Raw genomic sequence first — 115343 nt, 5'->3', positions numbered from 1 at the left:
ACCGAAACAAAACCGACTGTATTAAATTAACACAGTCGGTTTTTTCTAATTTAAGAGACTACATTGGTAATCTGAACTATACCCCAGATAGCGGACACTGATAAAAAAGTGCCCCTTTCTGGGGTTTTTTGTGTTTCAATAGTTTTAATGAATAGGGCGGAGGTTTTTTCATGAGTAAGAATATTTATAATGATTTCAAATGAAAGAACTTGAAAAGAATCCTAATGTTTTGAGGGCTTCTGAGAGGTCAATATCCTATAGTTCTGAATTTAAGACAAAAGCAGTGGCGGAGTACAAAAGTGGGAAAACACCATCGCAAATCTTTATTGAACAAGGCTTTTACCCCGAGATGATTGGGAAGGAACAGCCAAAACGTTGTCTTAGGCGTTGGAGAGAAACATAGCAAATTAACTACATAAAAAAGGGTGGATTTATAGACTATCCACCCATACACCAAGATTTACCTATTGTCGCATTTCTGGTTAAAATCACCAGAACTAAGGGGAGGAAAGATGCCACCCTTAGTTAATCCATTATATGCCATTTTCTGCTTTTTTATGTCCCAAAAAATGTGAATCCTGCGAACTTTGGAGAGTTTGAAGGCTCAAGAGGATTAATTTGGTGTAGAACGACGATGGCCAGGAACCTTAACAGTTTTATCTCCCACTTTTTATGTGTGAGGTTTGACAGTTACGATTTTCTTGCCTTTTTGCAGATGTTGGAGGATCCACCATTCCACGCTTTATAACTCGGAAGGTTAATAAAAATTTCAAAGGTTCGATGGAGAGTGTGGATTATCCCTTGCTTTTTTTTATTTCGAATGGTTCGGACGGTGGGTTCGAAGTTCGCCATGTTCTAGGATGTACCTGAGCTAGAGGCTTGAAACTTCAGAGGGCTTTGAAAGATTTTGGGTTGATAAGGGAAAAAGAAAATTGGAAAACAATTGATTTAAGAGGTTTATGTCATTCATAAATACCAAAGGAGACCAAATAAACCGTTTGGATAAATGGACGAGATATGGTACAAATAATGATTTATTAGTATTTTATTTTCTCTGGTGCCCTCCACTGTCCCCAAAACTCCTTGTGACTTGCGTTCCAGGTCAGCTGGGTTCGAGTCCCAGGCGGTCTCGCCAATATACATTTAATTGCCGCACAGTGGGATGCTGTGCGGTTCTTTGTGCCATCCATTTACTCACTTTAGGTGATATGGCATATTAAATTGATTGTTTCCGTATTCTGCTCATTGTGAGGCTTCGGCTATAATAGACTTAAGATAGTTAAAAGGGTACTGTATTAATAAAGAGCAGTAAAAAATAGGAGGAAGTAAGTTGATGGATAATAATGATATATTAATTCGATTGAGATATGCGTTAGAAATCAAAAATAGTGAAATGGCAGAGATCTTTAAACTTGGAGGAATAGAGGTATCCGTACCAGAGGTGGTAAAGATCCTTAAAAAGACAGATGAAGAAGAGAATGGCATGCAAATAAAATTAACAAATAGTATGTTAAATTCATTTTTGAATGGCTTCATTATTTATAAAAGAGGTAAGCAAGAGTCAAAACCAGGTCAAAATAGTACGCCAGAACCGTCCATAGAAAATAATACAAATGTAAACAATATCCTTTTAAAGAAAACCAAAATCGCCTTGTCCTTAACAACAGAGGACATGATAGATGTATTCAAAAAAGCTGGATTAAACGTATCAAAAGGAGAACTCGGTGCTTTTTTAAGAAAAGAAGGACATAAAAATTATAAAGTTTGCTTAGACAATTTTGCCAGAAACTTCTTAAAAGGACTAGCGATTAAATATAGGGGATAAGGAAGAAAAGAATTCGAGTAATAACATATAAATAGCCTATAAAGCAAAGCTGTCTGAGATCATTAAAGAGTGAATAGTTCATGAAATTAATTTATCTTTAGGAGTTACATAAATGGACTCCTGCCCTAATGACAAAAACGAGCCCCAAAATTGATTGAGAAGGCTCGTTTTTGGAATATTGGTGCCTGACCCCGGCTGCGTTGGATACGTTAATGCCTAAAGGGCCAGGCACCTTTTTTCATGATTTCAATTGATTTAGTAAGATAAAAATCCAATGAAAAAACCTTCAAAATTTTATTGCAAAGGATTGGTTATTATTGTGAGTAATAAGACATATATATTAGACAGGTTATTGTCTAGGGTAGAGATGCGGAGATTCCCTGTGAACAATAAATTGCATGACACTTCTTTGTGATGCAGTTATTGTTCATGGGTTTTTTTATGAAAAAATGGATATTAAGGGGGAAAAGGCATGAAGGTTAAGTTTTTATCATTCGTTTTAGTTTTACTGGTTGTCCTTGCCGGATGCAGCAGTGACACTGAAGTGAGAGAAACGGCTGAGATTGATTTCTGGTTCCCGGTTGCGGTTGGGGGGGATGTAGCGAACATTGTTGATGGAATTGTAGAAGAATTCGAGAAAGAAAATCCTGACATCAAGGTCAATGCGAAGTATGGCGGCAGTTATGCTGAAACGATGACACAGGTGATGGCGTCAGCGCAGGGAGGGAATCCGCCTGAACTTGCTGTTTTATTCTCAATTGATCTATTCACTTTACTTGAGAACGACCTGATCGAGGAAGTGACACCTTTGTTTGACGAAGAGTACTTAAATGATTTTTACGATGGATTCATGGCGAATTCTTCTATCGGAGATAAGGTATACAGCTTGCCATTCCAGCGCAGCACAATTGTCCTATACTACAACAAGGACGCATTCAAAGAAGCCGGACTGGATCCGGAAGCTCCACCTGAAAACTGGGATCAGCTGGTGGAATACGGGAAGAAGCTGACGAAAAATGGCGGTAAGGACCAATGGGGTCTTGAAATCCCGAGTACTGGATACCAGTACTGGATGTTCCAGGCTTTAGCACTTCAGACTGAAGACAACATCATGTCTGAAGATGGAAAGAAAGTGCACTTCAACGCACCTTACGCAAAAGAAGCGATGGATTATTGGTTGTCCCTTGGAAAAGAGCATAAGATCATGCCGGAGGGTGTCATTGAATGGGCGACAGTTCCTTCTGACTTCTTGAGCGGAAAAACAGCGATGATGTACCACACGACAGGTAATCTGACAAATGTGAAGAACAATGCAGACTTTGATTTCGGTGTATCATTCCTGCCGGCAAATAATCAGTTTGGATCCCCGACTGGAGGAGGAAACATCTACTTGTTCAAAGATCTTCCCAAAGCTAACAAGGAAGCTGCGATCAAGTTCATGAAATTTCTTACGGAACCTGAGCGCGTAGCTCAGTGGTCTATCGATACAGGATATGTCGCCACTAGAGAATCTGCTTATGAAACGGACTTGCTGAAAAAGTATGTAGAGGAATTCCCGCCTGCACTTGTTGCCCGCGAGCAATTGGAATATGCGGATAGCGAATTGGCAACTTACCAAAATGGTGAGGTGCAGAAAATTTTCAATGATCATATTCAATCGATCTTGACTGGACAAAGCTCAGTTGACGAAGGATTGGAAAAAGCTCAGGAGAAAGCAGAAGAAGTGCTGAAGCCTTTTCAGTAATAAAGCTGCAGCAGTGGACTGAATGGAGTGGAGCTCAAGTGAAAATATGCTGACCTGGGCTCTCTTTATTCACAAGAAAGGTGGGTTAGATCTGATGACAACGAAGCGAAGAAAATTCAGTTCCGGAACGAGGCACAATCTGTTCGCCTACGGATTACTGTTTCCTTCTTTCATTTTTTTAACTATGTTTACGTTTTACCCAACTCTCAAGTCGATCCAGTTAAGCTTCTACAGTGGTCCGATGACCCGGCTGCAGTTTTCCGGATTGGATCAGTATAAAGAAGTTTTAGCTGATGAGATATTCAGGAAGGTCATTCTGAATAACATCATCTTCATGATTGGGACAGTGCCAACGAGTTTGTTCCTAGCGATGTATCTTGCCATCTGGCTGAATAAAAAAATGGCCGGAAGCTCCTTGCTTAGGACATCGTTTTTCTACCCGACAATCATTCCGTTAATTGCGGTAGCGAATATTTGGCTTTTCATTTACACCCCTCAGTACGGACTGCTCGATAACTTCCTTCATTTGTTCGGAGCAGGGGACACGAACTGGCTGGGGAATCCCAATACAGTAATGATTGTGATGATTGTCATGATTATTTGGAAAGATGCTGGTTTTTATATGATTTTTTATTTAGCTGGTTTGCAAAATTTACCGAGAGATGTCTATGAAGCGGCTGAGATCGAAGGGGCGAAACCGCTCCAGATGTTCCGTCATATCACGTTCCCGCTGCTGATGCCGACGACGCTGTTCGTCATGATCGTGGCGATTACGAATTCATTCAAGAACGTCGACCACTTGTACATTATGACTAAGGGTGGACCGGATAATGCCAGCAATCTGCTGCTCTATCATATCTATGAAGCGGCATTTACGAACTGGGATCTTGGCAAAGCTGCCGTTCTGACCGTGATTTTGATTGTCATCATGCTGGGGGTCACAGCATTCAACTATTTGTATCTTGATCGGAAAATCCATTATTAAGGAGGGGAGAATGATGAAAAAACTGAACTATGGCATCATTATTGTTCTTGGGATCATTTCGTTTATCCCGCTGCTTTGGGTAATCATTACTTCTTTCTCTCCCGGGAATCAAGTGATCAATGGAGGTTTTCCGTTCTGGGTCTCAAACCCAACAGTTGAAAACTATGTGAAAGCGTGGGAGACTGCACCATTTATCCAATACTACATCAATACGTTCGTCATCGTATTTGGCGTGCTGATTGTCCAGTTGTTCACGATTACGCTTGCGGCTTATGCTTTTGCACGGGTGAACTTCAAAGGAAAAAATGTACTGTTTATCTTGTTTTTGCTCCAGCTGATGATTCAGCCTGAAATTCTGTTGTTTCCGAACTACCAGGTTATTAGCCAGCTTGGGCTCGTTAATACGAAGCTGGCCGTCATGATGCCGTATTGGGCATCAGCATTCGGGGTGTTCCTGTTGCGCCAGACTTTTAAGCAGGTCCCGTATGATCTCGATGAAGCGTCGAGAATAGACGGCTGTAAATGGTATCAGACGCTTTGGCATGTATACATTCCATCGGCTAAACCGACATATATTGCGTTTGCGCTCGTGTCCGTCAGTCACCATTGGAGCAACTTCATGTGGCCGTTGATTATCACGGATTCTGTCGAGTCCCGACCGTTGACCGTTGGACTTGCCTTGTTTGCGCAATCGTATGAAACGGGAGCACAATGGGGAATGGTCGCTGCAGGTACGGTAATGGTCATCATGCCATTAGTAGTTGCTTTCTTCATTTTCCAAAAACAATTCGTATCAAGCTTCATGCATTCAGGAATTAAATAGGTGGTGGTTAAATGGATATTCATTTTTTGGGAACGGGAAGTGCCTATCCCGGTTCCAATCGCGATAATACTTCAATTTGCTTTTCGAATGACGGTTATCATGTCCTGGTCGATGTCAGCGGCAATCCTTGCAGAAAACTGAAGCAAATGCAGATGGACTTAAGTGAGCTCGATGCAGTGATATTCACCCATTTTCATATCGACCATATTTATGGGTTGCCATCTTTGCTGTGGGGGATGTGGCTGGAAAACAGGAAAAAGCCTTTACGGATTTTTTGCGATTACCGTAATGAGAAAAAGCTTTACGAATGGCTGGCGACAATGGAGGCTGACAAGTGGCCGATCGCCTTTTCCATTGAGGTGGAAACATTTGATGGTGATCAGGAAGAGGAGCTGTTGTCAGGCGGGGAGATGACTTTTTCCTGTTTTAAAGCGCTTCATTCTGTTCCTACTGTTGGGCTGGAGGTCCGATGCCCTGGTCGAGTAGTCGTTTATTCAAGTGATACGGAAATCAACGCACGAATCGGACAGTATGACCATATAGATATGTTAATTCATGAGGCGACATCTGCTCGTAAAGTGGCCGGTAACCACAGCAGTCTCGTTGAAGTTGTAGAGAAGTATGATTTGGATAAAATCGGTGAGATTGTGTTAGTCCACTTGTCAGATAAAGAACCATATGAAGAAGAGGTGGCAAAGCTTAGCATCTTGAAGGTCGTCATCGGCGAAGACCTGATGACGAAAACAGTATAGGTAAATAGATCAAGGATAGAGATGAGGAGATTCCTTGGGTTTGGCGGCATCCAATTATTAAATTGGAGAAATCGTCATGCTCAAGGAATTTTTTATTGCCCTCTAACGGGCACTAAAACACCCACTGATTGAAGTTTTACTTTATTGGATGGAGGGGAACAATGAGAAACTTGAAAGGATATATTTTTGACTTGGATGGCACCGTATATCTTGGGAAGCAATTGATTGAAGGAGCAGATACTGTGGTGAATTCCCTTTTCAATGAGGGGAAGAAAGTGCTATTCCTTACAAACAAGACGATTGAATCGCGTCAGTGTTATGTGGAGAAGTTGCGCGGCTTCAAGATCAATGCGAGCCTGGAGAACATTTTGAATCCGACACTTACGTTGATTGAATATTTGCGGGAACATCATCCTAATGCCACATTGTATGTGATTGGAGAGCAGCCAATCAAAGATGAACTGGCACTTGCCGGATTTCGGGAAGGGCTGGCACCAGCAGAGATCGACGTCGTTGTACTGTCATGGGATCGAGATTTTCACTACGATCATTTGAATTTTGCCTATCAGTCCGTAAAGCTTGGTGCAAAGATGATTGCAACCAATCCTGACAGAACCTGTCCCATGGAGGTAGGCGATGTTCCGGACTGTGCCGGAATGATTGGTGCGGTGGAAGCGGTTGCCGGGAAAACGATTGATGTACAGATCGGAAAGCCATCCATTCTAACGATTGAAACAGCATTGGAAATTTTGCAGCTTAAGCCGGATGAATGTGTGATGATCGGTGATCGCCTCGAAACGGATATCCGGATGGGAATCGAAGCTGGAATGAAAACAGCACTTGTACTTAGTGGGATTACTACCGAGGAGGACTTGAGGGTTTCTCCGTGGAAGCCAGATTATGTCTTACCCTCGGTGAGTGGATTGCTATCGTTAAAATGATATTAAAAAAGGAAGCGGTAATAGAATCCCGCTCCCTTTTTTGTGTTATTCGATTCCTTTATCATCCTTCATTAATTTCTTCATATCGATTTTGAGCATCCGGTCCATCGGGTAGGTGGTCGTATAGCGGTATTTATCTGCTCCGGACTCAAACACGACGTAGAGTTCTTTTTGTACTTCAACGATTCCTTCTGGCATCGGGATTGCTTCGATACTTTGGCGTGGTTTAGCAGTGTGTCCATCAAGGAACCATAGGGGTACTTCTTTTCCTTCGACAGTGGCATAGGAATGAGGGTCTTCTTTTAATGGGTATTCATAACGATACAGTACACTGTCGTTTGCTCTTCCGTAGGATGTACTTAGCTTGATGCCATTCCCTGCTGCTTTTTGTATAATGGCGCCTTGGACTTTTCCAGTCGTTGAAAGGACGTAATCAGGCACAGCATTGTGCTCAGGTGAGCCATCCCAATGGGCTTCAGCAAGCATATCGTTGTTTCGTTCCAAATTGAAGCCGATCATCCAGGCGTAGTGCATTTCTCCATCCCTGTTTTCAATATGGTGAGATGGATCGGTCGGATAGGAGCTTGCCTCATAGAATTCTCCGACCCAGAGAATGCCCTCATCATAAACGGTGTAAGCCGCCTCGACCGGTAATGGTATTTGTCTTGTGAACTGAATTTCTCCGTTATTTTCCGCTTCTGCCAGGTCACTTAAATTGAAGCTGAACAAGTAATTCTCGGAAGCTACCCAGCCATGATCGCGACTGACGGTAACGCCACCAGCGTGACCGGTATACGGTGTGCCATCGGTGTTGTAAAGGACAACCGATTTCACCAGTTTGCCTGTCGTGCGATCTGTTACGGTAATGGTACCAGGCCGAATTCCATCATCGACATAGCTTATGGTAAGCAGCCAGTCTTTTTTCTGATAATAGGTTAATCCTTGAGGGACCAGTCCTTGGGCTAATCCTGCAATCACCGGTCCGTCCGAACTGATATCCCATAGACCTTGATAGGCAGGATCTTTTTGATGTTTCCATCGTTCCAGCTGAGTAATGATTTGGTGTTCTGGTGTTACTTGTACAGGGGCTGATTTTTCCGATACATTCCCTGATGTATCCTCTGCGCTTACTTGTAATGAGTACGTTTGATTGCCGATTAACATATAAAGGGGAAATTCTGTCTGTGATGCATCTACTGAATATTCGAAATGGCCATCTTTGTAAATATGATAACGGAATAGATCTGTTTCGGAAGATGCATCCCAGGTCAATGCAGCATTTCCGCTGCCAGCAGTCGCTTCCAGGTTGACCGGCGGATGCGGAGCCTCTTTATCTATTACTGGACGAGCTGGGGCTTGATCTTCTACCAGCCATCCCGGAGTCGGGTTTTGGTTTATTGATAATTTTTCCATTGTCCGTGTATTGTCCTTAGGATAGGTAAAGGTGACTGTTTTCTTTAGAGAAACGTCCTCTGCTGCATAATCCGCTCTGACGACTTCGTGGCCATCGGGGTCATAAACGGTTAGTGTGCTACCGCCATTGGCTAGCCCGCCGATGTTGCCAAGGATGATTGTATCCTCTTCTTGTAAATACTTACTTTTGTAGGAAAAGAAATAGTTATAGTTAAATGCATCCAGTGAAATAGGGCTGATTGATGCGGTTCTTGTCCAGACTACTACTGTTTCCCAAGGCTTTAAAATGTATGCTTCCTCGATTTCTTCGTCCCAATTGCGGGAGGCGAATCGATATCCTTTCAGGTCGATTGGATCCGGGCTATTGTTATAAAGCTCAAAGTATTCAAATGCATCATAACCTGCGTAGTTATCGGTATTAGGAATCAATTCTGTGATCAACAGGTTGGGTGGGATTGCATCTTCTGCCTTGGCGTTTTGTGAGGGGATTAATACCATTACGATGCCTAAAACGAGAATAAAAGCAGCTGCCCAGCTAATTGATTTAATTTTCAACTTACTTCCTCCTTTTAAAAATGTTATTTATGTAAAAATGAAAAGAACCCCATGACAACAGAATGTACGATCATCGTACACACAATTGGCACAGGGCTCTCTTCATCTCCACCCGCTATTTTATTACCTAATTTAATCATATGGGGACTTTGGTGTGGCAATGCATATTCGGCAGGATATTTAAGTATATTCTGAATTATTAGAATAATGCTTGATATGGAGAAGCAAATGTTTTATAATAGAAGTAACGAAAATAAACGTCGGCTTGTAGGAAGAGCAAAAGAGATCACCTATGAAGCGAACACTATGATTTCCTCACTATTAGTGGGGAGATTTAGCATTCGTTTCATGGCGTGGTCTCTTTTTATCGTGAAGGGAGTTGGTTGGATGGCGGTTTACATGGAGTATATGAATGAATTCTTCTGGCAGCATGAGACTTATTTTCGGATTGTGGTCAGTGCTGTATTAGGATTTTTAATCGGATGGGACAGGACATCGAAAAATAAGCCGGCTGGTTTAAAAACGTATACGTATGTATCGGTGGCATGTACACTGATTACGATTGTTTCGATCGAAAGTGCAGAGCTGCTAAGTCAGCCGGATAGCGGAAAAGTGATGGATCCTATGCGTCTGGCAGCACAGATTGTATCAGGTCTGGGTTTCCTTGGTGCAGGTGTGATCTTGAAAGACGGCTTGAGAGTAAAGGGGCTGACTTCAGCTGCGATGATCTTTTACGCTGGGGGAGTCGGGATTGGAATTGGAGCAGGATTTTATACCATCGTCATCTTCGCAACGTTAGTTACATTCACCATTACAAAGATAGGAAACTACTTTGAAGAGAGGGAGATTACGAGAGTGCGTTTTCCAAGGATTAAGAAAAAAAGAAAGACAAAAGCAGAAAATGAGGAAGAGGTTGGAACTTGAAAAGAGATTGAGCTCAACTCCTGTGAATTGAGCTCTATTCGGTTAGAGATCCAGATTCCAGAGCTTTGGATCACCAGAGGAAATGGCGAGTGCACCTGCCCCTAATCCATTCAGAATGTCTTCCTTATTACTGATCAGGCCGCCAGCGATGATTGGCAGCGCTGTCATTGTTGTCAGTTTATCAATGACAGATGGCATCAGGCCAGGAAGAACTTCGATGGCATCTGGTTTACAATTATGTGCGATATCGATACCCTTGACAAGAGCATTGCGGTCAATAAGAAAAAGGCGCTGGATCGTCATAAGGCCTTCTTCCTTTGCATATTTAATCAGGTTGCTCTTCGTTGTAATGATGCCGGATGGCTTCCAGATTTCTGCTATGTATTTAATGGCACTCTTTGTGTTGGACAGTCCATCAATGAAATCAATATGGATAAAGGTAGTTTTGCCGGCTTGTTTTAGTTTTTTCAGGTATCCATTCATCGTAATTAAATTTCCAGTAAGGATGAAGACGATGTTGGCTTTTGACCGGACTGCCTTTTCCAGGTCGTCTTCTTCCTTGATTGATGCAATCACTTGTGATTGGACAATGTCAATAATGTTTTGTTTCATATGCTATGCTCCTTTAATAGTCTGAATATTCTTTATTATAGCATAAATTTGAACTGGTTAGTTACTTTTGCAGTGGGTGATTAACGTATCGTTAATCTTAATTTATTCACCAAGGACAAGAATGAAATAAGTGCAAACTATCGTAGTTTATAAGGAATATAAAGATATGATTGACAATTATAGAGTGATATCTTTCCAATTAAGTTTTTTTAGTTAAACAGCAATTTAAGGTGTAAACTTACCAAATCTCATGTATTGCGACATATATACAAAACAAGTAGAGTGCAGAATGGAAGGAGCTGAGTTGACCTCCGGTTATTACGTCAAGGATTATCTCTTCTTTTCACTATATAAATTAACCACACCCTCAGCCATCCCCCTCACACTTTTCCTAAGTGAAACAGGGCTTACAATCTTAATCTGATCCCCAAACCCAAGTATATACTCCCTTGCCTCCTGTTCAGTATCAAAGCAAAGACTTGCTGGAATCCATCCATTATCCTTAGGGTTATCCATGTGTATCACCTGTACAAATCGCCCAGTAAAATTTATCCGCTGAATGATGGAGGGAGAAATTTCTACTTCCACCTCAAACCTAGGCAGGCTGCTAATGAATGACTGCTTTGATTCCTGCCAATAGCCAGCAAGATCAAAGTTATTCGGCCTGCTGAATTTGTCATTCATCAATTTTGCTTCCACTATTCTCGAAACTCGATAGCTTTTTATCTTTTCATCAGAAGCAGCTATGAGATACCAGGTGTTCCCTTTAGCTACCAGCCCCAATGGATCAACGATTCTCTCAATAGTTTGTTTATTTGCCTTTTCGTATTGGATTTGAAGCTTTTTCTCCTCCCATACAGCCTGCTGCACTATTCCAAATGACTTCATTTCCCGTGGGGTTTGTCTCCACGTGCTGGTATCTATATGAATCCGGTTGGAAATGTCTTTAACATCATCTTTCATTGGTGCGGGAATCGCAGCAAGCAGCTTTTGGCGTGCTTCTTTCCAATCTTCACTGATTCCTAGATCCGCAAGGTGCTGAAAGGAGGGGGAGAGAAGCAGGGTTTTGATTTCATTAGCTTTTAACCCGGTAAGATTCGTTCTGTATTTATCAAGCAGTCTCCATCCGCCGAATTTTCCCCGTTCAGCAAGGACAGGGATGCCTGCAGCACTTAAGGCTTCCATATCCCGGTGAATGGTGCGGTCTGTTACCTCCAATTCTCTTGCCAATTCCCTCGTAGTCATTCTTTCGTTATTTTGAAGCAATAATAATATAGAAATGAGTCTGTCCGCGCGCATTCTGTTCACTCCTGGCCAAAAAGTTTTAAATATGACATTGGATGTCAACATTAATGATTATAGTATAGATATAACACAAAAGGGGGCAGATCGGAATGACATCATTAAAAGGGAAGGTAGCATTGGTAGCTGGGGGAACGCGGGGAGCAGGCCGCGGAATCGCCATGGAACTGGGAGCGGCAGGAGCTACAGTGTATGTAACAGGCCGTACGACACGAAATCAGATGTCAGAATATGGCCGTAAGGAAACAATCGAAGAAACAGCTGAATTGGTCAATGAACTGGGCGGCATTGGAATTGCTGTCCAAGTGGATCATCTCATACCTGATCAGGTGCGATCTTTAATTGAAAGAATAGAAAAAGAACAGGGAAGGCTGGATATCCTCGTCAATGATATATGGGGAAGCGAAAATTTGATGGAATGGGATATTCCAGTCTGGGAGCATTCCCTGGAGAAGGGGATGAGAATGCTTCGTCTGGCGATTGATACGCATATTATCACAAGTCATTATGCCCTTCCGCTCCTGATTAAAAACAAAGGCGGATTAGTTGCCGAAATAACAGATGGAACAGAGGAGTACAATCAAAATCGCTACCGTCTGTCTCTTTTTTATGATTTGGCTAAAAGCTCGGTTATCCGGATGGCCAAAGCGCTGGCACATGAACTTGCTCCTTATGATTGCACTGCGGCTGCTGTTTCACCCGGCTGGATGCGTTCTGAAATTATGCTTGAGGTGTTTGGGGTAACAGAGGAAAACTGGAAAGATGCTGCCAAAAATGAACCTCATTTCGTTATCTCTGAAACACCAAGGTATATAGGGCGTGCAATTAGTGCCATAGCAAAAGATCCTGATAAAAAACGGTTGAGCGGCGGGTCCTATTCTAGTGGCCAGCTGGCTAAAATGTACAACTTTCATGATTTGGACGGTTCGCAGCCAGATGCTTTCAGATATTTGGTTGAGGTTCAGGAAGCAGGGAAACCGGCCAATGCTGGGGGATATAGATAGCTTTTTATTGGAAAAACTCCTTTGCAGAACTTCTGCAAAAGGAGTTTTTTTATTTGCCTAAGGGAACATGACTTCCTTATCCAAATTTTGGTGAATAATATCACTTTGATCGTTATAATAAAGCCAGGTATATAAATAATTAGGCATACATAGAGGGGAGAATGGTCTTGATCATCCCAGCAAAAAACAATCCCATTTTACCAGTGACGATAAGAGTAAAAGACATAGAATCCATCGTTAGCTGGTTCAAACAGCATCAGCGATCCTTTTATGCAATTGGCTGGTCCTATCTTGGGAGCCAACGCAAGATAGAGGAGCTTTTTTATAGAGCCATTTTACGGGTGCACAAGGAGCTGCCAAGCTTTAAAAGCAGCACATCTTTCGAAATGTGGATTTTATCTATTTTTATCCATATCTGCCGGGAGCTTGCTCTTAATAAAAGTTTACAAGCTTCGGAGGAATTTGATTCCCATCAAGAGATATTTCATGAACTCCATCAGTTAAAAGAAAAGGAAAGAGAAGTACTGGTTTTAACATACATAAAAGGACTCTTTAAGGACGAAACAGCACAGCTTCTCCAGGTTTCGGCCGAGCAGGTTAAGGAGCTTTTATTCTCAGGACTGCAGTCACTCAGAAACGGAATGGGATATGGAGAGCACTATCACGGCTGTAACGAGTACCAAATGCTTTACGTTGATTATCTGGAGAGAAACCTGGAACGGCCCGCAAAAATTGATTTTGAAATGCATATCTATCATTGCCAGGACTGCCAGGAGGATTTAGCAGCCTTACAGGAAGTTATGGTGAGCTTTACTGAAGCGATTGAGAAATTCAGTGTACCAGCTGGTTTTATGGAAAATGTCAAAGAACGGATTGCAGAAAGGGAAAGTCTCGATCAGCAAAAGAAGAATAAACGTAAAAGAAATGGGTTTATTGCCGCAAGTATATTCGTTTTAGTCATTTTTGCAGGGATTTTTACAGGTGTCTTTTCAAAACTTTTTTACACCTGGACAGAGGAAAACCAGGAGCTCCGTGCCTTTCTCCAGGAGGATGTGGGTGAAAGGCTGAACCTGGAAGCAGAAAGTAGTGGGGTGAAAATAAAAATTAAGGGTGCGATTGCTGATGATGTTCAGACCCTTATATTTTATGAGATTGAAGATACAAATGAAAACAATCAATTTATGATTAACTTTGATGATGGCGTTTTTATAGAGGACGAAGGGAAAATCATGATGGCAAATACCTATCCAAGGTACTTCCCCCCAGATATTGAATCAGATCTTAATAATAAGGAAAAGAACATTTATCATGGGAAGATGAGTCTTAGGCCGCTGAAAGAGGATACAGGTACAATTAAACTCAAATTAAATAAAGTTATGAAACTAAAGCGTGACTCCTCTGATTCTTACATGAGTATGGAGCCGGAAAAAGGGGAGTGGAACTTTGAGATCCCTGTCACAAAACAGCCATCCACTGAGTATGCATTAAATGAAAAAATTGAACTTGAGGGAGTCCCAGTCCGGCTGGATAAATTAATCCTTGCACCAACAGCGACAATTCTGCAATATGGCATTAATAATGAACAGCCAGCGAAGCGATTAGAGATGATCAATTTTAATGATCTTGAAGTTAACAATAAATTTTTGAAAGCTGATCTATATGGAAATTCTTATGTGCATAATCAGCCAGATATCAATTGGAGCATTTTCCAGGCGCATTTTGAACCTCTTTTTGAAACAGAAACAAATGAGGTTAAGGTTCAATTTGCTAGTGTGTATTTATCAATTGAAGATCATAAAACGATTAAACTTGATGCTTCCAGGGAATATCCTCAAACCTTTGAATATGCAGGCAGCACTATCTCCATTGATAAGGTGGAAATTGGTCAGCCGACCACCGTTATCTTCAGTAATCATAAAATTAAGAATCGAGCGTATGAATCGCTTCATTACTTTATTGAGACTGAGCAAGAAAATAATTCAATGGAGGGAGACTATGAAGGAGTCATTGTTGATAAAAATGGGAAAGAATATGATATGCATAAGATTACACCAAAAATATACGAAGAAATGGAACAGCCCCGTCACTTCTTTACTGTTCAGAGCGTGAAATTACCTGGTAATAATGTGATACCAAAAAGTTTGAAAATTACAGGATATAATACTACTAAATATTTGGATGATGTAGTGAAGATTTTGTTGGATTAGAGTAATTAAGAAGATAAAGATAGTAGAGTCATATGACTAACCAGGTGAAGCAGGAACCCAAGTGGGTTGCCTGCTTCTTTTTCCTTAACTCTATGGGTTCATCGCCCTGCCATGATATTAGTGGGAAAAGCTATCCCTTCAGATGTTCTTTATCATGGGCTTGCATTTTACCCGATATATTCATAGAGTTTATATAAAAGATAGAGTGGATGAAGTTTTCGTAATTTTTAACAAGCCCAGTCTAAAGGGGGTGGATGGAATGCTGAAAAAAGTTGCCACAAAAATTGCCGCATCAACGAGTGAAATTATCGGATATGATGTGATTATAACCGATGAAACCGGAATCGTTATTGGGGCCAGTGATAAGGAGAGATTGAATGTCCTTCATGAAGCATCTATCCCGGTTATTAAAAATAATAGGCCATTAACCAACAAGCCAGGTTATATTGATCATTTTGAAGGGACAAAGCCTGGATTTACTCTGCCGATTGAATTACATGGCACTTTTATCGGAACGATTCCTATAACAGGGGAGAGAAGTGAGGTTGAGAAGTATTGGCTCTTAGTCAAAAAGCATGCTGAAATTATGCTGAGGGAAGAAATACTTCTGGAGTCAAGTCTTATTTCACAGCAAGCCCATCAGCAATTTATAAAAGAGATCCTGGGATTGATGCTGGCCAAAATAGTGAAAACTTACTTAGAACCCGCAGCTTGGAACTCGGTTATGACCTGAAGCCGCCATACATTTGTGCAGCTGTCGAAATATTGAATATGAAGGATTTTGCCGAAAAATTTTCAGAATCTCGTTATTATGGTGAATCAATTGAAGCTGGTATTCAGCGTACCAAATTAACTGTAATGAAAGAAATTCAATCAGTTTTTCAGAGCAGCGACCTATCCACCTATATGGGGGAAGACAAGTTTATCATTTTGCATAAAGCCGGTATTCATGATCATTCCTATAGCCAGTTATTTTCTGCATGCAATCAGCTTCTGGACCGTTTGGATGCTAAAAGGATAAAAGCCATCATTGGTATTGGAGCTGCTGCAGATATTATTCCGGAAATCAAAAGGTCAAACCGTGAAGCCTGGAAGGTGATAGAGGCAGGCAAAAAACAAAGGGTTTCTGAAAGAGTTTTTTATGTGAATGACTATCTCCTTGAGACCCTCCTGCAAAGTATGGATCACGACGTAGTTGGAATGCTTATAAGGGAAATAAAGCCAGTACTTGATGCTGATGATTGTGAGGAAGTCACACAGACGATAAAGGCTTGGTGTGAGTCTGGCTTCAATAAACTGCAAACTGCCCATTCTCTTCACATCCATAGAAATACTTTGCAGTATCGTTTGGAAAAAATAAAAGAGATTACAGGAACCAGTATAAAGGATTACCGTAAAATGATGTATCTATATATGGGTATTTCCTTAACTGAATTAAAAATGATGAAAAATTAAAGAAAAATGTAAATTTTCAAAAAGATCAGTAAGATTTCCACCATAAAAAACTGATTAATGTGCAAAACGCACAAAATTTCATAGTCCATTGCAATAAACATTGTACTTTAAAGCGGAAAACCAATGACTTCAATCTTTCCCTTTTTATGGCTTATGGGGAGGGTATACTAGACTTATACTTCTTCTTTTATTTTTAATAACACCCAGGCGGGCGTTATTATCTTTAATTTATGAACGCACTTTATCCAAGTGATTAAAACTACTATCGTAGTTAATTAATCCTTTGGGTAAAGTGCGTTTTTTCATTTTCCATTACTTTTTAAGTTCCACTGGCCGAAATAAAAAAAATCCTTTAAAGTACCTCAGAAAAAAATTATTATGACTCAACTGTCCTTTCAGAAAGATTGAGTCATTCATTATTGGTACTAAGGATAACTCCTTTAGTAACAAATTAAGGATTGGAGGTCTCTCGGGTAATAGGTCAACATTTCAATGCCATCTTCTGTCACAAGAACCGTATCAGAGTGTCTAAAGCCACCTAAGCCCTTCACATATATTCCAGGCTCAACGGTAACAACCATGCCTGGTTCTAGTAATGTGTGATCACCTAAGTCGAAAAACGGTGCTTCATGCCCTAGTATTCCGATGTTGTGGCCGGTATGGTGTCTCGTTAATTCTGTTAAGTTGTTTTCTTTGAAATATGCTTGAACATCTTTTTCAACATTAGAGTATGCTCTACCAGGTTTGATGGCTTTAAATGCAACTTCTTGGGCTTCATACATATGGTGAAAATATTTTTCCTGCTCCTTAGAATATTCTTCGACGAACATTACTCGCTCTAACTCACTTGTATATCCAAAAACACTGGATGCTGCTCCCGTTACTAGAGTGTCTCCTTTTTTTAATACGATATTTTGTGTTACGGCATGGGGGAAAGCAGATTCTGGACCGACTTGACCGCGAAAAACAGCGTAAGGTGTTTGACCATGTGGTTTATAATCGGGTCCAAGAGTATCAATCATGGCTTTTGTTGCTTCATTCGAAGCCTTACTAGTAATTTCAATTTCACTTAAACCACTTTTGGTATATTTTTGGAGCAAGCGGTGCACTAGATTTCCCCAGCGACAGGATTCTTTAATTAATTCAATTTCATTTGGACTCTTAATAAATCTCATTTCTTCAACTACACCCTGTAAAGATACAAATTGCTTCGAGTCGATTAGCTGATCTATAGCGGGACCGCGATAGCCCATTGGGGAGCCATAGCCTAAAGAATCAAAACCAATCGTTTTATTCTCAAACCCATATTCTATTAAGATATCTTTGAAATACTCCATCGGGTGCTTAATTCCCGGATATTCAGGATATGAATGTACATAATCCACAACACTATATTCTTCCGCATGTTCATGCTCTAATGCTGGAACAAATAAGTGAACTTTATCTTGCGGATCAATCAGCAAACCAATAGGTCTCTCGGTAGGATGAAAATGAAATCCAGTTAAGTAAAAGATATCTGTTACAGAGAAAAGAACGGTAGCATCACATTCCTTTCCTTTGTAAATGCTTTTAAACTTTTCTTGTCTTTCTTTAAATTCGTATTTAGGAATAGATAATAGCATTTGTTTTTTCCTCCTTGTTATTGGTATATAGATGGCAGCTTGCGGTATGACCTGTAGCTATTTCTGTGAGTGAAGGTTCAATAGATTTACACATTTCCATGACAAATGGGCATCTTGTGTGGAACGTGCATCCAGAAGGTGGATTGGCAGGGTTAGGAACATCTCCTTTCAATACGATTCGTTCTTTCGCTTCTCTAGGGTGAGATACAGGGATAGCTGAGATTAATGCCTGAGTATAAGGGTGTTTTGGGTTTGAAAACAATTCTTCAGTGTCGGCTAATTCTACAATTTTCCCAAGATACATAACTGCAACTCGGTCTGTCATATGTTTAACTACACTTAAATCGTGGGAAATAAATAAGTATGTCAAACCAAAATCTTTTTGTAGCTCGAGCATTAAATTAATAACTTGTGATTGAACAGATACATCAAGAGCGGAAACGGGTTCGTCTGCTATAATAAAGTCTGGGTTTAAAATAACAGTCCTAGCTATGCCGATCCGCTGCCTTTGTCCACCGGAAAATTCATTAGGGTGCCGATCAAGATGAGTTTTAGAGAGACCGACGATTTCTAGAATCTCGATAATTTTCTCCAATCGTTCGTCAGGATGAAATTTCTTATGGACTCGGAGCGGTTCCATTAAGATTTGTTTAATGGTCATCTTAGGATTAAGAGAAGCGTACGGATCCTGAAAGACCATTTGCATCTCTTTCCGTAATGAGCGCATTTTTTCAGTCGGTAATGATAGAAGGTCTTGCCCCTTGTATCGGATTTCACCTGAAGTTGCACCAGTTAACCTCAATATGGTTCTTCCAGTTGTCGATTTTCCGCAGCCAGATTCTCCAACTAGGGCAAAAGTTTCTCCTTTATTAATAGAAAAACTAATATCGTCTACAGCCTTTACTACTAGCTTCGGCTTAAAGAGACCTTGTGATATTTCATAGTATTTTTTAAGATTCTTAACTTCTAGTAAGGGCTTTTCCATCAATGAATATTCACCTGCCGATTGGACTCTTGTAGCCAACATTTACTTAAATGCTCTCCCATTGAAAAAGTAGGAGGGGCGCTCACAGTGCATTTATCAAATGCATATGGACATCGATTGGCGAATGTACAGCCTTCTCCAATTTCATCTGGCCTAGGTACTTGTCCGTTAATGGAATAGAGTTTGCTTTTTCTCGAATTATTCGTCGGTAGAGAATGGATTAGACCTTTTGTATATGGATGTAGGGGATTGTCAAATAGTTCATGGATCTCTGCCACTTCAACAATTTCCCCAGCATACATGACCACAACACGATCGCACATTTCTGCTACCACACCCAAATCATGTGTGATAAAAAGAAGACTCATATCTTTTTCAGCTTTAATTTGCTTCATCAGTTCTAAGATTTGTGCTTGAATGGTTACATCTAAAGCAGTAGTAGGTTCATCGCAAATGAGGAGTTTAGGATCGCATAAAAGGGCTAATGAAATCATTACGCGTTGCCTCATACCGCCTGATAATTGATGAGGATACTCGTTAATAATCTGTTCCGCTCTTGGAATGCCCACTTGCTTTAACATATTGATGATGGCTTCTTTTCTTTCTTTTTTTGGCATTTTTTTATGCTGTTTTAGTGGCTCACTTAATTGTTCACCTATTGTAAAAACAGGATTGAGAGAGGTCATTGGTTCCTGGAATATCATGGATATTTCATTCCCGCGAAGTTTTCTGTATTGGTGACTATCTAGTGTAGTTACATCCATATTATTAAAATGAATACTCCCAGAAACAATCTTGCTTTTTTTCTCTGGTAAAAGTCCCATTATCGCTAAAGAAGTAACACTTTTTCCACTACCAGATTCACCAACAACCCCAAGAGTTTCACTTTTTTTCAAGGAGAAATTTACCCCTCGAATCGGTTGAACGGTACCTTCTCCTGTATTAAATTGGATACCAAGATTTTTGATTTCAAGAAGTACTTCAGTCATTTTTTTCACCTCCTATTATTCGCCTTTTAGTTCAGGATCGAGTGTATCCCTTAACCAGTCACCGAATAAATTAACCCCAAGTGTAGTGAGGATAATCGCAATACCCGGGAATGTGATTAACCACCAAGAACTGAAAATATAATCCTTTCCTTCATTAAGCATGTTGCCCCATGCAGGAGTGGGCGGTTGAACTCCGAATCCTAAGAAACTTACGGATGCTTCTGCGATAATGTATGTGCCCATTTGTAAAGAGATTAAAATAATGATGGGTGTAAAGATATTAGGGAGGATATGTCTTACTAATATCTCGAATTTCGGCACACCAGTTGCGATTGCTGCTGTAATAAATTCCTTTTCTCTCAAAGCCAACACTTCACTGCGAATAACTCTGGCAAAAATAACCCACCCCGCTAAAGCAAGAGATATGATAATGTTTGTAAGTCCTGCTCCAAGTACTGCACTTATGACGAGTACTAATAAGATAAATGGAAAACTTAATTGAACATCCACAATTCGCATTAAAACTATATCAATCCAGCCCCTAAAGTATCCTGCAATCACACCCACGATGGTGCCAATGACCCCGGCTAATAAAGCTGTGGCTAACCCAATGATTAAGGATACTTTTGTACCTGCAATGATTCTAGAAAGTATATCTCTTCCTAATTGATCGGTTCCTAATATGTGACCGTCTGTAAAAGGAGGTAAAAGACGATCTCGTAATGGGGCATCCATAGGATCAAAAGGGGCAATCCATTGCCCAAATAGACTGAGAACTACTAAAAAGATAATGATGCAAAAACCGAGCAACCCAGCCCAGCTTTTTGACAGTTTTCGAAAGAAATCCTTGAATTTAGATTTCTTTTTAAATTTCATATCAATTGTTTTATTAGTGGTTGTAATTGTACTGGTTTCCACAGCTTCACCTACTTCACTCTAATTTGGGGGTTCACATATGCATATAAAATATCTGTAATAAAGTTGATGACTGCATAAATGATGGCAATGATAAATACGCCAGCCAATACAATTGGGAAATCTCGATTCATTAATGACTGGTGTAATAGTCTACCTACACCAGGCCAAGAAAAAACAGCTTCCGTAATAACAGCGCCGCCTAATAAAACACCGAGATCAAGCGCAATTAATGTGAGGATCGGAATCAAAGAATTTTTTAAGGCGTATTTCATAATTAGCGTGGATGTTGGTGTTCCAGCTGCTTTGGTTGTTCGGATATAGTCTTTATTTAATACATCTAGCATGGCCGATCGAGTAAAGCGGACAAAACGCGATACACTATACAAAGCTAGTGTAATAACTGGAAGCACCATGTGATTAACAGAGCCGCCTCCACTCGATGGAAATAATTTTAGTTGAGCAGCAAAAATAAAAATTAAAATTAAACCAAACCAAAAACTGGGGATAGCCTGACCGATAACCGTAATCCCTACACTTGCTTTATCAAATAGGGTGTTTCGTTTATATGCAGATAGAACACCAAGTGGAATAGCGATGATGATTGATAATAACAATGCTGAGAATGCTAATTGAAAAGTTGCTGGCATTCTTTCTAAAACAAGTCCTAGAGCATCGTCGCCACTTCTTAAAGATTCTCCAAAATCACCTTGAATGGCGCCTTTCATGAAGTCAGTGTATTGAACATATAGTGGGCGGTTAAACCCTAATAACTCACGATATTCTTCAATTTGTTCCCTTGGCGCATCAGGCGGGAGGAATAGTGTAGTCGGATCTCCCGAAAGACGAATTAAAAAGAAGACTGCTGTTAGAGCAAGAAATACAACGATGACCACTTGTATTAATCTTTTAATTATAAAATCTAACATAGTAGCACCCCGCCTTATCCCGTGGAATAAAAGAAGAGAGAAGGGGACCCTCTCTTCTTTGAAACTATAAATTTAGTTCCATGACATCTCAAACACGTTCATTTTCTCATCAACACGAGGTGAGAAATTTAAAGAAGATTTAACAGCGTAAAGGTCTGCTTGCTGCCATAATGGAACCCAAGCAGCTTGTTCTACTAACTGCTGTTGAAGTTCAGCGTATCCTGCATAGCGCGCTTCTTGATCAAACAATTGGTTTGTTTCCTTAATCTTTTTCTCAATATCCTCCTGGTAAAAACTACTGTATGGCGCTTCTAAAGTGAACAAGTTTTCAATTGTTGACTGGGCATCGAAAGCTGGCCCCCATCCAAGAATGTACATATCACCAGTTTCTCTTTTTTGAATCTTCTCCAAATGCTGTCCCCATTCATTCACCCTTACTTCTACATTGATCCCGATACTTTGTAATTGTGAGGCAATGGCTTGAGCAATATGGGAGTCCATCGGATATCGACCACTTGGTGTATCCAATGTTAATGTTAATTCTTCTGGACTATAGCCAGCTTCTTCGATTAACTTTACGGCAAGATCTGGGTCATAGTCGTATTCTTTAGTTTCAGCATAATCAGCATTCAATTGGGACAGAGGTCCTGTAATTCTCGATCCATACCCACTTAATACAGTTTCTAGAAGTTCATTTGCATTGATAGCGTGATTAATCGCTTGTCTAACTTTGACATCTTTTAATGGACCATCGACAAGGTTCGATAATGCTAAGTAATTGATACGTGAAGAAGAAATTTGTTTTACTTCATTACTTTCAAATTGTTTAACTGAGTCGACAGGGATGTTCTTAAATAAATATATTTCTCCGCTCATAAAAGCAGACATCCTTGCGCTAAATTCCGGAATAATTCGGAACTCAACTTCCTCAATCCCAGGTTTTCCTTGCCAATAATCTTCAAAAGCTTTTAATTTCAAATGGTTATCTCTTGACCATTCAACAAACGTATACGCCCCTGTACCAACTGGTTCGCTTGATGCTTTCTCTATACCTGCTTCTTCAACATAGCCAGGTTCCATGATGAGCAAATCTTCTGCAATTCGTTGGATTAAGCTTGGAAAAGGCACGGATGTATGGATCTCCACTTCGTAATCTGAAAGTACAACGACCTCCTCAACGTTAGCCCATCTTGAACGGTAAAATGACCCGTTACTTTCATCTAAGATGTAGTCGATACTAAATTTAACTGCATTTGCATTAAAATCTGCTCCGTTATGGAACTTAATTCCTTCTTTCAGCTTTAAGTACCATGTTTTTTCGTCTGTATTTTTCCATTCCTCTGCAAGAACAGGGACAAATTCAGCTGTTTGAGAATCTCGATCAATCAGTGGATCATAAATATTACGAATTAGCGTATCTGTGGTGTAGTTGACATCGTGATTTGCTAGAAGTGTGGTAGCGTCTGCTTCAAAACCGATGACAAGGGGACCCTGACTATTAGCATCTGAACTAGAATCTGGTGAACTACTGGAATTACCATCCACATTAGTACCTTCTGTACATGCTGCCAATAACATCGTAATGATTAAAAGAAATGTAATCAGGACCTTATTTTTCCTCATCAAATCTTCCTCCTTTATTGACTGATAAAATTTCCTCGATTTCTTCCATTGATTGAATAAGAGAATTTACTTGTTCCAAATCAATTTTTTCAATCATCCTCCTTACATCATTGCTGGCATTATCTGAAAGTTCTTTAAGAACTTTTTGCCCTTTTTCAGTGATATGCAAATATTTCTTTCGTTTATCTTGGTTATCCGATACCCGTTCAATAAGTTTTTGTTTGCTGAGCTTATGTATCATTCTACTTACATAGCCTTTATCGAAGTCGAAATACTCAGATAATTGAGAAGCTGTACATCTCTTCCTTTTATCTATCTCATATATAATCATCGCTTCTGACATTGAATAGGGGCTTCCTTTTGAATACTGAGCATACAAACCAACAACATTAAGATAAAAACGGTTAAACTTCTTAATTTTTTCGATTTTTTCATTCATGTAGTTTAGTTCCTTAGTTTATAAATTTAGTTGCTAATAACAACTTGTTTACATATTAATTTTAATTGGCTGCATTTGTCAACAGAATTTTATGAAAATTCTGTATAAATATAATCAGGTTTCCTTATGCTTTTTAATATTCAACGGTTAAGCACAATCACATTAAAAAAAGGGAAGCGGAAAAAAACTGACTGCAATCTTTCCTTTTTTATGACTAATGGAGCCATCATTAGAAAGGATATGGAGGGTTTCTCTAGCTACTCATCAGCTCTATTTGGAATGATAAATAGGATTTTTCATCATATTGCCAGGTTATTGAAGTTAAGAGAAGGGTACCGTTTATCCCTTAAGACACTGCGTTTTTGGGCAAGTGGACTTGAAAGAGAAAAGAATGGGTTGCAGCTGCTTAAAAAAATAGGAGGAAATTTTGAGCTTTCTAATTTCTTTCAAATCCTGCAGTCAGGGCCTAACTGTCTAAAGCAATTAGATAGATATAATTTATATGCATATATAGATAGCGGAAGCTTTTCTCTCCATAATCAAAAATGTAAGAAAGGGTTACAAAATCTATCCCTGTTTGATGAACAAACTGAACAGGATATGATATTGAAAGGGTATGCAGACTTTATTAATGCAAATAAGAATAATCCAAGAATAATAGGGTTCTTCCCCTTAGATGTAATAGGAGATCCAGAAGCCACAAAAGAAAATTATGCTAAATTAAAGGCCATGGTTCCAGGAGCAAACCTCATCCCTGTATTTCAGGTTTCGGGTTCACTAAAGTCCTTAGAAATGTTAGTAGATGAAGAACATGAGGTGATAGCACTTGGAGGGTTAATTCCTTTAATGAAGAAAGGTTTGAACCATTGTAGAGCTGCTTTAGATCGAATATTTAATTTTTATTCTAATGTTAATTTCCATTTCCTTGGGGGAGCTAATGAACTTCTGCTTGAATACCCGTTTTTTTCAAGTGATAGTACAGCTTATCTTAATAGCAGAAGAATCCATTACAGAGAAAATTATATTTGCCGAACGGCGAAAGGATAGAGGCTCAAGTAGAGTTGGATACCAAAGATATAATAAAGCAGAATTTAAATTTTTTAATTGATCTTGAAGAAATAAAGTATGTAGATTTATTGAGTTTCGCATTTAAAGATTAAATCTCAAACTAACTATATGGGTCGGTTTTGGATTAAAAAATATGAAGTTGCACATGAATTATCAGACCAAATCGCATATGATTTGGTCTTTTCTTTACTATAAACACCAACGTTTATTGGATATACAGAGCTGTTTCGCCTTGCTCTCTACTCCTTGAGTGAGCGTCTTACTGCCAGTTACTACGGGGTACATTTAACCTCTATTCAGGAATCTTTTCATATGCTAACTTTAAAATAATTTCCTTATATTGAGGATATTTTGATAAAAGGTCGGCTTGTGTGAACATTTCAAAATCCTGAAATTCAAAGCCTGGAGAAACCATACAACCTACTAGTGAGAATGTATCCTCCTCCATTACAGACGAACCAAAGATTGAATTTTTCGGAACTAAAGCTTGAGGTACTTCTCCAATATCAAGGTTTATTCCTAATTTAATTTCTTCATATTCACTATTTTCATGGATGACATGAATGGTTAATGGACTTCCAGCGTGAAAATACCATAATTCATCCGATTTTAATCGATGAAAGTGGGACACATCATTAGACGTTAATAAAAAATAAATGCTTGTATAGAGCTTACGTGTTCCCACAAAATTCACAGACAATTCTTGATCAGAAGTACATTCCTCTGATTCAAACGTTCTTTTATAATATCCGCCTTCTGGATGGGGGGTTAATCCAAGTTTTGAAACCCAATATTGCTCATTTTTCATCTTTATTGCTCCAATCCTTCGATAAAATACCTAAAAGGTTCCCTGGGTTAACTTAACCAAAGAAAAAACTCTTTTTTATATTCCCTTGATTTACTTTTCCCTAGAAAAGTCATTATAATTTTTGAATTTTGAAGGCCACCTTTTCTTTTTTAAGTACTTTTCGTTAAGTACAATAACTTTCCCGCTCTCAGCGGTTTTGTATTTTTGATACACTAATTTATATTTTTCAAATGCAAAGTGCCCTAAAATATAAATTGGTAAGATAATGAACATGAGGATTACAAGTTGTAGTATCCAATTGAGTTCATTCCCAATGATATAAATAGTCATTACAGCATGTGCTGCAAAAGAAACCATTAAGGTAATAAGCACATTACATATATGAAAAGGGACCATATTATTTTTTTCTCGAAACATTCGCTCTAGTTCATTCTTGATAAAAAGTGTAATAAATACTGATATCACAATGACAAAAAGGGAAACAAAATATGTAAGAACAGTGTACATTTTTTCCGCCCACGCTCCCTTCAATTACACTAGAAGAAAAAGCTTCATCAATAATATTTTCTATCGTTAATCTTTTTGAATGTAACGCTTAGAGACAAATTCTTTGTTTTGTTCAGAAAAAAATTTTTATCTTCATTGTAACACAAAAAATGATAAAAATTTTTGGTTGAACTAGAAGAAGTAAAGCGTGTAGATTTATTCAGTTCGTCCAGTTGCAGATGATTGGGCTGGAATTAGTGCTAGATATTAATTGCGGGAGGAGCATATTATATGAAGCTTAAAAGCTTAATTATCGGTGCAAGCATAATTTCTCTTGTAGCCATTGGCGGTGTCTTCGCTGTAAATGCGAACAAACCAATTGTAGAAGAGAAATACTACGGAAACGGAAAAAGAGAAATAATTGAGAACTTAGAAACGATGGAAAATAAGGCCACTTTAATAGTTATTGGTGAAAAATTACCAAATGAAGAGCCTAAGATACTTACAGATGGTGTTGAGGGGGAAGATGGTTACGAAGGGGTAATTGGCGGATTCACCATATCAGATTTTCAAGTTAAGAAGGTATTAAAAAATACGACAGGGGATGATATTTCAAAGGCTAGTATCATTCCAATTTTAGAAAATTCAGCAACAGATACCATTGGAGATGGAAAAAAGAGAATCATTTATTCCAATGATGGCTATGAACTTATGAAAAACGGAAAGCATTATATTTTATTTATGGATGAAAGTAGTTCTGATCCAGGCACATACATTCCACTAAGTGGGATATATGGGAAGGCTCCATTGGAAGGTCAGAATGAAGAATTAGAATTTAAAGGTGATGATAAATTCGTTAAAAAGCTAACAAAAGATGCTATTAAAAAGTATAAACAGGAAATGAAGGCAATTAAGTAAGATTATATTGAAAAAGCGTTACAAAAAACCCTATTGGGGTTTTTTACATTTCTCAACAGTATCAACTCCCTTTCGTGATGTTTTTCACAAGGATGTCCCTGCAAATAAGTTAATTCATTATTATCTTCCAATAATAAAGGTATCATTAATAATTGATTGTACTCAAACGTGGCAATTCAGCATATTCTGTCATATTTCACATTTAGAACACTTCTAGCCGTCATAGACTGCTTTTATCTCAGTAATGCTCTAAACCCGTATATAAATTGGCATATTAGGTTTAATGTACGTATTCTACTATACTATTGTTTTGCATCTGGATTTAATACAGGATTGAAAAAGCAATCTTATAAGCAGGCAACAATGAAGAGGGTGACCTAAAAGATAACAATCTTTTGAGTCACCCTCTTTTATTATTGATTGAAGGCTGCAGCCTAAACCTCTCTTGCCTTCTGGTTTTCATCTCGAAAATTCCTTACTATTTCATCAAGTTTTTCAGGTTTTAAAAAGGATGATATAGATTCTTCAGTTTGAATGGTTAGAGCAGCACCAGCCAGTCCTAACTGGCAAGCATTAAATAACGATTCTTCGTTCATGAGTCCATTTACGACACATGAAGCAAAAGCTTCACCAGCCCCAGTGACATCAACAACATCTGTTTTAACAGGAGACAAATGTCCGGATTCCTCATCAGAGAAATAATAAACCCCCTGATCACCAAGCTTTATAATCACGTTTTGAACGCCGCGCTGTCTAATTTTTTCACAGGCAATTTGGCAGTCCTTGATTGAGTCAATTTTTATTTCAGCAAGGATTTCTGCTTCTTCCCGGTTAGGGAGCAGCAGTTCTGCTCCGTCAAGACGCAAAGGAAGTTTTTGTGCTTTGGCAGAAGATACAGGGTCAATATACAAAGGGATGTTTACATCTCTGCACCGTTTAATCAAATAGTTTATACATTCCTTAGGAATATTCGTATCAAGGAAAACAGCTTGTGAGGCAGCAATATGGGACCATTTTTCCTCGAACATGGAAATAGTAATTTTTTCGTAAATATTCATATCGGCCATAGAGACAATGCTCTCGCCATCAATATCTAATAAGGTCGTAAAAGTTCCGGTCCTTTCTGCTGGAAGCACCCATACTTGACTAACATCAACCCCTTGGCTCTTCGTTTCCTTTAAGATCCAGTTCCCCTCTCTATCGTCTCCGACACAAGCAATAAGAGAAGTGTTTACGCCCAGGCGACTTAAATTTTCGGCAAAATTGCGTGCTACACCGCCACAAGCCTCGGTTATTTTTACCGGATTTGATGAATATAGGCGCACCTTCTCATTTGTCCGTGCTTTCCGGTCTGTGTTGGCCCCTCCAATACAGACAATCTGCGATTCATCTCGCAGTATATAGCCACGGCCTTTAATTTCGCCGCGTCTTGTCAGGTTAGCAATATAATTAGCAACGGCAGGTCGGGATAAGCCTACTTTACTTGATAATTCTTGCTGTGATATGTAAGGATTCATTTTTATGTAATGTAAAATTTGTTTCTCTTTATCCATGAAGCAACCTCATTTCCCCGTAAACAATGGTTTGTAACTACTTAAGCGTAAGGACCCATTATCATACATTTTACTTTATAAAAGACAGAAGAATGAATCTGCCAGACAACTCGCATAACATAATAGCTCTAGTTTATATGACCTGATCAGATTAATTAGTCAATCCATTATAACCAAAAAATACATTGCAAAAAAGTCAATCTGTGATTTATATTGGAGATTATGATTTTTTTATGGAATTTTTAAAATCATAAATACGTTCAATTTAATATATGAGGAGAAGTGAACTATGAGAATGTATCTATATCCCCTGATGGTAGTGATAGCCGCAAGCAGTTATGGTGTCGTTTCTACCATCATAAAACTGGCAATGAGCAGTGGTTTTTCGGTCTCAGAAGCAGTTACAAGTCAATTTTTTATCGGCTTTTGCCTTGCTGCAGGAATATTCTTGCTTACAAGCAGAACAAAATTAAGCTTTAACGGAATAAAAATTCTTATTCTTGCTGGGGTTTTAACAGGCTTAACAAATATTGTATATGGCCGTTCTTTGAACTATTTGCCAGCTTCATTGGCAGTTGTCCTTTTGTTTCAATTTACATGGATAGGTATGTTGATTTCTTGTATAACAAGACGCCAATTTCCAACTCGAATTGAATTACTATCTTTAATCATATTGGTAGGAGGGACAATACCGGCAGCTGGTTTAATCGATGTTGATCTATCTGAGATACCCTTTCAAGGGTGGTTATGGGGTTTAGCAGCAGCTCTTTGTTATTCACTATTTTTATTTGTCAATGGAAGGGCAACTGCAAATATGACAACTTCTAATCGGTTAGTATGGGTTTCTTTCTTTGCTTTAATAACAACGGCAGTTTTTCAGTCGCCGGATATTATTTGGAACGGGACTTTGTTTAACGAAGGACTTTGGATGTATGGTTTGGCTTTGGGGTTATTTGGAATGATCATACCGGTCTTTCTATTCACGATTGCCGTTCCTAAAGTTGGTTTAGGAAGGTCATCGATACTGAGTGCGATTGAATTGCCTATTGCCGTACTTGTATCTGTCATTTTATTAAGTGAAACAGTTACTGCACTTCAAATCGCTGGGATCGCAACCATTATTCTCGGTATGAGTTTACCAGTCATGCTTGGCAGAAACAGACAGGGAAGTAATATGAAAATTTTAAAACAAAATGTAAATAACCAATCTGCTATGTTAGGGGATTTGAAAAAACATAGCAGCTGATGTTTATTGTTTACGCTCACCGGCTTCCCAAGGGGGAACCGGTGAGCGTAATTCCACATCCATATTTTAACAGGCTCTTAAAATATAATTCAATTTTTTTAAAAACTATTGACAATTTAAAATGAAAGCGTATACTGAACATGTGTTTAACAAACAAACTTTTGTTTAAGTAGATTGAGAGAGAGGGGGGATAACATGACTATTGAAATGAGCGAAAATGAAAAAATAATCGCAGACTTGATCAGAGAAAATCCATTTATCTCTCAGCAGGAATTATCTGAAGCAGTTGGATTATCCATGTCCTCCATTGCCAATATTATTTCCGGGTTAATCAAGAAGGAATATATATTAGGAAAAGCTTATGTGTTAAATGAAACAAATCCTATAATTTGTATTGGCGGAGCTAATGTTGATCGAAAGTTTTATGCAAAACATGTGATCACTCATGAAACATCTAATCCAGTTAAATCTTCTACATCGGTAGGAGGAGTGGCAAGAAATATTGCGGAAAACTTGGGAAGACTTGGTGAGGAAGTCATCTTATTATCAGCCAGAGGGAACGATTCAGAATGGAAAGAGATTTATGATTTATCATCTCCATTTATGAATTTGGAGCATGTTGCTGCCTTTGAACATTCGTCTACAGGTTCCTATACGGCAGTATTAGATAAAAATGGCGATCTATCAATCGCAGTAGCTGACATGGATATATATGAAAACATTACACCTGAGCTGCTGATCAAAAACAGCCATATACTCAGAAAGGCTAAATGTATCGTTGCTGATTTGAATTGCCCGAGTGAAACGATTGATTTTCTTTGTTCCTTTACTTCCAAACATCATATTCCATTAGCAATTATCCCTGTTTCAGTGCCAAAAATGAACAGGCTTCCAAAATCGCTGAATTCAGTGAGCTGGCTCATAGTAAACAAAGATGAAACCGAAACCTACATGAACATGACTATGAATGATAAGAAAGATTGGGAAGAAGCGGTTAAAAAGTGGCTGAAGCTGGGTGTAAAAAATGTGATTGTGACCAATGGATCCAAAGGTGTAATGGCGGGGGTTGAGAATGGAGAGATTTATTATTTCCCAGCTATCGAAACACCAAAGGTAGTTGATGTGACAGGTGCAGGAGATTCATTTTGTTCAGGAGTTATTTATTCCTGGCTGCAAAAGAAAGAATTGGACCACATTATCAAATCTGGTTTGGTCAATGCACACAAAACCATTATGTCAAAGTATACAGTTAGGCAAGAATTATCTCAAAAACAATTTATTTTAGATATGGAGGAAATGTAAATGAAACAATATATTGAACTATCTGCAGAGGTACAGCAAGCAAAAACAGAAGGGAAAGCCATTGTAGCATTAGAATCCACGATTATTTCTCATGGTATGCCTTATCCTCAAAACGTACAAATGGCTCGTGAAGTCGAACAAATTGTTCGTGACAACGGTGCTGTTCCAGCAACCATTGCGATCATTGATGGAAAAATTAAAATTGGTTTAACAGATGATGAATTAGAGCTATTTGGAAAAAGTTCGGGTGTTGCTAAAGTATCAAGACGTGATCTAGCGCAAATTATTGCTACGAAACAATTAGGTGCAACGACTGTTGCAACAACCATGATTTGTGCCGACTTAGCTGATATAAAAATCTTTGTAACAGGCGGTATTGGCGGGGTTCATAAAGGGGCAGAAACGACTATGGACATTTCAGCTGACCTTGAAGAATTAGCACAAACAGATGTGGCTGTCATTTGTGCAGGCGCTAAATCAATCCTTGATTTAGGTCTGACTCTTGAGTATTTAGAAACAAAAGGAGTTCCTGTCATTGGATATGAAACAGAAGTCCTGCCTGCATTCTATACAAGAAAAAGTGAACATAAATTAAACTTCTCTACAGATTCAATCGATGTGATTGCTGATACATTAAAAGTGAAATGGGAATTAGACCTTAAAGGCGGAGCGGTAATCGCAAATCCGATTCCTGAAGAACATGCGATGGATGAAGATTATATCAATGGAATTATCGATCAGGCAATCAAGGAAGCAGAAGAAAAACATATTGTTGGTAAAGATAGCACACCATTCCTGCTGGGGAAAATTAAAGAAATAACTGGCGGTAAAAGCCTTGATGCCAATATTGAATTAGTAAAACACAATGCAAAAGTAGGAACCCAAATTGCAGTTAGTTTCAATAACAAAACAAAATAATTAATAAATAAATTCGCAGATAGGATAAATTAAACTTCTATAAAGTTAACTAATCAGACTATTGTTTACAATAATCGATAACAGCCATACTTTATAGAAGTTTCTTTTTTGTATATTTGAAAGCGTTGCCATATAAAGGGAGAGGCTGCACATGAATTTTATTTTCTTCATAACAGGAATTTTGCTTGTTTTTGTGATTGGTTTTCTAGTTAGTAATAATAGAAAACAAATTAAGTATAAACGAATTCTTATCATGTTGGCGGTGCAATTGATATTAGTGTTCTTCATGATGAATACAAGTATAGGTCTCACTGTTCTTACCAAAGTGGGCTCTTTTTTTGAAAGTTTAATGAAGATTGCTGATGCAGGAATACAATTTGTCTTTGGCGGAATGGTAAATGAAGGTGCAACAACGTTTTTCTTTGTAGCGTTACTGCCTCTTGTTTTCATGTCGGTGTTAATTGGAATCCTAAATTATATTAAAGTGCTGCCATTCATTATCAAATATATAGGTTTAATTTTGAGTAAAATAACAGGAATGGGCAGATTAGAAAGTTATTTTGCTGTATCTACAGCTGCACTTGGACAACCTGAAGTGTTCTTGACGATAATTAAACAAATTCCTCTTTTATCCCAAAAAAGACTTTACACCATTTGTACTTCAGCAATGAGTGCAGTCAGTATGGCAATGGTCGGGGCTTATATGACCATGCTAGAGCCAAAATATGTTGTAACCGCTGTCGTATTGAATATCTTTAGTGCGCTTATCGTGGCAAATATTATTAATCCATATGATTTAGAAGAAAATGACGATCTAATTCAAGTTGAAGAAAATGAAAGAGTTCCTTTCTTCCAAATGGTTGGGGATAGCGTCATGGACGGTTTTAAAATTGTGATTGTTGTCGCTGCTATGCTATTAGGATTTATTTCCCTGATGGAATTGGTTAATGTCATTTTCCTCGGCGTATTTGATGTTTCTTTCCAAACGGTTATCGGTTATATTTTTGCCCCAATCGCCTTCTTAATGGGCATCCCTTGGGCAGAAGCTGTACAAGCTGGTGGTATTATGGCTACAAAGCTTGTAACAAATGAATTTGTTGCCATGCTGAGTTTTGGTGATATTGCAAATGGTCTTTCTGATAAAACCATTGCAATCGTATCTGTTTACTTGGTTAGTTTTGCTAATTTTGGAACAGTGGGTATTGTCGCTGGTTCAATTAAATCAATCAGTGAAAAACAAGGAAGTTATGTTGCCAAATATTCTTTGAAATTATTGTTAGGTGCAACATTAGCATCTGTCATTTCAGGGACAATAATGGGGATTGTAATGTAATAGTATAATAGAGGTGAATGAAAATGAGTCAAAGAAAAATTATTTTAGATTGTGATCCAGGTCATGATGATGCCATTGCGATTATTTTAGCCGCTGCACGGCCGGAATTGGAAATTTTAGGAATTACAACTGTTTCTGGAAATGCCGAAATTGAAAAAACAACGGATAATGCGTTAAAAATTTGCGATTTAGTTTCCTTGCATGATGTCATTGTTTCAAAAGGAGCGAGTGAGCCGATGGTCCGCCTGCGCGAAAACGCGCCAGGCATCCATGGAGAGTCAGGCTTGGATGGCCCGGAGCTGCCAGAACCATCCCGCAGCTGGAGCAACGAGCATGGGGTCGATACAATCATCAGGCTCGCAAAAGAATCAAAAGAACCGGTAACCCTTGTTCCGACAGGACCGCTTACCAATATTGGCCTTGCTTTAACAAAAGCACCGGAAATTAAGGATAATATTGAAGAAATCGTCTTAATGGGAGGAGGAACCATTGGCAACTGGACGCCAACGGCTGAATTTAATATATGGGCTGATCCAGAGGCTGCGAAAAAAGTTTTTGACAGCGGCCTGCCAATCTGTGTCATGGGCTTGGATATCACCCACCAGGCATTAGCAACAAGAGACGTGATTCAGCAAGTGAACCAAATCGATAATAAAGTCGCCAAAATTGTCGGTGAATTATTAGTATTTTTTGCTTCCACCTATAAAGAAATGTTCGATTTCGATGGAGCACCGGTACACGATGTGTTGACGGTAGCCTATCTTGTTGCCCCAGAACTGTTTAAGATGAAAGCTGTCAATATTGCCGTGGAGACAAAAGGCGAGTTCACCGCAGGAACAACATTAGTCGACCTGCATGGCGTCACAGGCAGGAGAATCAATGCCAAGTTCGGCATGGAGCTCGATGTCGAAGGTTTCTGGCAACTCATGATTGAATCTCTAAAAAAATACTAGTATCGAATAACATAAGTGGGTTGGGTGAAAAATGCTGGGTGAGGAAAAGTAAAAGTGAGGTGATTGTATGATTACCGTAATTGGAAGCATAAATATGGATTTAGTTGTTGAAACAAATCACGTACCTGATAATGGAGAAACGACGTTAGGTAACTCTTTTTCAACGTTTTTTGGCGGAAAAGGAGCAAATCAAGCAGTTTCAATAGCGAGATTAGGGAAAGAAGTTCAAATGATTGGTGCTTGTGGTGCTGATGATTATGGCAGGATGGCGTTAAATTCATTAAAAGAAGAAAGCATAAAAACAGATCATGTGTTTTTATTGCCTGATGAAACAACAGGTATTGCTTCCATCATCGTCTCTAATGCGGATAATAGAATTATTGTCGTTCCCGGGGCAAATAATCGTTTGACTGCCAAAGAAATAGAGCTTGTTAAAAGTGAGATTCTGAAAAGTGAAATGGTGGTCATGCAGCTGGAAATACCATCAAACACTGTTCATAGAGCATTGAAAATATGCAAGGAACACAATATTCCAGTAATTTTGAATCCGGCACCGGTCAATAATCTTAAACATGAATTTATTGAATTGGCAACTTATTTAACACCAAATGAATCGGAATGCAGGAGCATTTTTGGTGACAATATTGACCAATCATTAGAAAGATATCCCAATAAATTAATAGTGACTTTAGGTGAAAAAGGTGCCCGTTTTTATAATGGCAAAAAGCATGTATTCATTAAGGGTTTTCATACAAATCCTGTTGATACAACAGGTGCTGGTGATACTTTCAATGGAAGCCTGGCTGTTGCTTTGACAGATGGAAAGAATATTGAAGAAGCAGTAAGGTTTGCAAATGCAAGTGCTTCCATAGCCGTTGAAAAAAAAGGTGCTCAAAGCGGCATGCCTTCTTTAGATAAAGTTATAAATAGGTTGAACTAAAAAATTTAACAATTCTAAATAAGATTATTCATGAAAATCCTCCCATTCCAATATGGGGGGATTTATGGGCAGAAGTCGCATGGCCATTTAGAGGTTTTTGAATTTGAACATCCTTCGTATATACCGTCTGTTGTGTTGTGCAGCCTATTGTATCAATCCGTCTGTTGTTGAGGCGGAAAAATTACAGGTCGATGCGGGGACGTCCTAAATATAATTTGAACTATAGACTGGAGTGAATAGATTTGAAGCCGATTATATTTGATGTTGATACTGGGATTGATGATGCCTTAGCGATGTCTTACGCATTAAATTCACCAGAATTGGAGCTGCTTGGTTTTACCACCTGCTTTGGCAACGTATCAGTAGCAGAAGCGACGCGCAATACACTTGCAGTTTTAGAGAAAGCAGGGAAACGGGTTCCTGTTTACTCAGGAGCCGAACAAACATTAATGCGCGGGGAAAAAGAGGCCTGGTCAAGACATGTCCATGGAGAGGACGGTTTAGGCAATACCATTAAGAGTAATCCAACTTCTCAAGCGGAAAGTCAATTTGCACCGGAATTTATGATCGAACAGGTGAAAAATCGTCCGCATGAAATAACGATCATTGCCGTTGGTCCACTGACTAACCTCGCTCTGGCAATAAAAAGATCACCTGAAATAATTCCGCTAGTTAAAGAGGTGGTTATTATGGGTGGGGCTGTAAAAGTACCTGGGAACGTGAATGCCGCTGCTGAAGCAAATATCTTCTCTGATCCCGAAGCTGCCAAATATGTGCTCTCCTCAGGTTTACAGGTCACCCTTGTAGGGCTTGATGTGACAATGCAGACCTTATTGCCAAAATCGAAGCTTAATGAATGGCGTGCTACTGGTAAAGAAACGGCACATTTTTTTGCGGACATGACCGAGTTTTACATTGGTTTTTATGAATCTTCTTATCCAGGTATTGGCGGCTGTGCTCTTCATGACCCACTCGCAGTAGGGGTTGCGATTGATTCAAGTTTTGTGTCGACGGTATCAATGAACGTCAAGGTTATCACAGAAGGAAAAGAGGCTGGAAGAACAATCGGTCATCTTGAAGGTGAGCCAAGGATTCTCGTTTGTACGGAAGTAAAAGCGGAGCGATTTTTAAACCATTTTCTTAGTAGAGTGGTATGATGATTTAATTTAAAGTCTGCCTGCAATTTTTGAAGTGATATTTCCCCCTTTAAAGCAGAGAATCTTAAGAAAAGACCGAGCAGCCAGTGTGAGTCGGCAGTTAGCTGGGGCACACTGGTTTAGTTTTTTGAAGCCTTTTATCGTTAATGAGATACAAGCAGTCTTCGAGTAAACTTTAAGAGTGAGAAGATAGACGCTTTATTTAAAATTCTGCTAAATAGAATGGGATTAAGTTTCTTCCCCTATTCCATACACCATCGACACCGCCAATTCTTCCCTGATCTTTGTAATATGCCCCTCCATCAATTCCTTTGCCCAATTCGCATTTCCAGAAGCAATAGCAAGATAAATTTCCTTATGTTCATACATTGTATCTGAGTAACGAGAGGGATCTTTAAAGCGATGGCTCTGAGTTGTCCTTATGGTATCCCTCATATGTTCAGTAAGAGTATGTATCAAATCAATGAAAATCGTATTATGGGTGGCCTCGGCAATTCCGATGTGGAAGTCAAGGTCCGCTTTTAGACCCAGCTCTGGATTATCTTTGGAAAGCGCCATATTGTTTAGTGCTGTACACAGCTTTTCCAGGTCTGCTGAAGTAGCTCTTTTTGCAGCAAGGAAGGCAGATTCTGCTTCAAGTGCACGCCTTAGTTCCAACATTTCATAGACGCGTGGATTTTCTGTTTTGACAGCTGTCATGATTTCTTCATTACTTGATTGGAAGCTTGAAACTTTTACATAGCTTCCACCTCCTTGCCGGATATCAATGAACCCGTTGAGTTCCATGATCCGCAAGGCTTCTCTTATGGTTGTCCGGCTTACATTAAATTGGCTTGCTAATTCTCTTTCTGAAGGCAGCCTTTCACCCGGCTTAAGATTTCCAGCCAAATAACATTCGGTAATTTTATCTATTATAATGAGATATGTCTTTTTTTTCTCCACTGTACCACATAATCTCCTTCCAAATATGTCCATTTCAAACTCTCCTAAATGTAACAGACATAAAATCTATTAATCAAGACTGAAACAAAAATAAAATAATTAATTGAATTTTTCTGATAAGTTAGTATAATTAACTTATCTTGTTGGACCAATTATAACATTGGTTTAACCAAATTTTCAGCAGAAGAAAGAAGGAATTTAGGATGGAAACAGCTAGTATGAGCCTCATACATACTTTAAAGGAGGTTCTTTCTGAGCAGCAGGTAACTGAAAATCAGACAATAAGAGAATTGCATGGAAGGGATGAATCATATCATAGGGAGAGCCTTCCCGATCTTGTGGTTTTTCCGGAAACAGCCCAGCAGGTCAGTGAAATTGTGAAGCTGGCAAACCAATATAAAGTGCCAATCGTTCCTTTTGGGCTGGGATCTAGCCTTGAGGGACATGTGATACCGTACGAACATGGAATTACGATTGATTTTTCATTGATGAATAAAATCCTCGAAGTGCGTGAAAATGATTTCCTTGTCCGTGTACAGCCCGGTGTGACTCGCACACAGCTCAACAAGGAATTGAAAAAATATGGACTGTTTTTCTCTGTGGATCCGGGAGCGGATGCTACGCTTGGCGGAATGGCGGCAACTAATGCCAGCGGTACAACTTCGGTCAAATATGGTGTCATGCGTGATCAGGTGCGTGATTTAGAAGTGGTTTTGCCTGATGGATCAATTATACATACAGGCAATTTAGCCGCCAAGTCTTCATCAGGCTATCATTTAAATGGTTTATTCGTTGGTTCGGAGGGAACCCTTGGATGCTTTACCGAACTGACGTTAAGAGTTTACGGAATTCCAGAGCATGTGATGGCGGCAAGAGCTTCATTTCCCTCCTTGAACGATGCGGTAGAAGCGGTTGTATCCATTTTACAGGCAGGCGTTCCGATTGCCAGGGTGGAGCTTGTCGATGAACCTTCTATGAAGCAGGTGAACCTGTTCAGCGAGACAAGCTATAAGGAAAGTCCAACACTCTTTTTGGAGTTTCACGGCAATGAAGCCGGCTTGAAGCAGGATGTCGAGTTCACAAGAGAAATTGTAGCGGACCATCATTGTCTCGATATTGAATTTGAAACCGATAATGCAGCGAGAAATCGTTTGTGGGAGGCCCGGCATAACCTTGCTTATGCTTATATCCACGGCCATCCTGGGAAGAAAATGATGGTGACGGATGTCTGCCTGCCGATTTCAGAACTTTCTGGCGCTATCAGCTATGCAAGGGAAGCGGTAGATTCAATGGGACTTCCTGGAGGCATTGTCGGGCATGTGGGGGATGGAAATTATCATACACTTCTAATGATTGATATGAGCAACCCGGATGAGGTGGCTAAGGCAGAAAAGTTCAATGAACAAATTGTCCTTTATGCCCTGGAACGCGGAGGAACATGTACGGGTGAGCATGGTGTAGGGGTTGGCAAGCAGAAATATCAGCAAAAAGAACATGGCCAGGCGCTTCAGGTTATGGAAAAAATCAAACAGGCCCTGGATCCAGATAACCTTTTTAATCCAAATAAAATCTTAAAGACAAAAGAAGGGGCGTGATGAAATGAAGGTATTAGAAGCGGTCAGTACCATTGCAGGAAAATATTTTGCCGTGTGGGTTATCTTAACATCGGTTATTGCCTTTATGTTTCCAGACCCATTTTTAGGGTTGGGGGGCTATATCACCATCCTTCTCGGGGTCGTCATGTTTGGAATGGGGCTTACACTGAAGGCAGTCGATTTTAAAATCATCTTTACCAAACCGCTGCCTGTGATAATCGGAGTTTGTGCACAGTTCATCATTATGCCGCTTGTCGCTTTCGTTATTGCGAAACTTTTGAATTTGCCGGCAGAGTTGGCAGCAGGCCTGGTATTGCTCGGATGTGTACCTGGGGGAACTGCTTCTAACGTTATGGTGTATCTGGCCAAGGGAAATGTACCATTGTCCATCGCCATGACTTCCGTTTCAACTCTATTGGCACCGATCATGACACCGTTGCTTCTCCTAATGCTTGCAGGCCAATGGATGCCGGTTGATGCTGTTGCCATGTTTATGTCTATTGTCCAGGTTATCATTGTTCCAATTGTTCTAGGTCTGGCAATCAAGAAATTTTTCCCTGTGGCTGTGGAAAAAAGCTTAACTGTTTTACCGCTTATTTCGGTAGCGGCGATTATCACGATTGTGGCTGCAGTCGTTTCAGGCAATTCAGCAACTATTGCTGCATCAGGCCTGCTGATTTTTACAGCTGTCATGCTTCACAATGGATTCGGGCTGCTGCTTGGCTATCTTGCAGGAAAAGTGCTTGGTCAGGATGAAGTTAATCGAAGAGCGATTTCGATTGAAGTTGGCATGCAGAACTCAGGTTTAGGCGTTGCACTCGCGACCGCACACTTTGGGCCATTGGCAGCACTTCCAAGCGTGCTGGCTGCTGCCTGGCATAATATTTCCGGGCCGATTCTGGCGACATATTGGTCGAAGAAACCTGCTGTTGACAGTAAAGAAGATACGTCAGTTCATCCGGTTGAAGTGAAGCTGTAGTTATGAATTTAGGTGTCTGGCTCTTGAGCTTAAGAGGGCAGGCACCTTTTTTGTACCTGTTGAAACGAATTCAAATGGTTTTATTAACTATTGACAACGTTTACAAATAATACTAGAATTGTCACAGACAAGTTAACTATGGTGGAGAAACGGAGAACCCATGCTTTTATGCACTTTCATTCCTGGAAGTGTTATTAAAGTATGGGTTTTGTTTTTTTTGCAGTTAATATTGTTGTAAATTCTATCTTAGGGGGAACCTAAATGTTCAAACTGTTTCAGCCTGCTCCCCCAATTGAAAGATTGCCTGAGGAAAAAATTGATTCTGAGTACAAAAAACTTAGATTTCAAGTTTTTATGGGAATCTTCATTGGTTATGCAGCGTATTATTTAATCCGGAAAAACTTCTCACTGGCTATGCCGTACTTTATTGAAGAAGGTTATTCGAAAACTGAACTTGGCTTTGCGCTATCTGCTATTTCTATTTCCTATGGCATCAGTAAATTTGTCATGGGGACCTTTTCTGACCGGAGTAATCCAAGGATGTTCTTGCCTGCAGGGTTAATTCTTTCTGCTATCATTTCTTTATTAATGGGCTTTGTTCCTTTCTTTACTTCGTCTGTTGCAATTATGTTTATTATGCTTTTCTTAAATGGCTGGTTCCAGGGAATGGGCTGGCCGCCATCTGGCCGTGTCCTTGTACACTGGTTCAGCATTAATGAAAGAGGAAACAAAACAGCTATTTGGAATGTAGCCCATAATGTCGGCGGGGGTCTAATGGCACCTCTTGCTGTGGCGGGTGCAGCGATGTTCGCAGGCATAGCCGGAAGCTCTTCATCAGGCTATGAAGGTGTATTCATTTTACCCGCACTTGTAGCCATTGTTGTTGCATTCATGGCCTACTTCCTTATTCGTGATACTCCACAGTCGGCTGGACTGCCATCCATTGAAGAATACCGCAATGATTATCCAAGTAAAACCAGGAAAACCTTTGAAACAGAATTAACAACAAAAGAGATTCTTTTCAAGTATGTTTTAAATAATAAGTGGGTTTGGGCCATTGCGATTGCAAACATCTTCGTTTATTTCGTCCGATATGGTGTACTGGACTGGGCACCAACTTATTTGAGCGAAGAGAAAGGCTTTGATATGAGCAAGTCGAGCGTAGCCTATTTTCTTTATGAGTGGGCAGGTATACCAGGAACACTATTATGCGGCTGGATCTCAGATAAATTTTTCAAAGGGCGCCGCGGTCCTGCAGGGTTTGTGTTTATGCTGGGAGTATTGGTTGCTGTTCTTGTATACTGGTTTAATCCGGCAGGAAACCCAATGGTCGATATGATTTGTTTGATTGCGATCGGCTTCCTCATTTATGGGCCGGTTATGTTAATTGGGCTTCAGGCTCTAGATTTTGTTCCTAAAAAAGCTGCAGGTACAGCAGCAGGATTAACTGGATTGTTTGGTTACCTTGGAGGTACCGTAACAGCTAATGCGTTAATGGGTGTTATTGTAGATGCATCTGGATGGGATGCAGGATTTATGCTGTTAACTGCATCTTGTGTCCTTGCAGCCCTTATCTTCGCTGTTACATGGAATGTCCGTGGTCAAGAAGTAGTTAAAAACCAACATTAAGATATGAAGAAAGTGTCTGTCATTGGGCACTTTCTTTTTTATATGAAACTTTAATATCTTTTCTAAGGTAAAAAGAACTCTTTGTAAAAATATTATTGACTAAAAGCAAATTATGGAATATATTTTAATTAACAATTAACAAACCGTTAATTAAAAAAAGAGGTGAATCAAATGAAGAATCAATTTATTACCCCAGACGGTTATACAAGCGATATTGCGGTTTTTACAATCACATCTGAACTAGTTGGAGAATATAAACCCCCAAAAAAAGAGCTGAAGATTATGCTGATTAAAAGAAGTGAGCTGGACCATGAAGGAAATCCAAACATGGAAGCAGGGAAGTGGGCGCTTCCCGGAGGATTTGTCCGGCCAGGAGAGACTGCATTTCAGGGAGCGGAGCGCAAGTTAGCGGAGGAAACAGGAGTGGAAGGGTTGAAAATAAAGCATTTTGGTGTCTATGATTCTCCTGGCCGTGATCAGCGGGGATGGATTATATCAAATGCACATTATGTCATTGCAAATGAAGAGACATTAAGGAGCCGGAAAAAGACTTGTGATGCTTCTGAAATTGGGCTGTTTACGCTTGAAGAAGCACTTGAACTTGATCTTGCATTCGATCATCGGACCATTATGGATGATGCACTTTGGTTTATTAAAAAAGATATGGCCCTCACAACACTGGCCAAACACTTTCTTCCTGAAGAATTTGTGCTTTCTGAGCTGCAGGGGGTATTATTGACGGTTTTGGATGATCCTTCGATCTCGACTGATGCTGCCTTTTTCAGAAAAGCACCGACTCTGCCTTTTATTGAAGTGGTATCGGAACACGGAAAGCCGAAGAAATCAAACCGCTATTCCAAAACGCCGGCTCAGCTTTACCGATTTAATGATTTCCAGCCGATTGTGTCCGTGTATAGAAATAAGCTGCAAGGGTGAAAAACAAATCATATATGGGGAGAGATTCACATGGGGATTTTTAAGAACTGGACGCGGTTTGAAATAATATGGCTGATCACGTTTACGTTGGTTAACATTTATCTTTTCTTTGCCTGGTCGGATTCACTGCTTGGCCTGATTTCGTCCATAAGCGGCATGTTATGTGTGGTGCTGGTGGCGAAGGGGAAGATTGCAAACTATTACTTTGGCATTGTTCAAACTTTAACTTATGCTTACATTGCTTACGGTTATGGCCTTTATGGAGAAGCCATGCTCAATGCCCTGTTTTATTTTCCGGTGCAATTTATCGGTATTTATCTGTGGCGGCAGCATAAAACAAATCGGGATGATAAAGGGGAAGATGTGATAGTTAAAAGTCTAACAAAAAAGGGCTGGCTCTATACATTAGTATCTATTGTCGTCCTTACAATTGGATATGGGTTTTTCCTTAAATATTTAGAGGGCAATTTTGTCTGGACGGATTCAGCTACAAACGTCCTCTCTATAACTGCGCAAATATTAATGCTGAAGAGATTTGCGGAACAATGGCTCATCTGGATTTCCGTTAATGTATTATCCATTTTTCTTTGGGCGAGTGCTCTCATCACACAGGGAGGCAATGACTTTTCGATGTTAGTCATGTGGACTGCATTCCTGGTCAACAGCATTTATGGTTATATCAACTGGCGGAAATTATATGTAAAACAGAATAAGGAGGAGGTTTAAATGACAGTTGGATTTATTGGAGGCAAGTTTCTTCCCCTGCATCTTGGCCATGTCTATGCCATTGTGCATGCCTCATCCATCGTTGACGAACTGTACGTTGTGCTGTCCCATAGCGAACTGCGTGACAGGCAATTGTGCCAGCATTCAAAAATGGATTATATTCCGCCTCATATCCGCTTGCGCTGGCTCAGCCAATTAACAAAAGATATGCCGCATGTAAAGGTAATTTCCATCGAAGATGATCAGGGAAATGATGATTACAATTGGGCTGAAGGTGCCCGGCAAATAAAAATGGCAATTGGAAAGCGCATTGATTATGTATTTAGTTCAGAGTATGAATATAGTGATATCTTTAATGAACTCTACACAGAGGCAAAGCATATTCTGATTGATCCGAATCGGGGACATGTGAATATATCGGCAACAGCAATCCGTAATGAAGGCGTCTTTCATCATTGGGAGTACATTCCTGACTTTGTAAAACCTTATTTTGTTAAAAAGGTTGTTGTGGTGGGAACTGAAAGCTGCGGAAAATCTACTCTGACGAGAAATCTTGCTAAAGTCTATAATACTTCCTATGTTGAGGAATATGGCCGAATCGTATGTGAAGATTTAGGCGGCTGCGATGGGATTATGGTTAAGGAAGATTACCACAAAATTGCTTATGGCCATAAGCTTGAAGAAATCAAGGCGATTGAAAAAGCGAACAAGGTGGTTTTTATCGACACGGAGGCAATCGTGACTCAATTTTACTCCAACCTATACAACAATGAGCATCAGACTGTGCTGGATGAAATAGCAAGCCTGCAGGATTATGACCTGTGGCTATACCTTGAACCTGATGTGAAATGGGTGGACGATGGACTTCGGGTTCATGGGGAGGGCGATGTAAGGAACCAAAACAATGAGGCTTTAAAAACGCTGCTGAGCAAGCATAAAATTGCTTATAAAATCCTGAGCGGTGATTATAAGGACCGGCTTCAGGGTGCCATAGGGCATATTGAAGAGCTGCTAAAAATTTAGTAAGTGATTGACAAAAAAGATAATATTATTTATCATTTAAAAAACCTAATGAAATACTTTCATTCGTATAACTCCAATAATATGGTTTGGAGGTCTCTACCAGGAACCAATAATTCCTGATTACGAAGAAGATACACGTGCTGTATTTTCTTCGTAATCAGGAATTTTTTTTTGTAAAAAAATCTAGGAGGTCCAGCTATGAATTTTACTATTTTGCCTAAAATTGAACTTCACTGCCATTTGGACGGGAGTGTCAGACCAGAAACCATCATTGATATCGCGAAGAGAGAAGGCATCAGCCTGCCTTCTTTTGATAAAGAAAAAATCAAAGAAGAACTAATTGCCCCGTTGGATTGCGAATCCTTGGATGAATATTTAAAAAGATTCTCCATTCCTAACTTAGTCATGCAGTCAAAAGAAAATTTAAAAAGAATTTCCTTTGAGCTCTTTGAAGATGCAGCAAAGGAAAATGTGAAGTACATGGAGGTCCGCTTTGCCCCTTTACTTCATACGCGAAAGGGATTATCCGTAGAAGAAATCATCCAAAGTGTGATTGAAGGGATGAGAGAAGCGGAAGAAAAATTTGATATTAAAGGAAATTTCATTTTGTCATGCATGAGAACGATGAGTGTGGAAAGTGCTTTTGAGGTCGTTGAAAAGGGAAAAGCATTCCTGGGAAAAGGAGTTGTGGCAATCGATCTGTGTGCTTCCGAGGAGAAAGGATTCTGCGGAAAATTCATTGAACCGATTGCGCTGGCCAGAGAATATGGCTACAGAGTCACCATCCACGCCGGTGAAACGGGAATCGGTAAAAATGTGCTGGAGGCCGTTGAATGGCTGGGAGCTGAAAGAATTGGACACGGTGTATTTATTAAAGACTGTGAAGAGGCATATAAGCTTGTAAAGGAAAAACAGGTAGTGCTTGAAATGTGCCCAACCAGCAATGTCCAAACGAAAGCGGTAAACCAATTTAGCGAACACCCAATTTCCGACTTCCATCGGGATGGAATAAAAGTAACGGTTAGTACGGACAACAGAACTGTATCGGATACAACGATGGCAAAGGAATGTAATATTGTTTCCAATGAATTTGCGATGAGTGCTGAGGATTATAAACAAATTTATATGACTAGTGTAGAAGCAGCTTTTGCAGATGAAGGGACAAAGGAAAAGCTGAAGAAATATCTACGGGATATTTAAAAGTTAATATTGCCTATTATATAGAAAAAAAACAACATGATTAAGAAAGGTGCCTGACCCTGGTTGCATTAATAAGTTAAGAACTATAGGGTAGGTGCCTTTTTCTCTGAAGAAATCATGTGAATTATTCTGGAAAATGAATCTATTATGGAGGATAAAGATTTAATAAAATTCCATTAATACATTACTACTGCAAGTGGAAATCATTACCTGCCTGTTTATTACGAATAAATGACAAATATTTCAGAGGGTGTGTTACCATATTTAAGGTAATTTATCAAATGATTACAACTAGAAGTAAACAGGGGGAACAATGAAGCATGGAAAAATGGATAGGGAATCACCCTACAGTGTCACAGAAGGCTCTTAAGGTGAAATATGGACAGATTTTAAATAGGGATAAATGGGCTGTCCTTGGCGAAAAAGAACAAGTGCTTAAAATTATCGAGGGTGAGCTGGATAAACGTGGGGGTAAGGAAGGAGATGGAATTGTTGCACTTACTGATACACGGATCTTGTTTATCTCTCGATATGAGAATTCTTCATATAATTATTCTTCAATTAATAATATCCGGATTACTGAAGACGGAAAGGATAAGCATCAATGGAAGCTGAGTTTTTCTGCAGGCGGCCGCCGAATTGTTGTGGATGATATTGCAAAGAATGATGACAGTGACGAATATTTCTTTATTTTAAATCATAAAGTTCAAAATCCAAATCGCAGGATTGAAACAACAGTTACTCATGATTTCAGTTATTTTCTGCATGCAGGACGATTGGACGATTTCCGTAAGCAAAATGTAGTTATCACTCCTTTTCTATTGAAAAGAGACAATCAAGGAAGCAATGCTAATGGTCTTCGATTGCTAAAAGAGATCCACCAAAATGCTTTGTTTATTGTCCCAGGAAACTTTAAAAAAGAGAAAGCAGAAGGCGACTTTATTGTAGTAGATGATTTGGTCTATCTTTATAAATATGATAATAAAGAACGTGTTGCAACCCTTTTAAACTCGTGGGTATATGGTGCCTTTAATGGTGTAACTCTTGATTACTTTGCGCTTAAAACGGTTATTACAATTGACAGTGGAGAGCTGACATTCAACTCAAAAGGGAAAGAGTTTGCCGATCTATTAGCTGAAAAAGGAGCCTTTTTTACGATTCAAAAAAGAAAATGGCATCAAAAAATTCTTGGTTTTCGAAGCGGTAAGCTCTGGAAAAAGAGTGTCGCCTCCATATCTTATCTGCTTATTCTATTAGTTGGTATGGGAATGATTTATGGTGATGATGAATCTAAGAATAAGAAGACGCCAGACCAGAGTATTGCTGAGATGAATGCTGAAACACAAGACGAAAACAAAGAAGCAGATGAAAAAGCTAGATTGACTGCTGAACAGAAAGCAAAGGATGAGGAAGCTGCTCGCCTTGCTGCCGAACAAAAAGCAAAAGAACAAGAGGCTGCGCGGATTGCTGCTGAACAAAAAGCGAAAGAAGAAGCAGCTGAGAAGAAGGCTGAAGAGGAAGAAGCCGCTCGTCTAGCAGCTGAGAAGAAGGCTAAAGAAGAAGAAGCTGCCCGTCTTGCTGCTGAACAAAAGGCACAAGAAGAAGCAGCTGCAAATGTATTTTATAAAAATTGTGACGCTGTAAAAACTGCAGGCGCAGCTCCAATCAGAACTGGCGATCCAGGATACTCAAGAAAACTTGACCGTGATGGTGACGGGGTAGCTTGTGAATGGTAATGAGTATAAATAATTTTTTACTGGAGAGTAGATTCATTCTACTCTCTTTTTTAGTAGCCTAACTCAGATGCAAACAATTTAAGCTCTTCCTTATCCAAAATAATCGTTCCTTCGTATTTCATGCCGATTTTTTTAAGCAGGGCTGAGGAAGCATGATTGTCTATGGATGTGATGGCAAGGATCCGTTTCAGATCCAGCTGCTCATGACCATATTTCAATGTAGCAGAAGCTGACTCGAACCCATAACCTTGCGTTTGATATTTGGATAAAAAAGCAAACCCAATATCAACATTATCTAAAGTATCCCGTTGTATCAATCCGCACATCCCAATAGGAGTGCTTCCTTCCTTTCGTTCAACCATAAAGAGGCCAAAGCCCAGCTGAGAGTACATTTTCATGGGGCCGGTAACAATATAATTCTTAGCATCCTCAAGCGTACGTACACCTTTATCGCCAATATAACGAATCCATGCAGGTTCATTTAAAAGTTCGAGAATAAATGCTGCATCATCTGGTGTTAACCAGCGAAGAATTAATCGATCTGTTTCAAGCACTTTCAATTAAATTACACCTCTTTCAATTTTTTATACCTGTTGAACCGATTTGTAAAAATATTAGTTCATCAGTCATGCTATAACAAATATATAAGTATAAGCAAATTAAAAATTCCATTTTCTAGATTGGTAATTCTCCCATAGATTCACTAATGAGTTCTCCCTGTAAACCTGTTAGCCTTGTAAGTGGCCTGTTTTTGCCTAAAAACTACAAACAGGAGGTTTACAAATGAAAAATTTAGTAACATTTGTTGCTGCCATTTCACTCATTATGGGTTCATATAGCGTGTTTCCTGCTGATCATTTCGATGCTGAGACAGTAGATCAGAAAGCTGCAGAGACACTAACATATAAAAAAGTTGAAGTTGACGTGAAGGAGTCATCATCAACGGATCATCGCTTCATCAAAGAGGAAGAAAAAAAGCTGCTTGCCCGTCTTGTACAGGCTGAAGCAGAAGGGGAGCCGTTCGAAGGGAAAGTAGCGGTTGCTGACGTGGTGCTGAATCGTGTTGAGCATGAACAATTCCCGGATACAGTCAAGGACGTTATTTATCAGAAGAATGCTTTTGAACCTGTTCAAAACGGTTCAATCAATGAACCAGCAAGTAAAGAAGCAGTTCAGGCCGTTGAGACAGCTCTTATTGATAAGGAGCAAAACGAAGAGCTCCTTTATTTTTATAACCCTGAAACAGCTACAAGCCAGTGGATTTTTTCACGTGAAGTGGTGAAAAAAATCGGTAACCATGCATTTGCTATATAAAGGCGCGTACAGCATAAAAAGCTGCGCGCTTTTTTTGTTGGAAAAAAACTGAATTTGGAGAAGGAATATAAGCAAAGATGGCGAAAATGACTAAAGGTAAATACTTCCAATGAGGGAGATGATTAAGATGGAGATCATTGTAAAGAAATTACCTGAAACAGAAGTAGCGTATATTAGGCGTATCGGAAGTTATTTTGAACTGCAGGATCATTGGGGAGATTTGATTAGCTGGGCAAACACCAATGGGCTGTTGCCGCCGAAGCAATCTTTTATCGGCATTTCATTGGATAATCCTGAACTGGTGGAAAGCAAGGATTGCCGGCACGATGCCTGTGTTACCCTTCCCGAGGGTTTTCATAAAGAAAAACATCAAGAAGTGAAATTTACAAAGCTGCCTGGCGGAGATTATGCTCTGTATCATTTCTATGATATCCCTGATAAATTGAATGGTGCTTATCAGTACATGTTTGGGGAATGGCTGCAAAATTGCGATTATGAACCGGATTACGATCGGCACAACCTTGAGTTTAATTTAAATAATCCCGCTGAAGATGCAGAGGGGAAATGTAAGGTTGATTTATATGTACCAGTCAGAAAAAGAATTTCCTGATGCAGAGTAACACCTGAAGAATCTTTACATAAAATTCACCAACTATTAGCAGGTGTGAATGATTTCCAGCGAATAATAAAGCACATATTTGCAGGAGGAATATTTTATGCTTAACATTGCATGGGACTTATTATTATGGATGTCAGCAACAATATTATTCCGTTTATTTGGACAGATTTTTTTAATTCCTTGAGGTATTTTTAGTGCTTGCGATTTTTATTCTGGCCATCCCTTTGATTGCAATTGCAACCTATCCTTACTATTATGTTAGGAAGATTTCAGGTTCAGAACGTATAATAGCTGCTGTTCAAATTGCTCTTCCAGGAATGATTATGGATATATTAAGTATTATTTATTTTGCAAAAGTGTTTCCGAATTTAACAAATGATTCTCTTCCTATATTTGCATCCTGGCTGCTTTGGGCGTATAGCCTAATTTTATTAACTGGATTTTCATCAAGAATCAGGAATAAAATCCCATGTTTTTATGATCCATTTAAATATGGAAAACCCATTGAAACAGGGCATAAATGCTTGTTTTAATGGGTTTTTTAGGTTAAATGCCGGGGTATAATTAGCTGGAATTCCCATGCGGCAAAGAATTATTTATTCTGTTTGCGCTTGAACTTTCGTCGCATTTTGTGCTTGAATTAATGCACTTTGGGCCTGTGCCAGTTCATTCGAAGCTTGCTTGATTGCCTCTTGGGCTAATGTTTGGTCAGAAGCAGATTTTTCAAGTGCCTGTGTAATTAAGGATACGGATAAATTTACATTTGCCTTTGCTTGAGTAAGCTGATTTGTGTCAATTTGCTGATTCATTGTTTTCACTCCTTTTAAAGTCTTTTAAAAATACTCTTATATCATCTCCGCACTTGAATTTTTTATTAATGGCATTCAACATTTTGTGAAACCAAGTGTTACTATGTATAAAATCTTAGCTACTGCTATTGGTGTGCTGATTGCCGGCAATTTTATAATGTCAAATTTATTCGTTTACCGGAATACTGGATGAGCTAACATTCGCAAAAATGGCTGAAGTCCTTTCTTATTTTTACATATTCCATAAAACCAGCTAATAGAAGCTTATGTGTTATTCAAGAATAGGGCGCGATTCTTCTTCAACAGAGAATCGTGCTTTTGTATTATACAGGATATTGAAATACCTGATCATAGAGAAACGTTAGCCATTTATACTTCGACTAATAAGCACAAAGGGGGACTGACTTGAAGATTAAGCATATAATCGTAATATTTATTGTTGTATTAAATTTGGCTGCTTGTTCTAATGGAGAAAATCCTAAAGAATATTTAGGTGAAATTTACAGTATTGGACTAGATTCAATAATGTAAAAAGATGATACTTTAAGTAGTGATCTTAAGTATATAGCAATTGATATGAGTAATTTTGATGAGCTAAAAGAAAAAGACAAGAACGAAGTTTTAAGTTTTTTTAAGGAAAAGTATAAAGTGGAAGTAATGGATGCCTCATTAGATCAATTAAACTGATTGAGCTGCTTCAGTTAATGCAGAACGAAGATACTTGTTTCCTTTTTTGGCTCTTGATGATTTCCGCTTTCCAGCACTTTCATTGTGTTCAAGAACCAATGAAGCCCAAGAACATAAGTGTTCAGCACTGAGGAATTACGAACCCACATTGGTACCAATCTCGGCGAGTATTTGTTCAGCCATCCTTGTGGCTATGCCAGGAATGGGTTCGATATCTTCCTGATATTCGCTTACCCTCTCGGCGATTTCCTTGTCTAGCAGCTCTATCTGTTCAGTAAGGAAGTCAATGAGAGTTAAAATTGTCTTGAGCATCAATCGTTGATGCGGGTTTACATAGCCTCGAGGAGCCAGTTCAAGTTCAACTTTCTTCTATTTCATCGTTCGACGTGCCAAGTTTGATAGTTTCTCAGGATCGTCTTCGCCCTCTGCGATGGCGTAAAGCATGTCCTTTGCCGAAACACCTATGATGCCGGAAACCACAGAGCCGAGTTTAATGTTCGCTCCTTCAAGCACCTTCTGTATCCGATTGTGTTGCCGTGCACGTTAGCTAAATCAGAAAATAATAACTGTGGAAATCTACATCTAAGGTTGTATGGAAAATTCAGCCTTAAAAGGTATTAAAAATTTCCATTAAATTGTTATATTTACATAAGTGGAATGCTTTTTATTTAATGATTTTGTATCTTAATAATTTGTGTTTATTAGCGATAAAAGGTTTATTATCGGTAGATTATCATTCAATTGTCAGTTTTTTTATTATGCTAACGGTGCAATATAGTGGAAGAAGGAATGTGAATAAATAGTTAAATTTTGTAAACCATAAAGGATTTTAGTTACCTTAAAATGCAGTATTAAACGATATTGGGTTTGGCAGAGGAAAGAGTGAGTATTAATAACTATCCTTTTATATGTTTAAGGTTAATTTTGTCATTCTTGTTTAGTGCTTGTTCTGGAAATGAAAAAGTTATAGAAATAGAAAAAAATTATCTGGACAGAAGGGAGGAAAAATTTTGTTTTTAAAAATTGTAAAGAATGATTTCCTCAGGAAGAAAATCGTAAATGTGACAGTGTTAGTTTTTATAACTCTGGCAGTTCTTTTGGGAGCGAGTGCAACAAATATTGTTGCAAATCTGATACAGTCGATGTCGGAACTGCAGGAACGTGCAGTCCCAGCTGACCTTGCACAGATGCATTCCGGAGAATATGACCAGGCAGAAATTGATAGATTTACAGAAGCACAGCAGGAGCATATAGCGATGCAGGAGACGATGGTACTTCTGGGTTTTGAAGGCATGAATATCCATTTTGGCAACAATGAGACGATGGCTGGTACGGTACAGGATATTTCATTTGTTGTTCAGAACAAGAAATTTGATTTTATATTGGATCTGGATAATAAAAGGCTAGAAATAAAAGAGAGCGAAGTGGCGGTTCCCATCTATTTCATGGAAGAATATGACTTAAAAATAGGTGATACGATTACAGTGGAAACTGAAGGGTATCAGAAAGAATTTACCATTTCAGATTATGCAAGAGATTATGAGATGAACTCTTCCCTTACTTCTTCGAAACGGTTTGTTATTAATCAGGCGGACTATGATGAAATGGTTGAAAAGCAGGTAGGGGAACTGGAATATCTGATTGAATTTAAACTGAATGAAAACGGGGATTCTCAAGGACTGCAGACTGCCTATATGGAAGCAGGTCTTCCGGTAAACGGTCCTGCTATCGGAGGAATGGTATTTCTGTTGTTTAATGCCATGTCAGATGCCGCAGTTGTGATGGTCATTATACTTATCAGTATACTGCTGATTATTATCGCTTCGCTTTGTATCAGGCTTACATTTTTGGCAACGATTGATGAAGATTTAAGAGAAATCGGTGTGATGAATGCAATAGGAATATCCAAAAAAGATATTAAGAAGGTGTATATGAACAAATACAGAGTCATGTCAGCAGCTGCCGGTATCATAGGCTATCTGCTTTCCTTTGCCTTGGTCAATCTGTTTAACGGGAATATGAGACTTTATATATCCTCAGATTTATCAGGGAATTTAAAATATGTACTATCTCTTATTGCTCCATTATTGGTCTATTTCATGATTGTGATTTACTGCAAGCGATTATTGAAAAGAATCGATAAAATTTCGGCGGTGGAAGCATTGCGTTCCGATATCATGGAGCGCGGGAAGAACCGAAAATACAGTTTCTCGCTGCTTAAGAACAAATTCTTCAGCACCAATATTTATATGGGACTGAGGGATGTATGGAAACGATTGAAAATATACCGATTACTGTTCATTATCTTTGCTGTTTGTACTTTTATTGTCATTCTTCCGTTAAATGTGTATAACACCATGAATTCACCGCAATTTTCCACTTACATGGGGATCGGAAAATCCGACATGAGATTCGACCTTCGAAGGACCGATAGTATTACAGAAGATTTTCAAAAGCTGCAGGAAGAGCTGAAAGACGATTCGGATATTGAAAAGTATGCGGCATACATCACAAGTTCCTACCAGATCAAAAATGCGGAAGGTTCCTGGGACTATATGAATATTGAAATCGGCGATTTTTCCGTATTTCCATTAAAATATCTGGAAGGAAGAGAGCCGAAGGGTAAAAGAGAAATCTCACTTTCCTATGCTAATGCGTCAAAAGACGGATTAAACAAGAAAGTGGGAGATGAAGTAACAGTCAAGGCTGGCGGGACAGAAGAGACTTTGAAAGTAACGGGTATTTATCAAGATATTACAAATGGCGGGAAAACAGCAAAGGCGCATACCAGTCTTGGTGTAAGTGAAGAGGCCGCCCTTTGGTATATTGTATACATGGATGCTGCGCCAGGCGTTAATATTCGTGAGAAAATGGACTATTACCAGAATGCCTATGATTCCGCGCAGGTAAATAATATTCAAGAATATACGCAGCAGACGCTTGGAAATATCATTGATCAGATGAGCTCAGTTGTGATAGGCGCATTCGCTATTGCAGTAATCATAGCTGTATTGATCACGGCACTATTCCTTCGGATGCTATTATCAAAGGATATGTCTCAGATTGCCATCATGAGAAGTGTGGGATTAACCTCTAAAAATATCAGTCATCAATATATGGCAGGAACGTTGATGGTACTCGTATTGGGAATCATTTTAGGAGTGCTGGCTTCTACTTATTTAGGAGAGTTTCTTGTAAGTATGGCAATGTCCACTATGGGAGCTGCAAAAATTGAATTGGTTAATGTTGCCTGGCAGACATGGCTGCTATGTCCATTGGCGCTCATTATAGTAGTCGGCTTTACGATTTATGTGTCCTGTAAGGTAGCCGTAAAAGATGATTTATCAGTCGTTTTAAGAAGTTAGAACTGCTGAAAAAAGTCCGTACAGGATACGGGTCTGCGAAGGTGGAAGAAGTCTCCTGCATGAAGGCACCAATGCAGAAAAGAATGCAGATTCCTGAAAAATAAGACATTCCAGGTGCCTCTAATGTATATAGCCTGTGATTAAAATGTTTGGCGTTGGAGGAATATAGATGAGCAATATAATAGAAGCAAGAAGTATGAACAAAAAAGTAGAATTAGGAAAAGATAATGTGCTTCATATCTTAAAGGATGTAAACTTGGCGATAGAAAAAGGTGAATTCTTATCGGTCATGGGCCCATCCGGAAGCGGTAAGTCAACGCTGCTATATAATGTAAGCGGTATGGATAGAATAACCTCAGGTAGTGTGAAATTTAAAGGCCGTGAAATCGGCTGTCTAAAAGAAGAAGAACTGGCGAAGATTCGGATGAATCACATGGGATTTATCTTTCAGGATATTAATCTTTTAAAGAATCTGTCAGTGATTGACAATGTTATGTTTCCTGCTCTTGTATCAAAAGATGCGGATAAACATGCGGTAAACCAAAAAGCAAAAAAACTGTTGCACATGACAGGAATTGCAAAGCTTGCAGATCATACTATCACCCAGGCATCCGGCGGACAGCTGCAGAGAGTCGGCATCTGCAGAGCATTGATAAATGATCCGGATATCATATTTGGAGATGAACCGACTGGATCATTAAATTCCAAATCGACAGAAGAGATTATGTCAATTCTTGCAGAGATTAATATAAAAGGGACAACCGTAATGCTCGTAACGCATGATGCAAAGGTGGCAGCAAAAACCGAAAGAGTATTATTTATGGTAGATGGAGCTATTGTTGCACAGAAGAAAATGAGCAAATACGATTTGCAGCTTGACGATAGTAAGGAAAGAGAAGAAAGCATTATGAAATGGTTAGTGGAAAATGGATTCTAATTTTTCATTTTTCATCAATATCCCAGGCTTTTTTCAAGATGAAGGTCGTCTTTTTTTCCACAAGATAATTTGTGAAATACTATCAGGTGCTTTTGTTTAATGAGGATTAAATAATATTTGCTTTGAAAAAAGGAATATCTCCAACATTGGGACATTCCTTTAATTATCTAGAGTTTAATTTACTTTAAAATAGTACAACTTACTTTTAAAAAACACTTTGGTTTTGTTATTAAGTAATAAAGATAAGAGGAGTCATTTTTCATAAGCTATCAAAAACCTGATAAGAAATTACATATCAGGTTTTATGATTCACGAACGATTAAGTTGTTCAGTTCACGACTAAGTTGTATAGTCACTATGGAGGTGTATAATTCACAACTGAGTTGTCTAAAGACAGAACTGTATGATTAGTTTATGTAAAATAATGGTAGATAAGTTCGTATAATACAAATTAACGCTTTCATAATCTCGGTTAAGGAAACGCTCAAACCCTTGATATACTTGGGATTGGGTGTTTTTTAAATTATATCATATTAAACGTTAAGAAGGATTAACGCTAATTAGAGAACTAGTTAGATGAATTTTTTGTCTGTCTACTTCTTTATGGGAATATAAGGAGTTTAATTACCTCATAACACAATCCCTGCAGTAAAATTGTACAAACGGGGATAAGAAACCCAAATTATTCTTGTATAATGATATTTAAGTAACCGTTTTTATATTTTGGAGGAATTGATATGAATCTTGAAAAAGTCTGGACTGAACTCGAAAGTAACGGAGAGCCGGGAATAGACAGCGAAAATACGATGGATGTGTTTAATACTCTTATTTTTTCACCTGGAAATACGTTTGGTGAGATAAAGGAATTCATAGAGAAAACTGATAGAAAACATTAGAAATGGCTTTAGGTGATATTTACTTTATTCCCAGCATGGAGGCAGGGGAGTACGAAGATCATGAGATTCAGGAAAGATATCATTTATATTCAAATGACTTTAGGGAGATTTGCTATATAGGTGAAATTATCTCCACCATTTGGAGGCAATCGAAACCTAAAAAGAAACGGTTTTTTTAAGGAGGAATATTGATGCTACCTGGTTTGTCAGAAATGGATAAAAGTGAATTTCAGGATGCAATTGATCGCGTCATACAAGCAAAAATTTTATTTGAAATGAGAGGACTTTATCCACCTGATCACTTTGAATATTATGCAAGTAGTGATGAGGGAGTAGAATTCCTGCTTAGTATGATTTGTCTAGGAAATGAATGGACACAAATAGATTCCAACACCAATGACAATGGTGTAGAAATGGTGATAATGAATAGTCCCGAATTGAAACAAGTTTATAAAGAAATTGGAACGGTTCCAGAGTCGATACACTTAAAGTTCCAGCAAATCATTAAGTCTTACCATGAATTTTGGGATGGAGACTTTGGAGAGTTTACGGTAAAAATGCTATTTTGCGAGGATGGAAATATTGGTCTCTATTTTGATTTTTGTTACGGCCCTATGTACAGCTTTTTTGAAAGTATTTTGCTGTTAAAGGATCGGTTACAAGCCTTATTAGAGGAAATAAGACAAGAATTATCAAAGGAGAGTGTAGCTTAATGCGAATGGAAGTTGTGTTAGATGGGTCAAAACATGTTGAGATAAAGAAATTCGATGGAGATATTCAAATTGGTAGAAGAAAAGCGCTGACTGACGATTTTATTAGAAGTATGCTCAGTGCTATAGATGAACAAGAATTGCTAAATTATTTATTTGAAAAGGAATATCTAGAAGTTATTTAGAAGTATATCGATGAAGAGGCAGACGTGCGCTATGTAGGAACGGTTTTTGAAAATCTAATTCAAAAAATAAAAAATGAAAAAGATTCTCTTGAAAAAAACCAATATTATATAGATTTATTGATACTTCTACTAGATAAAGTAGACATTCAAAAGATTGATCTGATGGGTCTGAGAAGCATCCTTGGATCGGCTTTGAAAAATGTTGATAAGATGAAATCTGACTCTGTGGAGTTTCAGTCATTACTGCTTACAGTATTAGACAAAGCAGAGGTAAACAAAGAACTATCTACTCCTGCCCTTTCAAAGATTTTGGATGTCGCAGCTAAAAAAGTGGCCATGACAGAGAATCAAGAAGAACTTAAGGAACTATTTTTTTCCATTGTTACGAAAGCACAAAACGATTGGCTAGAGAAAGCCATAAGTACAGCTGTACCGAATCGAGTACTTTGTAATAGCTTTATGCCTAAAGATATTGTGTACTACCAAAAAGACTTAATAAGTGAAACGGTTGTTATTAAAGTGCCAAAAGAGAAAAGGAAAGTTCGCTACCATGATGTAGAGTACACACAAGTAGGTCATCCTGAAATGCTATTTTATTTCAGTATTCAGAATCAACGGATTAGTAAAATCAAAATTGCCTGTGTAAAGGATAAGATTTTGAAAGAAGACACTCGCTTGTACCATTATCCATATTCGAATGTATTTGGAGATCACAGAGTTTGTTGGAGCTATGGGGAATATAATATTGATTCTCTGGATAAGCTGCAGCACATTCCTTATGTATTTCTTTCTACTCCTAATAATGGTCATGTGAATCCTCAAACCCGTATGTTGGTTGAGAAATATCAAAATGCAGAGTTTGATGATGAGACGCTGTCTCCATCTAATAAAACGTTTGCTGAATTTGTTGCAAAAGATTAATGAGAGGCCTTATTGGTATACTCCAATAAGGCTCTTTTCATATAATTAATCTATTGGAATAAGTACACACATAGATTGTCAGGTTTAGGTTTCTTTACCTGGATGAAAGGAGTACTTACATGTACTTAAAAATATTTTTTGGCGTTTGCATCTTGTACTTAGTTGGCAGCTTAATTTATTATTTTAGGAACCGTGAAGGCTTTATCTTACACATAGGAAGACTTCGGAAAAGCTTATATGTAATGTTCTTAACGGCCCTTTGTCTGGGATTTATCTTTCAAGAGATGGATTATATGGACTGGCAGCTTTTGCTCCAAATGACAGCTTTCATTGTCTTTGTGGATCTTGCAGTGTTTCAAACACCAAATATATTAAAGATATTTAATGCTGAACTTCAGCATGAAGATTTAATTCGAGAGACACTAGAAAAGAACCAAAGGACATTAGGCTTTGTTACTCAAAAAGCAAATACCTTTACTGGAGTGATCCAAGAATCTGAAGACTATTTCATGGGAAAGCAGCCGGTTTCAAGTTGGACAGAATATGAAAAAGAGCTTTGTGAATACGTAAGTAAATATACTGGTTTTTTTGATTTCAAACTAAAATTATTCCTAATACCCGATTATCAAAATCAGGAGGAATTAATTAATGCCATTATGGTTTCACTAGAGCAGGTTGAAAGAAGATATAATGTGAACATTGAAGATTTGCAAGATGTCTCGAACCGCCTAGCTGATGCAGAAAGCTTGCCATTGGTCATAGAAGAATTATTTATTGTTCCTTTTTATGGCCAGCATACCTACTTAGCTTTAGTTAGCAGCAAAGATGTTGAAGTAACAGGAATTGATGCTCTTAATATTGTCAATCTCATCAGTATTTTTGAATGGGAGATGTGTTAATACGCGCATTAGTGGTATAATTAACTATAATCAATCCAATGGAGGATGATTAACTATGATTGCTAACAGAATTGCTCATTCAAGAAAAAAGGTTAAGAAGTATAGAGGCCGAGCAGGCAGAATGGTTACTCCCTCTGGAGAACCCCCTGCAATTAATAGTCGCGGAAAGAAATTAACCAAAGTTGCACCTGGAGACTCATTTAGTGGTGTAAATGAAATGAATAAAAAGGTGTTAGAGTTGTTAAATAACCAATAGAGACTGGAAGCAAAGGCAAAATGCCTTTGCTTTTTTTATGGTCATATTGCAAAAGGTCCATGGATATACTTCTTATATAAGGAGGATAACTATGGGAGAAGATAAGAATCTGAAGCCTCGAAAGAAGACCGTTGTTAAAGATATGGGATTTAAAGTGGCAAAGGAAAACGAAAAGGTGATAGAAGTATTGAAAGAAAAGGGAGCGGAAAACAGATAACTTCAATCTTTCCTTTTTTATGACTAATAGGGATGATATACTAAACTCATACTTCTTCATTTCTTTTTACTAACACCCACGCGGGCGTTCATTTCATTTTCTATATTGAAATGATGGTCGAAGGATATACATTACCGAAAATAGCCAAACGACTGAAAATTCACCTTTCTACTGCATTTTATTGGAGACATAAGATTCTCATTGCATTAGGAACGCAAGGATTTGCTCATTTAACGGGAATTATTGAAAGTGATGAGACATTCTTCCGTGAATCTATGAAAGGAAGAGAAATCGTTCACAGAAAACCAAAAAAACGTAGTGAAAAGGACCAGAAACGAGGAATCTCTAATCAAAAGATTGCAGTTGTGGTTGCACAAGACCGCATAGGCAATGTAATTGCTCGTAAGGCAGGTACTGGGCGTGTGAAAGCTGAAGAAATAGACGCAGTAATTGGACAATTCATTGACCCATCCTCTTTGTTATGCACCGACACAGCGACGAACTATAAGAAGTTCGCCAAGATGAAAAATCTACAACACGAGCCTGTAAACGAACGACAAAAACAAAGAGTGAAAAAAGGAATCTATCATATACAACACGTCAATAATTTTCATAATCGACTAAAAAAGTGGATGGAACGATTTCAAGGTGTTGCGACAAAATACTTAGATAATTACCTCTATTGGTTCCGCTGGCTTGACTTAGGAAAGAATCTAGCATTTGAAAAACAGGTTGAACAAATGCTTATTTTGGCGTGCCAAAAATCAAGTCAAATTACTGTCGAAATGCTGAGATGTGCATAAAAAATAGCCTCAAAAAGAGGCATAGCTTAATTTGTAGTTTATGATGGTGAATTCGTTGTAAGAAAGTACAAAATGTTTAATATGACGAGTATTACTAAAATAGCTAATACTACCTTTTTCAAAGCTATACCTCCCTTAAATGGTCATATTTTACTCTATTAATACAATACACAATTTATTCTACTAATTCGTATTTTAAAAAACAACAATCTTTACGAAAACAGCCTTTGCAATCTTGTTAAAGCTTAATCCTTTTGCCCTTAACTCAATAAATTTCTGTCTGGTATCATTATCCCTCATTGCACACCTCCTACTCCAACTGGTTACTTCTATGTTATCTTTTCGTATTGTGTATCCTGACAAAAATGATAGACCTTTAACCGAACCTATTGAATCTGAAATTTTTTTCGAAAGTCGTCTGTTACTAATTCAATAAACTTGGTATTATGGTATAAACGACTAAGAACACGCTCACCGATAGCAGTCGATAAGTGCTGTTCGTTAAAGTTACTTGTGTAGATCGTCGGCTTTCCCATCCTAAGGTTGACGATCTCAAACAGTTTATTTTTACTCCAATCAGATTCATCTTTGCTTCGTGCTTCAGAACCCAAATCATCAAGTACAAGAAGTTCGAACTTCCTAAGATCATTAATTATACCCTCTTCAGTCCTACACGCCCCTTTTTGATAAGTAGCTTTTATTTTAGAAAGAAGTCCTCCAGTTGTTAAAAAACCAACAAGAAATCCCTCTTTTTTAAGAGTCCTGGCAATAGCAGTTGCCAAATGAGTCTTACCAGTCCCTGGGTTGCCCATAAACAAAATGTTATATCTTTGCTCTGGAACGTTTTTAAACACCTTTACATAATCCATAGCTGCCCTTTTGGCAGTATACATACTGCCATAGGATTCAACCATAAAATTTTTAAATCTAGTATTTATCAAATCATCCGGATTATGCCAATATTCATTTTCAAAGCGATTGGCCAATTGTTCATGTAAGATCGTTTTGTTGCTCTCGAAAACTTTGGCATCACTTAGATTGGCTTATTTAAACGAGAAGCTTAATATTATAGTCAAACAATACAATCTTCACCCAATCACTATACATGGATTACGCCATACACACGCGTCTTTGTTATTTGAAGCAGGCGCAAACATTAAAAAGGTTCAAGAACGATTGGGCCACTCAGATATTCAAATGACAAGGAACGTCTATACACATGTCACAGACACATTAAAAGAACAGACCGCTGAGAAGTTTCAGAGATATATTGAGCTTTAGAAGTTTTCGGATGTGGTCAAAAATAATTTTGTGGTCAAAATGTGGTCAAAAGCAATTTTCAGGAATAAAAAAGACCCCCAACCAAATCGGTTGAGAGTCTTTGAAACGCTGATAATTAACGCTTTGAGAACTGAGGAGCACGACGAGCACCTTTAAGACCGTATTTCTTACATTCTTTAATACGTGCAGATAATTTGAAGAAGCGTGAAATAACATAATCCTTGTCATAACAAGGCTTAGATCCTTTCTACTACCTGAAATAAAAATTTATATAATTAACATTTGTATATGTTCTGTGGCAAAATGCGGTCAAAAAAAGCTTGTAATATCTAAACTAAATAGTTGGGTGCTATTCCATCTGTAAATTAACAATATCTTTTTATAAATATTTTTTAAATTAGAATTACTCTTACACTTTCGAAGCCTGTAAACCATAAATAGGCTGTATATTCTGATTAACCAGAGACATTTGGTTATAAAGCACATATTAATAATATGTGTTTTAAATTAAGAAGAAGGAAGTGTATTTTATGTATTGGTATTACCCAAGTAGTTACCCAGCTACGCAACCTAGCAATAATTTTTATCTAGATCCAGTATCTAAACAGACTAAACCAAGACCATATCCTGCTGCACCTGCATATAGAACAGTTACACAAACAGACTGCGGATGTGGAAATAACAGGGGACATATACGGTTAAATGATGAAAGGCCCGCTCCGCCTCTTCCTTATGGACCTTATACCTGTAAGCAGGGTTATGTCTGGCGGGAAGCAGTTTCTGGTGACTTTGTATGCGTGTCTGGGCAAACACGCGATGAGACTGCTTCTGAAAATGTACTGGGGCCGTCTCGCCGGCAACCCGGAGGCGGTGCCTACGGGCCAGATACATGTAAGCAAGGCTTTGTCTGGCGTGAGACGCGACCGTCAGATCATGTCTGTGTCCCACCTCATCGTCGTGAACGAGCTAGAGTCGACAACGAATTAGCGCCCTATACTATGGCTTATCCACCTGCCGCCCCTAGCAATGGTATAAGTGTCAGGGACGAATATAGAAATAATCAAGTTATTTATAAGGTCTTCGGGACTTTTATTCCTAATGGGAAAGTCGCTTTCTATGCGTACGATGAAGAAGACTATACGACACGTGTGAGGCTTCTCAACAAGTTCTCAACTGATGCCAACGGGAAGGTGGTTGGCTTTATAGGGGAAAGTTTTGAAGGGAGAGAAACATTCTACAAGTTCCCATGTTCTGAATATAACTATTATAGATTAAGGGGGGCACCTATCATTGTCGTTGATGAAAAAAGTGGAATTGTCAGTAATGCTGGAAAGTTGAGAATTCCTCCTCCTAGTTGTGGTTGGATGCCACCAAATAGGTTCTGAGACTGACATTTTTATGGGGAAATAATAAATAACCTTTATCCCTAATTGTACTTGGTTTATTAGGGCACTTTTTTGAACGGAGAGAAACATTTTACAGGTTCCCATGCACTCTGTAATATAATAATTTCCGATTCAGGTCACCTATCATTGTCGTTTTGGAGAGTCTGTACCTGCGGCTCCTTCATGAAAGGTTCTACTCCCACATTTATTGCAACTTTCATTAAAAAAAATTTTATCGTGAACGTTCTAAAACATTACTATAAAATTCTTTATTGAACTTCGTTATTCCATATTCAGCTAAACTGACCCGGTTAACCCACATGAAACAGAGATTTACCATAGAAAATACATGGTAGTTCAACAAAGAAATCAGCATCTTTATTTAACAATTCCTATAATTAATTAGTATGCTACTGCTTTGTTGGTTTTGATAAACCAGGTGGTTAAATGTGATTTTATGTTAATAAAGTATGATTTGTATTAAGACAAAGATTAGTGAACAAAGTGTTAAGCAAAAAATACCAAATTAAAGATTTCCTTAAATAAGATTTGATTAATTATTTTCAACACTCGGGCACTTGAATGGGTGTTTTTTTTATGAATATTACTTTTAATGTGATTCTTCATGCAAAGTAGAAATGAAATAATTAGTATTACAAACAAAAACCTAGGATAGCTGCAAAAAATACATTAAATTAAGTTATAATTAAAAAAGTTTTATTTAAAATATTTCGATCATTAATAATTGAACGAAAATATGGAAGGAGGAAAAGCAATGAGAAATAAGATTGTAGTTTATATGAAAGAAGTCACTCGCAAGTTTTCATTTAAAAAAGGCATCTACCTTGAACCATATCAAACTGAGGCAATAGCGGTTCATTTTGAGTTAGATCGTACAAGAGCAAGCAGGTTATTAAATGAGCTTTCTAAAGATGGTATCTTAATAAAAATAAATACTCGACCCGTTTGTTTTATACATAGAGAAACGTTAGAAAAACAATACGGGAGTTTGAAACATACTGTTTATGATAGTTTGGAATCGATTGAAAAAGAGCTTATTCCCAAATCAGAGGAGATTTTTAAAAAGCTAATTGGATATGAGAAGAGTTTGAAAGAATCTATTGAGCAAGTCAAAACGGCCATTCACTATCCAAGTATGGGTTTGCCTTTATTACTCTTAGGACCAACTGGCGTAGGGAAAACATTTTTCGCAAAGCTTATATATGATTATTCACGAACGCAAAATATCATTGAGGATCAGGCTCCTTTTTTTGTATTTAATTGTGCTCAGTATGCAAATAATCCAGAACTATTATCAAGCTATTTATTTGGACATTCTAAGGGGGCTTTTACAGGCGCCTTGAAGGACCAGGTGGGTCTTATTGAACAAGCGAATAATGGTATCTTGTTTTTGGATGAAGTCCATCGTTTGAATAAAGAAGGTCAAGAGAAGCTGTTTACCTTTATGGACCAGGGGACATTTACTCGATTAGGTGAAACGAATATAGTTAGAAAGTCCAAGGTACGATTGGTGTTCGCAACTACCGAAAGTCTGTCCGTTTTTTTAGAGACTTTCTTAAGGAGAATTCCAATTAAAGTAAATATACCTAGTCTAGAAGATCGTGGTCCGGATGAGAAAAAACAGTTTATTCACCACTTCTTTATGGAAGAGAGTAAATTACTTGGTATACCGATTGAGGTGACCAATAAGACTCTTGATGTATTAAGTAAATATCATTATAGCGGCAATATCGGTGAATGTAAGAATACGGTAAAATATGCTTGCGGATTTGCTTTCTCTAAGAAGTCGAAAACAATGGATAAGATTTTTGTAACCCTGCAGGATTTACCTAAGCATATTTTCAAGAACTCATCTTATCTCTTTAATAATTACTCTACGAGGGAAGGAAGTGTGCTTTTTTCACCAAGTAGTAAGCAGTTTTTCAGCCATGTAAATGAAATGAAAATTACCCTTATTGAACAAACCTACCAGAATTGTTTAAAGTATTTTATGAAATTTGAAAATAATCAATTCGAAGAATCGGTATTTATCGAAAAATGTACTGATGAGATAACGGCAATGATGGATAGGTTAATATTTGAGCGACCTAATGAATCAAATAATTTAATGATGGAAATTATTCTTTCAACGATGCAGGATATCTTTAGATATTTAGAATTGAATTATTATGTAAAATATGATGGTAACAGTGTCTATACATTGTCATCCTATTTATTCTTTAAATCTAATCCTTTTCAGTTATCGAAAGAGGAACAGCTTCTATCTCAACGCATGCTTCAATTCATTAAAGATCATTATAAAATGGAATACTCAATTGTTTCTAAAGTGATGTTATTTATTGAAAAACGGATGGACATTCATTTATATTTTGAAGATATTATAATGATGACATTATTTTTATGTAAGGCGAAAATAAACCATTTCCATAACCGGATAAAAGCCATGATTATTGCCCATGGCTATGCAACTGCGAGCAGCATAGCAAATGTATGCAATCGTTTATTAGGGGTAAATGTCTTTGATTCTATTGACATGCCTGTTGATGCAACCGTGCGAGATATTACAGAAAAGATGCTTCAATATATGGAGGAACAGGATACTTCGACGGGTTTAGTTGTTTTAGTCGATATGGGCTCATTGAGTTTAATCCATGACCATATAAAAGATAAGATTGATGGTCCACTTCTTTTTGTTGACCAAGTTTCGACACCAGCTGCTTTGGAAATTGGAAATTATGTAATACAGGGAAGAACCATAGAGGAAATGGTAGAACCTCTTAAAAAGTCTGCAAAACCAAGTATTAATCTGTATTACCCTACAAATGGGAAAGAATATGCTATTGTAACTTCTTGCTTTACTGGAATTGGGACGGCAACACAAATTCAACAACTTCTTTCTGAAAGCATTGGAGATTTATTAGATATTAAAGTGATAGCACATGATTTTGACCGGCTGAAACAAAACGGAATGAATGAGGCGCCCTTAAGAATTTATGAAGTATTAGCTATAGTCGGAACAGAAAATCCAGAAATAGAGGATGTTAATTTTATTTCATTAGAAGATATTATTTCTGGTAAGGGAGAAGGTGATGTGTTTCGAATATTCGATAAAATAGCCGATGCCGACACAATACGTAAAGTAAACGATAGAATTATCATGAACTTTTCTCTTGGCAGAGTTATTGATTCCTTGACTATCCTTGATACTGAAAAAATTATTCGTAAAGTAGAACACGGAATAATTCAACTTGAAAAACAGATGGGGAAGAATCTACCAAATGACAAAAAAATAGCATTATTTGTTCATGTAAGCTGTATGATTGAGCGATTAATAAGAAAAGCACCGATATCTGAATATCCAAATTTAGATGAATTTCTAAATAATCACACTAAGGAAATTAAGTGGATTAAAAGTGCATTTAGTGTGCTGGAAGATAATTATAGTGTGCAAATGACGATGGCAGAGATAGGTTATATCTACAATATTATCAAGCCTAATGTGCCGCGCAACAAAGAATTAGTATAAAATATAAAAATATTTTTCAAGCATGTCACTAGTTGGCATGCTTTTTGCATTATTAAAGATAAATAAATTAAGGGGGATAGTATATGAAACATTTTTTAATCGCCACTCATGGAGAGTTATCTCAAGCATTTATCGAAACTGTAGAGCTGATTGCTGGCAAGCAGACGAACGTTTCCTATTTTGGGATGACAAAACTTAAGTCCGGCGATATGGCGAAAGAGGAATTGAAAGACATATTAAACACTAAAAAAGAGGGCGAGCATTTTATCGTATTGACAGATGTGTTTGGCGGTAGTGTTACAAATCTTTGTACCGAACTGCTTCTTGAAATGGATGATTTTGACATTATCACTGGCTTAAACTTGCCAATGATACTCACTCTGATCTTGGCAGGCGAGGAAAAAAGCGTTGCAGATACAATTGCAGAAGGTATAAGCGCGGCACAGAATGGAATTATCCATATTAATAACTTACTAAAATCCCAGAAAGGAAGTATGAGTGATGATTTCACTATTACGGATTGACGATCGCCTAATTCACGGTCAAGTAGCATATGGCTGGACCTCAGCTCTAGGGGTTAATGTCATACTCGTCGTTAATGATGAAGCCAAAAATGACCAAATGAAAGCGATGGCACTAAATCTAGCCAAACCTTCCAACGTAAAACTGTATATTCGAGGGGTTCAAGAATCCGGAGAGATTGTACAAAAGTTTTCACAATCACAAAAAAGTAAGGTTCTAGTTCTTGTGAAGAATACTAGTGATGCAGTTGAACTTGCAAGACTTTCAGAAGGGGTTATCAATGAGGTAAATGTTGGCGGATTGCGTTATTCAGAAGGTAAAAGAAAGTTAACAGACTTGGTAGCAGTAGATGACCAAGATCTTGCAAATTTAAAGGAAATGGAAGAGATGGGAATAGATCTCGAATTTAGAATGCTTCCTCGGGATAAGAAGAAAGGGCTAAAGGATATGATTTAAAAGGATAAAGGGGGGTTTTTGATGGTAGCTCAAGCAATTATGTTAGGAATTATTTCTGGAATTGGAATATTGGATAGCAGGATTTTTGGGGTACTAATGCTAGAGCGTCCTTTAGTTCTGGGTCTCTTAGTAGGCTTGGTTTTAGGGGATGTTCAGCAAGGTGTCATCATCGGAGCACAGCTTGAATTAATTTGGATGGGCATTGCCGGAATTGGTGCAGCAACTCCTCCTGACATTGTAACAGGCGGGGTACTTGGAACTGCATTTGCGATTATATCCGGACAAGGTGTTGAAGTTGCACTGGTACTAGCTGTTCCGATTGCCGTTTTGGCTCAGTCGCTTGGTGTATTGGTAAGGATTATTAATACTTATTTTATGCATAGGGCTGACAACTATGCTGCAAAAGCAAACTTCCGAGGAGTAACAATAATGATGTGGATTCCTCCAATTTTGTTTTTCTTAAGTGTATTTATTCCAACCGTCTTAGCGATTATCCTAGGGGCCGAGCAAGTAAAAAATATGATTGAATCTGTTCCTGAAACGATTCTGGGCGGGTTAGAGGTTGCTGGAAAATTATTACCTGCAGTTGGTTTTGCTTTACTACTCGATATGCTGTTTTCTAAAAAGATGGGCGTTTACTTTTTCCTCGGGTTCTTAGCAGCCTCTTTCTTAGACTTAAATATCACAGCCATTGCGTTGTTCGGGGCATGTATAGCTATTATTGTTAATCTTGTTATTAATAATAACAGCAATAATCAAGCTAATGACCAAAAGGGTAACAATAATAACTTAACGGAAGGGGAGATCGACTTTGAGTAGTCCCAAAAAAATAACTAAAAAAGAACTACGCCAAGTGTTTTGGAGATCCTTTGCCCTTCAAGGAGCCTTTAACTATGAACGGATGCAAAACTTAGGATATGCCTATGCTATGATTCCTGTCATCAAGAAATTATATGACAAGCACGATGACCAGGTAAAAGCCCTAAATAGACATTTAGAGATATTTAATACAACCCCAGCTGTATCAACAACCATTATGGGGATATCCGCAGCAATGGAAGAGCAAAATGCTAACGATTCCAATTTTGATTCGAATTCAATAAATGCGGTTAAAGCATCGCTTATGGGTCCACTGGCTGGGATTGGTGACTCGCTTTTTTGGGGGACCTTCCGAATTATAGCAGCAGGGATTGGTGTTTCTCTTGCAACACAGGGGAACATTTTTGGACCTATTTTGTTTTTGATATTATTTAACATTCCCCACCTCTTTTTAAGAATTGCTGGGTTAAAACTGGGATACCGTGTTGGGGTAAATTCCCTTGAAAGAATACAAAAAGAAGGTTTAATGGAAAAGATTATGGCGATGACCACTACTGTTGGGTTAATGGTAGTTGGAGGAATGGTCGCAACCATGTTAAAGCTGACAACCCCACTCGAATTTGACATTAACGGGGCAAAGGTAGTTCTTCAAGATATATTGGATCAAATATTACCAAATATGCTACCTTTAATAGCTACTTTTGTCATATATGGCTTAATGAAAAGAAAAGTAAGTATTACCAAACTAACCTTGGGCATTATCGTTGTCGGAATACTTCTGCATTGGATTGGATTACTTTAATAGAGAGAGGAAGAGTGAAAAATGAAAATTGAAGATTACATGCAAGAAACCCCGGAAAAAATGAGAGAGATTATTCAAGGTGCAGATCAATTATTTGCTGAAGTAAAAAATAAAGAAATTGACCGTGTTGTTGTTACCGGCTCGGGTACAAGCTATCATTCTGGCCTCCAAGTACAAAAGTTAATGCAGTCCTTAATGGGTGTTCGTGTAGATGTCTATTATCCATTTGCTATTAGCAGAGAAACCTTCATAGGGGATTCTTCAAAAACGATATTAATTGGTATATCACAAGGTGGAAGCAGTTACTCAACTTACAATGCTATGAAACTAGCAAAAGAATCAGGATGTATTATAGCTTCTATGGCTGGGCAAGAAAATGCATTAATTGATGAGGTAGCGGATTTTATCCTGACAGTTAAATGTGGTGAGGAAACAGCAGGAGCAAAAACTAAAGGATTTTACACAACTAAGTTAAACCTGACTCTATTTGCACTGCAACTTGCGAGAGAAACAAATAAAATTACATCCGCAGAATATAATGCAGAAATCATTGAAATAGAGAAGAGCGCAAATCAGTTTATGAAGACATACGATAAGTCTTATAAATGGATTGAAGCGAATAAAGAAAAATTATCTAATGCTAAAGAAATTCGAGTTATTGGGACAAGTGAAATCTATGGCGATACATTAGAAAGTGCCCTGAAATTGTTAGAAACACTAAGAATTCCGGTATCTGGGTACGAGTTCGAAGAATTTATTCATGGTATTTATAATGCGGTCAATGAAGATTCTACTATTATTATTTTAGATACTGGTGTAGAAAAACGAGTAAAGAAAATGATAGAGGTGCTATCTGATTGGACTGAAAATATCTATGTAATTGGATGCGAGTCCGATGAAAATTCTCGAAATATGAATGCTGAGTTTATTAACCACCCTTATTATAAAACCTATGAATATATTATCCCGATTCAGTTAATGTGTGCAATAATTCCACAACTAAGAGGCGTGGATCCCAGTATTCCAAAAGATCCAAAGTTTCATCAGAAATTAGGAAGTAAAAAACTAAACAAGTAATATTCACATTAGGTACCATAGTCTTAAAAGAAAGAATATTTTAGACTATGGTTATTTTCTGAAAATTATACGACCTTTTAGGTATTTTAAAGTAAAGAATAGAGGAGATTTAACTAATGACTGAAAAAACATTTACTATTGTAGATAAAGAAGGGATCCACGCACGCCCTGCAACACTATTGGTTCAAACCGCAAACAAGTACCATTCTGATACTTCCATAGAGTTTAATGGAAACAAGGGGAATTTAAAATCGATCATGACTATTATGACTTTAGGTATTAACCAAGGCTCAAAAATAAAAATAAGTGCCTCTGGCCCTGATGGAGATGAAGCTCTTGCTGCTATTGAGGAGGTATTGAAACGTGAAGGGTTGGGGGAATGATAACAACTCAAATGAAGGCAATTTAGTAACATTATATTGAAGGATAAAGAAGCGTTACAAAAAAACCCCATGTATAGGGGTTTTTGCATTAATAATAATAAGCTTAAGGCAATGGTGCCAATAAGAGGCCTAATATCTGAGGATCTTTTCTGTGCAATTCGGAGCATAGAGCTGATCTTTTGTATTTCATCGTTACTTAATTTCTCAAATATCCACTCCACTAATTCGTCTGATTCTATTGAATATTTCAAGGTAGGAACATTAATTATTTTTAGTGGCTTTATTTGATTGATAAGAAATTGCCTTTGTAATTTATCAGGTGAAATCTAAGAAAAAATGAGTAAACAGCCGTTTTCTCATCTTTTATTGAGGGAGGTTAGTGGAAATTTCTATAATTTAATTTCCCTCTAATTTTTCTAGACCCGTTATTTTTCTTATATAAGCCATAGTGGTTTTGGTGGCTTCCTCGGCTGTATAACTTTTTCTTTTATTTAGTAGCCGGGTTAGCATGGCGGTCCAGATTAAAACGCTCATTTCAGTAATATCATCAATTTCGTCTGATTTAATGGAGCCTTCTCTATACGCCATTTCAAGTAAGCCCTTGTTTCTTGTTGTCAGGTCTTGTTCTAATATTAATGGTTTGATTTCATCTGGTATTTCCAACAAGTCTTCATGATAAATAGAGTAATAATGCTGAAATAACTCATCGGGTTTAACGCCTAGATCAGTAATGAAAATGGAATAATAAATTTGGGGTTTTTGGAAGGAATGATGACAAAAGCACTCCCAAGTATGCAGGTATTTTTCTAAATAGTTTTTACCTCTTTTTATGTAACGAGGAAGATCCTCAGTGTATTCTCTTACTTGTCTCATAGATGCGAAGAAAATGAGATGGGATAATTCATCAAAATAATTATAGATTGTAGATACTGTGTAACCGGCCTTATCCGCGATTTTTCTCGCCGTAAGATTTTCAATTCCTTCCTCATCTATTAGATCGGTTGTGGCGTTAATAAAGTATTGCCACATCCGTCTCGTTTGTATCTCTTTTCGATCCACATCCGTCATTCCCTTCAAAATTCTATAACATTATAAGAGTAAGATGAATAAAAAAATTTCTACTAACCCTATGATATGTTTCTATTCTTGCTTCCTTGGTTACTAATGTCAAGAGGGAAGGGAATACTAAGGGAAAATATCAAAGCCGTTTGAAAATTACATTTGTATAGTGAAAAAATAAATATTGACATATTAGAAAATTTGTACTATTCTAACAAATAATTATATGAACATGTTCTTTTAAAAAACACGTTCGTATTGTTGTGTTGTATTTTGTAAGTGTTTTCAAAAATTCTAAGAGGGGGTATGTACGTGGGGATGAGGGTTTCAATTTTACTTCCAATGACAGTTATTTTTTTCTTTATTATTTTCTTTGGTTTGGTGACTCCCGAGGCTTTTTATAATGCGGAAAACGCGATAGTAGGATTTGCCTCTAAAAATTTTGGATGGCTATTTCAATTGTCCGGCGTCGTTTTCTTATTCATTTGCATCTATCTTAGCTTTTCAAAATATGGAAAGGTTAAATTAGGAGGAAAGGATGCAAAGCCTGAGTTAAGTAACTGGAGTTGGTTCTCTATTACTTTATGCGCAGGTATTGGAACAGGAATTCTATTTTATGGGATTGCTGAGCCGGTTACACACTTTATGGATCCCCCGAAGGAATTGGGTTTAGAGCCAGGCAGTGAAGTAGCTGCGACGTTTTCCCTAGCACAGACGTTTATTCACTATACGTTTATCCCTTATGCAATGTACAGCATCATCGGCATAGGCATTGCTTTTGCAATGTTTAACTTAAAACTTCCTTACCGAATTAGTTCGGTACTATTCCCTCTGTTTGGAAATAAAGTAAAAGGCTGGATAGGGGATGTAATCGATAACCTTTGTATCTTTGCATTAGTAGGGGGAGTTGCTGCTTCCCTTGGCATGGGGGTTACCCAAATCGGAAGTGGATTAAATATAGTTACAGGGATTCCCACAGGTAAAGGCCTTTGGTTATTTCTTCTTTTATTGATTGTCCTTACTTATGTTATTTCAAGCTATACGGGTTTACATAAGGGAATTCGCATCTTATCAGACCTTAATACAAAGCTATTTCTTGCCTTAATCCTTTTTCTATTAATCTTCGGTCCTACTGCTTTTATTCTATCTTTAGGGACACAATCAACAGGCCATTTTTTACAATCCTTCTTTGAAAGAACACTTTACACTAGCCCAATTGACGGCTCTGAGTGGCCAAGATGGTGGCCGATTTTCTATTGGGCAGTATGGCTTGCCTATGCCCCTTTAATTGGAATGTTCATTGCAAAAATTTCTAAAGGTCGTACCATTAAGCAATTTATGATAGTAAATATTCTCCTCCCAGCTGTATTCGGAATCGTATGGTTTTCGGTTTATGGAGGTGCTGCTATTCACCTGGAACTTAATGGAGGAGGGATTTGGGAAAGCATCCAAACTTCAGGTTTAGAGGTTTCGTTATTTGCCTTCTTAGAGAACTTTCCGTTTACAACTTTCATGAGTATTGTATTTCTCATAGGTATTTCGATTTCATTCATCACCTTAGCAGATTCAATGACTTCAACCATTTCAGCACTATCCATGAAGAATCTAGCCGAAGACCAAGAGGCACCGGGAAGAGTCAAAATCTTATGGGGGATTATTATGGCGGCGATTACGTTTACAAACCTAATAGCTCCCGCTGGTAAAATAACTGCAATTGATGCTACTAAATTAATTGCGACAGCTGCAGGATTTCCTCTTTTATTCTTTATGTTCATTGTTGCCTTTTCAACCGTAAAAATGATTACAAATTATGAGAAGGATAACTCATCTATTGCTGAGAAACATACAGATCCGATCGACCATGAGACGGGTGTTCTGCTTCCGGTTGAAATTGTTGCTAAAAAAACCAGCTTATAGAAACTTTCAATGAAGTTTTCTGCCGATCATATGGGATTCATATAATCGGTATCTTTATTCTTTCAAAATGAACATGTTTTTTATATGAACATGTTTGTTAAAAATAAGGAAGAGGTGCAAAAGGATGAGTAGTATAACAGAAAAAAGTGTGGAAATTAAATCATCAGGGAAGAAAACGGGGTTGATAGACTGTGATGTTCATCCATTTTTAAGTGATTTTAATGAATTAACTCCTTACCTTGATGAATCCATTCAAAAAATAATGGGTCTTGGAAAATTTTCAAAAGGGGCACTATCAAAACAAAATGGAGGATCGTTTCTTTTTCCAACATCAGTCTATGGAAACCCATTAGCAAGCCCATTACGAGCAGATGCATATCCGCCTAATGGAGACCTCCCAGGAACTGATCCCGATTTTCTTACGAAAGATTTGTTTGATAAATCAAACACTACTTTTGGAATCTTAAATGCTGGTCACGGTACAATGTCTGCCTATCATAATGTAGAAGTAGCATCTAAATATACATCCGCTGTAAATGATTGGTTATACGAGAAATGGATAAAAAGTGATCTTCGTTTTAGAATGACAATGGAGATCACACCGTTAGATCCGGATCTCTCAATTAAAGAGATTGAGAGAATTGGCAGACGGCCTGAAATTGTCGGGATTAATATGCATTGTATTAATATTCCAATGGGGAAGCGACATTTTTGGCCAATTTATGAAATGGCTGAGAAATATAATCTTCCAATAGTGCTGCACCCTGATACGGAAGGAACGGGTGATTATGCAGCTTCATTAGGTATAGGGCCCGCTTCAACATATTATGAATGGCATTCAGCTCTAGGGCTGGTAGCTCAACGGAATATTATCAGTTTAGTGACAGAAGGTGTATTTGAAAAGTTCCCGAATTTAAAAGTTGTATTCGTAGAGTATGGTTTTTCATGGGTTGCTCCTCTTATGTGGAGGCTAGATAAAGATTGGAAATCCCTTCGCCATGAAACACCTTGGGTAAACATGCTTCCAAGTGAATATATTAGAAGGAATATCAGATTAGGAACTCAGCCAATAGAGGAACCGACTCGTCCAAAGGATTTGGTTAGTTTAATTCAAATGATTAAAGCAGAAGACATGCTTGTTTATTGCAGTGACTACCCTCATTGGGATGGTGATGATGCGGAAAGAGTATTTGTACATTTCTCTAAGGAAATGCGTCAAAAGATACTTTTCGATAATGCCAAATCAACATATGGGAAGCTTTAATTTAGAAGCAGGAGGCGATATCATGAATTCTCAAACAATACAGTCCAGTGTAAAGTTGTTTCCAATCAGTGAATTAATGGAGGGGGAACGACAATTAGTAGAGATCGATGGGGTTGAAATTGCTTTATTTAACGTAGATGGAAATCTTTATGCAATTGCAAATAAATGCCCGCATCAGGGAGTGCCTATGGTCTATGGATCCATTGGGGGGACGCAGCTTCCATCCAACCCTCAAGAATATGTATATGGACTTCATAACAGGATTATTAGCTGCCCGCTGCATGGATGGGAATTTGATCTGGAAACGGGTAAAACGATATTCGCACCAGATAAGGTTTCTATAAGAAGTTATATTGTAAAAGAAGAAGACGGTTACATTGCATTAATTCTTCGAAAGGAACCTCAAAGTGTTATTCGAAAGAATTTCCATTGTAAACCCTAATAAAAATTACAGTATAAAGTAGGTAATTAAGGACTGATTTCTCAGTCCTTTTTATATTTGAATCAGTTCAAATGTTAATAACTGTTTACATCGTTAATCAATTGGCCGGAATGCATGATAACGATACCAAAAGGGAAACGTAAAAAGGAGCGCATTTTGCTATTTACACTAGAGTGTGCAGTACACCTGAAAGCCTATTTAGATGCAGGGTGTCGATGTACCAATTAAAATTCTAAGCAATAACAAAGAGCAGCTGGGTACTCACATTTCGCCACATACCTTTTGCCATTCATTTGCTGCCCATATGACACGGAAAGGCACTTTATTACAGGTTCTATTGGGACATAACGGCCCGCACCTAACGCAGCTGTATGCTCGTTTTATCATGAAGCAAGAAAAGAACGGTATGATCAATAGAAGTAAAATAATAGAATAAATGTTCGTATAATACTTATTATACGAAAACTTTGACCCTAAGAGACATATTTTTAATATCGCTTTTCATATGACGCCATGTAAACCTCTTCCAAATTAATATAACCAAAATAAAGGTGAATGTCCCCCGGCTGCGTTAATCCGTTAACAAGTAAAGGTTCAGGCACCTTTTTTAGTCGGCCATTAAAATCCAATTACCATCATTTCCGCAACTAGTTTATAATAAAAGTGATGTCCACTTGAGATAATTGTGGTCTCAACAGACCCGAAGAAGTATTAAGAAGGTGAAAATAATCAACATCCTCGAAACAAGGGTGAGAAGTTTTATAGAAGATATTCAGCACCCTAAGCAAAAGAAAAAATTAAACATAAGCGATTTAGAATTTCAGCTGCGAAAATTGCTGGAAGATTATTACGAAATGGATGGTTATTCGCTGTTTTATGAAGCCATTCAATCATTGCAAATTGAAGGGCAGCTGACCCCTATACATAATAATCAATATAACGGGAAAACACCGTCTTTGCCTTTATATTACTGGGTTAACGTCAAAGCCCAAGCCGACAAATGGGATCGGCTCGAGATGATGAAGTTAAGTGATCTGTTCGATTTTTCCTTTTATGAACGGTACCCTGAATGGCAGACGAAAGAGGAATGGAGACGGATCCAGAATTTATATGCTTTTCTCCAATCCAGCCAGGAGCGGGAAATCGTTTCACTCGAGGAAAGAAGCCTGGAGCTGTTCAACCATGAAAAATTTTTGATAGACGGTGTTAGCTTTCCGGATGGAAAAGGCTTTTTGGCTAGAATTGGCGTATCAGAAGAGCAGCTTAAAGTGGTGAAATACGGGGAGCCTTTTGTATTTTGGATGAAGCAGGGAAAAGAAATCAAAGATATTCAGAGAGTGCTGATTGTCGAGAATCTATCATTCTTTCATACTTCCATTCAATTATTGGAAAGTGAACTTCTTGATTATGAGCCTGAACTCATCATTTATGGGGAAGGAACTAAAATTGAACGTAGCTTATCGTTTTTCTTTAAAATTTTCCCGGCTAAATCGTATCTATTCTATTATGCGGGAGATCTTGATGCGGCAGGTTACGGAATCATGACCCAGCTGATTGAAAAATATCCGGATTGCTGCATTCAGCCTGCATTAAAGATTTACCGTAAAATGCTTGATTGTCTGGATCAAACAAATGAACAGAAATCTGGCCAGGTTCAAAATCTTAAATACCGGGATGCGTTCTTCCAGTGGTTTTCAGAAGAAGAGAGGGAACGCTTAATGCAATTATGGAAGGAAAATAAACGGATTCCCCAGGAAGTCTTAACAATTGAAACATGGAGGAGATGGATGTGAACGAATCATGGGAAGGATTCGCCCAGCGGATGAAGCGATTGAACCCGCTTTTTGAGCTTGGGAGAGGAATGGAAGTCGGAGAACTGAAGCCTCATATCCAAACGATTCTGATGCAGGTGCTCCTCACCATTTTTTATCGGGAATTGAATGATGATGATCATCGGAGAAAATCGGATATCAAGTATATGGTCGAAGATTCAATTAAGCAAATGAAGCTTTTGGCCGATGAGAAGCAGATTGAACGCATTACCAGCGGGCTTCTGTATCAGGGAAAAGAAGAGTACAGCAGACCATTTGAAGCCCTATATTACGATGAAATCCGGCAATCATGGGAGACGCAGGTTTTCCGCTATGTGACGATGGATGAATTATATACGAACCTGGAGATGGGCGGATCCATTGTCTACAAGCTCACAGATGTCTCACAGGAGATGATTTTCATGAGCAGGGAAATGGCAGAGGAATTCTCGATCACCATTGAACAGCTTTATAGTATGCAGCTGATAAAAAACGGTAATTTCCGCAAAGCTACTCGAAACCTCGATCACCTCATTTCACGGGTCAACCGCTTAATGGCAAAAGAATTTTCCTTTCAAAAAGAAATGATCAATAATCCCAAAATCTTATTGATGGAAGAAGAAATGCAAAGGGCTGATAACCGTGCGGAAATTGAAAAGCAGTTCGAAGAAGAGAAGAATCACTTCCGCACCATCAGCAGCATGATTGAGAAAACGAAACGAAGAAATGATGAAGATGATCTTATTCAAAAAGAATTGATCATTCTCCAGGAAAAGATCGGCCATACGAGGCAATTGCATGACCGTTTCGCCAAGCTTGTGATTCAAAATATCTCCTATGAAATGAAGCTGAAAGCGGAAAACCCATCCCTGTTTTGGGAAACGAGCCTCGTTTCATTCAGGGAGCATATTTATGAGAACTGGTTCATGAAAGAAGGGTTTTCTTCATTCGATAGAGTTGAAAAAGTATTAGGTCCTTTATTTTCGCCAAAGAATGAATTTATCTTGCCTTTGGACTGGATTTGGGGAGAGCAGGAATTTGATGAAAAGCAGCTGACAGAGGCAATGGAGGAAGAAGTGCAAGAGGAAAGCATTACCCATCAGAGGGTAACGAACTGGGATTCTGTCATCAAGGCCTGGAGCTACGTGTTTCAATATTTGCAGACATACGGAGAGTTTTCCTTGGCTGATTTAACGACATTGCCTCTTGAAGTCCAGGATTTATGGTTTGAAGAATCGGAAACGATTGATTTATGGATGATGTTTGATAAAAAGCCGCTGAAGGTCCAGGTGCTGCAACGGAAAGAAGAGTCGATAAGTGATGAACGGGAGATTCTCCTCTATAAACTGATGCAGGAATATCCACAGTTCCAGGTATTTGAAGGCTTGAAAATATATACCAAGTTTGATCATCGGGCTGAACCCTTCCTCTGGTATAAAATGAAAATCACACCGTTTAAAATTTGTGTACAGGAGGAGAAATGATGAGTGCAGAAAGCATCAAGAAAGCATCAGCGGTTTATTTTACTCTTTTAAAAGACAAAGTCATTGACGAAAACAGTGAGCACTTTCAGACGTATTTTGATCCAGATGTAAGACAGACGGTTCTTTTATTGGCAGACGAATCCGGGACCTTTATCATCGAATCGCCAAAACGGATTCAGCTCGTCGTGCAGCCGACCGGGTCTGTTTTTGCTACGAATTTTACTCATATGAAGGACAGGCATAAGCAGGTTGAAACTAAGAAACATTTTCATCTGATGAGCGTAGTCATTATGGCATTTCTGGCAAGCATTGACCGCAGCCAGGCGGCTAAAATCCGTACGAAGCGCGAAGGGATCAGTTTCTATACCCTGGAACGGCAAGTCAATGATGTTATCATGAATTGGGATAGCATTCTTAAAGCAAAACCCAATTTCGGAGAAGATGAAAAAATTGATATGAAGGACGTCGTGACAACATGGAAATACATGGAGGTCGACACGGATGATTATGGAGCTAAGAAAGCCAATCGCAGGACGCGTATCGGTTTGATTGCAAGCAGCATGCGTCTTTTGGAGACAGAAGGACTTATCGTCATTCTCGATCGGGAGGATATTCCAAAGGCGATACCGAAACAGGAATTATTTGAGCGAATTGAATATCTGTATCATGATTATGACCGTTATGAAATGTTCAAGGAATTAATGAAGACAGAGGAGGATCAGCATGCCGAAAATCCATCGAATTAGAATTGCCGGCCTGAAATATGATGGCATGCAAAAGCAATATAAGGACACAACATTTAACTTTCATAATGAGGAAACCTCCACGAACGGCCTCATCTCCATGATGAATGGAGGCGGGAAAGGTGTATTCCTGCAGACCATCTTTCAGATTCTAAAGCCAGGAACGTCTTGGGGAAAGCAGAACAACCGCTATTATCAGCAGTTCTTTTTTAATAATAAAGAGCAATTCATTCCTTATACCTTTCATGTTCTCATTCAATGGGAGCTCGACGGGGCTGACCGCAGGCATTTGGTGACTGGCGGAATGTTTTCAGCAGAACAGCGGATTTCCATGAACGAAGAAGGCGGAGAAAGCAAAACACTTGAACAGGAAGCGAAAATTGTCCCAAATATTACGTTTTATACAAGGGAGTTTGAACGGAAAGAAGAAGCATCCCTTGAACATATTCCGCTCTATGAAGATGGTGAACTGGCTGATACGGAAGGCCTGAAGGATTATTTAAAATGGAATGGATATGATGTCTACCGCGATACAAAGAAGCACTACCGAATCCTTGATACATACGGTATTAACCGCAAAGACTGGGATATTATGAAGGACATTAATAAAGATGAGGGCGGCGTTGGAAAATTCTTTGAAGGCGCTGAGGATGATCATTCCCTTTTCCAAAAGCGGATTATTCCTACAGTCAGTCAGGTTCTGCACCGCACGGAGCATCAGAAGAACGATCTGGTGGAGATTTTTAAGAGTCAGGCAAGCATTGCAAAGGACCTGCCTGTTTTGCTAAAAAGAGAGCAGGCTCATAAAGAGTTCCTGGAAGATATTCTTCCATTTGAAGAGAGTCTGGCAAAGGGCATCGAGCATAAAGAAATTGTTGAGGACAGCATTAAGGTCGGGAGACAGCTGCTTGGTGCTTTGGAGCATTTGAAGAAAACGGAAGAGGAGACCCTGCTTGAACTGGAAAAGGAAATCGAAAAATTAACGGGCAGGCAAGTGGATCTGCGCTTTCAGAAAGATAACCTCGAGTATGCAAAAGCTCATCGGGAAGTGCTGGATTGGGAGAAGAAACTGGAGGAAGAGCAGAAGAAGCATACGGTTCTGCAGGAAACGGTGAAAGAAAAGCAGGAGCGAAAAGATGAGCTGGCTTTTCAGCTGTTATTGAAAGAATGGCATGAAGGGGAACAGAGCATTCGCGCGCTTTCCCACCAGATTGTGAAGCTTGAGCAGAACAGCGGCCTGGAGCAAGTGAATCAAAGAATGGATGAAATCAAAAAAGAAGCGGCACAGCAGTGGGAAAAATCCTCCGCCGCTATTAGGGAAGCCGTTCAGCATTATTCCGGAAATCAGAAGTTTTTAAAGAAAAAAGCAAACGACCTGTCTAAGCAGGATAAACAAAAGACCCAGGAGATTGCTCAGCTTCGTACGGAAATTGATTTTCTTTATACTCAAATTCATGAATTTGAATCAAAAGAAGAACATCTTATCAAAGAATTCGGTGATCGCTTAACCTACGATTTACAGGGCTTAATCGAAAATCTTAGCAAACAGATAGAAACCAAAAAAGCGGCTCTCGAGGATTTGCAGGCAAAAGAGAAACAATCCAATGATAAGCAGAATCAGCTTGCATCTTCACATGGGACGCTCGCGCAATCCATTCAGTACTCTGAAGAAAAGTGTGAAGAGTTAAAGATGAAATGTGAAGAGCAGCAGCGAAAAGAAGCGAAGCTGTACGATAAGCTGCAAGGTGTGCTGGATGATGTCACAGCGCAGTTTACGAATGCTCTTTTATCCAAATATGCCCTGCAGGTGGAAGAGCTGCTCGTTCAAAATCGTGAGCAAGGGGAAGACATTAAAAAAGCGCTCTGGGAAACGCAGCTGGATTATGCTTTGAATGATGAGCATTTCTGGATTGCGAATAATGATGTGAAGGAACTGAAGGAATGGATTGATGAGAAAACAGGCATAGATGTGTTTTACGGCTCACAATTTCTCCAATCCTTAAAACCTGATGAAATCGCGAGCCACATGCTTTCTTATCCGCTCCTCCCATACGGCTTAGTTGTCAGCAGGACGCAATGGGAAAAAATGAATAAGCAGGTCCTTGCCGGAAGAATGTTTAAGAGCCCGGTTCCAATTTTTATGCGGGAAGACATGTCGGGCGGTAATCATCAGAATTCCTTTGTGATGATCACCGGAACGGAGAAGGAACTGCTGACAGATAAAAATCAGTTCACGAACTGGAAAATTAAGATTGCAAAACAAATAGAAGAAAAGAAAGATGCACTTCTGGAAATTGAAAAAACGGAGAGCTCTCTCCGGCGTATCTTAAAAGAAATCGACCGTTTCCTTTCCAATGACCTTGCCGGAGATATCGTAAGAGCACTGCTTCAGGAAAAGGAAACCCTGCTTTCCAAGAAAACGGAATTGCAGGCCATCATCATGCAGGAGGAAAAAGAAAAAGAACGGCAGCTGGGACTTAGAGAACAGCTGGAAAAGTCGAAGGTAAAGATTGAGAAGCTATTAAAAGATGTGGAAACAGTAGAGAACTTTAAACATGAAAAGTCGCTGCACCAGGAAAATAAACGGGTAAAGCAGGAAAAAGAGAAACAAAAGGAAGCTTTCGAAAGTGCACAGAAAGAGCTTGGAAACGAGCATCAGACTATCGTTGGTCTGCAGGAAAAGTGGAGCCAAACCTATTTGGAATGGAAGCTATCAGCCGAGCAAAATATTAAGGAGATCAGATTCTTTATAGAAGGTGCGGTTTTTCCAGCCGCTGAGAAAGCAGAAGCTTCTGAAGAGGTTCCGCGATTATCACCCCATATGTTAGAAGAAATTAATGGAAGCATTGAGGAGCTCAAACAGCTGCAAAAATCAAAAGAAGAACAAGCCAGTGAATTGCTGGCGATTCAGGCAACAAGAGAATCGGAGCAAAAGCAGCAAAAGAAACTGGAGAAAAAACTTCATGCTCTTAATGAAGAGTGGAAAGAAGCGTCTGTACCGGATGAACCAATGAGTATTATGGAAAATATGGTACAGACAGCTGCAAAGGAAACAAAGGCAGCAGAGAAAGAAGAGCGTGAGCAGGGAACAGCTGTAACTGTAGCAGATACGTCGTTAAAGCATGCGAAGGCGCAGCGTGATAAGACTGCTAAAAAGGTGGCCAAGCATGATAAACAACCTGAAGAATGGGCAGAGCTTGATCTGGAAGTGAAGACGGTTGAGATCACTGACCAGACCAGACAGACGAATGCAGAAATAAAGAAAACGGAAGAGCACAAAAAAGAGACGGAACAAAACATTGCTGAGTTTGAAAACAATCAATTGCATCTTTCCGTAATCCTTAAAGAGGAAGCTGCAGCTTTTGCGGATGAAGATATTGAAAAAATAAAGAGTCAAGGAAAGCAAAGCATCATTTCCTGGAGTGAAAAACATCAGGGTATTCAGGATGAAGGCCAGGAGAAGCACGCAAAAATTGAACAATCTCTTCGCAATTTAAAGCTCAATATTGAAGGCAAGGATTGGGAAATCCGCTTTAAGAATGAAGTCTTAACTACGCTTGATCATATGGATACAAGGCATTATGCGCATATTCAAAGTGTGGTCCAAAACATGAAGCGCTTTTCACAAAGCGGCTTAGAACAGCTGGAACGCGATAAAGAACGGGCAGAGAAAGCGCAAAACTTCTGGGCAAGCCGTGCAAGCATGAAAGTGATGAGCATATCAGAAGCGATTCGCTCGATGATTGCCAAGATGAAGCTGAAAAATGATCGTGGTTCGTTCCCGCTTGTCCAGCTCAAAGAAGACATTCTGCCTAAAAAAGCGGAAGATGTTGAACCTTTACTGAAACAGCATTTTGTTTCGGCGATTAACAAAATTACGAAACGTTTCGAGATGATAGATGACAATAATCTGGAGCTGGATCAGGAAATTAAACAGCTTATCAGTGATGAGCAGATTTTATTTGTCTCTCTCAGAAATCGTTACCCGGAACTGTTGGTTTATAACATGCGTACTGATAATGCCTTCATGTACGGAAAACCGCAGCGTGAGCATTATTCAACCTGGCAGACGATCAACCAGGGTTCAAAGACAAAATCCGATGGCAGCGGCGGTCAAAAGCTATCTGCCCGCATGGTCATGATGATGATGCTTCTTTCGGTCAAGAGTGAAACCGATCAAAGCTGGGTTCCGTTAGTCTGTGATAATCCTTTCGGACAAGCGGCTTCTGCGCATGTGCTTGACCCGATTTTCGCTGTAGCTGATAAGCTGAAGTTCCAATTCATCGTCGTCACTCCGCCTGAATTGGTGAAAACAGAGATCAGCCAGAGGTTCGATGCCTATTATAAATTGGACTTCATCCGGGAAAAAGGGAAAGAGATTGTATCGGATACGATTGTTCCGGCATTTCGGATTTATCAGGGGGAGGAAGCTGTACATTAGAAATTAGAAATAGATTAAAAGAATTAAAGTATTGCCATTTTGCAGAAACTATGCAATACTTGGTTGAAAATATAAATTTTATACAAATTCTTATCCAGAGAGGTGGAGGGACTGGCCCTGCGAAGCCTCAGCAACCCCTGATTATGTCAGGAAGGTGCTAATTCCAACAGAGTTGACACTCTGGGAGATAAGAGGTCGTTTTGATAACTAAAGGCCTCTTATAAAGAGGCCTTTTTTTGATGCTCTTTTATAATTTGAGCCTGGTTTAGATTAGAACGAAGAAAGAGGAGGAATGGCAAAATGGAAAACGGCGTTATTCAGGTACCGGAAGCATATTCGAGGATATTACAGGAATCAGATGTGCTCGGCTTCGGGCAGTCATGTGATAGAAAAACAGGATTTTTACTGAAGGGGCTGGCAGCCTCAAAATCTGGAGGAAGCTTTTTAGAGCTGGGAACAGGTACGGGAGCGTCTGCTTCATGGATCATTGATGGGATGGATGAAGGCAGTAAGCTTACGACCGTTGATATAGATTCGACAGTGCAATCAATCGCGAGAAAGTACCTCGGGAATGACAGCAGAATCACATTTTGCTGTGAGGACGGAGCAGCTTTTATTCAAAACCTGTCGGAAGGGTTCGATTTTATTTTTGCAGATACGTGGCCCGGGAAATTCGAGCTTCTGGACAAAACCCTGGATCATTTGAATATCGGCGGTTTTTATGTGATTCATGATGTGTTTCCGCAGCAGAAATTGCCTGAAGAATTTAGGATTAAAGCCACTAAACTTCTAAAAACTCTGCAGGACAGACCTGACCTGGACATAACAGAATTGGATTGGTCTACTGGGCTGATACTGGCAGTAAAAACAGCGGTTTAAAAGATGAAATTATTCATTGAAACTAAGGGGGATCGTTCCATGAATAGCGTTAAAAGTCAGGTTGAACATGTATTGCATGAAGGTGAAAACATTATTGAATGTTTAAGCTGTTCATTAGTTGCACATTACTGTTTAGCACCGCAGGCAGGCTTATTTGCAGCAACGAACAAAAGACTGCTATTCTATGGAATCCCGGTATCAGAAACATACAAGGAATTAGTTGAAGAATTTGCGTATTGCCATATAACTTCCATTGAAGAAAAAAGGGGAATCACCGGGAAGCATATTCATATGTACTATAAGCAAGACTTGTATAAATTCCAGCAAATTCAGGGAATGAATTTATTTGATTTTATGGTGGCTGTTAAGGAAAAGATGTGCATGTTTACCGCTTCAGCAAAAGAGCGTTATCCTGTAAGATAAGCGCTCTTTTAGTTGAATATATAGCTTAGTCTAAATGCTTAGATAACTTTTCCATGCATTAGCGATTAAATGGACTCCTCTCTCAATCTCGTCCATCGAGGGTGCACCGTATCCAAGCATCACATGATGGTTAGGCTTGTGAAGCTGATACATGGGCGAAACAGCATCGATTTCAACTCCCGCCGACTTTGCCAGTTCAATTGCTTTAGATTCATTTAATCCTTCTGGTAATGTCACGATGATATGCAAGCCCGCTGTATCTCCAATTATGTCAAAGTGTTCTCCTAAATGTTTTGACAGGCTTTCTATTAAACAGCTCCTTTTGGCTCGATATAAAGTTCTCATTTTTGCTATATGAGATGTATAAAGTCCTTCTTCCATAAATATTGCAGCAGCTCGCTGATCGGTTCTTGAAACAGTCGACTTTTGATAAGCATTAAATTTTTCAAAGTCCTGCTGCAGTGGAGCTGGCATAATCAGATAGCTGATTCGAAGTGATGGCAGCAATGTTTTTGAAAAGGTGCCGAAGTACAGTACCCGCCCGGTTGAATCCAAATGGGATAATGCTGGGATTGGTGCCCCTTTGTAGCGATATTCAGAATCATAGTCATCCTCGATAATGTAAGCATCCTGTTTGATTGCCCAATTTAACAGCTCAATCCTTCTGGCAATAGACATAATTGCACCGGTAGGATATTGATGAGCAGGTGTCGTATATAATAATTTTGCAGGTTCATCAGCACCAGGCACACAGCATCCTTCCTCATCCACAGAAATCGGATAGTATGGCAGCTGTAATTGATCAAAAACAGATCTTGCCCGAATAAAACCTGGATCTTCTATTCCGATAGCGCTCCGCTTAAAAAACAAACATACATTTAGCAGCTGCTGCTGAAATCCGCTGAAAATATACACTTGCTCCGGCTGGCAGGCCAGCCCTCTAGCCTGCTGCAGGTATTGTGCAATTTGGACACGCAAAGAATATTCGCCCTGCCATGGTGCATTGCTGGCATTAGATTCATTAAGCTCTTTTCGGTATAATCGGTTCCAATGTTTATAGGGGAAGGCGGAGGCATCGATCTGCCCATTTTTAAAATTAATAAGAAACTCATGCTGAACTCTTTTCTCCAAGTCCATTGTATGAATCTGACTTAAGTGCATTTCATCCTGAATTTCAGAAACAAAATAGCCTCTGCGTTCTGCTGAATAACAGTACCCTTCACTCTGCAGCTGTTCATAAGCCATCTGAACAGTTATGATGCTTACGTTTAATTGTTCAGCCAGCCGCCGCTTTGCAGGAAGTCTTGCATGAGCTGACAATTTTTTAGCTAAAATCGCCAGCCGAATTTGTTCATAAATTTCTTTATACTTTATTCCATTTTCCGAAAGCAGAACTTGAAATTCCATCGAATCATTCCCTGGTATTATATTAAAATTAATTTTTGGTTATTTTTATAATACCAGAATTCGGTTTTAATTGATTCAAGGAGAGTGATAGCATGCAAAAATTAGAAAACAATGTTGTGCAGTTAATCCCCATGGAACTTGAGCATGTTGAAGGAATTTATGAAGCGGCTCATGATAAACGCATATGGGAGCATATGTCTGTTGATTTAACTGAGAAAAGCCGGGTCATTCATTATGTCAAAGATGCCATAGAAAAACGTGGGCAAGGCACCGATTTTGCTTTTGTTATGGTCTATAAAAAAACAGGGAAGATCATCGGCGCTACCTGGTTTCTTGATATTTCAACCCAGCATAAACATCTTGAAATCGGCTCCACTTGGATGAACCCTATTTATTGGCGCACGAATATTAATACAAACTGTAAATATTTATTGTTAACATATTGTTTTGAAGAGCTTTCCCTTAACCGTGTACAAATCAAAACTGGACATGAAAATGTCCGTTCACAAAAAGCAATAGAACGAATCGGTGGGGTAAAAGAAGGCGTTCTTCGAAATCATATGATACGAAAAGAAGGGACCATTCGTCATACTGTCCTGTATAGTGTCATAAAGGAAGATTGGGGAAAAGTAAAAAGACATTTCGAGGAGCACTTGCTTTTATAGGTTTTGTGGAGCATCTCAGGCAAGAAGTTTATAATGAATAATAAAACTGCTGAAAGGGTGTAGATTGAAGTGAATGCTGGTTCTTTTTTTCCTGACAATATCAAAAAGGCGCTTCAGAATACTCCCCCTGGGGAGTGGATTCCGGAGATTCCAGATGAGTGTATACGCCTGCATTGCGGCTATCCTGCACCTGCCCTTGTGCCTGATGAAGAGGTTAAGGCAGCTGTTAACAGTCTATTAGAGGAAGAACATGACTTGCCGCTCCATTATATTGGAAGTCCCAAGATATTAAAATTAAAGGAACAGATCATAAAAAGATTGGAAGAGCGAGGTATTTCTGTTTCAGAAGAAGAGCTCTTGATTACAACTGGTGCCTGTCAGGCAATCGATTTGATTGCCCGTATTCTCCTGGATAAGGAGGCAATCGTGGCAATAGAGTCCCCCACTTATATGGAAGCTTTAGAGATTTTTCAAAATTATACAAAGCTTATCATTAGTATTCCTGTAGATAAGCATGGACTTCAAACCGATGTTTTGGAAGAAATATTAGCCGAAAGGAAGCAAAATGGGCTTGCCCAGCCACGTTTTCTATATACCATTCCAACTTTTCAAAATCCAACGGGGACGACTATGACAGCAGAGCGCAGGCAGCATGTTTTGGAGCTGGCCGACAAGTATAATTTCTTAATTGTAGAAGATGATGCCTATGGGGAATTATTCTTTAATAAAAATCTGCCTACACTAAAAGCGATGGATAAAATGACAAGAGTTCTGCATGTCGGTTCGTTATCCAAGATAGTAGCGCCAGGCATGCGAATTGGATGGATAGCAGGAGCAAGTGAAATCATCCATGCATGCGCCTGGTTTAAAAAAGATTTGAATCATCCGTTTGCTCAAGCAGCCATGGCTGTATATTTAGCAAACACCGATTTTGATGAAAAACTCATAACCTTAAGAGACACATACCGGTCTAAATGTGCCGTCCTGCTCTCGGCACTCGAACAGTACCTGCCTGAATCAGCCTCCTGGTATGTGCCAGAAGGAGGTTACTTCGCTTGGATGAAAATTCCTGGTGTCGATACATCGGAAATGTTAACTCAAGCCCTGACGAAGGGGGTATCTTTTATTCCTGGCAGGTATTTTTTCATGGATCAATCTGATGGGACTGAATATCTTCGCCTTTCCTTCAGTTATGAGGATGAAAAGGAAATAGCAGATGGGATTCGGAGACTGGGGAGAGTTGTAGAAGCTAGTCTTTGATAAAATTATTTTATGAAAGGGAATAAGGAAAACGACTTTCTATATGAATGGCGCCTTTTTAATAGAAGAAGGCGTCTTTTTAAAGGGATGGTTAATCATAAATAGAAGATATAGAGTGAAAATATTACATTGAATTGGAACAAGAAGGTAGACTTTGAAGCGGGAACTAACCAAGTTTTTAAGTTTAAGAGCTAAAAATACAGCTGCAAAGTCTTATCATAGTCTGGCCTTTCCGCTTGAAAACCGGCCTGCGGATTTTTTTTGCAAACCGCCGATGAAAGGATCTATAAGGAGAAGCACGTGACGTTTTGTGTTTTTTTAGGTGTCTCTACCGGCACTTATTGCATGTGCTTGCACCTATTTCCCCTTTTTGAATATTAGTGACACTTATTTTCAAATTAAAATCTTTAATTTTATTTTATTATTACTTAACAGTATAATTGTAGTAAGAATAGTAACAATAATCTAAATATTTAAAAAAGGGAGGCGAATTTTTCATGGCTTTTAATTTAAATGAAAATTTGAGGAGGAGCGCCAGAAAATTCCCTGAAAAATACGCTTATATCTATGAAGATATAAGTGTAACTTATAGGGAATTAAATCAGTTGGTGGATCAATTTGCTGCTGGCTTGTCTGCTCAAGGAGTGGGGAAAGGAGATGGGGTAGCTCTTATATTAGGTAACAGCCCTGAATTCATCATTGCGTACTATGGTATTTTACGTATAGGTGCAATTGCTATTCCTATCAATCCTATGTTTACCCAAAGGGAAATCAGCTATATTTTAGACAATAGTCAGGCCAAGGTGGTTATTGGACACGCATCCGTAGGTTCTAAAATATCTGAATTAAAAGAAAAATCTAAAAATATAACTTGCTTTATTTATGTAGATGCCATGAGTCAAGAATGGACATGGGAGCGTCTAATGGAAACAAGTAATCCAGATTTTGAAAGCCCTTTCACCCATGAAGAAGACCTTGCTGTCATTCTCTACACGTCAGGGACAACTGGTAAACCAAAAGGTGCGATGTTATCTCATCGAAATTTGGCTTCTAATGCAAAAACTATTTCAAACCTATTGGAACTGTATGATGAAGATCGTGTAGTAGCTGTTCTGCCGATGTTTCATGTTTTCTGTATGACCGTTTGTCTGAATAATGCCATTTCTTGTGGGGCAACGGTCATTATCGTGCCTAAATTTAGCCCTCAAGATGTTGTTAATACTATTCGGCAAAAACAAGCAACGGTTTTTGTTGGAGTTCCTACGATGTACAACTTTATCTATCAATTGCCTGAAGCCTCTGCGGAATATTTCTTATCCATTCGCTTGTGTATATCTGGAGGAGCTTCCATTCCTGTTGAGCTGCTCCAAAATTTCCAAAACAAGTTTAACGTTACTATCTTAGAAGGGTATGGGCTCTCAGAAACTTCTCCTGTCGTCGCTTTTAATCCTTTAAGGGGGACCCGTAAGCCCGGCTCTATCGGTTTGAATATTCCAGGTGTCAAAAGCAGGGTTGTCAATGAGGAAGGGGACGAATTGCCAAGGGGAGAAATCGGAGAATTAGTTGTTCAAGGACCAAATGTAATGAAGGGATACTTAGGGATGCCGGAAGATACAAATGCTGCCCTAATGGATGAATGGTTTTTCACGGGTGATCTGGCGAAAATGGATGAAGAAGAATACATCTACATTGTTGATCGCAAGAAAGACATCATAATTGTTGGCGGATACAATGTCTACCCTCGAGAAGTAGAGGAAGTATTGTATCAGCATCCTTCTATTGTAGAAGCATCTGTGGTTGGAGTTCCTGATGAAGGATACGGAGAAATCGTAAAAGCTTATGTTGTAGTCAAGGATGAGCAGATCACAATAGATGACATTATCCATTTCTGTCAGGATAAGCTTGCGAAGTATAAGCTTCCTAAACAAGTTGAATTTCTCAAGGAGTTGCCTAAGAACTCTACAGGAAAAATATTACGAAGAAAACTGAGACAACTGACTCCAATTCAGTAAGGTACAAATTATATTAATTAAGGAGGATTATATATGTCGATTATTTTGAAGGATAAAATTCAGGGGCCACCAGCTTGGAAAGGGACTGATTTAGCCAACGATGATTCATGGATTTATTATTTGTCTGAAAAAGCGATTGAAACGCTAGAGAACGCCTTATCTCATGTTCAGCAAAAGTGCCTAAAAGCCCCTGACTTTACAAAGGAGGATTTTCCGATCCCTGATCTTTTTAATGAAATCGAATACTTTGTAGAAGAATTGGAGAATGGGAGAGGTTTTCTATTAATTCGTGGATTGCCACTGGAAAGATATACAGATGAGGAAGCAAGCATTATTTATTGGGGGCTTGGGCTTCATATGGGTATTCCAGTATCGCAAAACGCGAATGGTGATCTCTTAGGGCATGTCATTGATAAAGGTCTTAGTTTAGAAAATTCAAATGTACGCGGATACCAAACGAAATTGCATCTTCCTTTTCATGCAGATGGATCAGATGTTGTCGGATTATTAAGTCTGCGGAAGGGGAAAACCGGCGGGTACAGCAGTATCGTAAGTTCGATGGCTGTTTATAATGAGATTTTGGAGAAGTACCCTGAGTATCTTGGTATTCTCTCTCGTCCATTTTTCTTCGATCGTCGTGGGGAAGAAGGACCAGGTGAATCTCCAGTATTCACATCACCTATCTTTAATTATTTTGATGGTAAATTAAGCTGCAGATATGTCCGATTATTCATCGAATCAGCCCAAGAGAAAACAGGTATTCAGTTGTCAAAAGTAGAAGTTGAAGCACTAGACCTTCTAGATTCCCTCCTTCATGATGAAAATATGCATTTTAATATGATGTTGGAGCCAGGTGATATGCAATTCGTCAATAATTATGTAGTTCTTCACTCACGTACTCAATACGAAGACTATGCAGAACCGGAGCGCAAACGTCATTTATTAAGATTGTGGCTCACGATGCCAAATGGCCGGGAAATTTCTCCGGATTTCGCGATGTTTATTGATGAGAATACTGGGAAACCTGGGCGCGGCGGTATACCTGCACGTCAAAAAACATCTGGCGGTATTATAGAAAGTTTGAAGTAATTGGGCTTCCATCCGGAAGTATGATTTTATAAACCGTTTATAGGAACAGCAATTAATTTATGTGACGGAGGGTCCTTTTCTAATTTTTTGGGAAAAGGTACTCCCTCTGTGAAAAGTTAGGGGGAGGTATATGACACGTACTCCAAAATATTCTTGGTTCATTTTATTTTTTCTTGTTCTTTCCGGAATGATCAACCAAGTGGATAAAATTATCATTGGTTTGGTTTCTGTTCCTGTCATGAAAGAGTTGGATTTAAGCCCATCCCAATGGGGAGTTGTGGGAAGTTCTTTCTTTTGGGCTTTTACCTTTTCTTCTCTCATTCTTGGCGGCATGGCTGATTCCAAAAATTCGAAAAAAATGTTATCGTGGATGTCTTTAATTTGGTTATTGGTTCAATTTGCTACTCCTTTTGTTTCCAGTGTATCTCTGCTCGTGTTAACGAGAATCATTTTGGGAGCAGGTGAAGGTCCAGCTCCCGCTCTATCCACAGCAATCATAGGAAAATGGTTCCCGAAACATAGGCATGGTATAGGCTTTGGTGCTGTATTGTTAGGAACGACAGGAGGATCTGCGATTGCTTCTCCATTATTAATCTCCTTAATCGATCAATATGGTTGGAGATCAGCATTTATTGCAATGGGTGTTATGGGATTAATAGTGCTAGTATTTTGGCTCGTTTTTGGGAGAGATAATCCACAAGAAATCGGGTATCCTTCCTTTCAGCAAGAGGAGAATCAGTCATCGAGCCTTTTAAAGGTTTCTTGGCGAGAGTTTCTTCCGCATCTTTTTTCTAAAAATTTCATTTTAATCGTTTTGTGTGGAGGTTGTGCTTATTGGCTATTGGCTGTTCAATCGGTATGGTTTCCGGCTTACTTTACTAAGGTTCAACAGTTTAATGGTCAAATGTTACAACTAGCTGTAGCTTTACCTTTTCTTTTCGCAGCTTTTTGCCAAATTGGATTTGCCATGTTATCAGATTGGCTTTATCGCAGAACGGGAGATATTCGTAAAGCACGCGTTAATCTTGCAGGTTTCATGATGTTGCTATCTGCTCTGTGTGTATATCTGGGAAATGCCGCCGATTCAACGGCTATGACGATCCTTTTCTTTACCCTTGCTCCCGGTTTTGCTTATGTAATTCTTTCACTCGCACCTGCTATTTTGATGGAGTTCTATTCTCCTCAAAACATTGGCAAGGCACAGGGAACATTCATTGCTCTTGCAAGTGCAACAAGCATTATTGCTCCAATGGTATTTGGTTATCTTATTCAAAATTCAGCGACTGAAGCTATGGGATATGGTTATGCGTTTGAAGCCTCTTCTTTTGGAATGCTCATAATCGGAATATTGTTTTGGATTGGTGTACGTCCCGCCAAGCGAAGCCACACCACGATCAAATCTGATTATGTTCAATCTTAGGAGCAATCATAAACGTCATTTGAAATGCTGTACGAGTAACCAACCTTAGCAGGGTTAATCTGTCAGAGGGGGTGATGAAAGATATTAAATTAAATAAACTGAATATTTAGTCTATTAAATCCCTTAATGTAGTATTTTACTGATTTCAAAACTTGAAAGGTTAATAGAATGGGAACGGTCAAATTATTCCTAGAGGAATGGGAAATCAAATTTGGAGAAACACCATAATCGTTGTCCACTGAAGGTAACAAATTTAAAAGATAGATTCATAGAAACAGAGCAGGTGAAATTTGACTAAAGAAGGTTAGGTAAAGAACGAACAATATTGAAGGAGGGTAATTCATGCCGTATGTTTTAAATGAAAAAATTCAAGGACCATCAGCGTGGAGAGGAATGGATTTAGCTAAGGATGATTCATGGATTTATCATTTGTCCGAGAAAACAATCGCAGATCTTGAAAAAGCTTTGGTTCATATTCAACAAAAGGGGTTGAAAGCACCTGATTTTACCAAGGCGGACTTCCCAATTCCTAATCTTGCTGATGAAATTGCATATTTTATAGATGAACTGGAGAATGGGAAAGGGTTTCTATTAATTCGTGGATTACCGATGGAAAAGTATACGGTTGAGGAAGCGAGCATTATTTACTGGGGGATCGGCTTGCACATGGGCAATCCGATAACACAAGACGCAAAAGGAACTCTCCTAGGGAATATAAAAGATCGAGGTTTCGACTTTAAGGATAATTCTAAAGTACGCGGTTTCCAAACGAATGTGCATCTTGACTATCATACAGATTTAGCTGATGTTGTCGGATTACTCTGTCTTTGCAAAGCGAAATCTGGTGGTTTAAGTAGTATCGCAAGTGCGATAGCTGTTTATAATGAAATTTTAGAGAAGCACCCAGAGTATCTTGAAACCCTCTATCGTCCTTTCTTCCATGATCTTCGTGGGGAAGAAGCACCAGGACAATCTCCAATATTTACATCACCAATTTTTAGTTATTACGATGGCAAATTGAGCTGCAGATATTTACGTCAATATGTTGAATCAGCACAAACGAAAACAGGTGTCTCTTTGTCAAAAAAGGAGATGGAAGTGTTTAATTTTATAGATTCCCTTACTCATGATAAAAACATGCATATTGATATGATGATGGAGCCAGGTGATATGCAATTCGTTAATAACTATACTATTTTTCATTCACGAACTACATTTGAAGATTATGAAGAAGATGAGCGTAAACGTCATTTATTAAGATTGTGGCTCAACATGCCAAATGGTCGAAAAATTGCCCCTGATTTCGAGGTTTGTAGAGAAGGTATGGCTGTAAATAATAAATAGCTGGTGATCGTGTAGAAAATATCGAGAAATATTTGTATTAAATAGTGAGTTTAGTAGAAAAGCATAATCTTGTCACCAATATTTTAGAAAAAAACTTAGCCATAATTGATTTTACAGAAAATGAAATGAGGATGATGTTTCTTGGCAAATTTAGATCCGCAGGCAGAAAAATACTTACTGGCATTTAACCAGATGCCTCCAATTTATACGATGGATCCTAAGACTGTACGAGAGATGCTTTCGAAAGCACAGCAGCATCCTATCGAATCAGATCTGCTTTCAAAGACAGAAGATTGGATGATTCCAGTAAGCAAAGATGCTGAAATCAAATGTAGGGTATATATACCGGAAGGGAAGGGCCCCTTCCCTTTATTTATTTATTACCATGGTGGAGGATGGGTTCTAGGAGACCTCGAAGCGACAGATCCAAGCTGCCGAATGCTTGCACATAGAACGGGCAGTATTGTTGTATCTGTCAACTATCGTCTAGCTCCAGAATATAAGTTTCCGACCCCGGCTGAAGATGCTTACGCGGCATTGGAATGGGTTTATGAAAAAGGAACCTCTTTTAACGGAGATATTTCTAGATTGATAGTAGGCGGGGATAGTGTAGGTGGTAATTTAGCGACTGTAGTTACTATGATGGCGAGAGACAGAAAAGGTCCAGACATATCTGCGCAAGTCCTGATTTATCCTGCGACAAACCTTGAATTTATTACAAAATCTCATCAAATATTTGCAAAAGGATTTGGTTTGGATCGTGAGCTTCTGTTTTGGTTCCGTAATCATTATTTAAGGAATGAAGAGGATAGGTATAATGGATACGCTTCTCCCTTAATCGCTGAAGATATAAGTAATCTCCCGCCAGCTATTGTGATTACGGCGGAAAATGATGTGCTTCGGGATGAAGGAAAGGCGTATGCTGATCGTTTGAAAACAGCTGGGGTAAAAGTTGAATATGCATGTGAATCAGGAATGATTCACGGTTTTTTTTCAAACATGGCTGTGTTTCCTAAGAATATTGAATTAACGGTTTCTAAGATCAACAAGTTTTTACGTACCACTAATTTTATGACCAACTGGAATTAATAGTATTATCAGAGGGTCATATTAGCTTTATTTAAAAGAAAACAGGAATGACGAGAACATCTTGATATTTAGTCAGAAACGTTTCAAATAAACCATAAAGACACCTTACGTGAATTCGTAGAGGTGTCTTTATGGTTGTCTTTCTAAATAAAAAAAGAGTAGCACTGGCCATGTTCTCGGTCTGTGCTACTAATAATTATGGTTAATAAATATAAGTTCTACTATTGAATGGATGGGGAGGGACAATCGTTTAAAGAAGGTATTAACTGCGTGTTTTTAGTAATAAACCGTATTACCAATGCCTCCAGTTACTGAAATGACATCGCCGGTAATTGATGCTGACAGGGGTGAAGCTAGGAAGGCAACGACATAAGCAATTTCCTCCGGAGTAATCAAGCGATTGAGAGGACTTAATGCTGCTGCCTGGCTTACAGCTTCTTCCGTATGAAATTGTTTTCTATTCGTTTCAGTATCTACAATCCCTGGATAGATAGCATTGACGTTAATGCCGTGTTTTCCTAATTCCAATGATGCGGATTTCGTTAAATGAACAACAGAGGCATTACGCGGCCCGGAACTAAAATAATTGCCGCCTATTCTGGCAGCGAGACCACTTATATTAATAATACGCCCCCACTTATTTTTGATCATATGAGGAGCAACAGCTCGTATAGATCGAAAATAGCCCATATACTTTTCTTCAAAATCTTTCAAAATAAGCTCCTCTTTAATCTCATGAAAATTCTCTGGCTCTGTACCGCCAACACGGGCTCCACTGTTGATGAGAATATCAATACTACCCATCGCAGCTGCTGCACTTTCAACTAAATGGATGATAGAGTTAGGATTCGAGGTATCTGCCACGATTGGATAGATATTTCGTTTTGTTTCCTGGGTTAATTCTTCTGCAGCTTTCTTTAGTGAGGATTCGTTTCTTGCACAAATTGTACAATCCACGCCCTCCAGTGCCAACTGACGGGCAATGGCTCTGCCAATCCCACGACTTCCTCCTATAATGAGAGCTTTTTTTTCAGATAATTGTAAGTCCATATATTCAACCTCCTATTTTGATTCAACACCCTGTATGGCCAAACTCAAAGTAATTTCTATATTTTCTCTCTTTAATTCTACCTTTTAAATCAGTTTAAATAAAATTAAACATTTTAACTTGTATTTAAGTGTTACTAATGTAATAAAAAAGATTATCCATTTCAAAATAGAGCAACTAAGGTTAATAGAGGATCGGGTGTCATTTCTATAATCGTTTTTCAATATCCACCTTGTTCGTATGTTGAATATAAGTGAAAGTTACTTGCAGTTTAAATTATTTAATTTTATTCATGAGGGTTGAAATAGATATAATGATAATTGAAATAGTTATAATATTCAAAAAACATTTAGAGAGGGGTGCTTGATGATATTTTTGAAAGCCTTTTCATTTAATTGAGGCATTTTAGTAGTAAATTTTAGACATTTGGAATGAACAAGAGAATTATGTTTGTTGTCCATTTTAAAGTAAAAAGTAAGTATCATAGCGTGAAAGGTATAGATCTAGCTAAAGTTAATTCATGAGTGTATGAACTTTTCGTAAAAGCGCTTCGATCACTTTAAAATGCGTTATTTCATGTTCAATAAAAGGGTTTAAATCCTTGTTTGCAACAAGGAGTTTCCCAACACTTGAATCTTTATGAAAACGCTTACTTCGTGATGAACTGGAGAATGGGAAGCTATAGGGACAAGGAAATGAGCATCACTCTCTGAGATGCTTTATTTCAATTATCAAAATTAGGGGGACTTATATGTCAAGCACTCCAAAATATTCTTGGATTATCTTATTATTTTCAGTTCTTATTGCAATGATTAACCAAATTGATAAAATTCTCATTGGTTTGGTTTCTGTTCCTCTAATGAAGGAGTTACATTTAAGTGCTTCTCAATGGGGACTTGTGGGCAGTTCTTTTTATTGGTTTTTTTCCATAACCTCCATCTTACTTGGCGGCATGGCAGATTCCAAAAATCCGAAAAAATTGTTTATTTGGATGTCATTGATCTGGTTAACAGTACAATTTGCTACCCCATTTGTTTCCAGTTTTTCTCTGCTTATATTAACAAGGATCATTTTGGGAGTAGGTGAAGGGCCAGCTTCTCCTGTAGTAACAACTATGCTAGGTAAATGGTTTCCGAAACACCGACATGGAATAAGCTATGCTGCGGTTCTATTTGGCACTATGATGGGACCTGCGATTGCTTCACCATTATTAATTTCCTTGACTGATCAATATGGTTGGAGATCTGCTTTTATAGTGATGGGGATTGTTGGACTGATTTGGTTAGGTTTTTGGCTGTTTTACGGTAAAGCATGTCCGCAAGAAATCGGATTGCCTTCATTTGATCTAGTGGAAAAGCATTCATGCACCATCTCAAAGGTTTCTTGGCGTCAGTTTATTCCGCATCTTTTTTCTAAAAATTATATTTTGACCGTTTTGGCTGGAGGTTGTGCCTATTGGTTAGTGTCCGTTCAATCGGTGTGGTATCCAGCATACTTTTCTACAGTACATCAATTTAGCGGCCAAACGTTAAAACTAGCAGTGGCTTTGCCTTTTCTTTTCGCTGCCTTTAGCCAAATTGGCTTTGCCATGTTATCCGATTGGCTTTATCGCAAAACAGGAGATATTCGGAAAGCACGAGTAACTCTTGCTAGTTGTATGATGGTGATATCTGCTATTTACTTATATCTTGGAAGTGTCGTAAGTTCGGATGCTATCTCTATTTTGTGTTTCACCCTGGCACCAGGTTTTGGAATGGTTATTCTTTCACTCGCACCCTCTATATTAATGGATTTGTTTTCTCCCCAAAACATCGGCAAGGCACAAGGGGCATATATTGCTCTTTCAAATACAGGAAGTATGATTGCTCCCATCGTATTTGGTTATTTTATTCAATATGCAGCGAGTGAGACTTTAGGCTATCATTATGCCTTTCAAGCCTCTGCTTTTGGGATGATTATTATCGGAGTATTATTTTGGATTGGTGTACGTCCCACAAAGCAAATACACTCCACGATTAAAACTGAGGAGGAAGAGCTAGTTAGTACCTAAATATCATTCATGGTATTCAAAAGCTAAAAAAAGGAAGAGAAATTGCCAGTATATATTAATATAACTAAACTGCATATTAAAAATCATAATTTTATTAAATAAACAATTATAAGTATACTGAAAATTAAGAAATTCGGATAGTTAATGATCTGCCTGGTATTCACACTATCAATTTACGGATTTCACAATTTAAAGCAAAAGAGGGGATTGTAAATGAGTAATGCAAAAGCTGTAGAAGTATATGATGCAAGTAATATCTGTCCAGATGATTTACCATGGATTCCTTATTTTGGGGTGGCTCATTTTAAGATACTGAAGGCCAATCCAGTAACAGGTCAAACGATTACCTTGTTAAAGGTTCCGGCGGGTACACAGCTTCCTACCCATTTTCATCCCGGAACGGTTATAGTATACACAGTTAAGGGTTCTTGGAGGTACATGGAGAATAATTGGGTTTCCAAAGCCGGTGATGTCGTTTATGAGCCTGCCGGATCCAAACATACACCTGAATCTGTAGGGGATGAAGAGGTTATTACGTTAAATATTGTAGAAGCAACATTAGACTATTTGAATGAGAATGGAGAAATTATTGCTAGAGATAATTGGGAGTCATTCTTGCAAAAATACCATGATCATTGTGCAGCTGAAGGAATTACACCTATAGATGTGACTAAGTTTTAATAGTTAGATTTGTAAAATGAGAAGTCCAATGTCCATGTGTGACGATGATACTTCTCTTTTTTAGGCTTTTCTCTCAGAAGGAGTGAAGTAAGTCTAGAATCTGTTTAGAAAGTTTGGCTGTTCTTCTTTTAAATTATTAGAAATATTTATTTGCAAATTTAAATCTTTAATTGTATTTAATTATAACTTATTTGTAAAATACACATAAGAATAATTTAAATATTAATAATAATCACATTAATTATTATTTTAAGCGCTTTCAATAATAGGAATTTAGAGGAGGAGATCTGGAATGTCAACTGCAAAATTGTTTGATTTAACAGGAAAAACAGCCATGGTTACCGGAGGGGGGAGTGGGTTAGGGCGTATCATGGCACTAGCGCTGGCAGAAGCAGGCGCAAATGTTGCAGTATGCTCACGCCGTTTAGAGGTTTGCGAGAAAGTTGTCCAAGAAATCGAAGTGCTGGGAAGACAAGCCCTCGCACTCGCATTGGATGTAACAGACCCTGAATCGGTCCGACAAGGTGTAGATAAAGTTATTTCTCATTTTGGAAAGGTTGAAATCTTAATTAACAGCAGTGGAACGGTTTATGAAACACCTGCTACTGAAATGCCTTTGAAGCAATGGCTAGAAATGATTGATACCAATGTGACAGGAACATTCCTGATGTGTCAGGCTCTCGGAAGACATATGATAGAGAACGAATACGGAAAAATCATTAACATTTCTTCTAGCATTGGATTTAAAGGTACTGACCCTGAAGCCGTCGACTCTGTAGGATATACAACAAGTAAGGGGGCTGTTATGACTTTGACGAAGGATCTTGCCGTTAAGTGGGGACGCCATGGATTGACTGTGAATTCCATTGCTCCTGGCGTTTTTCAAACGGGAATGAATAACCCAGAAATACCAGGAACGCTTGTACAAAAAGCAGGTCCAATCATTGCCTCTCAAGTGCCAGTTAGGAGATTAGGTGAAGACAATGATATAGCAGGTGCTGTCCTATACTTTGCTTCTGCGGCTTCTGATTATTGTACAGGACAAATATTGGTTGTAGATGGGGGACTCGGAGCTAAGTAAAAAGGATCTTTCTTAAAAGTGGGGCAGAGGAAAAAGTCTTAATTTTTCTCCTGCTTCATCACGGCTGTTTTTATATAATCATATAGGAATATTTTCACTTAGAAAGTTTCCTTTGTTTTTCAAAAGCTCAAAGTAATCATCATTTCTTATCGAGGTTACTTTGAGCTTTTTTATTCGTTTATCCGTAAAAAAGAGAAGCCCAGCGTCCATATATAGACGAAGTGGCTGCTCTTTTTTTCTTAAATTTGCGAAATTTCGGATTTTAGATATTGAATATACTTGTTGGGAAAAATGGATAAATGTTTATCTTCAGATAGAGCTAGACCAAAAGAAATATTGACAGCCCCATGATTCACTAAATCAATCGGAATGATATCACCATTCATGACAGAAGGATGATTTTTCATGATGAAATCAGGAGCAAATGTAATAGCTAAATTTTCAATGATCGCTTGGAGTATGCCGTCCAAGTTATTTGCTGTAAATAAGATTTTCAAGGGTTTATATTTTTTAAAGAAATCATGAACGAAATATTGCATAAATTCACCGTAATAAGTAACGAGCATTTGATCTAGTATTTCATGTGGAGATATGGTACCGGTAAACGCTAAGGGAGAATGTTTAGAAACGTAGACTTTCTGCTTCCCTTCAAATAGTGATTCAAAAGCTATTCCTTCCATGTTTATATTCCAATCTGGTGAATGTGCAATCAGTCCGATGTCAGTCTTATGCTGGCGAACATCATCTATTACAGAAGATACACTTTTTTCGTTTATTTCTACATTTACTTGTGGATAATCCTGTCTAAAAGCAGCTAACGCTTTAACTAGAACAGTTGTTAATCCCGGTACAGAAGATACTTTTAGTTCTCCTATTTCCGCCGAATTAAATGAGTTTGCTTTCTCTTTTATTTCCTCTAGCTTTTTAAGCACTTCGTAGGCTTGTTTAAGAATGATTCTACCTTCATCGGTTGGGACAGCACCGTGACCCCGTGAGCGATGTAAAATTTTTAGCCCTAATTCCTTTTCTAAACCAGTAATGGACTGGCTAATACCAGATTGAGTCACATGAAGGTTCTGGGCTGCTACAGACAGAGAATTATGTTTTGCGACTTCAACAATATAAAGTAATTGTTCAAAGTTCATAGTTCATAGTTTCTCCTTTATTAGTATATTCGGATCAAAATAAATATTGTATTATCTCCATCTTTGGGGAAGTCAAAGGTAGATTATTTTGAATGTAAGAAAAGTTGATTTTCAAGAAAGGGTATGATGCCCTTGTTAAGCAAGAATGAATTGATGCTAGTGCCTTAGCTGACATTGTGATTTGATTAACTGCGATGGAAGAACTGAAGGCTGAAACCATTACTGAGATGAATTTGCTAAGATATCGCACAATAGCACTAAAAGCTGCCGTTATTATCCTATCATTTGAATACTTTGGAGCTACTTATCCACTTCCTTTCATTGGCCCAGCTTTTTGTTATATCCGAAAAAAACTAGTAACACATACGAGGTTTAATAGGAAAATGATCTTTGTATTTACCTCTTGTTATTCTTAGTGCTTGGAAGAATCCCACTAGGATCTTTCGATATTAGTAATGGTTACTTACAAATTAAAATCTTTAATTTTATTTAACTACAACTTATTAGTATAATCAATATCACAATAGTAAAAATAATCAAAAAAATAAAAGCGTTTTCATTCGATTTAAGGGGGGAAACTTGAAGCGTTAGAAAAACAAGGGTTTTCTTAGAAGTTCGTGTAATAAATCTGTCTGTAAGGTGGGGATTGTAATGATCTATGTTTGTAAGAAACATTTGATTAAAGGAATACACTCCATTCAAGTACCTCATGTTGAAGAAGTTTCTTCTACAAATTTAGTTTGTGAATTTTGTGGAAAAGGAGTGAGATATAAATTGTTTATACCAATGTTGAAGAAAAAAAGGTTTCTCATTAATTATTCATCATAAAAAGGTTTCCTTCATTAGCACGCTATTGATTAGAGAGGGAAAGTCATGTTCGAAAGAGAAGGTGATAGGTAGTCAAAGGTCGTAATGGAACAGTCAGCACTAGTGACCATACTCCTATTTTTGAATTTTTATCAAACCGTTTTACTTATCTAAACGTTACCTTAATTGAAAAGGTTAAATTTAATAAAAGGAGGAATCCAGGTGAAAAAAACATTATTAATTACTGCTTTGCTTTCGCTTTTGTTAACAGTTGCCGGGTTATCAGTTTACGCGAACATGGATAATTCATCAGCGTCTTTAGATCAGTCTAGGTCCATAAAGAACGATGGGGTTATTAAGGTGTACGGGCCAGGAGGACCATTGGGGCCCATAAAGGAGGCTGCAGAAAAATTTACAGCTGAAACAGGAATAGAAGTAGTAGTGACGGCTGGACCAGAATCGAATTGGATTGACGATGCGAAGAAAGATGCGGACATCATATATGGAGGATCTGAGTATATGCTCCGCAGCTTAATGTTAAACAATCCCGAGATGATAAATGAAAATTCACTTACAGAATTATATCCTAGAGCAGCAGGTATTTTGGTACGTAAAGGTAATCCGAAGAACATTCATTCTCTTGATGATTTAACGAAAAGTGGCGTGAAAATTGTAGATGTAAATGGTGCTGGACAGCTTGGTTTATGGGAAGATTTAGCGGGCAGAAAGGGGTTAATTGGAGGAATTAGCAAAAATATTGATGTTTCTGTGAAAACCAGCGCAGAAGCGATTGAGCTATGGAAATCCAATTCGAAGCTAGATGCGTGGATTACATACGAATCTTGGCATTACAGGCTTAAGGATGTTACAGAATTAGTTGAACTGCCAGACTCAGAAAAGCTTTATAGGGGAACCCCAATCGCTCTTACAAACAACTCAGATAATAAAAAAGATTCCCAACGATTCGTAGATTATTTAAAAACTGAGTCCTCTCACCAAATTTTTCAAAAATGGGGATGGAAATAGTGTTTATGACTGCAAAAAATCCCGACTGCCAATTGTCGCCATTTATTTGCTTAAATTAATCAACAGCTAGCCAATCCCAAGGATATTTAAGACTTAGGATCTTTCATAATCGGGCCCAAAAATGAAACAACCACAGGTCCGATGTCCATTTGGGATAATGGACTTATCATTGACACTCTCCTATTCCACCAAAATTTTTAGACTGTAACGAAGAGAATCTTGATGAAAAACTGAAGATGGTATGCAGCTCAAATAGTTTTTAATGGATTACTGGAATCAGAAGGATCATCACCTCTTTCAAAGGGTGATAGAATGGAGGCCTTTTTTCTTAGGATGTTGAAATAATGTGGAAGGATTTCTCGTTACGGATGGTTAGACTAAGAAGTTAGCAAAATTGTAAAACTCACAAATAGGATTGACAATTGGGGTAACTTTGAGGTTTTAAAGAACTATTTAGAAGGAGTAAATGAAAGCCTATATTTATGAAGCCATTGAAGTTGAAAAAGCCGGTTTGGAAGTCAAATCTAAAGAACATAAGAATACATAATTCCTGAAGAACTTGAAAATGAATTCGATGAAATCCCTACCTTGAAAACTGCTTTTGAAGCATTAAAGCCGGAACGGCAAAGAGCATATATTCTTCATTTTTCGCAACCCAAACAATCCAAAACGCGAGTATCAAGGATTGAAAGATGTATGACGAAAATTTTGGATGGAAAGGGATTAAATGATTGCACTTGTGGACTATCTCAAAAACAGCCCAACTGTGATGGTTCGCACAAGAACATTCGATAAGAAAGTTTTTAATATCAGCAAACTAGAGAATTCCTTAGTCTTGAACATGTTCAGAATTAAGGTTTTTCCAGAAAAGGGCGCTTTTCCGTAACAAGAAAAGTGCCATTCTTTTTGAAAAGGGCCATTTGGTAGAATAAAGGAGTACATTTATAGGAAATTTTGTGGATTGGACAGAATGGGTAAAGAAAAAATTTCTAAGGGTACGCTTTTATTAAAAACGAACTCACTTTTTTCTGCAATAGGGTGCTATAATAAAGTAATTAAAAGCCTAAAAGCCAATCGTGATCGGTGTATTCTATAATAAATTATAGTCTTACCTGAACCTCAGTACCGTCTTTAGCTTTGATATCTACTAGCACGATTCCCTTATAATTTTTCAGTTCCTTGACGATAGGCATTAGCGTTTTTTTGTCTATTAGCGGAAAGGTAAAGTCCAGTTTTTTCCTTTCAAAGTGCTCTTTTGTCCATTTGTTTGCATTTTGCTGAATAAATTTTGAAGATAATAATGAAATAAAAATGTTTAATATAGCATATGGAATTGGTATGGTTAACCGAAGGTCTTTTGCTTTCACTTTTACATGCATCATAAGCAGTTCACTAATCAATGATGATCGAAACGGTATCTCCGTTTGCCGATTTAATATCAACAATTTGGCCATCTAATTCGTTTTCGATTGCTTCTATAATAAGGCTTATATCTATATCTTTAACGTATTTTTCTGATTGGGGGATACTCGCTGCGATGCTGTGTCCAGCCATTAATACTGCCTTGACAAGTTTTATTGGCAAATTAACGGTGACGTTATCATTTTCGGCTGATACAACTCGAATTTTTAATGTTTTATCTAAATATCTGGCCGTTTTTTCTAATACCTTATTACCTGTCGCTTCTTTCTCTTTTAATACTTGGATCAGCTCTGAACCCTTATCGGCATCAATTTTCCCTTCTTGAACCATTGTTAAAACTCTTGTAATTTCCTCTTTCATAATAAATTCCTCCTTATTCCTCTTTTAATAGCTTTATGGCTTCTTCTGGTGTGATTTCGCCATTTTCCAACATGGTGACAACTTTTTTCTCGTCTGCTTCATTTTTCTTCTTCTGCACGTATCCGAGGGATGAAATAATGTCTGTTAGCTTGCCTCGAACCGTTGGATACGAAATACCCAGTTCCTTTTCAACTTCTTTGATATTCCCTCTGCATGTTAAAAATACCTCCACAAAATGAAGCTGATCCTTTGATAATGATGCCAGCTTAGATAATTCAAACTCATTTTCTATCGTCGTGTGACAATGAGAGCAATGCAGCTTCGTAATTTTTAATGTTTTACTGCAGACAGGACAATCTGTGATTAATTTATAAGCCATAATGAAATTCCTTCCTTTATTTTATTTGATTATATAACAATAAATTAAAAATATAAATAATTAAATTTAAAATTTTTAATAAAAAAATAAATAATATTAATTAATTATTTAATATTATTGATTTTTGGTGAAATCAAATAGGTTTCATGAGAAGAGCCTAATAAAAGGGAAAGTAAAATATTCATAGAAAGTAATCAGTGATGTACTTAAATATTTTCGTGCTAGGGGAGTGATTTTTCAATGCATTTTCGAAAAGCAAATGAAGATGATTTACCAGCCATTGTACGCTTGCTTGCCGATGATGAATTAGGGGCTGAGCGTGAGAAGTATGAAGAACCTTTGCCGGACTGTTATTATAAAGCATTTGCAGAAATAGAAGCGCAAGCGGGAAATCAGATCATTTTGGCGATAGACGGTCAGACGGTGATTGGCTGCCTTCAGTTAACAATCATTCCTGGTTTAGCACGACAAGGGATGAAGCGCGCACAAATTGAAGGGGTCCGGGTCGATCATTGCTCCCGTGGAAATGGGGTAGGGGAAGCCTTGTTTAAAGAAGCAATTGCAATCGCGAAATCTCAGGGGTGTGGTCTTGTTCAATTGACAACGGACAAGCAGCGTAATGATGCTCATCGTTTTTATAATAAGCTGGGATTTTTGGCGAGTCATGAAGGGATGAAATTAATCTTTTAATTTGATAGCTTTATTCCACGGGCGCGATTTTTGGACCAGATAGAATACCAGCTAAATACTGATAAATAATATGGAAGGAAGGCTGAATAATTTTTCGTTATATGGAAATTATATAGCTGAATTCAAAAAGGAGGAATGATGTGGAAACAAGTATGAGTGTTGAAGAAGTATTAACCGGGATCTCTGAACTGTTGGGAAAAGAAGGGGAGCCGCCCCGAAAGAAGCAAGTAAAGAAATCAAACCCAGAGCTAATGAAAAATGCACTGTATTATTTTCCGAGCTGGGAAAATGCAGTAGAGCAGTCTATGGGATCTTAACCTCAAAGAGTACATAACATATCTGCTTTTTAAATTGGAGTGTCTTCGTAAGTGTTTGTCCAATTTAAAAGGAAATACTGATACCACAGAAGATGCCTGCCTGATGGAAAAGTGCAGGCATCTTCTGTGGTTTTATAAATAGAATGAATTTTTCATTAGATGGGTAAATCTAATGGGGTTTTAAAATACCCTGTCGCCATTAAAGATCGAATTCTTTACAATAACATAATCAACATGACGGATGGCATCCAGCTTGTTGCCGCCTGCATAAGAAATGGAGGACTGGAGATCCTGCTCCATTTCTTTCAGCGTATCTGCTAATGATCCTTTGTGCTCTACTAAAATTCTTTTGCCTTCAACATTTCTCTTTTCGCCTTTTTGAAATTCAGAGGCGGAGCCAAAGTATTCTTTATAGAGTTTTCCGTCTTTCTCATTCTCGATTGTTTTTCCAGGAGATTCCTCATGTCCTGCAAATAAGGAACCAATCATCACCATTGTTGCACCAAATCGAATCGATTTAGCGATGTCACCATGGGTGCGAAGACCTCCATCTGCTATGATCGGTTTGCTTGCTGCCTTTGCACACCAGCGAAGTGCAGCTAATTGCCAGCCGCCCGTTCCGAATCCTGTCTTAATCTTTGTGATGCATACCTTACCAGGTCCAATGCCAACTTTTGTGGCATCAGCACCAGCATTCTCTAATTCTCTGACTGCTTCCGGGGTTCCAACATTGCCGGCAATCACAAAGCTTTGAGGAAGGTATTTTTTAATATGATGAATCATTTGGATAACAGCATTGGAATGGCCATGAGCTATATCTATGGTAATGTATTCGGGTGAAAGCTTTTCATTAGCAATTTGCTGTATAAACCCATATTCGCCTTCTTTGACCCCAACACTGATCGAAGAATATAGTCCGCGTGCCTTCATATCTTTTATAAAAGAAATTCGCTTCTCCGGTTCGAATCGATGCATGATATAGAAATACCCGTTTTCTGCTAAGTATATGGCAATTTTCTCATCTACAATCGTCTGCATGTTGGCAGGCACCACAGGCAGTTTAAATGCACGATCCCCTAGGAATACCGTTGTATCACATTCAGATCGGCTATTGACGATGCTTTTTGCGGGAATTAATTGAATATCTTCATAATCGAATACATTTTCCATTGTAATCCTCCTATTGATAACAAAGCTGAATACGTACGGCCATTGCAAGATAGGTTTTTCAGTTTCCATCCATCTTATACAAGCCGGCAAGGAAGCATCATTAAAAAAGAGCTTAGAAAATTCCTAAGCTCAATGGATAATAGGGGGTCGAATTGTGAGGGTTCGACCACTTTAATTTTATACAATTCTGTTTATTATTTCAACTCATTAAAGTAAAAACGCATAAAAGTGATAATGCATTAAAAATTTTCCCTCAGACTAACATGAATTATAAGGCATATCTCGCTTTGGCTATTACACCCAGTATTTCAACCATAACCACTCCCTTATTGGGGGCCTTGACACAGCGGCGGCGTCCAGATGGAGATCCTTCATACATTGCTGCAGTTGCAGTAAGCATTTTTTTAATTTTGTTTAAAACATCCCATTCTCATTAGGCGATTCATCTGGTATGGGCTGTCCTACATCCCAAAGTTCAGCAATCTTGCCGTCTTGAAACCGAAAGATATGTACAACTGCTCCTCCGAGGTCTTCGAGGTTTTGCTTCACATGGGAATGAACGGCAACAGTTTCATTTTCTTGAATCGCGAGTTTGACTTCAAGTATTTTATTGGGGTTTTGCGCTGCATTTTCTTCCATCGCGAGCATAAGTGAATCAGCATCGCCGCGGAAATAGGGATTATGGTGGGAAAAATCTGGGCTGATATAACGCTGGTAGGCTTCTCGGACTTGGCCTGATGCTGCGAGCTGCAGAAACGAAACGGCTTTTTCTTTCAGGGATAGGTTTGACCTCGATTGTTGCTCTGTGCTCATTTGAAACATCCTCTCATATTGCAGGTATTATTAATTTTATTTGAAGTATAAGGTATAGTTAAAATTATGACAATTATAAAATAAAAGTATTAATGCGGATTTTAATTAGTTAACAATTCATCTATGATATATTTTAGAAATAGTTACGAAGGAGGCAGTTAGCTTGAGTATCCATTTTGAAGTGAAAAGATCCATTCAGGTATCTGCACAAAATGCCTACAAAGCTTTAATCGATCTTGATTCGGCAAAGGACTGGATGAATGGTCTGGTTGGAATAGAGCGGGAGGAGAGCGGGCCATTAAAAGTGGGGAGTCAGTGGAAAGAGACAAGGAAAATGTTTGGAAAAGAAGCTGCTGAACATTTTGAAGTTGTAGAACTCGATGAGCCCAATAAAATTGTACTGCGCTGTGATGGAACCAAAGGAACAACAGGCAAAGGAGAATTTTTATTTACATACATAATCGCTTCAGCAGGTGATGCTTCAGAAGTTACTTTACTTGGTGAGATTAAGGGACTCACAGGCTTTTCAAAATTGTTTGGAAAGATGATGGCTGGAGCCTTTAAGAAAGCCTGTGCGAAAGATTTGGATGCTTTAATAAACTATTTAGAAAAGTGAAAGTAATTAAAAGGAGTAATATGTTATGTCAATCATTGATAAATTAAAGCTTAATAAATATGATAATTTGGCTGTGCTCAACCAGCCAAGTGACTATGATGTATTTAATGAATACAAAACCACTTTAACAGGTGAGCATGATGCAATCTTCATCTTTGTAGAAACACTTGATGAAATGACAGAGTTTATCCGAAAAGTGATCGCTGAGGAGCAGCTGCTCGAAAAAGGATATTTATTTTTCGCTTATCCTAAAAAAGGGAATAAACGGTATGATACATACGTTCATAGGGATGATATTTTTCCGGCAATGAAAGTTGGAGAAGATGGGTATGTGGAAAATAGCGATGTGAAATTTTCAAGGATGGTAAGTATGGATGATGTCTTTACGGTTGTTGGATTGAAGCGTGAAAAGAAGAAGGAGAAAAAATCATCCGCTCCTAGTCAATGTGTGGCTGATTACGAAAATAACGTGAATGATATTGAAAAGATTTTAGCAGATCATCCAAATGAATTGAAATTTTATCAGGAACTAACCCCAGGTTACCAAAAGGATTGGGCTCGCTACATCTTTTCTGTTAAACAGCAGAAGACCCGTGAGAAACGCGAAGCACAAATGGTCGATATTTTATCACAAGGGTATAAATCCGTTGATTTGTTTAGGCAGAAGAAGAAATAATATGGTTCCTGCCAAGGTTACTTTAGTAATTAGGGGGCAGGAACCTTTTTTAAACTATAAATTATTTAACTCACCTAGAAATACATCTAATTCATCATCAGAAGTAAATTTATATGCATACCCATAGCAGATCGGTTCATTGCCCGTATGTTCCCGTTTTGGGAATTCCCGGAGAGCTGTGCTATGTCGCAGACCTGTGGATTTTTCCTTCAGTTCATTTTTTCCTTCTACTGTTTTTGGATTTAAAACGATCGTAATTTCCTTGTTTGGAAGTAAATAAATGACTTCATTGTTTACCATATTTTTAAATTCAACAGCTTTTGGTGTTTCCTTCATCGTTTTGAATTTGTTTAAACCAAACGTATTATGTATGTTTCCCATATAGCATTCACCTTTCGAAGTAATTTCATGCCTTAATACTATTATAAGGTTCATATCTTATCAAAACTTTTTTAATAGATAAAAAGGGGTTGTTTATGAAAAAGGATTGCTCATCCTGATATCCTTTCAACGGTTTTACGATTTTTCTTTTTTTATAGTGTTTTATAATCCTTTTCACTTCGTTCCGTCTTTACCATTGTAAGCTCATTTATTTCAATCCATAAGCTTTGTCGTACACAGGAAGGACAAAACAGATTTGCGAACTGCTGAAATCTGGTAGAAATGAACTGTATTTTCATAGCCTCCTGCATCAGGACTAACTTTTGGTAATTTTTTACTATCGAATCGACAGTTTTTTTAATATATAAATAATTCTTATTATTCATTCGAATTATAATCTCCTATTCTATAATTTAGAGTATCTAAATTATAGGAGGTCCAAAGATTGAAAAAAAAGCTGCTTGCACCCGTATTGTTGTCATCCGCCTTATTGGCGGGTTCGATCCCGGTAAATGTTTTTGCCCAGCCGGCAGATTCGGCAAAGGTCCATCATCGAGAAGCTTCCAATGAGTGGAATGAAAAAGCAAATGTTCCTTTATTTGTGAAAGAGCGATTTGTAGAGAAATTCTCTTCCAGCTCTCCCTCCAATGCATTAACATATTTAAAGAAGCACCAGGATAAAACAGGTATCAAAAACCCTGATAAAAATCTGAAAGTGAAAGATGTACAAAAGGATGACCTCGGTATGACTCACGTCCGTTTTAATCAGACAATCAATGGTGTGGCTGTAGAAGGATCCGAAGTAATTGTTCATTATAATGAGAATAATGAAGTAGTAACCGTTAATGGAAGAGTAAATCAGGCAATTGCCGATAATGCTGTGAACACGGCAGTTACCTTAAGCAGTGAAGCTGCAATCAAAGAAGCATTATCCGCTGTCAGCGCACCATCAGAACTTACATATGAGCCAGCATCGGAGCTTGTTGTCTATCCATTTGAAGGGAAAAATCATACTGCTTATAAAGTAAATGTAAACTTCATGGGGGATGAGCCTGGAAACTGGTTTGTGTTTGTAGATGCAAAGACAGGTAATGTTATTGATAAATACAATGGCATAATGCATGCTGAAGAAAATAAAACACAAAAAGGTTTTGGTAAAGGGGTTCATGGGGATCATAGGGAGCTGCATATTACCCGAGCGAAGGAAGAGGGATCAGGAACAAGGTTTGCGTTAGCGGATTACTCTCATGAAAATCTTGATGGGATCTTTACATTTGATTCTAAAAATGATTGGGATTCAAATAATGATGCTCTTTATGTCGGGAATTCCGCTGCATTTATAGGGGATTATGACCGGGCTGCAGTAGATGCACATTACAATTCCGAGAGGGTATATGAGTATTTCTTAAATGAGCATGGCCGCAATTCTCTCGATGGGGAAGGAATGGCTATCAATTCTTATGTTCACATGGGCACAGATTACAATAATGCTTTCTGGAACGGCCGTTATATGGCTTATGGCGATGGGGATGGTGAGTTTTTCATTTCATTATCAGCCGGCCTTGATGTTGCTGCCCACGAAATGACTCATGGAGTAATCACTCATACTGCTAACCTTGCATACCGAAATCAATCTGGAGCCCTTAACGAATCATTTGCTGATGTTTTTGGTGTACTTGTTGATGATGGAGACTGGGAAATGGGCGAGGACATTATGGCGCCTGCTGCTAAAGCTGACGGTGTTACGAGATTGCGCAGCTTAAGCGATCCTAACAGTGTTGTCGTAAGTAATCCGCAAAGAGCAGCATATGGCAGCGGAGTCTATCCGGCTCATATGGATGAATATTACGACATGCCATTAAATGTCGATAATGGCGGAGTCCATGTGAATTCTTCCATAACAAACCATGCAGCGTACCTGATTGGACAGGAACTTGGCAGGGAGAAGCTGGGAAAAATTTATTACCGTGCTTTGACTGTTTATTTAACCTCTAATTCTGATTTTAGCGATGCACGTCAGGCTATTGTTCAGGCTGCCATTGATCTTTATGGGGAAGGCAGCGGAGAAGAAGCTGCAGTTAATGCTGGATTTAATGCGGTGGGAATATACTAAGTAAATATTAAGGGAGTCAGGCATTACTCAGTTGAGTAATGCCTGTTTTATTTACTCTGTTTTGAAAGAGGGCCATGAGCTCATTCGTTCTTTCCAATATACTTAAGAGAGTATATATGCGTTTTTGTTAAATTAATGACTTCTTGGATAAATTCCTCCTGAGATACTACAAATCCCTGTTGAATCCAATTTTGAAGGAGTCCGTAAAAGCCATAAGCTGTATAGCGTTTAAAGTAGTCCATATTGACCGGGATATTGTTAATTGTCTCGAATACAAATTGTTCCTTATAGATTTTTAGAATTGTTTGTGGAAAGTGTGTATGTAATCCCGGTAAAGTGTCTTCATAATTAATGAGTTCAAAAAAATTCCGGTTTTTGTATATAAAAGAAACGATATTAAAAGATGGAGCATTAAGCTTGGCTGTATAGACTTTGTTTCCTGGTATATATGGCTCGCCCACCGAAGTAAGCAGCCCTTGAAGCATCGAAATTCTTAGATCTTCAGCTAAATCAATTTTATCCTCATAATGGATATAAAATGTACTCCGATTATAGGAAGCATATTCAACAATGTTTTTTACTGTAACGGAATGGTAGCCTTTTTCTTTTATGAGATCAATTAAAGCTTGCTTTAAATGTTCCTTTGTTCGGTTTTGCCGTTGAGATGCTGTACTTTGCTCAGTATTCATAATAAAACCTCCCCAAAATAGACAGATTGTACATAAATGTCTATCCAGTAGACACTTAATCATATCTTATTGATTGTTTAAAGTGTACAAAGGAGTACAATTAAATTGTAAGCAATATCAGACAAAATTATCATTTGTGTCTGGCTAAAATTTTAACATTAGGAGGATGTAAAATGGCAAAATTACAAGACAAAGTCGCTGTAATTACCGGTGGAGCATCCGGTATAGGGTCGGCAACAGCCCGTTTATTTGCTTCAGAAGGTGCCAAAGTGGTTATAGTCGATTTAAATGAGGAAAGAGGAAAGGCTTTTGAGGCAGAATTGAAAGCGCTTAACTTCGCTGCTCTATTTATTAAAGCTAATATTACGAATGAAGAAGAGGTAGAAAATATCTTTAAGCAAACTGCCGAATCATTTGGGAAAGTGGATATTGTCTTTAACAATGCTGGAATTGGACGTGTTCACCCTTCCCATGATTTAGAATACTCGGAATGGCGCCAAACCGTAAATGTTGATTTGGATGGTGTCTTCTTAGTAGCACGTGAATCGATTCGAGAAATGCTGAAAACAGGCGGCGGTACGATTGTGAATACTGCATCTATGTATGGTTTCGTAGGATCTCCGGGTTCAGCCGCCTATAATGCCGCGAAAGGCGGAGTGATTAACTTAACCCGCTCACTTGCACTTGAATACGCAGAACAAAATATTCGCATCAACGCTTTATGCCCTGGATTTATTGATACGCCAATTATTCCGGAAGAAAGCAAGCAGGCTTTAGTTGCTGCTACTCCAGTAAAGCGACTTGGCAAAGCAGAAGAAATGGCAAAAGCAGTATTATTCTTGGCTTCTGATGATTCTTCATTCATGACTGGAAGCAGCTTAACGGTAGATGGCGGCTATACGGCTCAATAAATCATGAACAATTTACTGGTTTGATTTATAAAACTCCCTGTGTACTTCTGAGAGAAGAGGAACATTAAGACTAAATATCTTTAAGTAAAGATATCTTAGTTGAAAGTAAAAATAAGAGATTTAAATGAGCCCAAAAATGTATAAACAAAACGAGGAGGTTATTACTATGAACAATCGATTTGACAGCAAAGTAATTTTAATAACTGGTGCAGGATCAGGTTTGGGTCAAGCCTCTGCCATACAAGTAGCAAAAGAAGGAGCAAAACTTTCACTGGTAGATTTAAATGGGGCTTCATTAGAAGAAACCAAAAATAAAGTGCTGGAAGCTGCACCAAATACTGAAATGATTCTGATCACAGCAAATGTGGCAGACGAAAAAGCTGCAGAAAATTATGTGAATGAAACAGTGAAATATTTCGGTAAGATTGATGGCTTCTTCAATAACGCAGGAATCGAAGGAAAGCAAAACCTGACAGAGGATTTTGGCATTGATGAATTCCAAAAGGTAGTTAGCGTCAATTTAAACGGTGTTTTTTACGGTTTGAAGCATGTATTGAAGGTGATGAGAGAACAAGGCTTTGGTTCTATCGTTAACACTGCTTCTGTTGGAGGTATTCGCGGGGTAGGCAGCCAATCTGGGTATGCAGCCAGCAAACATGGAGTTGTTGGGTTAACAAGAAACTCCGCAATTGAGTATGGCCAATACGGAATCAGCATCAAAGCTATTGCACCAGGAGCCATTATGACACCGATGGTCGAAGGTTCATTAAAACAAATAGATCCGGAAAACTGGGAAGATGCAGGGAAACAATTTGTCGAGCCAAACCCGATGAAACGTTTCGGTAAACCAGAAGAAGTGGGGTATTTGGTGGCTTTCCTTCTATCTGAACAAGCTAGCTTTATTAACGCAGCAGTTATTCCAATTGATGGGGGACAATCTTATAAATACTAAGCATATGTGAATAGCACAATTAATTTCTATAACTGATTATTCATATCCAAAAAGTACAGAAAAACTTGCTGTATTATCTGTGCCAGGAGGAATATATATAGATAGCAAAACAAGTGCTGGGGGCAAGTGGGGAAAAATAAAGAATTAAAAAAGACATCTGTCTATGCTGTAATTGTTTTTTACAGCATGGATGGCATGTCTTTATTCTATGAATAGTGAGAGATTTTTTAATTTGAGGTATTATTAATTTAAAGTTAACAAACAAAAGGAGCAGATCACATTGGCAATTAATAAAATTTCACCAAAGGAATTATATGAAAAAATGAAGAAAGAGAAGGTCACCTTATTAGATGTACGAGCAGAGGAAAAATACAAAGCGTATCATTTAGAAGGTTCTAATATCGAAAGTTTAAGTATACCAAAAACACACATCTTAAATCACACTTTCGAAGCCGGAACTAATTCATTGCCAAAGGGGAAAGAAATTATTGTAGCATGCACAACAGGGAATTCTGCGGCCAGGTGTGCAGCCATCTTATCTGAAAAAGAATATAATGCTATTGTTTTAGAAGGCGGAATTACAGCCTGGAAGGAGTTTATTAAAAATAAATAAATATTAAAGCTATTGACTTAAAATAAAATTAGGTGCTATAGTCTATTTAAATTCAAAAAATTCCGGCGATTACTGCAGGAAGTTACAGCCTAGAGGTGTGTTTTGTGGTTAGATTAAAGGATATTGCGGAGTATGTTGGCGTTTCTATTTCTACTGTTTCCAGAGTTATTCAGAATGACCAGACACGGAATGTAAACCAGGAAACGAGAAATAAAATCTGGCAGGCTGTCAAAGAGCTGGGGTATACACCTAATCAGCATGCAAGAAATCTG

At 38.4% G+C, this 115343-nt stretch carries 105 protein-coding genes, 6 pseudogenes and 2 riboswitches (1 of these 113 cut by a window edge); of the genes and pseudogenes, 82 read left to right on the top strand and 29 right to left on the bottom strand.

Annotated features, from left to right (window positions below; all coding sequences use genetic code 11):
- Positions 1-1333: 1333 nt before the first annotated feature.
- From QUF73_07545 to QUF73_07520, 6 genes are all read left to right on the top strand, one after another.
- Positions 1334-1825, top strand: a complete 492-nt coding sequence (locus QUF73_07545) for a DUF1456 family protein (protein ID MDM5226063.1) — start codon at positions 1334-1336, stop codon at positions 1823-1825.
- A gap of 472 nt (positions 1826-2297) precedes the next feature.
- The gene (locus QUF73_07540; protein ID MDM5226062.1) at positions 2298-3569 is read left to right on the top strand and encodes an ABC transporter substrate-binding protein; all 1272 of its coding nucleotides are present in this window, start codon (positions 2298-2300) and stop codon (positions 3567-3569) included.
- A gap of 94 nt (positions 3570-3663) precedes the next feature.
- Positions 3664-4554, top strand: a complete 891-nt coding sequence (locus QUF73_07535) for a sugar ABC transporter permease (protein ID MDM5226061.1) — start codon at positions 3664-3666, stop codon at positions 4552-4554.
- Between the two features lie 10 nt (positions 4555-4564).
- Positions 4565-5377, top strand: coding sequence for a carbohydrate ABC transporter permease (locus QUF73_07530; GenBank protein ID MDM5226060.1), 813 nt, complete (start codon positions 4565-4567; stop codon positions 5375-5377).
- An 11-nt stretch (positions 5378-5388) separates the two neighbouring features.
- Positions 5389-6129 (top strand): ribonuclease Z, encoded by a 741-nt coding sequence (locus QUF73_07525; protein ID MDM5226059.1) that lies wholly within the window; start codon positions 5389-5391, stop codon positions 6127-6129.
- Positions 6130-6290: 161 nt separating this feature from the next.
- Positions 6291-7070, top strand: a complete 780-nt coding sequence (locus QUF73_07520) for an HAD-IIA family hydrolase (protein ID MDM5226058.1) — start codon at positions 6291-6293, stop codon at positions 7068-7070.
- A gap of 45 nt (positions 7071-7115) precedes the next feature.
- On the opposite strand, the gene QUF73_07515 is transcribed toward QUF73_07520, so the two are convergent.
- The gene (locus QUF73_07515) at positions 7116-9038 is read right to left on the bottom strand and encodes a lamin tail domain-containing protein (protein ID MDM5226057.1); all 1923 of its coding nucleotides are present in this window, start codon (positions 9036-9038) and stop codon (positions 7116-7118) included.
- Positions 9039-9437: 399 nt separating this feature from the next.
- Here QUF73_07515 and QUF73_07510 point away from each other — a divergent pair, with 399 nt between their 5' ends.
- The gene (locus tag QUF73_07510) at positions 9438-9962 is read left to right on the top strand and encodes an MgtC/SapB family protein (protein MDM5226056.1); all 525 of its coding nucleotides are present in this window, start codon (positions 9438-9440) and stop codon (positions 9960-9962) included.
- 42 nt (positions 9963-10004) lie between these two features.
- On the opposite strand, the gene QUF73_07505 is transcribed toward QUF73_07510, so the two are convergent.
- Both QUF73_07505 and QUF73_07500 read right to left on the bottom strand, forming a co-directional pair.
- On the bottom strand, positions 10005-10574 hold the full coding sequence (locus QUF73_07505; protein ID MDM5226055.1) for a glycerol-3-phosphate responsive antiterminator: 570 nt from the start codon (positions 10572-10574) through the stop codon (positions 10005-10007).
- Positions 10575-10904: 330 nt separating this feature from the next.
- On the bottom strand, positions 10905-11873 hold the full coding sequence (locus tag QUF73_07500) for a YafY family protein (protein ID MDM5226054.1): 969 nt from the start codon (positions 11871-11873) through the stop codon (positions 10905-10907).
- 95 nt (positions 11874-11968) lie between these two features.
- Between QUF73_07500 and QUF73_07495 the strand changes: the two genes are divergently transcribed.
- From QUF73_07495 to QUF73_07480, 4 genes are all read left to right on the top strand, one after another.
- Positions 11969-12880 carry an SDR family oxidoreductase gene (locus tag QUF73_07495; GenBank protein MDM5226053.1) on the top strand — a complete coding sequence of 304 codons (912 nt, stop codon included), beginning with the start codon at positions 11969-11971 and terminating at the stop codon, positions 12878-12880.
- Between the two features lie 161 nt (positions 12881-13041).
- Positions 13042-15087 carry a DUF4179 domain-containing protein gene (locus tag QUF73_07490; GenBank protein ID MDM5226052.1) on the top strand — a complete coding sequence of 682 codons (2046 nt, stop codon included), beginning with the start codon at positions 13042-13044 and terminating at the stop codon, positions 15085-15087.
- 259 nt (positions 15088-15346) lie between these two features.
- Entirely contained in the window at positions 15347-15820 is a 474-nt protein-coding gene (locus tag QUF73_07485; GenBank protein MDM5226051.1) for a sugar diacid recognition domain-containing protein, read from the top strand.
- Complete coding sequence (locus QUF73_07480) at positions 15799-16542, top strand: helix-turn-helix domain-containing protein (protein ID MDM5226050.1); 744 nt, start codon at positions 15799-15801, stop codon at positions 16540-16542. The genes QUF73_07485 and QUF73_07480 overlap by 22 nt, the downstream gene beginning before the upstream one ends.
- A gap of 440 nt (positions 16543-16982) precedes the next feature.
- Here the strand turns inward: QUF73_07480 and QUF73_07475 are convergent, their stop codons facing one another.
- The 7 genes from QUF73_07475 to QUF73_07445 all read right to left on the bottom strand — a co-directional run bounded on the left by QUF73_07475 (position 16983) and on the right by QUF73_07445 (position 24044).
- Positions 16983-18164 carry a Xaa-Pro peptidase family protein gene (locus QUF73_07475; GenBank protein ID MDM5226049.1) on the bottom strand — a complete coding sequence of 394 codons (1182 nt, stop codon included), beginning with the start codon at positions 18162-18164 and terminating at the stop codon, positions 16983-16985.
- The gene (locus QUF73_07470) at positions 18145-19149 is read right to left on the bottom strand and encodes a dipeptide ABC transporter ATP-binding protein (GenBank protein ID MDM5226048.1); all 1005 of its coding nucleotides are present in this window, start codon (positions 19147-19149) and stop codon (positions 18145-18147) included. The genes QUF73_07475 and QUF73_07470 overlap by 20 nt, the downstream gene beginning before the upstream one ends.
- Positions 19149-20138, bottom strand: a complete 990-nt coding sequence (locus tag QUF73_07465) for an ABC transporter ATP-binding protein (GenBank protein MDM5226047.1) — start codon at positions 20136-20138, stop codon at positions 19149-19151. Before QUF73_07465 ends, QUF73_07470 begins: the two co-directional genes overlap by 1 nt.
- 15 nt (positions 20139-20153) lie before the next feature.
- Positions 20154-21056 (bottom strand): ABC transporter permease, encoded by a 903-nt coding sequence (locus QUF73_07460; protein MDM5226046.1) that lies wholly within the window; start codon positions 21054-21056, stop codon positions 20154-20156.
- 8 nt (positions 21057-21064) lie between these two features.
- Positions 21065-21982, bottom strand: a complete 918-nt coding sequence (locus tag QUF73_07455; GenBank protein MDM5226045.1) for an ABC transporter permease — start codon at positions 21980-21982, stop codon at positions 21065-21067.
- 72 nt (positions 21983-22054) lie between these two features.
- A complete protein-coding gene (locus tag QUF73_07450; GenBank protein ID MDM5226044.1) occupies positions 22055-23605 on the bottom strand; it encodes an ABC transporter substrate-binding protein in 1551 nt (516 codons plus the stop codon).
- Complete coding sequence (locus QUF73_07445) at positions 23592-24044, bottom strand: MarR family transcriptional regulator (GenBank protein MDM5226043.1); 453 nt, start codon at positions 24042-24044, stop codon at positions 23592-23594. The genes QUF73_07450 and QUF73_07445 overlap by 14 nt, the downstream gene beginning before the upstream one ends.
- A gap of 126 nt (positions 24045-24170) precedes the next feature.
- Between QUF73_07445 and QUF73_07440 the strand changes: the two genes are divergently transcribed.
- Positions 24171-25091, top strand: coding sequence for a hypothetical protein (locus QUF73_07440; GenBank protein ID MDM5226042.1), 921 nt, complete (start codon positions 24171-24173; stop codon positions 25089-25091).
- A gap of 313 nt (positions 25092-25404) precedes the next feature.
- Here QUF73_07440 and QUF73_07435 read toward each other — a convergent pair whose 3' ends face one another.
- Positions 25405-25920, bottom strand: coding sequence for a cupin domain-containing protein (locus QUF73_07435; GenBank protein MDM5226041.1), 516 nt, complete (start codon positions 25918-25920; stop codon positions 25405-25407).
- A gap of 777 nt (positions 25921-26697) precedes the next feature.
- Between QUF73_07435 and QUF73_07430 the strand changes: the two genes are divergently transcribed.
- The gene (locus QUF73_07430; GenBank protein ID MDM5226040.1) at positions 26698-27324 is read left to right on the top strand and encodes a hypothetical protein; all 627 of its coding nucleotides are present in this window, start codon (positions 26698-26700) and stop codon (positions 27322-27324) included.
- A gap of 434 nt (positions 27325-27758) precedes the next feature.
- On the opposite strand, the gene QUF73_07425 is transcribed toward QUF73_07430, so the two are convergent.
- Positions 27759-28877, bottom strand: coding sequence for a winged helix-turn-helix transcriptional regulator (locus QUF73_07425; protein MDM5226039.1), 1119 nt, complete (start codon positions 28875-28877; stop codon positions 27759-27761).
- Positions 28878-29172: 295 nt separating this feature from the next.
- On the opposite strand from QUF73_07425, the gene QUF73_07420 reads away from it, so the two are divergent.
- From QUF73_07420 to QUF73_07390, 7 genes are all read left to right on the top strand, one after another.
- Positions 29173-30123, top strand: coding sequence for a DMT family transporter (locus tag QUF73_07420; protein ID MDM5226038.1), 951 nt, complete (start codon positions 29173-29175; stop codon positions 30121-30123).
- A 207-nt stretch (positions 30124-30330) separates the two neighbouring features.
- Entirely contained in the window at positions 30331-31425 is a 1095-nt protein-coding gene (locus tag QUF73_07415) for a winged helix-turn-helix transcriptional regulator (protein MDM5226037.1), read from the top strand.
- Positions 31426-32343 carry a pseudouridine-5'-phosphate glycosidase gene (locus QUF73_07410; protein ID MDM5226036.1) on the top strand — a complete coding sequence of 306 codons (918 nt, stop codon included), beginning with the start codon at positions 31426-31428 and terminating at the stop codon, positions 32341-32343.
- 151 nt (positions 32344-32494) lie between these two features.
- Positions 32495-33676, top strand: coding sequence for a nucleoside transporter C-terminal domain-containing protein (locus QUF73_07405; GenBank protein ID MDM5226035.1), 1182 nt, complete (start codon positions 32495-32497; stop codon positions 33674-33676).
- 23 nt (positions 33677-33699) lie between these two features.
- A complete protein-coding gene (locus QUF73_07400; protein MDM5226034.1) occupies positions 33700-34629 on the top strand; it encodes a nucleoside hydrolase in 930 nt (309 codons plus the stop codon).
- Positions 34630-34696: 67 nt separating this feature from the next.
- Entirely contained in the window at positions 34697-35569 is an 873-nt protein-coding gene (gene rbsK, locus QUF73_07395) for a ribokinase (GenBank protein MDM5226033.1), read from the top strand.
- 242 nt (positions 35570-35811) lie between these two features.
- Entirely contained in the window at positions 35812-36726 is a 915-nt protein-coding gene (locus QUF73_07390) for a nucleoside hydrolase (protein ID MDM5226032.1), read from the top strand.
- A gap of 228 nt (positions 36727-36954) precedes the next feature.
- On the opposite strand, the gene QUF73_07385 is transcribed toward QUF73_07390, so the two are convergent.
- The gene (locus QUF73_07385; protein MDM5226031.1) at positions 36955-37701 is read right to left on the bottom strand and encodes a FadR/GntR family transcriptional regulator; all 747 of its coding nucleotides are present in this window, start codon (positions 37699-37701) and stop codon (positions 36955-36957) included.
- A gap of 170 nt (positions 37702-37871) precedes the next feature.
- Between QUF73_07385 and QUF73_07380 the strand changes: the two genes are divergently transcribed.
- The 8 genes from QUF73_07380 (at position 37872) to QUF73_07345 (ending at position 47492) form a co-directional block, all read left to right on the top strand.
- A complete protein-coding gene (locus tag QUF73_07380) occupies positions 37872-39263 on the top strand; it encodes an FAD-linked oxidase C-terminal domain-containing protein (protein ID MDM5226030.1) in 1392 nt (463 codons plus the stop codon).
- Between the two features lie 4 nt (positions 39264-39267).
- Positions 39268-40242, top strand: a complete 975-nt coding sequence (locus QUF73_07375; GenBank protein MDM5226029.1) for a bile acid:sodium symporter family protein — start codon at positions 39268-39270, stop codon at positions 40240-40242.
- 261 nt (positions 40243-40503) lie between these two features.
- Positions 40504-41871 carry a glycerol-3-phosphate transporter gene (gene glpT, locus QUF73_07370; GenBank protein ID MDM5226028.1) on the top strand — a complete coding sequence of 456 codons (1368 nt, stop codon included), beginning with the start codon at positions 40504-40506 and terminating at the stop codon, positions 41869-41871.
- Positions 41872-42042: 171 nt separating this feature from the next.
- A complete protein-coding gene (locus QUF73_07365) occupies positions 42043-42807 on the top strand; it encodes an NUDIX hydrolase (protein MDM5226027.1) in 765 nt (254 codons plus the stop codon).
- Between the two features lie 30 nt (positions 42808-42837).
- Positions 42838-43533 carry a nicotinamide riboside transporter PnuC gene (pnuC, locus tag QUF73_07360; GenBank protein ID MDM5226026.1) on the top strand — a complete coding sequence of 232 codons (696 nt, stop codon included), beginning with the start codon at positions 42838-42840 and terminating at the stop codon, positions 43531-43533.
- On the top strand, positions 43534-44556 hold the full coding sequence (gene nadR, locus QUF73_07355) for a multifunctional transcriptional regulator/nicotinamide-nucleotide adenylyltransferase/ribosylnicotinamide kinase NadR (GenBank protein ID MDM5226025.1): 1023 nt from the start codon (positions 43534-43536) through the stop codon (positions 44554-44556).
- A 43-nt stretch (positions 44557-44599) separates the two neighbouring features.
- A riboswitch (purine riboswitch) is annotated at positions 44600-44699 on the top strand.
- A 55-nt stretch (positions 44700-44754) separates the two neighbouring features.
- Positions 44755-45756, top strand: a complete 1002-nt coding sequence (gene add, locus QUF73_07350) for an adenosine deaminase (GenBank protein ID MDM5226024.1) — start codon at positions 44755-44757, stop codon at positions 45754-45756.
- A gap of 320 nt (positions 45757-46076) precedes the next feature.
- Positions 46077-47492, top strand: a complete 1416-nt coding sequence (locus QUF73_07345; GenBank protein MDM5226023.1) for an excalibur calcium-binding domain-containing protein — start codon at positions 46077-46079, stop codon at positions 47490-47492.
- A 50-nt stretch (positions 47493-47542) separates the two neighbouring features.
- On the opposite strand, the gene QUF73_07340 is transcribed toward QUF73_07345, so the two are convergent.
- The gene (locus QUF73_07340; GenBank protein MDM5226022.1) at positions 47543-48052 is read right to left on the bottom strand and encodes a GNAT family N-acetyltransferase; all 510 of its coding nucleotides are present in this window, start codon (positions 48050-48052) and stop codon (positions 47543-47545) included.
- A 223-nt stretch (positions 48053-48275) separates the two neighbouring features.
- Here QUF73_07340 and QUF73_07335 point away from each other — a divergent pair, with 223 nt between their 5' ends.
- From QUF73_07335 to QUF73_07325, 3 genes are all read left to right on the top strand, one after another.
- Positions 48276-48806 (top strand): cell wall hydrolase, encoded by a 531-nt coding sequence (locus QUF73_07335; GenBank protein MDM5226021.1) that lies wholly within the window; start codon positions 48276-48278, stop codon positions 48804-48806.
- A gap of 127 nt (positions 48807-48933) precedes the next feature.
- Positions 48934-49416, top strand: a complete 483-nt coding sequence (locus QUF73_07330; protein ID MDM5226020.1) for a GyrI-like domain-containing protein — start codon at positions 48934-48936, stop codon at positions 49414-49416.
- A 233-nt stretch (positions 49417-49649) separates the two neighbouring features.
- On the top strand, positions 49650-49958 hold the full coding sequence (locus QUF73_07325) for a DUF5367 family protein (protein ID MDM5226019.1): 309 nt from the start codon (positions 49650-49652) through the stop codon (positions 49956-49958).
- Between the two features lie 63 nt (positions 49959-50021).
- Here QUF73_07325 and QUF73_07320 read toward each other — a convergent pair whose 3' ends face one another.
- On the bottom strand, positions 50022-50234 hold the full coding sequence (locus QUF73_07320; GenBank protein MDM5226018.1) for a hypothetical protein: 213 nt from the start codon (positions 50232-50234) through the stop codon (positions 50022-50024).
- A gap of 405 nt (positions 50235-50639) precedes the next feature.
- Here QUF73_07320 and QUF73_07315 point away from each other — a divergent pair, with 405 nt between their 5' ends.
- Positions 50640-50765, top strand: coding sequence for a hypothetical protein (locus QUF73_07315; GenBank protein MDM5226017.1), 126 nt, complete (start codon positions 50640-50642; stop codon positions 50763-50765).
- 147 nt (positions 50766-50912) lie between these two features.
- Here QUF73_07315 and QUF73_07310 read toward each other — a convergent pair.
- Positions 50913-51044: pseudogene (locus QUF73_07310) on the bottom strand (transposase).
- Positions 51045-51931: 887 nt separating this feature from the next.
- On the opposite strand from QUF73_07310, the gene QUF73_07305 reads away from it, so the two are divergent.
- The 10 genes and pseudogenes from QUF73_07305 to QUF73_07260 all read left to right on the top strand — a co-directional run bounded on the left by QUF73_07305 (position 51932) and on the right by QUF73_07260 (position 60110).
- On the top strand, positions 51932-54286 hold the full coding sequence (locus QUF73_07305; protein MDM5226016.1) for an ABC transporter permease: 2355 nt from the start codon (positions 51932-51934) through the stop codon (positions 54284-54286).
- A 169-nt stretch (positions 54287-54455) separates the two neighbouring features.
- The gene (locus QUF73_07300) at positions 54456-55223 is read left to right on the top strand and encodes an ABC transporter ATP-binding protein (protein MDM5226015.1); all 768 of its coding nucleotides are present in this window, start codon (positions 54456-54458) and stop codon (positions 55221-55223) included.
- A gap of 737 nt (positions 55224-55960) precedes the next feature.
- Positions 55961-56119, top strand: coding sequence for a hypothetical protein (locus tag QUF73_07295; GenBank protein ID MDM5226014.1), 159 nt, complete (start codon positions 55961-55963; stop codon positions 56117-56119).
- A 191-nt stretch (positions 56120-56310) separates the two neighbouring features.
- Positions 56311-56832: a hypothetical protein gene (locus QUF73_07290; GenBank protein ID MDM5226013.1), complete on the top strand. Its 522-nt coding sequence runs from the start codon at positions 56311-56313 to the stop codon at positions 56830-56832.
- On the top strand, positions 56832-57014 hold the full coding sequence (locus QUF73_07285) for a hypothetical protein (protein MDM5226012.1): 183 nt from the start codon (positions 56832-56834) through the stop codon (positions 57012-57014). The genes QUF73_07290 and QUF73_07285 overlap by 1 nt, the downstream gene beginning before the upstream one ends.
- Positions 57015-57038: 24 nt before the next feature.
- Complete coding sequence (locus tag QUF73_07280; protein ID MDM5226011.1) at positions 57039-57935, top strand: hypothetical protein; 897 nt, start codon at positions 57039-57041, stop codon at positions 57933-57935.
- A 119-nt stretch (positions 57936-58054) separates the two neighbouring features.
- Positions 58055-58834 (top strand): type II toxin-antitoxin system SpoIISA family toxin, encoded by a 780-nt coding sequence (locus tag QUF73_07275; GenBank protein MDM5226010.1) that lies wholly within the window; start codon positions 58055-58057, stop codon positions 58832-58834.
- Positions 58835-58889: 55 nt separating this feature from the next.
- The gene (locus QUF73_07270) at positions 58890-59090 is read left to right on the top strand and encodes a hypothetical protein (protein MDM5226009.1); all 201 of its coding nucleotides are present in this window, start codon (positions 58890-58892) and stop codon (positions 59088-59090) included.
- Between the two features lie 91 nt (positions 59091-59181).
- Complete coding sequence (locus QUF73_07265) at positions 59182-59307, top strand: hypothetical protein (protein MDM5226008.1); 126 nt, start codon at positions 59182-59184, stop codon at positions 59305-59307.
- A 92-nt stretch (positions 59308-59399) separates the two neighbouring features.
- Positions 59400-60110, top strand: a pseudogene (locus QUF73_07260) (IS1595 family transposase).
- Positions 60111-60496: 386 nt separating this feature from the next.
- Here the strand turns inward: QUF73_07260 and QUF73_07255 are convergent.
- The gene (locus QUF73_07255) at positions 60497-61096 is read right to left on the bottom strand and encodes an ATP-binding protein (GenBank protein MDM5226007.1); all 600 of its coding nucleotides are present in this window, start codon (positions 61094-61096) and stop codon (positions 60497-60499) included.
- Between the two features lie 46 nt (positions 61097-61142).
- Here QUF73_07255 and QUF73_07250 point away from each other — a divergent pair.
- A pseudogene (locus tag QUF73_07250) lies at positions 61143-61391 on the top strand (tyrosine-type recombinase/integrase).
- Positions 61392-61506: 115 nt separating this feature from the next.
- On the opposite strand, the pseudogene rpsI reads toward QUF73_07250, so the two are convergent.
- Positions 61507-61584: pseudogene (gene rpsI / locus QUF73_07245) on the bottom strand (30S ribosomal protein S9).
- Positions 61585-62389: 805 nt separating this feature from the next.
- Here rpsI and QUF73_07240 point away from each other — a divergent pair.
- From QUF73_07240 to QUF73_07205, 8 genes are all read left to right on the top strand, one after another.
- Positions 62390-62776, top strand: coding sequence for a hypothetical protein (locus QUF73_07240; GenBank protein ID MDM5226006.1), 387 nt, complete (start codon positions 62390-62392; stop codon positions 62774-62776).
- A gap of 775 nt (positions 62777-63551) precedes the next feature.
- Positions 63552-66323, top strand: coding sequence for a sigma 54-interacting transcriptional regulator (locus QUF73_07235; GenBank protein MDM5226005.1), 2772 nt, complete (start codon positions 63552-63554; stop codon positions 66321-66323).
- An 83-nt stretch (positions 66324-66406) separates the two neighbouring features.
- Positions 66407-66847, top strand: a complete 441-nt coding sequence (locus tag QUF73_07230; protein MDM5226004.1) for a PTS mannose transporter subunit IIA — start codon at positions 66407-66409, stop codon at positions 66845-66847.
- The gene (locus QUF73_07225; GenBank protein MDM5226003.1) at positions 66825-67301 is read left to right on the top strand and encodes a PTS sugar transporter subunit IIB; all 477 of its coding nucleotides are present in this window, start codon (positions 66825-66827) and stop codon (positions 67299-67301) included. Before QUF73_07230 ends, QUF73_07225 begins: the two co-directional genes overlap by 23 nt.
- Before the next feature lie 21 nt (positions 67302-67322).
- Positions 67323-68120, top strand: a complete 798-nt coding sequence (locus QUF73_07220; protein MDM5226002.1) for a PTS sugar transporter subunit IIC — start codon at positions 67323-67325, stop codon at positions 68118-68120.
- On the top strand, positions 68113-68922 hold the full coding sequence (locus QUF73_07215) for a PTS system mannose/fructose/sorbose family transporter subunit IID (GenBank protein ID MDM5226001.1): 810 nt from the start codon (positions 68113-68115) through the stop codon (positions 68920-68922). Before QUF73_07220 ends, QUF73_07215 begins: the two co-directional genes overlap by 8 nt.
- Positions 68923-68943: 21 nt before the next feature.
- Positions 68944-69999, top strand: coding sequence for an SIS domain-containing protein (locus QUF73_07210; GenBank protein ID MDM5226000.1), 1056 nt, complete (start codon positions 68944-68946; stop codon positions 69997-69999).
- Positions 70000-70115: 116 nt separating this feature from the next.
- Positions 70116-70382, top strand: a complete 267-nt coding sequence (locus tag QUF73_07205) for a phosphocarrier protein HPr (GenBank protein MDM5225999.1) — start codon at positions 70116-70118, stop codon at positions 70380-70382.
- A 396-nt stretch (positions 70383-70778) separates the two neighbouring features.
- Here the strand turns inward: QUF73_07205 and QUF73_07200 are convergent, their stop codons facing one another.
- Positions 70779-71441, bottom strand: a complete 663-nt coding sequence (locus tag QUF73_07200) for a TetR/AcrR family transcriptional regulator (protein ID MDM5225998.1) — start codon at positions 71439-71441, stop codon at positions 70779-70781.
- Between the two features lie 318 nt (positions 71442-71759).
- Between QUF73_07200 and QUF73_07195 the strand changes: the two genes are divergently transcribed.
- From QUF73_07195 to QUF73_07155, 9 genes are all read left to right on the top strand, one after another.
- On the top strand, positions 71760-73358 hold the full coding sequence (locus tag QUF73_07195; protein ID MDM5225997.1) for a BCCT family transporter: 1599 nt from the start codon (positions 71760-71762) through the stop codon (positions 73356-73358).
- Between the two features lie 124 nt (positions 73359-73482).
- Entirely contained in the window at positions 73483-74622 is a 1140-nt protein-coding gene (locus QUF73_07190) for an amidohydrolase family protein (GenBank protein MDM5225996.1), read from the top strand.
- Positions 74623-74644: 22 nt separating this feature from the next.
- The gene (locus QUF73_07185) at positions 74645-75064 is read left to right on the top strand and encodes a Rieske (2Fe-2S) protein (GenBank protein MDM5225995.1); all 420 of its coding nucleotides are present in this window, start codon (positions 74645-74647) and stop codon (positions 75062-75064) included.
- 719 nt (positions 75065-75783) lie between these two features.
- Entirely contained in the window at positions 75784-76857 is a 1074-nt protein-coding gene (locus QUF73_07180) for a DUF2220 family protein (protein MDM5225994.1), read from the top strand.
- Positions 76848-78359, top strand: coding sequence for a hypothetical protein (locus QUF73_07175; GenBank protein MDM5225993.1), 1512 nt, complete (start codon positions 76848-76850; stop codon positions 78357-78359). Before QUF73_07180 ends, QUF73_07175 begins: the two co-directional genes overlap by 10 nt.
- Positions 78356-79105 carry a DUF6063 family protein gene (locus QUF73_07170; protein MDM5225992.1) on the top strand — a complete coding sequence of 250 codons (750 nt, stop codon included), beginning with the start codon at positions 78356-78358 and terminating at the stop codon, positions 79103-79105. The genes QUF73_07175 and QUF73_07170 overlap by 4 nt, the downstream gene beginning before the upstream one ends.
- Positions 79083-83543, top strand: a complete 4461-nt coding sequence (locus QUF73_07165) for a hypothetical protein (GenBank protein MDM5225991.1) — start codon at positions 79083-79085, stop codon at positions 83541-83543. Before QUF73_07170 ends, QUF73_07165 begins: the two co-directional genes overlap by 23 nt.
- A gap of 87 nt (positions 83544-83630) precedes the next feature.
- Positions 83631-83737: riboswitch (SAM riboswitch) on the top strand.
- Positions 83738-83843: 106 nt separating this feature from the next.
- Positions 83844-84422: a class I SAM-dependent methyltransferase gene (locus tag QUF73_07160; protein MDM5225990.1), complete on the top strand. Its 579-nt coding sequence runs from the start codon at positions 83844-83846 to the stop codon at positions 84420-84422.
- A 39-nt stretch (positions 84423-84461) separates the two neighbouring features.
- Positions 84462-84845 (top strand): PH domain-containing protein, encoded by a 384-nt coding sequence (locus QUF73_07155; GenBank protein ID MDM5225989.1) that lies wholly within the window; start codon positions 84462-84464, stop codon positions 84843-84845.
- Positions 84846-84875: 30 nt separating this feature from the next.
- Here the strand turns inward: QUF73_07155 and QUF73_07150 are convergent, their stop codons facing one another.
- Positions 84876-86252 carry a PLP-dependent aminotransferase family protein gene (locus tag QUF73_07150; protein MDM5225988.1) on the bottom strand — a complete coding sequence of 459 codons (1377 nt, stop codon included), beginning with the start codon at positions 86250-86252 and terminating at the stop codon, positions 84876-84878.
- A 92-nt stretch (positions 86253-86344) separates the two neighbouring features.
- Here QUF73_07150 and QUF73_07145 point away from each other — a divergent pair, with 92 nt between their 5' ends.
- The 8 genes and pseudogenes from QUF73_07145 to QUF73_07110 all read left to right on the top strand — a co-directional run bounded on the left by QUF73_07145 (position 86345) and on the right by QUF73_07110 (position 95131).
- The gene (locus QUF73_07145; protein MDM5225987.1) at positions 86345-86917 is read left to right on the top strand and encodes a GNAT family protein; all 573 of its coding nucleotides are present in this window, start codon (positions 86345-86347) and stop codon (positions 86915-86917) included.
- Between the two features lie 69 nt (positions 86918-86986).
- Entirely contained in the window at positions 86987-88177 is a 1191-nt protein-coding gene (locus QUF73_07140) for a PLP-dependent aminotransferase family protein (protein MDM5225986.1), read from the top strand.
- 160 nt (positions 88178-88337) lie between these two features.
- Positions 88338-88530, top strand: a pseudogene (locus QUF73_07135) (transcriptional regulator YeiL).
- A 144-nt stretch (positions 88531-88674) separates the two neighbouring features.
- Positions 88675-90189, top strand: coding sequence for a long-chain-fatty-acid--CoA ligase (locus QUF73_07130; GenBank protein ID MDM5225985.1), 1515 nt, complete (start codon positions 88675-88677; stop codon positions 90187-90189).
- A gap of 33 nt (positions 90190-90222) precedes the next feature.
- Entirely contained in the window at positions 90223-91278 is a 1056-nt protein-coding gene (locus tag QUF73_07125; protein ID MDM5225984.1) for a TauD/TfdA family dioxygenase, read from the top strand.
- A gap of 130 nt (positions 91279-91408) precedes the next feature.
- Positions 91409-92698 (top strand): MFS transporter, encoded by a 1290-nt coding sequence (locus QUF73_07120; GenBank protein MDM5225983.1) that lies wholly within the window; start codon positions 91409-91411, stop codon positions 92696-92698.
- 342 nt (positions 92699-93040) lie between these two features.
- On the top strand, positions 93041-94042 hold the full coding sequence (locus tag QUF73_07115) for a TauD/TfdA family dioxygenase (protein MDM5225982.1): 1002 nt from the start codon (positions 93041-93043) through the stop codon (positions 94040-94042).
- Positions 94043-94183: 141 nt separating this feature from the next.
- Complete coding sequence (locus QUF73_07110; GenBank protein MDM5225981.1) at positions 94184-95131, top strand: alpha/beta hydrolase; 948 nt, start codon at positions 94184-94186, stop codon at positions 95129-95131.
- 276 nt (positions 95132-95407) lie between these two features.
- On the opposite strand, the gene QUF73_07105 is transcribed toward QUF73_07110, so the two are convergent.
- Positions 95408-96181: an SDR family oxidoreductase gene (locus QUF73_07105; GenBank protein ID MDM5225980.1), complete on the bottom strand. Its 774-nt coding sequence runs from the start codon at positions 96179-96181 to the stop codon at positions 95408-95410.
- Positions 96182-96930: 749 nt separating this feature from the next.
- Between QUF73_07105 and QUF73_07100 the strand changes: the two genes are divergently transcribed.
- The 3 genes from QUF73_07100 to QUF73_07090 all read left to right on the top strand — a co-directional run bounded on the left by QUF73_07100 (position 96931) and on the right by QUF73_07090 (position 99991).
- Positions 96931-98229, top strand: coding sequence for an MFS transporter (locus tag QUF73_07100; protein ID MDM5225979.1), 1299 nt, complete (start codon positions 96931-96933; stop codon positions 98227-98229).
- A 213-nt stretch (positions 98230-98442) separates the two neighbouring features.
- Positions 98443-98910, top strand: a complete 468-nt coding sequence (locus tag QUF73_07095; protein MDM5225978.1) for a 2,4'-dihydroxyacetophenone dioxygenase family protein — start codon at positions 98443-98445, stop codon at positions 98908-98910.
- 292 nt (positions 98911-99202) lie between these two features.
- The gene (locus QUF73_07090) at positions 99203-99991 is read left to right on the top strand and encodes an SDR family oxidoreductase (protein MDM5225977.1); all 789 of its coding nucleotides are present in this window, start codon (positions 99203-99205) and stop codon (positions 99989-99991) included.
- Positions 99992-100230: 239 nt separating this feature from the next.
- On the opposite strand, the gene QUF73_07085 is transcribed toward QUF73_07090, so the two are convergent.
- Positions 100231-101136, bottom strand: a complete 906-nt coding sequence (locus QUF73_07085) for a LysR family transcriptional regulator (GenBank protein MDM5225976.1) — start codon at positions 101134-101136, stop codon at positions 100231-100233.
- Between the two features lie 1029 nt (positions 101137-102165).
- On the opposite strand from QUF73_07085, the gene QUF73_07080 reads away from it, so the two are divergent.
- Together QUF73_07080 and QUF73_07075 are read left to right on the top strand one after the other, a co-directional pair.
- Positions 102166-102969 (top strand): extracellular solute-binding protein, encoded by an 804-nt coding sequence (locus tag QUF73_07080; protein MDM5225975.1) that lies wholly within the window; start codon positions 102166-102168, stop codon positions 102967-102969.
- A 466-nt stretch (positions 102970-103435) separates the two neighbouring features.
- Positions 103436-103764 (top strand): annotated as a pseudogene (locus QUF73_07075) (YdeI/OmpD-associated family protein).
- Between the two features lie 305 nt (positions 103765-104069).
- On the opposite strand, the gene QUF73_07070 reads toward QUF73_07075, so the two are convergent.
- From QUF73_07070 to QUF73_07060, 3 genes are read right to left on the bottom strand one after another with little or no spacing between them, the layout of a single operon-like run.
- On the bottom strand, positions 104070-104351 hold the full coding sequence (locus tag QUF73_07070; GenBank protein MDM5225974.1) for a hypothetical protein: 282 nt from the start codon (positions 104349-104351) through the stop codon (positions 104070-104072).
- Between the two features lie 10 nt (positions 104352-104361).
- Positions 104362-104751: a hypothetical protein gene (locus QUF73_07065; protein MDM5225973.1), complete on the bottom strand. Its 390-nt coding sequence runs from the start codon at positions 104749-104751 to the stop codon at positions 104362-104364.
- 13 nt (positions 104752-104764) lie between these two features.
- Positions 104765-105130 (bottom strand): DUF2089 domain-containing protein, encoded by a 366-nt coding sequence (locus QUF73_07060; GenBank protein ID MDM5225972.1) that lies wholly within the window; start codon positions 105128-105130, stop codon positions 104765-104767.
- Positions 105131-105370: 240 nt separating this feature from the next.
- On the opposite strand from QUF73_07060, the gene QUF73_07055 reads away from it, so the two are divergent.
- Positions 105371-105820 (top strand): GNAT family N-acetyltransferase, encoded by a 450-nt coding sequence (locus QUF73_07055; protein ID MDM5225971.1) that lies wholly within the window; start codon positions 105371-105373, stop codon positions 105818-105820.
- Between the two features lie 140 nt (positions 105821-105960).
- Positions 105961-106137 (top strand): hypothetical protein, encoded by a 177-nt coding sequence (locus tag QUF73_07050; protein ID MDM5225970.1) that lies wholly within the window; start codon positions 105961-105963, stop codon positions 106135-106137.
- A 180-nt stretch (positions 106138-106317) separates the two neighbouring features.
- Here QUF73_07050 and guaC read toward each other — a convergent pair whose 3' ends face one another.
- Positions 106318-107307, bottom strand: coding sequence for a GMP reductase (guaC, locus tag QUF73_07045; protein ID MDM5225969.1), 990 nt, complete (start codon positions 107305-107307; stop codon positions 106318-106320).
- A 414-nt stretch (positions 107308-107721) separates the two neighbouring features.
- A complete protein-coding gene (locus tag QUF73_07040) occupies positions 107722-108120 on the bottom strand; it encodes a nuclear transport factor 2 family protein (GenBank protein ID MDM5225968.1) in 399 nt (132 codons plus the stop codon).
- Between the two features lie 163 nt (positions 108121-108283).
- Here QUF73_07040 and QUF73_07035 point away from each other — a divergent pair, with 163 nt between their 5' ends.
- Together QUF73_07035 and QUF73_07030 are read left to right on the top strand one after the other, a co-directional pair.
- Entirely contained in the window at positions 108284-108736 is a 453-nt protein-coding gene (locus QUF73_07035) for an SRPBCC family protein (GenBank protein MDM5225967.1), read from the top strand.
- A gap of 25 nt (positions 108737-108761) precedes the next feature.
- On the top strand, positions 108762-109412 hold the full coding sequence (locus QUF73_07030) for a YdeI/OmpD-associated family protein (protein ID MDM5225966.1): 651 nt from the start codon (positions 108762-108764) through the stop codon (positions 109410-109412).
- 54 nt (positions 109413-109466) lie between these two features.
- Here QUF73_07030 and QUF73_07025 read toward each other — a convergent pair whose 3' ends face one another.
- Positions 109467-109793 (bottom strand): hypothetical protein, encoded by a 327-nt coding sequence (locus QUF73_07025; protein ID MDM5225965.1) that lies wholly within the window; start codon positions 109791-109793, stop codon positions 109467-109469.
- 445 nt (positions 109794-110238) lie between these two features.
- On the opposite strand from QUF73_07025, the gene QUF73_07020 reads away from it, so the two are divergent.
- Entirely contained in the window at positions 110239-111906 is a 1668-nt protein-coding gene (locus tag QUF73_07020; protein MDM5225964.1) for a M4 family metallopeptidase, read from the top strand.
- Between the two features lie 80 nt (positions 111907-111986).
- On the opposite strand, the gene QUF73_07015 is transcribed toward QUF73_07020, so the two are convergent.
- Positions 111987-112595 (bottom strand): TetR/AcrR family transcriptional regulator, encoded by a 609-nt coding sequence (locus QUF73_07015; protein MDM5225963.1) that lies wholly within the window; start codon positions 112593-112595, stop codon positions 111987-111989.
- 173 nt (positions 112596-112768) lie between these two features.
- On the opposite strand from QUF73_07015, the gene QUF73_07010 reads away from it, so the two are divergent.
- The 4 genes from QUF73_07010 to QUF73_06995 form a co-directional block, all read left to right on the top strand.
- Positions 112769-113506: an SDR family NAD(P)-dependent oxidoreductase gene (locus tag QUF73_07010; protein MDM5225962.1), complete on the top strand. Its 738-nt coding sequence runs from the start codon at positions 112769-112771 to the stop codon at positions 113504-113506.
- A 166-nt stretch (positions 113507-113672) separates the two neighbouring features.
- Entirely contained in the window at positions 113673-114458 is a 786-nt protein-coding gene (locus tag QUF73_07005; GenBank protein ID MDM5225961.1) for an SDR family oxidoreductase, read from the top strand.
- 280 nt (positions 114459-114738) lie between these two features.
- Positions 114739-115071: a rhodanese-like domain-containing protein gene (locus QUF73_07000; protein MDM5225960.1), complete on the top strand. Its 333-nt coding sequence runs from the start codon at positions 114739-114741 to the stop codon at positions 115069-115071.
- Between the two features lie 104 nt (positions 115072-115175).
- A protein-coding gene (locus QUF73_06995; GenBank protein ID MDM5225959.1) for a LacI family DNA-binding transcriptional regulator crosses the window boundary here: on the top strand, positions 115176-115343 show its 5' portion. 882 nt of this gene lie beyond the right edge of the window; only the first 168 of its 1050 coding nucleotides appear in the window; it begins with the start codon at positions 115176-115178; its stop codon lies off the right edge, out of view.

It is taken from the genome of Cytobacillus sp. NJ13 (assembly GCA_030348385.1).
Taxonomy (GTDB): domain Bacteria; phylum Bacillota; class Bacilli; order Bacillales; family Cytobacillaceae; genus Cytobacillus.
This window is presented reverse-complemented; position numbering and strand designations above follow the sequence as displayed.

What these genes read in the sequence shown, in the direction of transcription:
- QUF73_07300 (MDM5226015.1), top strand. Translation starts at nt 54,456, where the DNA reads ATGAGCAATATAATAGAAGCAAGAAGTATGAACAAAAAAGTAGAATTA.
- QUF73_07490 (MDM5226052.1), top strand. Translation starts at nt 13,042, where the DNA reads ATGGTCTTGATCATCCCAGCAAAAAACAATCCCATTTTACCAGTGACG.
- QUF73_07380 (MDM5226030.1), top strand. Translation starts at nt 37,872, where the DNA reads ATGGAAACAGCTAGTATGAGCCTCATACATACTTTAAAGGAGGTTCTT.
- QUF73_07130 (MDM5225985.1), top strand. Translation starts at nt 88,675, where the DNA reads ATGGCTTTTAATTTAAATGAAAATTTGAGGAGGAGCGCCAGAAAATTC.
- QUF73_07450 (MDM5226044.1), bottom strand. Translation starts at nt 23,605, where the DNA reads ATGAGGAAAAATAAGGTCCTGATTACATTTCTTTTAATCATTACGATG.
- QUF73_07085 (MDM5225976.1), bottom strand. Translation starts at nt 101,136, where the DNA reads ATGAACTTTGAACAATTACTTTATATTGTTGAAGTCGCAAAACATAAT.
- QUF73_07510 (MDM5226056.1), top strand. Translation starts at nt 9,438, where the DNA reads ATGGAGTATATGAATGAATTCTTCTGGCAGCATGAGACTTATTTTCGG.
- rbsK (MDM5226033.1), top strand. Translation starts at nt 34,697, where the DNA reads ATGATTACCGTAATTGGAAGCATAAATATGGATTTAGTTGTTGAAACA.
- QUF73_07445 (MDM5226043.1), bottom strand. Translation starts at nt 24,044, where the DNA reads ATGAATGAAAAAATCGAAAAAATTAAGAAGTTTAACCGTTTTTATCTT.
- QUF73_07145 (MDM5225987.1), top strand. Translation starts at nt 86,345, where the DNA reads ATGCAAAAATTAGAAAACAATGTTGTGCAGTTAATCCCCATGGAACTT.
- QUF73_07175 (MDM5225993.1), top strand. Translation starts at nt 76,848, where the DNA reads ATGGATGTGAACGAATCATGGGAAGGATTCGCCCAGCGGATGAAGCGA.
- QUF73_07125 (MDM5225984.1), top strand. Translation starts at nt 90,223, where the DNA reads ATGTCGATTATTTTGAAGGATAAAATTCAGGGGCCACCAGCTTGGAAA.
- QUF73_07230 (MDM5226004.1), top strand. Translation starts at nt 66,407, where the DNA reads ATGAAACATTTTTTAATCGCCACTCATGGAGAGTTATCTCAAGCATTT.
- QUF73_07285 (MDM5226012.1), top strand. Translation starts at nt 56,832, where the DNA reads ATGCGAATGGAAGTTGTGTTAGATGGGTCAAAACATGTTGAGATAAAG.
- QUF73_07530 (MDM5226060.1), top strand. Translation starts at nt 4,565, where the DNA reads ATGATGAAAAAACTGAACTATGGCATCATTATTGTTCTTGGGATCATT.
- QUF73_07240 (MDM5226006.1), top strand. Translation starts at nt 62,390, where the DNA reads ATGGCTTATCCACCTGCCGCCCCTAGCAATGGTATAAGTGTCAGGGAC.
- QUF73_07195 (MDM5225997.1), top strand. Translation starts at nt 71,760, where the DNA reads ATGAGGGTTTCAATTTTACTTCCAATGACAGTTATTTTTTTCTTTATT.
- QUF73_07040 (MDM5225968.1), bottom strand. Translation starts at nt 108,120, where the DNA reads ATGAGCACAGAGCAACAATCGAGGTCAAACCTATCCCTGAAAGAAAAA.
- QUF73_07150 (MDM5225988.1), bottom strand. Translation starts at nt 86,252, where the DNA reads ATGGAATTTCAAGTTCTGCTTTCGGAAAATGGAATAAAGTATAAAGAA.
- QUF73_07030 (MDM5225966.1), top strand. Translation starts at nt 108,762, where the DNA reads ATGTCAATCATTGATAAATTAAAGCTTAATAAATATGATAATTTGGCT.
- QUF73_07505 (MDM5226055.1), bottom strand. Translation starts at nt 10,574, where the DNA reads ATGAAACAAAACATTATTGACATTGTCCAATCACAAGTGATTGCATCA.
- QUF73_07100 (MDM5225979.1), top strand. Translation starts at nt 96,931, where the DNA reads ATGTCAAGCACTCCAAAATATTCTTGGATTATCTTATTATTTTCAGTT.
- QUF73_07500 (MDM5226054.1), bottom strand. Translation starts at nt 11,873, where the DNA reads ATGCGCGCGGACAGACTCATTTCTATATTATTATTGCTTCAAAATAAC.
- QUF73_07540 (MDM5226062.1), top strand. Translation starts at nt 2,298, where the DNA reads ATGAAGGTTAAGTTTTTATCATTCGTTTTAGTTTTACTGGTTGTCCTT.
- QUF73_07295 (MDM5226014.1), top strand. Translation starts at nt 55,961, where the DNA reads ATGAATCTTGAAAAAGTCTGGACTGAACTCGAAAGTAACGGAGAGCCG.
- add (MDM5226024.1), top strand. Translation starts at nt 44,755, where the DNA reads ATGAATTTTACTATTTTGCCTAAAATTGAACTTCACTGCCATTTGGAC.
- QUF73_07205 (MDM5225999.1), top strand. Translation starts at nt 70,116, where the DNA reads ATGACTGAAAAAACATTTACTATTGTAGATAAAGAAGGGATCCACGCA.
- QUF73_07415 (MDM5226037.1), top strand. Translation starts at nt 30,331, where the DNA reads ATGAGCGAAAATGAAAAAATAATCGCAGACTTGATCAGAGAAAATCCA.
- QUF73_07095 (MDM5225978.1), top strand. Translation starts at nt 98,443, where the DNA reads ATGAGTAATGCAAAAGCTGTAGAAGTATATGATGCAAGTAATATCTGT.
- QUF73_07290 (MDM5226013.1), top strand. Translation starts at nt 56,311, where the DNA reads ATGCTACCTGGTTTGTCAGAAATGGATAAAAGTGAATTTCAGGATGCA.
- QUF73_07065 (MDM5225973.1), bottom strand. Translation starts at nt 104,751, where the DNA reads ATGAAAGAGGAAATTACAAGAGTTTTAACAATGGTTCAAGAAGGGAAA.
- QUF73_07320 (MDM5226018.1), bottom strand. Translation starts at nt 50,234, where the DNA reads ATGAATCAGCAAATTGACACAAATCAGCTTACTCAAGCAAAGGCAAAT.
- QUF73_07335 (MDM5226021.1), top strand. Translation starts at nt 48,276, where the DNA reads ATGAAAAATTTAGTAACATTTGTTGCTGCCATTTCACTCATTATGGGT.
- QUF73_07190 (MDM5225996.1), top strand. Translation starts at nt 73,483, where the DNA reads ATGAGTAGTATAACAGAAAAAAGTGTGGAAATTAAATCATCAGGGAAG.
- QUF73_07270 (MDM5226009.1), top strand. Translation starts at nt 58,890, where the DNA reads ATGATTGCTAACAGAATTGCTCATTCAAGAAAAAAGGTTAAGAAGTAT.
- QUF73_07060 (MDM5225972.1), bottom strand. Translation starts at nt 105,130, where the DNA reads ATGGCTTATAAATTAATCACAGATTGTCCTGTCTGCAGTAAAACATTA.
- QUF73_07385 (MDM5226031.1), bottom strand. Translation starts at nt 37,701, where the DNA reads ATGGACATATTTGGAAGGAGATTATGTGGTACAGTGGAGAAAAAAAAG.
- QUF73_07070 (MDM5225974.1), bottom strand. Translation starts at nt 104,351, where the DNA reads ATGATGCATGTAAAAGTGAAAGCAAAAGACCTTCGGTTAACCATACCA.
- QUF73_07120 (MDM5225983.1), top strand. Translation starts at nt 91,409, where the DNA reads ATGACACGTACTCCAAAATATTCTTGGTTCATTTTATTTTTTCTTGTT.
- QUF73_07435 (MDM5226041.1), bottom strand. Translation starts at nt 25,920, where the DNA reads ATGAAAAATGAGCAATATTGGGTTTCAAAACTTGGATTAACCCCCCAT.
- QUF73_07545 (MDM5226063.1), top strand. Translation starts at nt 1,334, where the DNA reads ATGGATAATAATGATATATTAATTCGATTGAGATATGCGTTAGAAATC.
- QUF73_07400 (MDM5226034.1), top strand. Translation starts at nt 33,700, where the DNA reads ATGAGTCAAAGAAAAATTATTTTAGATTGTGATCCAGGTCATGATGAT.
- QUF73_07520 (MDM5226058.1), top strand. Translation starts at nt 6,291, where the DNA reads ATGAGAAACTTGAAAGGATATATTTTTGACTTGGATGGCACCGTATAT.
- QUF73_07160 (MDM5225990.1), top strand. Translation starts at nt 83,844, where the DNA reads ATGGAAAACGGCGTTATTCAGGTACCGGAAGCATATTCGAGGATATTA.
- QUF73_07440 (MDM5226042.1), top strand. Translation starts at nt 24,171, where the DNA reads ATGCTTTTTAATATTCAACGGTTAAGCACAATCACATTAAAAAAAGGG.
- QUF73_07225 (MDM5226003.1), top strand. Translation starts at nt 66,825, where the DNA reads ATGATTTCACTATTACGGATTGACGATCGCCTAATTCACGGTCAAGTA.
- QUF73_07345 (MDM5226023.1), top strand. Translation starts at nt 46,077, where the DNA reads ATGGAAAAATGGATAGGGAATCACCCTACAGTGTCACAGAAGGCTCTT.
- QUF73_07275 (MDM5226010.1), top strand. Translation starts at nt 58,055, where the DNA reads ATGTACTTAAAAATATTTTTTGGCGTTTGCATCTTGTACTTAGTTGGC.
- QUF73_07025 (MDM5225965.1), bottom strand. Translation starts at nt 109,793, where the DNA reads ATGGGAAACATACATAATACGTTTGGTTTAAACAAATTCAAAACGATG.
- QUF73_07170 (MDM5225992.1), top strand. Translation starts at nt 78,356, where the DNA reads ATGATGAGTGCAGAAAGCATCAAGAAAGCATCAGCGGTTTATTTTACT.
- QUF73_07495 (MDM5226053.1), top strand. Translation starts at nt 11,969, where the DNA reads ATGACATCATTAAAAGGGAAGGTAGCATTGGTAGCTGGGGGAACGCGG.
- QUF73_07155 (MDM5225989.1), top strand. Translation starts at nt 84,462, where the DNA reads ATGAATAGCGTTAAAAGTCAGGTTGAACATGTATTGCATGAAGGTGAA.
- QUF73_07470 (MDM5226048.1), bottom strand. Translation starts at nt 19,149, where the DNA reads ATGGAAAAGCCCTTACTAGAAGTTAAGAATCTTAAAAAATACTATGAA.
- QUF73_07420 (MDM5226038.1), top strand. Translation starts at nt 29,173, where the DNA reads ATGTATCTATATCCCCTGATGGTAGTGATAGCCGCAAGCAGTTATGGT.
- QUF73_07115 (MDM5225982.1), top strand. Translation starts at nt 93,041, where the DNA reads ATGCCGTATGTTTTAAATGAAAAAATTCAAGGACCATCAGCGTGGAGA.
- QUF73_07185 (MDM5225995.1), top strand. Translation starts at nt 74,645, where the DNA reads ATGAATTCTCAAACAATACAGTCCAGTGTAAAGTTGTTTCCAATCAGT.
- nadR (MDM5226025.1), top strand. Translation starts at nt 43,534, where the DNA reads ATGACAGTTGGATTTATTGGAGGCAAGTTTCTTCCCCTGCATCTTGGC.
- QUF73_07330 (MDM5226020.1), top strand. Translation starts at nt 48,934, where the DNA reads ATGGAGATCATTGTAAAGAAATTACCTGAAACAGAAGTAGCGTATATT.
- QUF73_07265 (MDM5226008.1), top strand. Translation starts at nt 59,182, where the DNA reads ATGGGAGAAGATAAGAATCTGAAGCCTCGAAAGAAGACCGTTGTTAAA.
- glpT (MDM5226028.1), top strand. Translation starts at nt 40,504, where the DNA reads ATGTTCAAACTGTTTCAGCCTGCTCCCCCAATTGAAAGATTGCCTGAG.
- QUF73_07235 (MDM5226005.1), top strand. Translation starts at nt 63,552, where the DNA reads ATGAGAAATAAGATTGTAGTTTATATGAAAGAAGTCACTCGCAAGTTT.
- QUF73_07405 (MDM5226035.1), top strand. Translation starts at nt 32,495, where the DNA reads ATGAATTTTATTTTCTTCATAACAGGAATTTTGCTTGTTTTTGTGATT.
- pnuC (MDM5226026.1), top strand. Translation starts at nt 42,838, where the DNA reads ATGGGGATTTTTAAGAACTGGACGCGGTTTGAAATAATATGGCTGATC.
- QUF73_07210 (MDM5226000.1), top strand. Translation starts at nt 68,944, where the DNA reads ATGAAAATTGAAGATTACATGCAAGAAACCCCGGAAAAAATGAGAGAG.
- QUF73_07455 (MDM5226045.1), bottom strand. Translation starts at nt 21,982, where the DNA reads ATGTTAGATTTTATAATTAAAAGATTAATACAAGTGGTCATCGTTGTA.
- QUF73_07430 (MDM5226040.1), top strand. Translation starts at nt 26,698, where the DNA reads ATGAAGCTTAAAAGCTTAATTATCGGTGCAAGCATAATTTCTCTTGTA.
- QUF73_07525 (MDM5226059.1), top strand. Translation starts at nt 5,389, where the DNA reads ATGGATATTCATTTTTTGGGAACGGGAAGTGCCTATCCCGGTTCCAAT.
- QUF73_07365 (MDM5226027.1), top strand. Translation starts at nt 42,043, where the DNA reads ATGAAGAATCAATTTATTACCCCAGACGGTTATACAAGCGATATTGCG.
- QUF73_07375 (MDM5226029.1), top strand. Translation starts at nt 39,268, where the DNA reads ATGAAGGTATTAGAAGCGGTCAGTACCATTGCAGGAAAATATTTTGCC.
- QUF73_07475 (MDM5226049.1), bottom strand. Translation starts at nt 18,164, where the DNA reads ATGCTATTATCTATTCCTAAATACGAATTTAAAGAAAGACAAGAAAAG.
- QUF73_07220 (MDM5226002.1), top strand. Translation starts at nt 67,323, where the DNA reads ATGGTAGCTCAAGCAATTATGTTAGGAATTATTTCTGGAATTGGAATA.
- QUF73_07105 (MDM5225980.1), bottom strand. Translation starts at nt 96,181, where the DNA reads ATGGACTTACAATTATCTGAAAAAAAAGCTCTCATTATAGGAGGAAGT.
- QUF73_07055 (MDM5225971.1), top strand. Translation starts at nt 105,371, where the DNA reads ATGCATTTTCGAAAAGCAAATGAAGATGATTTACCAGCCATTGTACGC.
- QUF73_07465 (MDM5226047.1), bottom strand. Translation starts at nt 20,138, where the DNA reads ATGACTGAAGTACTTCTTGAAATCAAAAATCTTGGTATCCAATTTAAT.
- QUF73_07535 (MDM5226061.1), top strand. Translation starts at nt 3,664, where the DNA reads ATGACAACGAAGCGAAGAAAATTCAGTTCCGGAACGAGGCACAATCTG.
- QUF73_07410 (MDM5226036.1), top strand. Translation starts at nt 31,426, where the DNA reads ATGAAACAATATATTGAACTATCTGCAGAGGTACAGCAAGCAAAAACA.
- QUF73_07485 (MDM5226051.1), top strand. Translation starts at nt 15,347, where the DNA reads ATGCTGAAAAAAGTTGCCACAAAAATTGCCGCATCAACGAGTGAAATT.
- QUF73_07010 (MDM5225962.1), top strand. Translation starts at nt 112,769, where the DNA reads ATGGCAAAATTACAAGACAAAGTCGCTGTAATTACCGGTGGAGCATCC.
- QUF73_07165 (MDM5225991.1), top strand. Translation starts at nt 79,083, where the DNA reads ATGCCGAAAATCCATCGAATTAGAATTGCCGGCCTGAAATATGATGGC.
- QUF73_07005 (MDM5225961.1), top strand. Translation starts at nt 113,673, where the DNA reads ATGAACAATCGATTTGACAGCAAAGTAATTTTAATAACTGGTGCAGGA.
- guaC (MDM5225969.1), bottom strand. Translation starts at nt 107,307, where the DNA reads ATGGAAAATGTATTCGATTATGAAGATATTCAATTAATTCCCGCAAAA.
- QUF73_07015 (MDM5225963.1), bottom strand. Translation starts at nt 112,595, where the DNA reads ATGAATACTGAGCAAAGTACAGCATCTCAACGGCAAAACCGAACAAAG.
- QUF73_07425 (MDM5226039.1), bottom strand. Translation starts at nt 28,877, where the DNA reads ATGGATAAAGAGAAACAAATTTTACATTACATAAAAATGAATCCTTAC.
- QUF73_07090 (MDM5225977.1), top strand. Translation starts at nt 99,203, where the DNA reads ATGTCAACTGCAAAATTGTTTGATTTAACAGGAAAAACAGCCATGGTT.